The following is a 114,428-nucleotide window of genomic DNA, read 5'->3' as shown; positions in this document are numbered from 1 at the left end:
GGGCAGCCCGGAAAGATTCCGCGATCCTCGCCTGCGCCGGCACCGCGCAGAAAAACCAGGCGCTCGCCGCCATGGCCCGCGGCCTCGTCGACCGCGCCGCGTGGCTCAAGGACGAAAACGCCAAGGACATGGCCGCTGGCCGCGCCAAGGGACTCTCGGCCGCCATGCTCGACCGGCTCGCACTCACCGACGACCGGATCCGCCAGATGGCGGCGGGCATCGACGAGGTGATCGCGCTGCCCGACCCCGTGGGCGAGGTCGAAAAGATGGGGCGCCGCCCGAACGGCCTCTGGGTCGGCCGGATGCGCATCCCGCTCGGCGTCATCGGGATCATCTACGAGTCGCGGCCCAATGTGACCGCCGACGCCGCGGCGCTCTGCGTCAAGTCGGGCAACGCCGTCGTGCTGCGCGGCGGCTCCGAGGCGATCCATTCCAACACCGCCATCGCCCACGTGCTTCGCGCGGCGCTGGCCGATGCGGGACTTCCTCCCGACGTGGTGTCGGTCATCGAAAGCACCGACCGCTCCGCGATCGACGAGCTGCTCGTCCAGGAGGAATTCGTCGATCTCATCATCCCGCGCGGGGGCGAGGGGCTCATCCGCAGCGTGGTCGAGAAGTCGCGCATCCCGGTCATCAAGCACTACAAGGGCGTCTGCCACAGCTACGTCGACGCCGAAGCCAACATCGACCAGGCGGTCGCCATTTGCGTCAATGCAAAGGCACAGCGGCCGGGCGTCTGCAACGCGATGGAGACGCTGCTGGTCCACGAGGCGATCGCCCCGGCCTTCCTCCCGGCCGTCGCCGAAGCGATGAAGGCGGCGGGCGTCGCCCTGCGCGGCGATCCCGAGACGATCCGGATCGTGCCGGGCACCACCTTGGCCACGCCCGAAGACTGGGACACCGAATACCTCGATCTCATCCTCTCGGTCAAGGTCGTTCCCTCGATGGACGCCGCCATCGAGCACATCCGCCGGCACGGGTCGCTCCACACCGAAGCGATCCTCACGCAGAATCACGCGCGGGCCATGCGCTTCGTCCGCGAGGTCGACGCCTCGCTCGTGCTGGTCAACGCCTCCACCCGCTTCAACGACGGGTACCAGCTGGGGCTGGGCGCCGAGATCGGGATCAGCACGACCAAGCTGCACGCATTCGGCCCCATGGGCCTCTCCGAGCTGACGACAACCAAGTTCATCGCGTTCGGCGACGGCCAGATCCGGAGCTGAGGCGCCTTGAACGCCCCGGAGACGGCTCGCCCCCGGATCGCCCTCTTCGGCGGGACGTTCGACCCGTTCCACAACGGGCACCTGCGCATGGCGATCGAGGTGAAGGAGCTGTTCGGGCTGCCCGAGATCGTGCTGCTGCCGGCGCACAAGCCGCCGCACAAACCCGGTCGACCGGTGTCCGACGCCGCCAGCCGTCTGGCGATGACGCGGGCGGCGGTCGACGGCCTTCCCGGCTTCGCGGTGTCCGACATCGAACTCCGTCGCGAGGGGCCCTCCTACACGGTCGACACGGTTCACGCGTTCCGGGACGCGAACCCGGGGGCCGACATCCTGTTCGTGCTGGGCGCCGATTCGTTCGCCGAGATCGGAAGCTGGCACCGGAGCGACGCGCTCCTCGCCGCGTGCGACTTCATCGTCCTGCCGCGGCCCGGAATCGCCCCGGGCGAGCTTCTCCCGCCCGGCGTCCGTGTTGAACTCGAAGAGCCGCATTGCTATAGTTGGACGGGAGCATCCTATCGGCTGCCCGGCGGGAAAAGGGCCTACTGCCCCTCCGTTCCGGGGCTCGACATCGCCTCCAGCGCCGTCCGCGACAAGGTTCGCTCCGGACGTTGCATCCGGGGCCTGGTCCCATACACGGTCGAACGCCACATCGTCGACCATCGACTCTATCTCGACTGACGGAAGGAAGAACGGCCATCGAAACCCGTGATCAGCTCCTCAAATGCGCGTCCCTTGCGGCCGACAAGAAAGCCCTCCAGGTCCGGGCGATCGACGTCCGCGAAATCGCCGGCTTCACCGACTATTTCCTGATCTGCTCCGGAAGCTCCGACCGGCAGGTCACCGCGATCGCAGAGACCATCCACGAAACCATGAAGCACGACGGGCTCTTTCCCGTCGGCACCGAAGGCGTCACCGACGGCCGCTGGGCGCTGATCGACTACGGCGACTTCGTTGTCCACGTCTTCCTCGACAGCGTGCGCGAGTTCTACAACTTCGATCGCCTCTGGAGCGCGGCGCCCGAGATCCCGCTGCCCGAATCCGAGTAGGAGGACTTCCCTTGGCCGTGCGGTTGCTTTTTCTGCTGTTTGCCGTGATCCTCGCGGCGTTCGGCTACATCTCGCTCCTCAACGGCCAGCACGTCTCCTTCTTCCTCTCCAACACGCGTCAGTTCGATCTGACGGTCAGCGAGCTCGTCATCCTCGCATTCTCGCTCGGCGCGTCGATCGTCGTGCTCGGGACCATGGCCAAGGACGTCGCCGAGGCCTCCAGGGGCTGGAAGGAGCGGCGTGAGCGGCAGCGGCAGGAGACGGCGCGGGAGCGCGTCGCAAAAGCCTCGGGGCTCTTCCGTCGCGGGATGCTCGACGAGGCGGCCAAGGAGCTTTCCCGCAGCCTCTCCGTCAACGCCGACGACCGCGAGGCGCTCGAACTGCTCGCGTCCGTCGAGATCGAGCGCAAGAATCCGCTCGAGGCCGCCAAGGCGCTGACCCGGCTGCGGCAGAACGACCCCACCGACCTCTCGGTCCAGTTCCGGCTCGCCGACCTTTACCGATCGATGAATGATATCGACACGGCGCTCTCCCTGCTCAAGGCGGCCGAAAGCTTCGAGGGCGAGAACCCGCGCGCGTGGATCGCCATCCGCGATCTCTACATCCAGAAAGGCGACATGCTGCCGGCCTACGAGGCGCACAAGAAGGTACTGCGCTTCCAGGGCAAGGATGCCCGGCCCGCGGATCAGGCGCTCATGACCGCGCTCCGGTACGAGAAGGCGACTGTCCGCATGGCCGAAGGCCGCACCGACGACGCCGAGCGGCGGCTGCGCGAGCTGGTCAAGGAACACCCGCAATTCGTGCCCGCCTGGGTGGCGCTGGCCGGGCTGCTCCAGGACCGCGGCAAGACCGCCGAGGCGATGGAGCTGCTGGCGCAGGGCTTCAAGGCGGCGCGAAATCCGGTGATGCTCATCAAGATCGAGGACCTGGGCGTCGAGTCCGAGCAGCCGCAGCCCGTCATACGCATCTACACCGAGCTGCTCCAGCAGTTTCCCGACGACGCCGACCTGCACCTGTTTTTGGGAAAGTTCTACCTGCGGCTCGAGATGAACGACGAGGGGTTGGAACAGTTGTTGAAGGCCGAGTCTCTCGAGCCGGAACGCGAGTCGCTCCTCATCCTTCTCGCGGAAGCCTACCGGCGCAGGGGCCGGTATGAATCCGCAAGCCAGTATTTCCAGCGCGCCTTCGGCTACAAGCGCCGTTTCCTCATCCCCTTCCGCTGTTCCTCCTGCGGGAAGGCCACCATCAAGTGGTCCCCCCGCTGCCCCGCCTGCGGTAGCTGGGGCGCATTCGCCATCGACCACGGGCGCAAGGAGTACGCCGTCCCGGCCACCGCTCGCTGACGCGCTGCTTTCCGCCTGCCGCGCGGCCACCGCCACCTGCCGAGCAGGACTCTCGCCGCTTTTCGCCGAGATCGTCGGGCTGCGGTCACTGCTTCCGTCACCCGCTGTCGATCTTTCCGCAGCCGCCGTCGAAAACTGGCCCGGCTGGGGAGGCGAGGAATGCCCCGTCTGCGGCGCCTTTACCGACGAAGGGGCGTCGCTCGCCCCGCGCCATTGCCCCCGCTGCGTAGTGTCCCTTCCCCCCTTCCGGGCGGCCCGCTCGCTCTTTCCTTACGAGGGAGCGGCCGGCGAGGCCATCCGGGCGATCAAGTACGGCGGTGCCCCCGCGCCCGCCGCCGCGATCGCCGATCGTCTGCTGGCCGACGGCATCCGGGGACGATGGGCCGATCTTTTTCCCGAGGGTTGCCGTTTTTGCGTGGTGCCCGTGCCCATCCGCCCGTTCAAGTACCTTCGGCGCGGATTCAACCTGCCGACGCTGGTCGGCGGCGCGCTCGCCCGGCGTGCCGGGTGGCAATGCGCGCCGGCGCTGCTCGAACGCGTCTCCGAAACGCGGCCGCAGGCGGGGCTTCGCGTCTCGGGACGCCAGGCCAATGTCGTGGGCGCGTTCCGGGTCGCGCGCCGGGTCCGGGAAGCGCCCGAAGCGGTCCTGCTGCTCGACGACGTCTACACCACCGGCGCTACCGCCGAGGCGTGCGCCCACGCCTTGAAAAGGGCCGGTTCGCAACTTATAGTGGTATTGACCATTGCCCGCGCCGTCCGAACAAACCCGCACGCCCCGGAGTCGCGATGAAAAGCGCTTTTACCGCCGCCGCCCTGCAGTTCCAGGTCGACCTGGGCGAGGTCGACCGGAACGCCCGCAGGGCCTTCGGCCTGATCGCGGACGCCGCCCGCAAGGGGGCGAAGCTGTGCGTGCTCCCCGAGATGTGGAGCACCGGATTCGCGAACGACCGGCTTCTCCCGCTTTCCGGCAGCACTCCCGGCATCGTCTTCGAATTGCGCAAGCTGGCCGAGGCGCACGGCATGGTCATCGCCGGCTCGCTTCCAGAGCGGGTCGGCCGGTCGGTCTACAACACGATGATCGTGATCAACGCCAACGGTGTCATCACGGGGCAATACCGGAAGACGCACCTGTTCAGCCCGTCGGGCGAGCACAAGGCGTTCCGGGCCGGCGCCTCGGCCGGCGTCATCCACACCGACCGGGGCGTCGTCGGGCCGCTCATCTGCTACGACCTCCGCTTCCCCGAGCTTTCGCGAAAATATTACATGGAAGGCGCCACGATCTTCTGCGTCTCGGCGCAGTGGCCTACCGCCCGAAAGAGCCACTGGGACGCGCTGCTTGCGGCGAGGGCGATCGAGAACCAGTTGTTCGTGGTGGCAGCCAACGCCGTGGGGCAGTCCGGCGAGTTCATCTTCCCCGGCGGCTCCGCGATCATCTCCCCGCTGGGCGAGCGGCTCGCCGAGGGCGTCAACGAGGAAGCGGTCGTGACCGCGCAGATCGACCCGGCCGAGGCCGACAAATTCCGCAGGAGGATCCCTTGCCTCGAAGATCGCAACGAACGGGCCTACCGGAAGACCCGCCCAAAAAAATAATCTCCCGCACCGCGACCAAGGCGCTCTTCTCCCGGCTGCGGGCCGAGGGTCTCCGCATCGTCTTCACCAATGGCTGCTTCGACATCCTGCACGCCGGTCACGCGCAATACCTGCGGAAGGCCGCGTCGATGGGCGACGTGCTCGTGGTGGGGCTCAACAGCGACGCGTCGATCCGGCGGCTCAAGGGGGAGGGGCGTCCGGTGCAAATACAGCGCGACCGCGCCTATCTGCTCGCTTCGCTCGCCTGCGTCTCGTTCGTGGTGGGGTTTGCCGAGGATACGCCCGAAAAGCTGATCGAAGCGATCGTCCCCCACGTCCTGGTCAAGGGGGCCGACTGGAAGAACAAGGATATCGTCGGCGGAGCGTTCGTGCGGGCGCATGGCGGCACGGTGAAGACCATCCGATTCCTGGCCGGCCGCTCCACCACCGCGATCATTGCGAAGTCCCGGGGGGCGGACGACGCCCCAACGAGTTGCGGCTGAGCCCCCCTAGGGAGCCTGGCGGCGCAGCGCTGCGAGGAACAGGCGAATCTCCTTCCGGGTGGTGAAGACCCCGGGGCTGACGCGGACCGTGCCCTGCGGGAACGTGCCCAGCGTCTTGTGGGCGTTCGGGGAGCAGTGGAGGCCCGAGCGCAGGAGAATGCCCCCGTCGCGCTCGAGCCGGCGGCAGACGTCGCCCGGGTCGGCACCCGACACATTGAACGAAACGGCGCAGGAGCGTTGGTCCGGCGTCGCCGGGCCGTACAAGGCAATCCCCGGAATCGAGCGCATCCCGTCGATGAGCTCGGACAGCAGCGCCACCTCGTGTTCGCGCACCTTGCCGACTCCCTTCCGCAACAACCAGCCGAGCGCCACCGAAAGCCCCGCGATCCCGACGCTGTTGGGGGTGCCCGATTCCATGCAGTCGGGATAGAACTCGGGCTGGCGATCCTCCTCGGATCGACTGCCCGTTCCGCCCTCGATCAGGGGGATGAGCGGGACCCCTTCCCGGACGAACAGGAATCCGGTGCCCTGAGGCCCGAGCAGCCCCTTGTGGCCCGCAGCCGCCAGCATGTCGGCCGGCAACGCCCCCAGGTCGATCGGCACGGAACCGGCGGTCTGGGCAGCATCGATCAGCGTGAACACGCCCCGCGCCCGCGCGGCGGAGACGATCGCCGCGACCGGCTGGATCGCGCCGGATACGTTCGAGGCGTGGGTTACGATCACGAGCCGCGTCCCGGGCCGGATCGCGGCCGCCATCGCGGCCGGATCGACCGTCCCGGTCGCGTCGGCGGAAACGATCGTCAAGGCGACCCCGGCGTCCTCGAGGCGGCGCAACGGCCGCATGACCGCATTGTGCTCCACGGAGGTCGTGACGACGTGGTCTCCCGGACGGAGAAGCCCCTTGATCGCCTGGTTCAGGGCCGCGGTGGCGTTTTCGGTGAAGACGAATCGGGAGCTGTCGCGAAAGCCGAACAGCTCGGCCAGCCGCTCGCGCGCCGTAAACAGGTCGCGGGCCGACCGGATCGAAAGGACGTGGCCGGACCGGCCCGGGTTCCCCGCGCGCCCGATAGCCTCCGCCACGGCCTTGGCCACCCCGGGCGGCTTCGGCAGCGAAGTGGCCGCGTTGTCGAGATAGATCATGGGCGGACGCGAGGGCACGCGGTCACGACTCGGACGGGATGATGAGGACGCGGCCCCGCCGGATCTTCTGGCCGTCCTTCAGCTTGTTGCGCCCGGAGATCTCGGCGGCGGAGACGCCGTATTGCCGGGCGATCTTTTCGAGCGTCTCCCCTTTCCGGACGATGTGGCGGATCGTCTTCTTCGCAGGCGTCGCGGCGGCCGATTCCCCCGAACCCTCGACGACCGCCTTCGCGGCCTTCACGGCCGCCGTCTCCATGGACTTGCGCCGGGGCACGGCGCCGTTTCCGCCGTCGCCATCTTCCGGGCTTCCGAGGATCGTCTGGCCCACGTCCTCGTCCGCCCCACGTCCGGGGATCTTGAGACGGACGCCGGCCTTGACCCGGGCGCCGCCGGCCAGCCCATTGGCCTTGGCCAGCGCAGACACCGAGACCCCGGCGCGCTTGGCGATTTTCGTCAACGTGTCGCCCTTGCGCGCCTTGACCGTCCCGCGGCCCTTCCCGGAATTCGCGTGATGGCGGCCCATCTTCCCCCGCCGCCCGTCGTCGGACCGCATCTGCGCCGTCTGGATCTGGCTGACGGACAGCTCCCTGCCCGGAATGGCGTCCTCCGGGCCGAGCCCGGTCACGGGAATCACGAGCTTCGCGGATTTCCGCAGGGCGTTCCCGCTCAACCCGTTGAGCTCCCGGATGACCGCGGAGGAGGTATCGTACCTTTCGGCCAGCGCGTCGGCGGTCTCTCCCTTGGCTGCCGTGTGGAGGATGAAGGTGACCCGGGCGTCCTCGCGGATCTCGTCGAGATGCTCCTGGACCACCTTGCCGTAGCTGCGCGGGACCCGAAGCTCGTACGATGTGCGGTTCGGCGGGGTGCAGAAGCGGCGGAGCTCCGGGTTCCACTCGCGCAGCGATTCGTAAGGGACGCCGATGATCTCCCCCAGGACGGTCAGGTCGATGCCGCCCGGGACCGTGACCTTGTCGAACTCGAGCGGCGATTGGTACTCGACCCCCCCGAACCCGTATTTGTCGGGCTCCTTGGCGATGGTCTGCGCGGCCAGCATCTTGGGCACGTAGTCCTTGGTCTCCTGCGTCAGGTAGCCGTACTTGATGAGCTGGGCGTATTCGTTTGATTTGTATCGGTCGACCGCCCGGGAGATCTTCCCCTCGCCGGCGTTGTACGCCGCGGTCGCGAGCTGCCACGAGTCGAACATGCCGTAGAGGTCGCGCAGGTAGGACGCGGCGGCATGGGTCGACTTCTCGTAGTCCCTGCGCTCGTCGGCCCACCAGTCGATCTTGAGCCCGTACCGCTTGCCCGTCTCGGCGATGAACTGCCAGGGGCCCGCCGCCTTCGCGACGGAATAGGCCTTGGGGGAAAAGCCGCTCTCGATGAGCGCGAGATAGATCAGGTCGCCCGGAAGCCCGTACTTGTTGAGGATGTCCTTCATCAGCTTCGCGTACTTGCCCGAGCGGGACAGGTAGGTCTCGAAACGGTTGCGACCCCCCGACTGGAAGTAATTCATCCACTTTTCGACGCGGCTCCCGAGCCCCTCGGGGATGGGATTCCTCTTCTTTCCTCCCTCGCCCGGCAGGGACTCGAAGATATCGCGTGCGGCCGGCTCGGCGTCCTCCTCCCGCCCTCGCAGGACCCGGAGATCGACCTCGACCGGCGACAGGACGACGTCGGGCCTTGGCGACGGCGCGGGGGGCGCAGCGATGACGGTCGGCACGAGCCCGGGGGGCGGCGGAGTCGCCGACAGCACCGGGGGCGGCGAAACCGGCAACCGGGACGGCACGGATGCGTTCGGGGACGTCAGGGGCGACGGGAGGTACACCGGCGTCGGCGCAACGGGAGACTGCGACGGAGGAGCGGTGGGGGGCTCGGGCTGCGACGGGGGGGCGGCGGACGGCGATGAAGGCGGCGAAGGAGAAGCCGGCGAAGGCGCCGCGGGAACCGAGACGGGCGGATTCTCAGTCGCATCCGCCGCCAGGACGGGTTGGAACGAGAGAACGGCCCAGACGGCGAAGGCGGGAACAGCGAGCTCGAACCCCTTCCGGAAAAGCCTGCATATGGTCAACGTCAAAAAGGAACCTCTTGGTATTCGCCACCGCCGAGCTGCCGATGGACGGAAGCGGGCAGAAGCGGAATGGCGCCCAAAGTTTCGAGAGCCAGCGCCAGCGCTTGCTCAGGGATGCGGACGGCAAGGCCGCAATCGGAGGTCAGCCGCCGCGGCACCGGAATGAGCCGGATCGGGATGCCGGCATGCTTCAACGCCTTTTCGGCCGAAAGCACCTGGTGGGTTCCCCGGAAGATCATGACCACCTCCGGGCTTTCAGAACGACCCAACGACACCCCCGATTCGGGACAAAAGCCCAAACTATCATTATAATCGAACCATGACGTGCAATGTTTCCGGAATCCTCTCACACCACGGCGAGATCACCCTCCTGATCGCTTCCGCGGCGCTGGTCTGCAATGTGCCGCTGGGATACCTGCGGGAGGGGGTCCGCAAGTTTTCCCCGGCCTGGTTCCTCTTCGTCCACCTGTCCATCCCGCTGATCGCGGGCTTTCGCATCTTCAATCACCTCCACAACTGGGTCATCCCCGTCTTCATCGCCTGCGCGGTTGTCGGGCAGATCCTCGGCGGGCGGCTTCGCCGGCGAAGGATGCGCGGTTGACGCGCCGGAAAGACGGCAAGAGGCCCCGCGCCCGCCGGCCCAACCTGCTCTCGGGCGCCGTCGACGAGCTTCTCGGCAACCTGGGGCTTCCGGCGATCCGGGCGCTCGTCCGGCTGTCGCAAGGCTGGGAGTCGCTTTGCGGCGCGCTGCTCGCCCAAAAGACCGCGCCCGCCGACCTGCGGGGCGGCGTGCTGACCGTCCTGGTCTGCAACCACTCCTGGGCGCAGGAGCTCCAGTTCTCGAAACCGCTGCTGCTGGAGCGAATCCGGGGAATGCTGGGCGAGGGCGTGGTCGCCGATATCCGCTTCTCGGTCGGGCCGCTGCCGGAAGCAGACCCGGAGGAAACCGACGCGCCTTCCGGGCGCCGCCCCCCTTCGACCGTCCCGCTCCCCGAGCCCGACGGGCTCTCCGAAATCGACGACCCCGAGCTGCGCGCCACCCTGCTCTCGATCCAGCGCCGCGCCTTCGACCTCGCCCACCGCTGAGGGGGCGGGCACGGCTCCCGAGGCTTCGCGTTACGGGTATCCCCTTTCGCGGGACGTCTTGCTCGGCTATCCATGGCCTCACGGCGACTCCATACCCCTCGCGCCGCCTTCCATGGCGGCTACACCCGCTCGGGGCATAGGCCCGCTTCAGGGGACACCCTTGGCCGCTTCGCCTCGGGAGGGTATGCCCGGTCGATTCGGATGCCCCCGCTTGTGGATAAAAACGTTGCGGCTGATGACGGAGTGAACGGCCCCCACCCCGGAACGCAGGATTCCCGGGCATCGACACCAAGGCAATACAAAAGGGCGGCTCCCTTGCGGGGGCCGCCCTCTTTATTGCCTTGGTTCCGGAGAAACGACTACTTGAAGAGCGCCTTGACGTATTCGCGGTTGAGGTGCGCGATGAACTGGACGTTGATGCCCTTGGGGCACGCCGCCTGGCACTCGTAGTGGTTGGAGCAGTTGCCGAAGCCGCAGTCCTGGAGCGCCTGGACCATGGCCTTGACGCGCTCGGCCGCCTCGACCTGGCCCTGGGGCAGCGCGGCGAACTGCGCGACCTTGGCGCTCGTGAACAGCATGGCCGAGCCGTTGGGACAAGCCGCCACGCAGGCGCCGCAGCCGATGCACTCGGCCGCGTCCATCGCGTATTCGGCGATGGGCTTGGGGATCGGAGTCGCGTTGGCGTCGGGCGCGCCGCCGGTGTGGACCGACGTGTAGCCGCCCGCCTGCATGATCTTCTCGAGGCCTTCGCGATCGACGATGAGATCCTTCACGATGGGGAACGCTTTGGCGCGCCAGGGCTCGATGTAGATCGTGTCGCCGTTCTTGAACTTGCGCATGTGGAGCTGGCAGACCGTGGTGCGCTCCTGGCCACCGTGCGGCACGCCGTTGATGACCTGGGAGCACATGCCGCAGATGCCCTCGCGGCAATCGTGGTCGAACACGATCGGCTCCTTGCCGGTCTTGATCAGGTCTTCGTTGACCACGTCGAGCATCTCGAGGAACGAGTGGTGCTCGGTGATGCCCTTGGCGACGTAGGTCTCCATGCGGCCGGGGGCATCGGCGTTGGGCTGCCGCCAGACGATGAGCGTGAGCGTCATCGTCCCGTGTGCGCCATGATCGTCATGGCCGCCGTGACCGCCCACCTGCGCGGGGGTCGTCTCTTGCGCGTTGTGATCGTTATGGCCGCTCATTATTTGTAGCTCCTTACCGCGAGGTGGATGTTTTCGAACTTCAGCGGTTCCTTATGGAGTTCGGGCTCCTTGCCGACGCCCTTGTACTCCCACGCGCCGACGTAGCAGAAATCGGCATCGTTGCGCTTGGCCTCGCCGTCGTCGTACTGGTATTCGACGCGGAAGTGGCCGCCGCACGACTCGTTGCGGTGCAGCGCGTCGCGGCTGAGCATCTCGGCGAATTCGAGGAAGTCGGCCGTGCGGCCGGCGTTCTCGAGCTGCTGGTTGAGCTCGGCGCCGGTGCCGGTGACCTTGACGTTCTTCCAGAATTCCTCGCGGATGCCGGGGATCTTCTCGATGGCCGTGGTCAGGCTTTTCTCGGTGCGCGCCATGCCCACGTTTTCCCACATGCAGGTGCCGAGCTCGCGCATGAACTCGGTGACGGTCTTCTTGCCGTTGATGTTGAGGAACTTGTTGGCGCGGTCCTTGACGTCCTGAATGGATTTTTTGCACTCGGCGTGTTCGGCCTTGACGACACCCGGCTTGGTCTGCGCCAGGTAGTGGGCGACGGTGTTGGGGATGACGAAGTAGCCGTCGGCCAGCCCCTGCATGAGCGCCGAGGCGCCCAGGCGGTTGGCGCCGTGGACCGAGAAGTTGGCCTCGCCCAGGACGAAGAGGCCCGGGACGTTGCTCATGAGGTTGTAGTCGACCCAGAGGCCGCCCATCGCGTAGTGGGGAGCCGGGTAGATGCGCATCGGCGTCTTGTAGCCGTTCTCGTCGGTGATGCGCTCGTACATCTCGAACAGGTTGCCGTAGCGCTCGCGGATCGTGTGCTCGCCCAGCCGCTGGATGGAATCGGCGAAATCGAGGTAGACGCCGCGGCCGCCGGGACCGACGCCGCGGCCGTCGTCGCACTGCTCCTTGGCCGCGCGCGACGCGATGTCGCGGGGGGCCAGGTTGCCGAAGCTCGGGTACTTGCGCTCGAGGTAGTAGTCGCGGTCGGCCTCGGGGATCGAGCCGGGGACCTTGCCGCAGTCTTCCGCCTTCTTGGGAACCCAGCAGCGGCCGTCGTTGCGGAGAGACTCGGACATGAGCGTCAACTTGGACTGGTAGTCGCCGGCCTGCGGGATGCAGGTGGGGTGGATCTGCGTGTAGCAGGGGTTCGCCATGAGGGCGCCCTTCTTGACGGCGGCCCAGTTGGCCGTGACGCTGCAGCCCATCGCGTTGGTGGACAAGTAGAAGACGTTGACGTAGCCGCCGGTGCACAGCAGCACCGCGTCGCCGGTGTGGACGCGGATCTCGCCGGTGATGAGGTCGCGGACCGTGATGCCCTTGGCTTCGCCGTCGACCACCACGAGGTCGAGCATCTCGGTGCGGCTGAACATCTTGACCGTGCCCGCCTTGATCTGGCGGGAGAGCGCCGAGTAGGCGCCCAGCAGCAGCTGCTGGCCGGTCTGACCGCGGGAGAAGAAGGTGCGTGACACCTGCGCGCCGCCGAAGGAGCGGTTGTCGAGGTAGCCGGCGTAGTCGCGGCCGAACGGCACGCCCTGCGCGACGCACTGGTCGATGATGTTGTTGGAGACCTGTGCGAGGCGCCAGACGTCGGCTTCACGCGCGCGGAAGTCGCCGCCCTTGATCGTGTCATAGAAGAGGCGCTGGATGCTGTCGCCGTCGTTGGGGTAGTTCTTGGCGGCGTTGATGCCACCCTGCGCGGCGATGGAGTGGGCGCGGCGCGGGCTGTCCTGGTAGCAGAACGCCTCGACGTTGTACCCGAGCTCTCCCAGCGAGGCCGCGGCAGCGCCGCCGGCGAGGCCGGTTCCTACTACGAGGATCTTGTATTTGCGCTTGTTGGATGGGTTCACCAGCTTCATGTCGAAGCGGTGCTTGTCCCAAGACTTTTCGATCGGTCCGGTCGGACACTTTCCGTCGAGTATCACTGGTGGCCCCCTATTTGGTCAAAATGCCGGTAATGATCGAAACCGGGATCAAGCAGAAGCCCAGGAGCATCAGCGTGGCCAGCACCTTGCCGAAGGTGGTGAACTTCGGGAGCGCGTTGACGTTGCTGAGCCCGAGCGACTGGAACAGGCTCTGGATGCCGTGGGACAGGTGGCAGAAGAGCGCGATCATGGCGGCGACGTACACGCCGGTGACCGCGGCGATGTTGAAGCTGCCGACAACCATGGCATAGACGTCGCCCGGCTTGGTGGCGGCCGCTTCGGCGGTGATGTCGGGCGTGATGCGGACCGTGAACTGAAGCAGGTGATAGACCAGGAAGGCGAGGAGGAGCAGGCCGGTCCAGATCATCGTCTGGCTGAAAAAGGTGGCCTTGAGCATCCGGTTGACGGCGTACTTGTTCGGATTGGCGTCGCTGTTCTCCATCGTCAGGATGATGCCGAAGAAGAGGTGGGTGACGAGGAAAACGCCCATCACGATCCGGATGACCCAGACCAGCGGCCCGAGCGCGTGGAGATGTTCCGCGTAGGCGTTAAGCATTTCACGCCCGGCAAAGATGGTGGAATTGCCCAGCAGGTGCCCGACGACGAACAGGAGCATGAACAGCCCCGTCAGGCCCATCAGCACCTTTCTGCCTACTGCATTCGCGAATAGTGACATGGTTCCTTCCCTTTATCGTGGATTTTCCTGCACGAACGCGCATTCCGGGAACAGCCGCCGAAACAGCCGCTTGTAACATTGTTTGAAGATTGCCGGACAGGTACTGTGCCCCATAAGATAGTCCCGTCCGCAACCGGATGTCAACTGTCGACACGCGTTGAAATCGCGTATTCTTTCGGCGCTCCGCTACTTCCGGATCATCCCGTCGAAGACCCGTTCCATGTCGGCGTGGTAGACGCCTTTCGATGCGTATTCGACCAGCGGCGGGAGCACGGAAACGTCGCGGGACCGCCCCCCTTTCCGGCCCGAGAACAGGACCCGCCCCGCGGGCTTTCCGGAGTACGGATGGACGAACCGGAGCGTCTCGGGCGCGATGCCGGCGCCGGCGGCGGCGGCGAACAGCTCCTTGAGGCGGGAGGCGAGCGTGACGAGGGCGAACCGCCCGCCCGGCGGCAACGCCCGCGCGGCGGCCCCGAACAGCGCGGGCAGCGTGCAGGTCAGCTCGTGCCGGGCGATCGCGCGGCTCTCGTCGGGGTTTCGCCGTCCCTCCCCCGCTCGCCGGAACGGCGGGTTCGACACGACCAGCCCGAACGCGGCGGGGGGAATGTCGGTCGACGGCTCCCGGAAGTCGCCGGCCACCATCGCGATCCGGTCTTCCAGGCCGTTTTCGGATACGTTGCGCCGCGCGCACTCGAGGAGCGCCGGCTGGATCTCGACGCCCAAGCCGCGACGAAGCCCGGGACACTTGCGGGCCAGGAGCAGCAGCACGACGCCGCAGCCGGTGCCCAGATCGAGCGTGTCGGGGGCGCAAAGGGGGGCGGCGAAATCGGCCAGCAGGACGGAGTCGACCGAGAAGCGATAGCCGCCTTCGGGCTGGCGGATCGAGAGGGCGGCGAAACCGAGGCGGTCGGGGGCGGAAGCGTCGCCGCTTCCGCCCCCTGAGCCCATCATGCGCGGGTCAGCCGACCCGCTCATTCCCGTTCGCGAAGATCAGGAGGCCGGTGCCGATCTTCGGGTAGAAGAAGGTGGACTTCTGCGGCAGCACGTGGCCCGACAGGGAGACGTCGCGGAACTCCTTGACCGTGACGCCGGTCATGAAGAAGGCGAGCTGCACCGCGCCCGAGGCGAGGTCGGCCTCGGCCTTCGCCGGGTCTTTGTAGTACTTGACGAACTGCCCTGCGGTCACCGATTCCTGGGAGATGCCGAGCATCTGCGCCATCAGGAAGCCGTGCAGCAGGACGACGTCGAGCGTGCGCAGCTCGGGCGGGAACATCGACAGGTGTTCGTCGGCGAACTTCCGGACGTCGGGGAACGAGATCACGTGATACTTGTCGCCACCCGCGCTCCAGGAGATGGCCTTGCCGTTCCGGCTCGCTTCCTCGACGGCGTGGATGGCGTCGCGGGGGCTGCCTTCCCGCGTCTCCATCGGAAGGACCGCGCGCAGCTTGGCCGCGAACGCCTCCTCGGAGAAGCCGGGGACGGAATGGATGCCGCGGTGGGTGGGCAGGATCACGATCCCCTTGTCGTCCATGTTGCAGAGGAACATGAGGACATGCTCGTATGCCGCGTCGGGCGCGGTGCCGTACTTCGCCCGCTGCTCTTCGCGGAACCCGAAAGCCGTTTCGTAACGGTGGTGCCCGTCGGCGATGAAGACCCCCCGGTCCTTCATGAGATCGGTGGCCTTGGCGATGGCCGCCGCGTCGGTGACGATCCAGACGCGGTGCTTGACGCCGATGTCGTCGACGGCCGTGAAGGAGGGATCCTTCGCCATCCCGGCGGTCAGCGCCGCGCGGACCTCGTCGGACGGGTCGGAGTAGAGGCCGAAGATCGGGCTCATGTTCGCCTCGGTCACGCGCATGAGCGCCTGCCGGTCGAGCTTGGGGCCGGAGAGCGTCCGCTCGTGCGGGAACACCTCGCCCTCGCCGAACGCGGAGAGCTTCAGGGCGCCGAGAAATCCCTTCCGGACGAAGTGGCCCATCCCCGCGATGTCGTACTCCTGCTCGTAATAGTAGAGCGCCGGCTTGTCGTCGCGGACCAAGGTGCCGTCATCGAGCCACTGTGCGTAGTACGCCGCGGCGCGCGAGTACTTGTTGCACGTCTCGTCGTCGTCGGGCTCGGCGATGCCGAAGTCGATGTGGACGATGTTGCGCGGATGGCGCTCGTGCAGCTTCTTCTGCTCTTCGGGCGAGATGACGTCATAGGGAGGGGCGACCACCTTCGTGAAGTCGTTCCCGCCGATCTTGCCGGGATTGAAATGGATGCCGCGGAACGGTCTGACGATGGGCATGGCTATCTCCTTCCTTGCAGGTGATCGGTGATGGTGCGGAAGGGGACGGCCCCCTCCCGGATGCAGGCGATTTCGCCTTGGCGCGAGACACGAACGACGGTGGACGGCGTTCCCGAGGCGGCCGGGCCGTCCCACAGCAACCAGTCGGCGTCGCCGGAAAACTCGGACAGCAGCGATTCTGCGTCGCGCCAGAGGCCGGGCTCGCCCGATCGGTTGGCGGACGTGCCGGTGACGGCACCCCCGGCGGCGGCAGCCAGCGCACGCGCGACGGGGTGGGCGGGGACGCGAAGCCCAACGGTGTCGCCGCCCCCCGTGACCTCGGCCGGCAGCCCGGCGGCGGCGGGAAGCACCAGCGTGAGGGCTCCGGGCCAGAAGCGGGCCATCAGCCTCGCGGCGACGGCCGGGACCTCGGCAGCCCACGCCGCGGCGCAATCCGGGCCGGACAGAAGCAGCGGCAGCGGCTTGCCCGCCGCGCGCCCCTTGGTGCGCACCAGCCGGGCCAGCCCCTGCGGCGACCGGGGATCGACCCCCATCCCGTAGAGCGTGTCGGTCGGGTAGATCACCAGCCCCCCCGACCGGAGCGACCGGATCGCGTCGGCTGGAATCCCGACGCCCCCGGAGACATCCGCGAGACGGATCATGCCTGCGCGGACGCGCTCTCGATCAGCAGCAGCTCGCCCTCGGGCCGCCCGACCGCACGAGAAATGACCGGGCACTTGCAGCGGAGCAGGAACCATCCGTTGGACAGCTTGCCCGACAGCGTCTCGAAGTTGCCCTGCCCCTTGGAAAGCACGAGGTCGGCGGCGTGGAGCCGCTCCCGGAATTCGGGAGGGCACTGCGCGAGGTCGGTGCCGATCGCGCGGTTGCCGTTGGAAAAGAGCTCCCCGTACTGCTGGAGGCCGATCTCGCGCGCCTCGTCGATCGTCAGGTCGTCGATGACCGGCCCGCCCTTGGCCGCGATCCAGACCCTCTTGCCGGCGCGGTTGAGCCACGCGAGCAGCGGCACGTCGAACGCCGCCTCGCCCGCGTTGTCGAGCAGCACCCCGACGGTCCGCGCCCGCCCGACCTGCGTCCGGAACGATTCGGGCAGGACGAACGCAGCCGCCATTTCCTCGATGCGGGCGATCTCCCGGTCTTTCTGCGCGTCGTCGATGATGCCGGAATCCATGATGTTGGCGAGGGCGGCCAACCCGACCGCAGCGGCCAGCGGGTCGGGCGACGCCGAAACGAAGTCGAGGGCGCGGCGGGAAGTCTCGCCGAAGCGCGCCAGCTCGCGGCGCTTGAGCGCATGGAACGGGTCGTCGGCGCCGAGCGTCTCGCGGATGGTCGCCTGGAGGTCGGAGGCGAGCGCGGCCGGGGGACGGCCGGCCGGCAGCGCGTGGAGCATCGAGGCGATCCTTCCGGCGAGGGCGAGCCGAAGGGTTTCCGGCGCCCCGTGCGCTCGGGCAGCCAGGTCGGCCTGCCGGAAGAAGCAGGGATAGCATTCGGAGGCGAGGGTGATCATCGGCAAGGGTTACAGCTTCGCGGCCGCCTCGGCGACGGCCTCGGCCATCGCGACGCGCTTCCCCCGGAGCTTGTCGCGCAACGACGGATCTGCCGTCGCCAGGATCTGGACCGCGAGGTGGCCCGCGTTCTGCGCCCCTGCCTTGCCCACGGCGACCGTGGCGACGGGGATGCCCGCGGGCATCTGGACCGTCGAGAGCAGCGCGTCGAAGCCGGCCAGCGGGGTCCCTGCGAGCGGAACCCCGATGACGGGCAGCACGGTCAGCGACGCGACGACGCCCGCCAGGTGCGCGGCGGCGCCCGCCCCGGCGACGATCACCGAGTAGCCGTCGGCCTCGGCCTTCGATACGAGATCGTGGGTGCGCTGGGGCGAGCGGTGGGCCGAAGAGACGGTGAGCGTGGATTCGACGCCGAACTCTTCGAGAACCTTGACCGTCTCGCGCATCGTGTCGGCGTCGGAGGCGCTTCCCATGAGGATGAGCACTTTTCCGGACATGGGCTCACATCCCTCCACGATCGAGCGCCTTCTTCCCGATGTCGGCGCGGTAGTAGGCGCCTTCCCAGTCGATGGCGTCGACGGCCTTGTAGGCGCGCCGGATGGCGGCGCGCAGGTCTTCGCCGATGGCCGTGACGCCGAGCACCCGTCCGCCGGCGGTCACGAGTTTCCCGTTCTCGATCGCGGTGCCGGCGTGAAACACCTGGACGTCGCCCAGCTTTTCGGCCTCGTCGATGCCCGCGATCGGCATCCCCTTGCGATAGGCGCCCGGGTAGCCCGAAGACGCCATGACGACGCACACCGTCGGCCGCGGGTCGATCTCGAGCGTCGCGTCGGTCAGGCGACCCTGCGCGCACTGGAGCATCAAGGGGACGAGGTCGTTCTTCATGCGCAGGAAGAGCGGCTGCGCCTCGGGGTCGCCGAAGCGGACGTTGAACTCGAGCACCCGGGGGACGCCGTACTCGATCATGAGCCCCGCGTAGAGGATGCCCCGGTAGCGGATGCCGGCGGTCCGCAGGCCGGCGAGCAGCGGCTCGAACACCTCTTTCATCACCCGGCGGTCGACCTCGGGAGTGACGACCGGCGCGGGCGAATAGGCGCCCATGCCGCCGGTGTTGGGGCCAGCGTCGTTGTCGCCGATCCGCTTGTGGTCCTGCGAGCTGGGCAGCGGCACGACCTTTTCGCCGTCGGTGAAGACGATGTAGGACGCCTCCTCGCCGGGCAGGCACTCCTCGACGACGACCCGGTCGCCCGCGTCGCCGAAGACCCGGTCGACCATCACCTGGCGAAGGAACGTCACCGCCTCTTCGTAGGTGCCTGCGACCGCGACGCCCTTGCCGGCCGCCAGCCCGTCGGCCTTGACGACCACCGGAAGCCGATGCGTCAGCACGTACTGCTCGGCGTCGTCGTATTCGTCGAACACGCGGAAGGGCGCCGTGGGGATGCCGCACGAGGCAAGCATTTCCTTCATGAACACCTTGGAGCCCTCGAGCTGCGCCCCCGCCTTGTCGGGGCCGAAGACGGGGATGCCGGTCGACGCCAGCGCGTCGGAGAGCCCCAGCACCAGCGGGATCTCGGGGCCGACTACCACGAGCCCGACGTGCTTCTCGACGGCGAAGGCGCACAGCGCCGCCACGTCGTCGGCCGGAATGGCGACCAGCTCGGCATGGCGGGCGATGCCGGGATTGCCCGGCGCCGCGTAGATCTTGTCGACCAGCGGGCTCTGCGCGATCTTCCAGGCCAGCGCATGCTCGCGCCCCCCGCCGCCCACCAACAGCACCTTCATCTGCATCTCCGCCCCCCGACCGGATTAATGCCGGAAGTGGCGGACGCCGGTGAACACCATCGCCATCCCGTGCTCGTCGGCCGCCGCGATCAGCTCGGCGTCGCGCACCGAGCCGCCCGGCTGGATGACCGCCGTGGCGCCGGCCGCAGCCGCCGTGTCGAGCCCGTCGCGGAACGGGAAGAAGGCGTCGGACGCGATGACCGTGCCCTTCAAGGGCTTCTGCGCCTTCATCACCGCGATCTTGGCCGAGTCGACGCGGCTCATCTGGCCCGCGCCGACGCCCAGCGTGCGGTCCTTGAGGGCGAAGACGATCGCGTTGGACTTGACGTGCTTGCACACCTTCCAGGCGAACAGCAGCCCCTTGATCTCGTCGGGCGTCGGCTTGCGCTTGGTGACGACCTTGAGATCCTTCGTCGCCAGCGCATGGCGGTCGCGCGTCTGGAGCAGAAGCCCGCCGGACACCTTTTTCATCTCGTAGCCCGCTTCGGCCGCCCAGACATAGTCGTGCCCCGTCTCGAGTACCCGAAGATTGGCCTTGGCCGAGAGGATCTTCTTCGCCTCCTTGTCGTAGGACGGGGCGATGATCGCCTCGAAGAAGGTGCTGGCAACCGCCTTGGCGGTCTCGGCCGTCACGGGCCGGTTGAAGCCGATGACGCCGCCGAATGCGGAAACCGGGTCGCAGGCGCGCGCCTTGTCGAAGGCGTCGATCAGCCGGCGTCCCGTGCCCACGCCCGAGGGGTTGGTGTGCTTGATGATGACCGCCGCGGGCTCGGAGAATTCGAGCACGAGCTGAAGCGCCGCGTCGATGTCGACGATGTTGTTGTAGGAGAGCTCCTTGCCCTGGAGCTGGAGCGCGCCGCCGAGCGTCGGCTCGACGGGGAGCGTCGCATCGGCGTAGAACGCCGAGGTCTGGTGCGGGTTCTCCCCGTAGCGCAGCGTCTGCTTGCGGTTCCACTGGGCGGTGAAGGTGACCGGGTATTCGTCCTTCGCATCGGCGCCCTTGCCGAGGTAGTTGGAGATCGCGGCGTCATAGCGCGCGGTGAGAGCGAACACCTTGCGTCCGAGCTCGGCGTGCGTCTCCGCGTCGAGCTTCCCCTTGCCCTTGACCAGCTTCGCGAGGATCTCCTTGTAGTCGGCCGGATCGGTGACGACCGCGACGTCCTGGCTGTTCTTGGCCGCCGAGCGGAGCATCGTCGGGCCGCCGATGTCGATGTTTTCGATCGCCTCTTCGCGGGTGCAGCCCTTCTTCGCGATGGTCGCCTCGAACGGGTAGAGGTTGACGACCACCATGTCGAACGGGAGGATGCCGTGTTCCTTGATCGTCTTCATGTGCTCGGCCTTGCCGCGCACCGCGAGCAGCCCGCCGTGGATCTTGGGGTTGAGCGTCTTGACGCGGCCGTCGAGCATCTCGGGGAAGCCGGTGTAGTCCTCGATCAGCGTCACCGGAACCTTCTTCTGCTTGAGCGCCGTCGCCGTCCCGCCGGAGGCGTACAACAGGATGCCAAGCTTTGACAGCCCCTTCGCAAAATCGACGAGACCGGTTTTGTCCGACACGCTCAGAATCGCTCGCTGAATCTTGGCCATAGCGCACCTTCCTCTGTTGAAAGTAAGTTTGTCGTGGATGATTTAAGGCTTGATGGGGATCGCGCCCAGCAGCGTCTTCAGGTCGTCGTCGGCGAACTTGATGCCGAAACCCATGAACAACGTGCGAAGCTTCCGGTCCTTGCTGGCGATGTCGTCGACGCCGCCCGTCACGAACAGGTTTTTGACGATATCATAGTTGGCATAGGCCTTCAAATGGGGCCGGTCGTTCTTCCGGCTGAAGTTGAACGCCTCGGCGGCCACCGTCAACCGGTCGGGTATGACCTGGTAATCGACCCCCAGGCCGCCGGTGGATTCGATCACGCCCCCCTTGAACGTCAGCCCCGAGAAGCGCTTGGCGATCAGCGCGGAGAAGAGCAGCTTGTTCTCGTACTGGTCCTCGATCGTGCGGGTGGTCGTGCCGTTCACGACGTCGGTCGTGTCGAGCGTCTTCAGCTTGCCCTTCGGATCGTCGACGACCCCGACGAGGTAATACTTGTCGGCCGTCGGTTGCATGCGCACGGAAACATAGTGCTTGTAGTCGGAGCTCTGCGCCCGGTATTCGAGCCGGTAGTCGATGAACGTCTTGAGCGAGTCGCCCTTTCGCACCAGCTTGTTGATGCCGTCGAGCGTGTCGGAAAGCGACCCGGCCACCCCGTTGTCGCTGACCAATTTGCCCAGCGTCCCCTCGCCCCGCTCGATCTTCCCCATCACGACGTTCGCCGAGGAAAGCGTATTGTCGAGCTTCGCGGAGGCGGCCTTGAAGGAGGAGATGCTGTCGCGGACCCCCTCGCGGTTCTCGGCCAGGATGACGGTGGCGTTGTCGGCCATCGACCCCGCCTTGTCGGCCATCCGGCCCATCTTGTCGGCCGCCTCGTTGATCTTGCGGGCGAGCTCGGGCGTCTGATCCTTGAGCGTCTCGGAGAAGGCGCGGAGGTTGGCGATCGTCTCGCGCAGGTTCTCCTTGTTGGACGCGGTGACGTCCTTGAGGTCGGCCGACACCTTCTCGACGTTGGCGATGATGCGGTTCAGCCGGTCCTGGTTGCCGGAGACGATGGTGCGCAGCGCGATGCTGGTCTCCTTGACGTTTTTCAGGATCTCGCCGAGCGCCTGCTTGCCCTCGGGCGTGCCGAAGGTGCCGGCAAGGGAGTCGGTGAAACGCTTGATGTCGTCGCCGATCGCGGACACCTTCCGGACCAGCTCGTCGAGGTTCTGGGGGGACTGCGTGTTGACCATGGTTCCGCCGGCCGCCAGCGACTGGTCGACCGCCTTGCCGGGGAAGATCTCGACGTATTTCTCGCCGAGCATCCCCTGCGACTGGATCGAGGCCATGGAATCCCGGGGAATGCGGACGCCCTCGTTGATGCGGAGCACGAGGCGCGCATTGGTGCCGATCAGCTTGATCTCGTCGACCTTGCCGATGGGCACGCCGGCCATCTTGACGTCGGCCTTGGGCTCGAGCCCCGCCGCGGTCGTGAAATCCGCGATGATCGTGTAGCCCTTGCCGCCGACGCCGCCGTACTTGCTGACGCGGACCGCGAAAAACGTGAGGACCAGCAGTCCCAGCAGGACGAATATCCCCACCCGCGCTTCCTTCGACATCAGTTGACCTCCCGCCCATTCGGCTCGCCCTGTCGCCGGACGAACCTGACGAAATCTTCGTGCTCTGCCGTGATCGGCCCCTTGGCGCGTCCCTCGACGAACTGGGAGACGACGGGGCTGTCGCTGTGGCGGATCTCGTCGGGCGTGCCGACCGAGATAATCTTCCCTTTATACAGCATGGCGATCCGGTCCGCGATCTTGTAGGCGGAGGCCATGTCGTGCGTGATGGCGATACCGGTGACGCCGAGCGATTCGCGCAGCGCGACGATCAGCTCGTTGATGACGTCGGCCATGATCGGGTCGAGCCCGGTGGTCGGCTCGTCGTAGAGCAGGATCTGGGGCTCGGCGGCGATCGCGCGCGCCAGCCCCACCCGCTTCTTCATGCCGCCCGAAAGCTCGGCCGGCATCAACTGCGAGACGTTGCGCAGCCCTACCATCGCCAGCTTCTCCTCGACGAGGTTGAGGATCTGCTTTTCGGGATAGAGCCGGAGGCGCCGCAGCGCGAACGCCACGTTGTCGCCCACGGTCATCGAATCGAAGAGCGCGGCGCCCTGGAACAGCATGCCGAACTTCCGGCGGATGCGGACCAGCCCGCGCTCGTCCATCGCGGCGACGTCCTCGCCGTCGATGAGGATCGTGCCCGCCTCGGGCTTGAGCAGCCCCAGGATGCACTTGAGCAAGACGGACTTGCCGGTGCCGCTGCCGCCGATGACGACGGTGGTTTTGCCCTTCGGGATCTCGAGGTCGGTCCCGTCGAGCACGACCTTGCTGCCGAACCGCTTGCACAGCCCCTTGATCTCGATCATCTAAGCCGTCTCCATCAGAACATGAACGACGTCATGAGATAGTCGGAGATCAGCACCACCATGGAGGAGGTGACGACCGCGCGGGTCGTGGCGCGTCCGACCCCCTCGGCGCCGCCTTCGGCGATGAAACCGTGATAGCAGGAGATCAGCGCGATGAGGCCGCCGAAGACCGACGCCTTGAGCAGGCCGGTCAGGATGTCCTTCATCTCGAGGTACTGGAACGTCTTGTTGATGTAGACGTAGGGGTTGGAGCCCAGCAGGTTGACGGAGACGAAGTAGCCGCCCGCGATGCCGACCAGGTCGGCGAACACGACGAGCAGCGGCATCACCAGCGTCGCCGCGATGATCCGGGGGACGACGAGGTATTTCACCGGGTTGGTGGCCAGCGTCACGAGCGCGTCGATCTGCTCGGTGACCTTCATCGTGCCCAGCTCGGCCGCGATCGAGGCGCCGACGCGCCCGGATACCATGAGCCCCGCGAAGACAGGCCCCAGCTCGCGCGTGATCGACAGAGCAACGACCGTCCCGACGAAGCTGGTGGCCTGGAAGCGCTGGAATCCCGTGTAGCTCTGGAGCGCGAGCACCATGCCGGTGAAGGTGGCGGTGACCGCCACGACCGGCACCGACTTGACGCCGATCTCTTCCATCTGCTTGACGATGTTGGCGATCTCGGAGGGCGGCCTGAAGAGCCAGCCGAGCGCCTGGAATCCCAGGACGGCCATGTTTCCCAGGTCCTGGAGCAAATTGTAGATGCGGCCGCCGAGCGCCTCGCCCAGCGCCGCGAAACCGTTCCTTCGGGGGGATTCAGGCAACGGGGCGCCTCGGAATTCTGCGGCCCACCTGGGTGAGCAGCTCGTAGGGAATCGTGCCCGCCAGCGTCGCCAGCGCGTCGGCCGTCGGCCCACCTTCGCCCATGATCACGACTTCGCTGCCGACCCGGACGCCCGGGATGCCGGTGACGTCGATCATCGTCATGTCCATGCAGACGCGGCCCGCCACAGGCGCGCGTTGGCCGCCGACACCCATCCAGCCCCGGTTGGTCAGGCAGCGGGGGTAGCCGTCGGCGTAGCCGATGGGCACCACGGCGATCTCTCGCGGCTCGGGCCGGGAATAGAGCCGTCCGTAGCTCACGGGATGGTTCGCGGGAAGCTTCTTCAGCGAGACGATGCGGCTGACCAGGCGCATGACCGGCTTCAGCCCGAGGTCGTCTCCCAACCCGGGCGCCGGAAGGCTGCCGTAGAGCGCGATGCCGGGGCGCGCCATGTCGAAGGCGAATTCGCGGAACGCCACGAGCCCGGCGCTGTTGAGGGCGTGGACCAGGACTTTCGCGCCGAACGCCGCGCGCACCGCACTCGCGGCGGCCTCGAACCGGACAAGCTGCAACCGGGTGAAATCGAGGTCGGCGGCGTCGAAGCCGTCGGCCGACGCCAGGTGCGTCATGAATCCCTCGACCGCGATCCAGCGCTCCGTACGGATCCGTTCGATGACCGACCCGATCTCCTCGGGGAAGAAGCCGAGCCGCCCCATCCCCGTGTCGACCTTGAGGTGAACGGGGAACGGGCGCCCCGCGGCCTCGCCGACGCGGGCGAACAGCGCGATCTGGTCGGGCCGGAACAGCGTGCCCGACAGGCCGATCGCATGCGCCTCGGCCGCCAGATCGGCGTCGACGTCGCCCAGCACGAGCGTGGGGCCGGAGACGGCCGCCTCGCGCAGCTCGATCCCCTCTTCGACCGAGGCGACGCCGAGCATCGTCGCGCCCGCCTCGAACAGCGTCTTGGCCACCGGCACCGCGCCGTGGCCGTAGCCGTTGGCCTTGACGACGCCGAAGAGCGACGCCCCCGAAGGCAGCAGCGACTGCAGCGTGCGGCAGTTTTGGCGAAGCGCGGACAGGTGGATCTCCGCGACGGTGGGTCTGGCCAAATCTTTGACCTCGTGGGCGACAGGGGTGCAATCGGGAACAATCGGAAAAGTGTACCTTACCGCCCGCGGGACGTAAAGCCGCTGCGGAGAGCGAATGCCCGGATTCCTCGGCGTCGTCGGAGGGGGCCGTTCGCTCCATGGGCAGCCGCAACACTTCTATCCACCGGCATTGCGCTCAGACCCCCTCCCTTCCTCCGCTGTCGGAAATGTCGGCATCCGCCAGGACGCGAAATCCGGGATTCCGCTCCGGCGCGCAGCGGACCCGGGTGTCCCCGGACGGGGGCCTATGCCCCGAGCGGGTGTAGCCGCCATGGAGGGCGGCGCGAGGGGTATGGAGTCGCAGCGAAGCCATGGATGGCTGAGCAAGACGTCCCCCGGGAGGGGATACCCGGGTCGCTAAAGCGCCGGAGACTGCCCGGATTTCTCACCCGCCGCCGGCCGGACGGGTTAGACTATAAGGATCAAGCCAAAAGGAGTTTTCGATGAAGTCTCGCTTAAGGGTTGCTTCGATTTGCGTCGGGTTGGCGTGCCTGGTTTCCGCGGGGAGCGCCTTCGCGTTCGGCGGCATGGGCGGCATGGGCGGCGGGTCCAAGACTCCCGAGCTTCCGGCGAACGAGCCGGTCAAGGTCGAGAAGGCCAAGGGCGCCAATGCACACACGGTCGGTGAGCTCTACGAAAAGTCGGGGTCGCTCGACAAGAAGGCCGTCGTCGTGCGCGGCAAGGTCGTCAAGGTATCCAAGGGGATCATGGGCAAGAACTGGATCCATCTCAAGGACGGCAGCGGCGAAGGCGAAACCGCAAAGATCATCGCCACCACCCAGGACCTCGCCGAGGTGGGCGATGTCGTGACCGCGAAGGGCACGCTCTATAAGGACAAGGATTTCGGCGCGGGCTATTTCTACAAGGCCATCATCGAGGAAGCGAAGATCACCAAATAGCGGTCGTTCCCGCTAGCAGCCGCAACCGCAGTTGTGGCAGACGCGAGGAATGAAGTCATCGGGGGGGACGGTCTCCGGCGCGAAAGCGATCCGGTCGACCGCCGCCCGGATGTCTTCCAGCAGGTCGAGCTTTTCGCTTTTCCCGATGATGTGCCCCACGCAGCGGTTGCTGCACCCGTCGGAGGGCGACGAGACGCGAACCGCGTTGAGCAGATCGGCGTAGCTCCGGATGTCGATGACGAGATCCCGGTTGCGGGCGACCTCGAAGGCGATCCCGTAGGGCGCGAGGCCGGCGGCGACCTCGTTGCAGAAGGCGTCGAAGGACTTCCCCGACAGACGGACCCGCCAGTCGGGCCGCACGTGATTCTGGCCGCAGATCGTCAGGATGATCTTCTTCGGCGCCAATTCGTTCCTCTTCATGCGGTCGGCGAAGCGCCGGCCGAGCCGGTTCGCCCCTTCGCCTGCCCGCCAGTGGGCAACATATCGCCCGCGTCGTCCTGGCCCCGGTACCGGACCGCGTTCCGCCCCGCCGCCTTGGCCAGATAGAGCGCCTGGTCGGCCCGCTGCATCAGATCTTCCCACCGCCTCCCCGCATCCGTCCCGCTCGCGATGGTCGCCCCGCAACTGACGGTCAACAGACCCGAGGCCGCCTTTTCGTGGGGGATGGCCAACCGCTCGACCGCCTGGCGGAGCCGCTCGGCGAACTGCAGCATCCCTTGCGGGGACTGCTTGGGGGTGATCAGCAGGATCTCCTCGCCGCCGAACCGGAAGATCTCGTCGGACACCCGGAGCACCCGCTTCATGGCGTCGGCGACCGCGTGCAACGCCTGGTCGCCGGCCAGGTGGCCGTAGGTGTCGTTGTAGGCCTTGAAGTGGTCGATGTCGCACATGACCACGCCATAGGGCTCGTCGTAGCGGGTGAAACGGTGGTGCGCCTTCCCGATCGCCTGGAACAGGCCGCGACGGTTGCCGATCTCCATCAGGGGATCGATGCTGACCAGCTCCTCGAGCCGCTCGTTGCGCGACTTCAGCCCGACGTTCTCGTTCAAAAGCGACTGCTCGAGCTCGAGGACCCGCTCGCCCGCCCGGACCCGCGCCCGGAGCTCCAACCGGTCGAAGGGCTTGGCCATGTGGTCGTCGGCGCCCGATTCTAGCGCCAGGATCACATCCTCCCTCCGGTCCTTCACGGTGAGGATGACGATGTAGACGTAGCCCTGGTCTTCGAGGCAGCGGACCCTCCGGCACAGCTCGATCCCGTCCACGCCGGGCATGGTCCAGTCGAGGATGAGGAATTTGGTGCCGCTTTGCGTCAGCTTCGCAAGCGCCTCGACCCCGTCGGCCGCCTCGATCGCCTCGTGGCCCCACTTTTCGACGGTCCGGCACAGCAGCCGCCGGGTGATCGGATCGTCATCGGCAATCAGGATTTTCATTCGAATGCTCCTGCGTATCGTTCGATCCGGGCGATCTCGCGGCGCAACGCCTTGAGAGGCCCGGCCGCATTGGGGAGACCGGATGCGGCGCCAAGCCCCTCGAGCTCACGCGCGAGCTCGGAAACGGTACCTGCGCCGAGATTGCCCGCGGCCCCGCGGATCCCGTGGGCGATGTTCCGGAACTGCTCACGGTCGTCGCGCCCGGCCGCCTCCTCGAGGAGCCGGAGCCGGTCGGGCATCACCGAGATGAACTCTCCCAGGAGGGTGCGGAAAAAGGGGAGGTCCCCGTCGAACCGCTCCATCGCGGCCGCCAGGTCGATCGGCTGCGTTGGCCCGTCGTTCCGGTTCACGGCGTTTCCCTTCTCGATTCCCGAGGCATTTGCGTATCGCCGAATCATATCACCGAGCCGCCGCCCGGGGTTCCCAATAAAAATAAAGGCAATTTTCTTATCGCTCCTGCCGATAAGGATCCCATGCCGTGAATTCCGGAGGAACGTGCGGGATGGAACCGGTCGCCAAGCAATCGGCGTGCATTGTGGGCAGGACCGTCGCGCTGGTCCGCTCCCGTCTTTCCGGCCGGGTCGATTCCGAGCACGAACAGGCCATCATCCGGTTGGCGATCACCTGCCTGATCATCCCCTACCTCCTCTACTCGCGCATCTCGGCGGGCTCGATCGACGCGCGCATCGAAGTGGCCTGCCTGACGGGCTTCGCGTTCTTCTTCTTTTCCCTGTCGGTCCTGGCGGGAATCGTCCTGCGGCCCGCCCCGTCGCCGATCCGCCGGCTGATCGGCATGGCGGGGGACATGTACGGGACTTCCTGCTGCCTCTACATGGGCGGCGAAAAGCTCGCCCCCCTCTACATCATCTACCTCTGGGTCACCCTCGGGAACGGCTTCCGGTTCGGACAGCGCTACATGTTCGCCAGCTCGGCCGCCAGCGTGCTTTCCTTCGCGTTCGTCATCTGGAAGATCGACTATTGGTCCAGCCAGATGCCGCTCTCGATCGGCCTCCTGGCCGGGCTGATCGTGCTGCCCGCCTACACCTCGACGCTGCTCCGGAAGCTGAAGCGGGCGAACCTGCGGCTGGCCGAGGCCACCGTCCGCGCCGAGGAAGCCAACCGCGCCAAGAGCCAGTTCCTGGCCAACATGTCGCACGAGCTGCGCACTCCGCTCAACGGCATCCTGGGCATGGGAGAGCTGCTGGCCGGCACCCGCCTCGATCGCGAGCAGCGGGATTTCGCCGACACGATCTGCGATTCGGCGCGCGTCATGGTCTCCCTCGTGACGGACGTGCTCGACTTCTCCAAGATCGAGGCCGGCAAGATCGAGATCGAAAAGACCCGGTTCGACCTGCACGCCCTGCTCAAAGGGACCGCGGCCATGCTGGTCCACCAGGCCGCCGCCAAGGGGGTCCGTCTTTCCACGATCATCCCGCCCGAGGTGCCGTTCCTCTTGCACGGCGACCCGTCCCGGCTTCGCCAGGTGCTGACAAACCTCCTCTCGAACGCCGTCAAGTTCACCGAGTCGGGCGAGATCACCCTGCGGGTCCGGACCGAGTCCGACGCGGGCGACCGGGTGACGCTCGGGTTCGAGGTGAAGGACACCGGCATCGGCATGACGCCCGCGCAGCAGGCGCGGATCTTCGACCGTTTCACGCAGGCCGACGATTCCACCACGCGCAAGTACGGCGGGACGGGCCTTGGCACGACGATCTCGAAGCAGCTGGTCGAGCTGATGGGGGGCGAGATCCGTCTCGAAAGCGAGCCGGGGGGAGGAAGCACATTCCTGTTTACCCTGCCCTTCGCGAAAGCGCAGGAGGAACAGGCCTTCGTCGGGAACGACGAGGCCGGCGGACTCCGCTTCCTCGTTCTCTCGGCCGAAGAAGGCATTCTCGAGACGGTCACCCGCCATCTTGCCTCCTGGCGGATCGACGTCGATTCGGCCGCCCGGGGAACCCAGGCCTTTTCGAAACTCGTCGCGGCAGCCGACAGTGAGAATCCGTACCACGCGGTGATCGTCGCCGCGCAGGGGCTCGACATGGGAGCCGCCGAATTCGCGACCGTCGTCCATTCGGTCCGCAAGATCGCCGAGACCCCCCTTATCCTGATCGCCGGCGCCGCGCCCGATTTCGACGCCATCTCCCGGCAGGGATATTGCTCCGCCCTCGACGACACGATCGACAAGACCATGCTGTTCAACGCCATCCACTTCATCCGCCCCGACACCCCGGACCACGACGGGATGGCCTTCCTCGCCAACCGCTACCGGCAGCGCAGCGCGACACCCGAGCATTACCGGATCCTCGTTGCCGAGGACAACCCGGTCAACCAGAAGGTGATCGGGCTCATCCTCGAGAAGGCGGGCCACACGGTCACGATCGTCGACAACGGCGAGCTGGCGCTCGACGCCATGCAGGCCGGGCCGTTCGACATCGCGCTGCTCGACCTCAACATGCCGGTCATGGGCGGCGTGGAAGCGGCCAAGATGTACCGGATCGTGACGCCCGGAGGGCCCTGGATCCCGATGGTCGCCCTCACGGCAGACACGACGATAGAGACGCAGCGCCGATGCGAGGAGGCACGCTTCGCAGCCCACGTCTCCAAGCCGGTCGATTCGGCCAAACTGCTCGCCGTAATCGCACACCTGGCGGCGCGGCCCGTCCCCGCGGCCGTAAACGACCCGCCCCCGGCCGTGTCGATGGTCAGGGAACCGGGGATGCCCTACCCCGCGCGGGAAGAGACGCTGGCAACCGATGCGATCGAGGCGCTGAAGGCCATGGGGGCGAACGACGCCTTTCTTGTGGACCTGATGGGGATGTTCATGGAAGGGACCGAACGGAAGCTTGAGGGGATCGGTCAGGCCGCCCGGACGCGGTCGCCCGGCGACTTTCGGCAGCTGGCGCACGCCCTGAAGGGCTCAGCGGGCCAGATCGGCGCGCTCGCCCTCTCGACGCTGGCCGGCGGTTGCTCGGTCGCCAGCGACGAGACCATCCGGCGCGAAGGCACGATCCTGCACGACCGGCTGCGCGCCGAGTACGGGCGCGTCCGGGAGCTGCTGGTCCTGCAGTCGCGCAAGTTCGGCTGCAACTGATCCTTGCAGGCCGTGGTCAGCCGCCCGCGCGGTCGGCCTCGACGCCGGGTTCCGCCGTTTCCGTCTTGGCGACCTGCGCCCGCACCAGCCGGTCGATGACCCTGAGATCGGCCCCCGTCAGCCGCAAGGCGGTCTCGACCCAGATCTCGACGGTCCGCACGAGCGACTCCCTGGTCACGGAAAACACTTCCTGCCGAACCTGCCCGATCGCGTGGCGCGCGTTGCTGCGGCGTGAATGCTCGCGGACGAATTCGTGGACCGCCAGCTCCCCCTCGCCGTCCTCGGCCAGCACGTCGACCACGCCCATCTCGTAAAGCTCGGCCGCGGTATAGACATTTCCGCTCGTCACGATCTCCTCGACCTGCTTCATCCGGAGGCGGCGTGCCAGAAACTGGTAGGCGCCCATCCCGGGGAACAGGTTGAAAAGGATCTCGGGCAGCGCGAAGCGCGCGCGTTTTTCGGCAACCAGGTACGAGGCCGAGAGCGCCGCCTCGAACCCGCCGCCTAGCGCCTCGCCCTGGACCAGCGCGATCGTGCTCATGGGCAGGTCGCAATTCACCGAGACCGTGTGGACCAGGTCGATGCACTTCATCGCATATCGCGTAAGCCCACCCCGGTCCCGCTCGACGATCAGCTTCCGGAAGAGGGCGATGTCGCCCCCGTAGCTGAACACCGAAGCGTTGGCCGAAGCGACGACCGCATAGCGGATCGGGCACTCGCCCGTGTCGCGCAGGTAGCGTTGGTTGTGCTGACGGATCGAGCCGTAGCAGCAGACCAGGTCGTCGAGCAGCCTTTCGTTGAAGCATTGACGACCGCTGGGCGCCATGAAGGTCCACATGGTCTTCCGGGAATCGTCGAAAAGCGTGCGGACCTGCGAGAGGTGAGGGATGAGAACGGGAAACTGGAGAACACAGCCGGCCATGATCCACTCCCTGGGGGATAGATGGAGTACAACGGCAACGACATTTGGTGGGTAATGAGCGGGTATCTTGTCGATTCGGAAGAAAGATGTCAAGGCGCGATGCCCGTTCCGATTTACAATAAAACGTAAAGTGATAACCTGACCTTCGGGGGACGACCATGGGCCCGGAACGGGACGGCACGATCCTCAAGGGCATCTATGCCGCCGAGCGGGAGGCCGACCGCATCGTCCGCGACGCGGAAGGCCTGGCCGACGCGCTGAGGCGGGAAGCAGCCGCGCGGGCCGACGCGATCCTCTCCGAAAACCAGTCACGGCTCGGACGGTGCCGGACCGGACGCCTCGACGCCGCGGTCGCCGAGTCCGACCGGGAAGCCGAAGCCCTCCTCTCCGACGCGCGTTGCAGCGCCGAGGCGTGGGCCTCCGCCGAACGGCAGCGGATCGACGACCTCGCCGACCGGCTGCTCGCAATGGTGCTGCCGCGATGATCATCCCGATGGCGAGGATCCGGATCGTCGGCCCCAAGACCTTGCTCCCGCCCGTGACCGCCGCGCTCCAGGAGGCCGGGTCGGTCCAGGTCGATTCGGAGGATTCCGACATCGCCCGGATCCGCGACGACCTTCCCGCGGCGCGCCGACTCGTTCCCGACGAGGGCGAACGCCAGGCGCGCGAGCGTCTGGAATCGCTCCTCGACCGGGTCCGCAAGCTGCTCCTGCTCCTCCCGCCGGAACCGGAAAAGCCACCGCTCCCCGCCGCGCCCCCCCCCCCTCCCTTGCCCGTCGATTCGGACGCCGCCTCCCTGGCGCCGCTCTCGCAAAAGCTCGCCTCCGTCGCCTCCCGGCTCGAGGCGCTGCTGCGCAAGCGCAGGATCCACGCGGACGAGCTCTCGCTCTTCGCCCGGTACGACAAGGTGTTGCGGGTGCTCGCGCCGCTGATCGCCGGCGTCCGGGAGAGCCGGGACCTCGAATGCACCGGCCTCGCCATCCAGGCCGGGGAGCGCGACGCGCTCCCCCTGCTCGAGGAGGCGCTGGGCCGGGCGACCGGCGGCCATTACGAGATCTTCTACCGGGCCGTGGACCGGGAGACGATGGCAGGCCTCCTCGTTTTCCCGCGGGAGAAGGCGGCCGCTGCGAAGGCGCTGCTCTGGGAGCGCAACATCGGGGAGCTCCGGCTGCCCGCGTCCGTAGCCGACAAACCGTTGGGCGAAGCGCTCGGCATCATCCGCCGGAAGCAGGCAGAGCTGCCGACGAAGATCGCCCGCGTCGACGCCGAGATCGCGGCCTTCTCCCGTCGATGGACGGATATGCTCTCGTCCTGGCGGCGCGCGCTCGAAGCCCGCGTCGCGCGGATGCAGGTGTCGGAGACGTTCTTCGAGACGCGCGAGACCTTCCTCCTCTGCGGCTGGGTCCCCGTCGAGCAGCTCGCGCCGCTGCAGGCGACACTCGCGGCGCGCTTCGGGGAGCTGGTCCTCGTCGAGCGGCTGCCGATCGGAAAGCCCGAGGAGCATCAGGTCCCGGTCGCGCTCCGCAACGGCCCGCTCGTTCGCCCCTACGAGCGCTTCACGCGCGCCCTGCCGCTGCCCCGGTACGGGACGATCGACCCAACCCCGCTCGTGGCCGTTTTCTTCCCGCTCTTCTACGGCGCCATCATCGGGGACGCCGGCTACGGGCTGCTCCTGCTCGCCGGCGCACTGTTTGTCCGGAGGCGGTACGCCGCGAACCCGCTCGCCCGCGATTTCGCGACGATCTTCCTGTGGGCATCGCTCTCCGCCACGGCCTGGGGTTTCGCCTACGGCGAGCTCTTCGGCGACCTGGGGGAACGGTTCGGGATGCGGCCGCTCTTCCTCGACCGGATGAAGGACTTCATGGCGAATATCGCCTTCGCGCTCGGGATCGGCGTATGCCACGTCCTGCTCGGGATCGGGCTCGGGATCGCGACCGCCGTCCGCGGGGGACATCCCTGGGAGGTCGCCGTAAAGGCGATCGGGCTCCTGATCGTCCTCGCGTTCCTCGCCGTGGCGGCCGGCGTCGCCGGGAAGTTGCCCCCGGCGGCGGCGTGGATCGGCGGCGTCCTGCTCGTCGCGGCGGTCCCGGCGCTGCTGCTCTCACCATCGCGCTCGGCGATCATGGAGTTCCACAACCTCGTCAACATCCTGTCCTACATGCGGATCATGGGGATCGGCGTGGCCTCCGTCGCGCTAGCGTTCGCCGCGAACAAACTCGTTGCCTTGTCAGGCAGCCTGGCGATCGGGATTCCTGCCGCGATCCTGCTGCACGTCGTCAACATCGCCTTCGGCCTCTTTTCGCCGGCTATCCAGTCGATGCGCCTTCACTACGTGGAATTCTTCGAGAATTTCTTCGTCGGGGGCGGGCGTCCCTACGTCCCGTTCCGGTCGGCACCCTGACGGTCCCATAGAGGCCGGGAGAGGAGACACACGAGCATGGAGATCGGGCTGATTGCATTGGGAGCGGGACTGGCGATCGGGCTAAGCGCCCTGGCCACGGCCTGGGCGCAGGCGCGGATCGGGGCGGCGGCGGTGGGGGCGATCCTCGAGAAGCCGGAGACGATGGGCACGGTGATCATTCTCCTGGTGATCCCGGAGACGCTCGTCATCTTCGGCTTCACCATCGCCATCCTGATCCTGACGACGCTCAGGTGAGCGGGTCGTGACCGGCGAGGGGCTGACCCGGCACCTGCTCGAGCGCGCGGAGGCCCGGGCCGCGGCGATCCTGGAACTCGCCCGGGAGGAATCGGATGCACGGATCGCCCAGGCAGCCGCGGACGCGGAGCAGGAGGCGCGGGCGGCGGAAGCGGCCTTGCGGCGGGAGGCCGAGCAGATTCGGTCGCTGCGGGTGGGGCGCGCGCGCCTCGAGGCGCGGCAGCATCTCGCGCGGGCACGTGCAGCGCTGGCCGACGAGGTGCTGCAACGGCTCTCGGAGCGCCTGGCGCGGCTGCCTTTCGAGGCGGGATACCCGGAGCTCGCGGCGCGCCTGTTCCGCGAGATCCTCATCGAGCTGCCGGAGGGCGAGGTCACGGTGCGCGCCGACGCCGGGTCGAGCGCCGCGATCCGGGCGCGCGACGATGGCGGGCGCTTCCGCCTCGAGCCGCTGCCGGACGAAGAGCTGGGCGGCGTCGAGGGATTCGATGCGGGCCGGACCTTCTGCATCCGGAACACGCTCGCGAGCCGGATGCGCAAGGCGACTCCCGCGTTGCGCGAGGAGATCGGGCGGATGCTCGGGCAACCCGATGAGTGACCTTTACTTCCTCAACGCGCGGCTGCGATCGCTCCGCTCCTCCCTGCTCCCCCCGGCGGCATACGCGCGGCTGCTGCTCCAGCCGGACCTCGCGGCCTTCACCGCCGCGTTGCGGGAAACCCCTTACGGGCGCGCCCTTGAAGAGACCGGAGGCGAGCCGGGCGACGTCGCCCGGATGGAGGAGGCGCTCCGCAGGGAGTTATCGGGATCGCTTGTCCGGCTCCTCGCGATGGGACGGGAAGATTGCCGCGAGGCGGTCCGCCGCCTCCTTGGCTTCCTCGAGCTCCGAACGCTCCGGGCGATCGTCCGGGGCATGTGCACCAAACGGCCGGCGGCCGAGATCCTGGCCGCGCTCGTTCCTACGGGCCTTTACGACGAGGCGGCGCTCGAGGCGCTTTGTCGGCAGCACGACGTGCGCGATGTCGCCCTGCTGCTGCTCGGTTGGCGCGATCCGAACGGCGCGACGCTGTTGCGGTCGCTCGCGGGCTACCGGGAGCCGGGCGACGCCTGGATGCTCGAGACGGCGCTGGACCGGGCCTTCTTCAAGGCGAACGCACCACCGCGCGAGGCGGACGACGACCTGGCGCTCTTCCTGTCGCTGGCCGCCGACCGGACCAACCTGGCGACGGCGCTTTCCGGCGTGGCGGAACGGATCGCGCCCGACCGGCTTCGTCGCTGCTTCCTCCCCGGGGGGCGCGTCTACCGGGCGGCCGACTTTGCGCACCTCGTCGAGTCGGCATCGGTGGGCGAAGCGGCGGAGCGCGCGGCCCGCTCGGTCTTCGCGCCCGTCCTGGAAGGGCTCACCTGGCGCCCCGGCGGCGTTCCGCAGTTTCCCGTCCTGGAGCGGGCGCTCGACCGCGTCCTGCTGCAATGCATGCGGATGAGGATGCGGGTCGAGCCGCTGGGAACGGCTCCCCTCGTCTGCTGGCTGCTCGACAAGTTCCGGGAGGTGGCCAACCTGCGGCTGATCTTCCGCGGGCGCCTGGCGGGAATGACGGCGGCCGACCTGGCGATCCTGCTGTCGGCGGAGGGCTGAATAACCGGTATGGAACGAATCTGGGCGCTGACGGACAAGGAGACGGGGATCGGCTTCCGGCTGGCGGGGATCGCGACGCGCGCGGTCTCGACTCCCGCGGAGCTGGCGTGCTGTGCGGAGGGGCTCCTGTCGGACCCCGGGGCACAGGTGGTGCTGGTCGACGAAACCCTCTTCCGGCAGCTTCCGGAGCCGGCGCAGCGCCGGATCGAGGGGAACGAGCGCCCCGTCTTCGTCGCGGTGCCTTCCGCCGGCCGAGCAGCGGGGGCGGCCCGTCCCGAGGAGATCGTCACCCGGCTTATGCAGCGGGCGATCGGGTACCAGATCCGGATCCGGAGGTAGGGCGGAGATGGCTTGCGAGGGAACCATCGTCAACGTGGCCGGGCCCGCCGTCGTGGCCGCCGGGATGGCCGACTGCCGGATGCACGACCGCGTCGTCGTGGGCGATGCCGGCCTCATGGGCGAGATCATTCGCCTCGAGCGGGACCGAGTGACGATTCAGGTCTACGAGGACACGACGGGGCTCCGGCTGGGCGAGAAGGTCGTCGGCGCAGGCGAGCCGCTCGTGGTTGAGCTTGGGCCCGGCCTGCTCGGCTCGGTCTTCGACGGGATCCAGCGCCCCCTCGAGGCCATCCGGGCGGCTCAGGGCGACTTCATCGGGCGGGGGATCGCGGCGCCCGCACTGCCGCGCGACCGGCAGTGGCTGTTCCGGCCGTGCGTCTCGGCCGGGGACCCGGTGGGCCCCGGCGACATCGTCGGCCGTATCGACGAGACGCCGGGCATCGAGCACCGGGTGATGGCGCCGGCCGGCGTCTCCGGGCGCATCGGCCAAGTGCGGGAGGGGCCGCTGACGGTGACCGAGCCCGCCGCCCTCCTCGAGGACGGGACGGCGATTCCGATCCTCCAGCATTGGCCGGTCCGCACGCCCCGTCGGTTCGCCGCGCGCCTTCCCAGCACGGTCCCGTTCATCACCGGGCAACGCGTCTTCGATGTGCTCTTCCCGCTCGCGCTTGGCGGCTCGGCCATTCTCCCCGGCGGATTCGGCACGGGCAAGACGGTGGTCGAGCAGACGCTTGCCCGCTACGCCGCCGCCGACGTGATCGTCTTCGTCGGATGCGGGGAGCGGGGCAACGAGATGACGGAAGTGCTATCCGACTTCCCGGCACTGTCCGACCCGTCGACCGGGAGGCCGCTGATGGAACGGACCGTTCTCGTCGTGAACACCTCCAACATGCCGGTAGCCGCACGGGAGGCGTCGATCTACACCGGCATCACGATCGCCGAATATTACCGCGACATGGGCTACCGGGTGGCGCTGATGGCCGACTCGATCTCGCGCTGGGCCGAGGCGCTTCGGGAAATCTCTTCGCGGCTCGAGGAGATGACGGGCGAGGAGGGCTACCCGACCTACCTCTCCACGCGCCAGGCGAAATTTTACGAGCGCGGCGGCCGCGTGACCTGCCTCGGAAAGGAGAAACGCGAGGGGGCGGTGACGATCGTCGCCTCGGTCTCCCCGCCGGGAGGCGACTTCTCGGAGCCGGTCACGCAAGGGGCGCAGCGGCTCGCCGGCGTCTTCTGGGCGCTCGACCCCGAGCTTGCCCACCAACGCCACTTCCCCGCGGTGAACTGGCGGAAGAGCTATTCCCTCTACCGCGATTCGCTCGACAGCTGGTTCTCGGAAAACGTGTCACCGGAATGGGCAGCGCTTCGGGGCGAGCTCATGCGGCTGCTCCAGCGCGAGGAGGAGCTGCAGGAGATCGTGCAGCTCGTTGGCATCGAGGCGCTGCAGGACGAGGAGCGGCTGCTGTTGACGGCCAGCCGGATGATTCGCGAGGAGTTCCTGCGTCAAAGCGTCTTCTCGCCGAACGAGGCGGTGTGCCCCCCGGAGAAGGCGTTCCTCATGCTCAAGGCGTTCCTCGCGTGGCACGACGCCTGCCGCCGGCAGGTCGCGGCCGGCGTCCCCGCCGATACGGTGCTCGCCCGCCCCCTCCGGGCAGAGGTGGTCCTGCTGCGGGAGGCGCCCGCGGAGGATTTCGCCGCCCGGGCAGGGGCGCTGCTCGCCCGGATCGCACAGGAAGGGAGGGAAGCGCCATAGACCTCGTCACGCGGGAATACCGGACCCTTCACTCGGTCGCCGGACCGCTCCTCTTCGTCGAGGGCGTCCGCCGCGTCTTCATGGGGGAAATGGTCGATGTCCTGGCGCCCGGCGGCGGCGCGCGGCGCGGACAGGTGATCGCCTTTTCGGACCGGCACGCGGTGATCCAGCTGCTGGAGGAGACGACGGGGATCGGCATCGCCTCGACCCGGATCCGCTTCACGGACGCCGTCGCCCGGATGCCGCTCTCCCCCGAAATCCTCGGCCGCCGCTTCAACGGGGCGGGCGAGCCGGCGGACGGCCTCCCCGCGATCCTCCCGCTGAAATGGGCGGACATCGCCGGGGCGCCGATCAACCCGATGGCGCGCGACAAGCCGTCGCACATGCTCCGGACGGGCCTCTCCGCGATCGACGCGCTCTGCACGCTGGTCCGGGGGCAGAAGCTGCCGATCTTCTCGGGCGCCGGGCTGCCGGCGCGCGAAGTCGCCGTCCAGATCCTCCGGGAGGCGGGAATGGAGGCTGCGGACGGCCATTCCGGCGGCAGCGGCTTCGCCGTCGTGTTCGCGGCGCTGGGAATCACGCACCGGGAAGCCGAATACTTTCTGCAGGCGTTCGAAGGAAGCGGCGTCATGGAGCGCACCGTCGTCTTCCTCAACCTGGCGGACGACCCGACGATCGAGCGGCTGCTCACGCCCCGCTTTGCGCTGACCGCCGCCGAGTACCTGGCGTTCGGACTCGACCGCGACGTCCTCGTCATCCTCACCGACATGACCCACTACTGCGAGGCGCTGCGCGAGGTGGCCACCGCCCGCGAGGAGATCCCGGGGCGACGCGGCTACCCGGGTTACATGTACACCGACCTGGCGACGATCTATGAACGCGCCGGGCGCATCAAGGGGCGGCGCGGTTCGGTCACGCAGCTCCCCATCCTGACGATGCCCGACGACGACATCACGCATCCCATTCCCGACCTGACCGGCTACATCACCGAGGGGCAGGTCGTCCTTTCGCGCGACCTGCACCGAAAAGGGATTTTCCCGCCCATCGACGTATTGCCGTGCCTGTCGCGCCTCATGAGCCTCGGCATCGGCGAAGGGAAGACGCGCGGCGACCATCGGGGGCTGGCGGACCAGCTCTACGCCTCCTACGCCCAGGGACGGGAGTTGCGGCGTCTCGCCGCGATCGTCGGGGAGGAAGGGCTGCGCGAGGAGGACCGCAAGCTGTGCCGGTTTGCGGACGCGTTCGAGGCCGGATTCGTCCACCAGGGGGCGGTCGGACGGACCGTCGAGGAGACGCTCGACCTCGGCTGGAAGCTGCTCGGGAAATTGCCGAGGGAAGCTTTGACGCGCGTCCGCCCGGCGGACCTCGCGGCGCGGTACCGGGGAGAATGATGGCGACCGAGCAGGCCAGCGCCACGCGGACGGAGCTGCTGTCGCTGTCGGCGCGCGAGGGCGGGGCGCGCAAGGGGCTCGAGCTTCTTCGGAGCAAGCGGAAGGCGCTGGTGCGCGAGCTGTTCGCGGCGATGGACCAGGCGGTCTCGGGGCGCGGCCGCCTCGACGAGGCGATGGGGCGGGCGACGGGAGCGCTGGCGATCGCGCTGGGGACGGACGGCATGGCGGGCGTCGCCTCCGCGGCGTTCGCAGCGCACCGCGAGATTCCGGTGGCGCTCGTCGAGCGCAACGTCTGGGGCGTTCGCTTCCCCGAGATCCGCTGCCCGGACCTCGCCCGCCGATCCGACGAACGCGGATACGCGCTCTCTGCCGTGCCGGCGGCGACGAACGACGCCGCCCGTGCCTTCGAGGAGGCGCTCGAGGCCGTCTTCCGGGTGCTCGACGAGGAAGCGCGCCTGCGCCGCATCGGCGCGGAGGTCCGACGAACGACCCGCCGCGTCAACGCCCTCACCGAGGTCGTGATCCCGGGGCTCCGGGCGCGAATCCGCGCTATCCGGCTCGCCCTCGAGGAACGAGAGCGGGAGGACGTCTACAGGCAGAAGCGTTTCAAGTCGCGGAAGCGAGGATAGGGGGCTCGCTACATGCCCCAAAATCAATCATTTCCAGAGGAGTCCATGACCACGAACCTGGTTGTCACCCTCAGGAACGGCCAAAGCATCCAGGGGACGCTCGCGCAGCCCTTCGACGGCACCGAGATCGAGATCGACGTCGTCGACCGCAACCGGAAGAAGACGCTCCTGCCGATGAGCGAGGTCGCCCACATCCTCTTCGAAGGGCTTCCCGCCTGGGCCGACGGCCGCAAACCGAACGGGGTCGAGGAGGTCCAGACAACCGCCGGCGACAACTTCCGCGTGGAAGTCTACGAGAAGGGCCGCCACGCGAAGGGCTTCTTCGGCACGCTCGTGGGCGAACCGCCCTCAAACGGCTTCAAGATGATCTTCTTCGTCAAGACCGCCGTCCGCTTCCGGCACCAGGAAAAGAGTCTGGGCGACATCCTGCTCGAGAAGGGACTCCTTTCCGCCGACAAGATCGACCAGGCGCTCGACGCCCAGAAAGCGCTCCGGGACCGGCGGATCGGGGACCTGATCTCCGAATCGGCCAAGGTGCCGAAGGAGACGATCGAGAAGACGCTGCGCACCGCCCGCAAGACGGACCGGCGAAACGTCCGGGTCGGCGAGGTGCTGATCGCCGCCGGGCTCGTAACGCGCGAGCAGATCGAGAAGGCCTTCGACAAGCAGGTTTCCGGAAAGCGGGTCCGTGTCGGCGAGCTTCTGGTCAGGCAGGGGCTGGTCACCGAGGAGCAGCTGCTCAACGCGTTGGCCGCCAAGTTCCAGATGCGGTTCGTCGACCTCACCGGACGCGTCCCCACTGATGAGGCGCTCGCCGCCCTGTCCGAGGGGCTGGTCGACCGGCTGCACGTCCTTCCCCTCGAAATCGAGGAAGACCGCCTCGTCGTCGCCACCTCGGCACCAGCCGACCACACCATCGGGGACGCCCTGCGCCTTCGGACGAAGCACGAGATCGAGCTGGTCGTTGCTCCGGCCGCCAAGATCGCCGAGGCGATCGAGCGCCACTACCGGAAGAAACCGGATCCTCCCCCCGCCCCCCTCGAGTTCGCGGGGGTGGCGCAGGAGCCGATGGTCGAGGAGGAGGTCGAGGATGACCGCGAGAGCCTCTACGTCGAGCCCGACTCCGAGGTCATCTCCCTCGTCAACAAGATCCTGATCGACGCCACCAACCGGGGCGCATCCGACATCCACTTCGAGCCGGGCGGCCCCCGTCAGCCGGTCGTGATCCGTTACCGGATCGACGGGGAGTGCCTCGTCGCCCACCGGATCGCGCCCGCCTACCGGTACGCCGTCATCTCACGCCTCAAGATCCTCGCCGCGCTCGACATCGCCGAGCGGCGCAAGCCCCAGAGCGGCAAGTTCATGCTCCGGCTCGAAAAACAGCGGGTCGAATACCGGGTGGAGATCACCCCCACCATCGGGAAACTGGAGGACGCCGTGCTCCGGGTGCTCTCCGCCACGAAACTGATGCCGCTTGAGGCGATGGAGCTGCTCCCGTCGACGCTTGCGCGCATCCACGAGATCGCCGCGAAGCCCTACGGGGTCATCCTCTGCGTCGGCCCGACCGGCTCCGGGAAGACAACCACCCTGCATTCGATCCTTGGTTCCATCAACCAGCCGGAGCGGAAGATCTGGACGGCCGAGGACCCTGTCGAGATCACGCAGCCGGGCCTGCGCCAGGTGCAGGTCAACGCCCGGATCGGGTTCACCTTCGCCGAGGCGATGCGCTCCTTCCTGCGCGGCGATCCGGATGTCGTCATGATCGGGGAGATGCGCGACGCGGAGACCGCGCGGATCACGATCGAGGCGTCGCTCACCGGACACCTCGTGCTCAGCACCCTCCACACCAACAACGCCCCGGAGACCGCGGTGCGCCTGATCGAAATGGGAATGGACCCCTTCAACTTCGCGGACGCCTTGCTGGGAATCATCGCCCAGCGGCTTTGCCGGAGGCTTTGCGTCGACTGCCGCGAGAAGGTCGCGCTGCCCCGGCAGTCCTACGACCGGATGCGGGACGAGTTCCTGCTGGAAGCGCCGGCCGAGTGTAAGTTCCCGAGCTTCGAGTCGGTCGCGGTCATGGGGCCGGTGGGATGCCAGCACTGCAACGGGACCGGCTACAGGGGGCGGATCGCGCTCCACGAACTGCTGGTCGGGACGCCGGCCGTCAAGGACGCCATCCGGAAGAAGGCCGACGTCGCCGTCCTGAAGCGGCTCGCACTCGACGAGGGGATGCTGACGCTCAAGATGGACGGAATGCTCAAGGTGCTCCGGGGGCTGACGGACATGAAACAGGTGCTCAAGGTCTGCATGTAGCGGTATCCGGCTCTATCGGCGCCCGCGACGCAACCCGGCCGCCGGCCATCTAAGGAAAAGCCGATCGATGTGCGGAATCGAAAGGGGGTGGATCGCGTGCTGAACCTGAATTCGGTCATGATCTTCTCCGAGAATCCGGCGGCGCTCTCCGAGTTTTACAAGAAGATCTTCGCCAAGAACCCCGACATGGAGGAAGGGGGCTTTTACGGCTACCAGGTCGGCGCCGCATTTATGGGCGTCGGGCCGCACGACCGGGTCAAGGGATCGAACCCGGCTCCGGAGCGGATCCTGCTCAATTTCCAGACGGCTGAAGTGAAAGCCGAGTTCGAGCGGATCAAGGGGATGGGAGCCCGGGTCGTCGCCGAACCCTACCAGATGGGAGAGGGCAAGGATTTCTGGATCGCGACCTTCGCGGATCCGGACGGAAACTATTTCCAGTTGATGTCGCCATGGAAGGATGGGAAATAAGGCCTCCCGTCCGAAGCGCTTCGGATCAAGCGACAAGGCCCCGCTCCGGCGTACCGGAGCGGGGCCCGACTTTCGGGGAGAAGCGTTAGTTGATCTGGGTGGTCAGGAAGAGGGGCAGCGTCATGTGGCCGATCTGGTCCTGCAACTCCTCGATCCCGTCGATATGCGCGTCCTCGTCGTGCAGGATGTTCTCGAGGATCTCCCGCGTCGCGTAGTCGCCGACCTCGCCCGCGAGCTTGATGCCGTCGTTATACCCCTTGATCGCGACCATCTCGGATGCGTGGTCGTTCGTGAGCTGCTTTGCTGCGTCCGCGCCGATGTGCATCTTGCCCAGGTTGCTGACGATCGGGAGCCCCTCCAGGAAGAGGATCCGGCCGATGAGCTTCTCGGCGTGCTTCATCTCGTCGATGGCGCGCTTCTCGAAATGCTTGTGCAGCTTCTCGTATCCCCAGTTGGCGGACATCTCCGAATGGACCATGTACTGGCTGATGGCGGTCAGCTCCTCCGCCAGCAGCGCGTTCAACTTCTCGATGAGCTTTGCGTTTCCCTTCATCGTTCGCCTCCTCCGGACCGTGGAATGCAATTCACTACATCATTTATTGCACGCCATAACGCCGGTCGCAAGCCCCCGGATGCGCTACCGGTTGGAGGCATGAAAGTAGCGCGGCGTCAGTCGAGCGCCTCGCGGACCTTGGTGACCAGGTCCCTGCGCGTGAACGGCTTCTGGATGAAGTTGACCCCTTCGTCCAGAACCCCGCGGTCGGTGATCACGCTTGCGGTGTATCCCGACATGTAGAGCGTCTTGAGGCCGGGCTGGTCCCCGGCCAGGATGTCTCGCAGCTTCCGCCCGTCCATCTCCGGCATTATGACATCCGTCACCAAAAGGTCGATCGATCCCCCGTTCGCTTTGAACAGCCGGATCGCCCCGGACGGGCTGTTCGCGGCCAGCACCCGGTACCCGAAGGATTCGAGCATCTGTGTCACGAGGTTCAGGTTGCTCTCTTCGTCCTCGACGACCAGGATCGTTTCCGCCCCCCCGTGCAGTTCCGGTTGCGGTGTGCTTTCGTCGGGCACTCCATCCCGCCCGGCTTCCGCCCTCGGGAGATAGATCGTGAACGTCGTCCCGCGGCCGGGCTCGCTGTAGACGTTGATGTACCCCCCGTTCTGCTTGACGATTCCGAAAACCGTCGCCAGCCCGAGGCCCGTGCCCTTCCCCTGTTCCTTCGTGGTGAAGAACGGATCGAAGATGTGGTCGATCTTGTCATGCGGGATTCCGCAGCCGTCGTCGCTCACCGACAGGACGACGTATGCCCCGGGCAAGGAGCCGGGATGGCCGCTGCAGTACTGCTGGTCGATCGTGGCGTTGGAGGTCTCGATGGCGATCTCTCCGATCCCGGAGATCGCATCCCGCGCGTTGGTGGCCAGGTTGGCCATCAACTGGTCCACCTGCGACGGATCGATCTTCACTTTCCAGAGATTCCGCCCCGGTTTCCAGGACAGCTTGATGTCCTCCCCGATGAGGCTGCGGATCATTCGGAGCACCGACTCCAGGCTTTCGTTGAGATCCAGCACCTTGGGCGCGACCGTCTGCTTCCGGGCGAACGCCAGCAGCTGGCGCGTCACGTCGGCGGATCGTTGTGCGGCCTTGTTGATCTCTTCCAGGTTGTGACGGAACGGCGCATTCGGGTCGACCTGGGCCAGGACCAGCTCGGTATGCCCGAGGATGACGCCCAGCATGTTGTTGAAATCGTGGGCCACGCCGCCGGCAAGGGTCCCGATCGCCTCGATCTTCTGCGACTGCACCAGCCGCTCCTGGAGTGCCTGCATCGCTTCCCTGCCTTGCGCCACGAGCCGCAGGGCGCGGACCAGGTAATAGCCGAACAGGGAGACGAAAAGCGAGAACAGAAAGGTCGCGAAGGCGTTCGCCAGCGTCCGGATCTTCCACCCCGCAAGCGCCCGTGACTTGATGACCGAGGCGGTCACGATGAGCGGATATTCCGGCATGACGCGATAGCTCGCCATCCGCGCTATCCGGCCCGGAGCGGTCACGACCTCGTAGAACCCGGCCGGCTTTCCGGCAGCGGCCTTGAACACGGGGCTGAACCCGCCGATATCGTCCCCCACCCAACGCTCGTTGAAACTCATCCTGACCCGCACGACATGGTCATCCTTGCCGACGAGCATCCCGGTCCGGCCTTGCCCGACTCCCAGGTTGCCGTAGACCTTGCCGAAGGAGAACGGGTCAAGCCCGATCGAGACGATTCCGGCAAAAGAACCGTCCGCCCGGTTGATCCTCCGGCTCAGGAAGATCACCCAGTCGCCCGTGGCCCTGCTCTTGATGGGCTTGGCGATGTAAAAGCCTGCGTCGCTCCGGCGGAGCTGGGCCTGGAAATGTTCGCGGGGGAAGATGTTCAACGGGGTCTTGTAGGGGAATGCGCTGAAGAGAAGGTTGCCCGCGGCATCGGAGACTCCGACCTGGATCGCCTGGAGATCTTCTTTCGTCCGCCGCCCGAAGTCTTTCATGCTCTCGGAGACCGAACCGGTCTTCTCGAATTCGTCCTTCATGAACAGAAGAGCGGTGTCGGCTTCCTTGAGGACGCGTCGGGCATGTTCCTCGAAGGCGAGGGCGGCAAAGGCGTTTTCGCTTTGGATGCGGTCGATTTCCCGTCGGTAGTCCAGCAGGGAGATGCCGACCAGCCCCGCCCACCCGCCGAGGATAAGCAGAAGGCTGAAAACAGCCGTCAAACGCGTGGCGGATCTGCGTTCCCGAGAAGTGCCCGATGAATCTATATCCATGCGTCTTCTCCAGCCGGAGGGATCTTGGAACGTGCCGCCCCCCCGAGCCCTTCGCCAAGATTACACATTACGCGATGAAACGAAAAGGCCCGCTCAGGAATATCCTGGCGGGCCCCTGCGTGACGAATCCGGATCTCGTCCTGCCACTCTCGTGCGCCCAGGGGGCGCGCGGCATTCCCCCTTGGCGCGGAAAACCGGTCGGCGTCAGTCCCGGTCCCTTTCGCCGTATTCGCGATTCCCCTTGCCGTCTTTCTCCGATCGATGATTCTGCTTCTTGTCCTTCCGCTGGTTCTTGTCGTTGTCCTTCGATTTCCCGCGGTCCCGGCCCTGCGCCTTGTCAATGCTAAAGGCGGCGACTCCGAACAGCTCGACGTTCCCCGCCTTGTCCACGGACCGGTAATCGATCGCAGTCGCACCCTCGGCAGTGATCTTGAACGGCACGAAGTATCGGCTCCAATTTCCCCCGGCGTCGAGGCTGTACTCGGTGAAGTCGACCCCGGTCCCGTCATCGACGGCCGAAAGGGAGACAGTCACGCCGCCCGAATAGGAATCGATCCCGCAACTTTTCTTCCCGGCCAGGCTCACCCGGGTGACCGGAGGGACGGTGTCGGTGAACACCCGGACGCGATCGATCCAGCCCTTTCCGCCCCCGCTCGTGAAGGAGACGTATCCCACCGGGGAGCCGTCGGAAAGCAGCGCCGGGTCGGGCGAGCCGGTCAGGTCGGCCCAGGGGGACCCATCACGCCAGAGGCGCTTGGCGCCCGTGCTCCGGTCCACCTCGACCAACACCCGGTACCAGCGATTCGGAGCAAGGGCGTTGTCGATGACCATCCGCCCGTCATGGACCTGCTCGATGCCTGCGACGACCAGGTTGGCCACCTTCCCGTTCCAGTTGCCGCTGGTGTCGGCGAAGAGCCGCGCGCCGATGTCGTAACGGTTTTCCGGGCATACCTGGTTCCCGGTGGCCAGGATGTCGCCGCTGGGCATCATGTCGAATTGGATGTAGATCTTCGTCTTCGCATCCGCCGGATAGGCGAATTCCCGGAGGGAGTCGCTTGCCCAGCAACCGGCGTGGTCGCCGTAGGCCTGCATGACCACTCCGCGACCCGGATCAACCGACCCGGCCTGATCGGTCCAGATGTTGTTCACGGGATCGTTCACGGCGTTCCAAAAAGGGAGCCAGCCGGTCGTTTTCGCGCTGATCGACTCGCCGGCCCGATAACCGTCGAAATTGTCGACGAGCAGATCCGTCGCCCCCGCCGGGGCGAGGACGGGCGGAAACACTAGAACCGCGGCCAACGCAAAAAAGACAAGTGCCTTCTTCATCAAGATTCCTCCTGCCGGGAATTGAACTGCCAGATGCTCCCGTCTTGGTCCGCGGCTATTACTCCTGAATACTGGATCGGTTGCTGACTTCGGGAAAGTCATCGCGGGTTACTACGGGGGGCACTGCGAAATGTTGCCAAAAGATGCATATGGTGAACAAGGACGATTACTGTTTGGGAATCCTCCGGTCCTGCTTATCCGCAGTTGCCGTCCATGGTTTCCGGCGTAACCGACCGGCCGTCGCCGCACGTTCCATAACCAATCGATATCGTTCTTTTCCATCATGCTCGAAAGTCCTACCGCGCCGCCCACGGTCGCGTTATGATGGCAACCACGCGCCCTTGGCTCAACGGATAGAGCATCAGACTTCGGATCTGAGGGTTGGGGGTTCGAATCCCTCAGGGCGCACCATCCTGGTATGAAACTGGGCACTCCCTCTTGCGAGGCCGTGCCCAGTTCTTTCTTCACGATGGCGTGTGCGATCCCCGCATAACTGCCGCGCATCCGGACTTCCTTCCCTGTAATCCGGATTTCCTTCACCAACAATCGCAGATAATCCTTGCCGAACTGGCATTCCGGATCGCTCAGCCGTTTCCGCATCGCCTCGGTAAACGCATGGATGTTCTTCGGAGAAAGCATCTCGTTCGGCATCTCCGCTTCCCGCCTGATCCCGGCCATCTCGGTCAGAATCTCCTGACGCCGCGTCGAGAGTTTGTGCGCCTTCTCTGTGAGCGAGGAATCCATCGGCAGGAAGCCCGATGCAACGGCTTCATGAAGCCGATCCGTGCCCTGCCGCACCTTTTCCAACTCCACGCCTAATTGTTTCAAGTACGCCTGTTTGGTTGCGTCGGTGGCGGATCGACGCCCTTTCAACTCGCGCAGCATCTGTGTCACGCGGACGTCTGTTAAAACCCGTTGTTTAAGGGTGGCGAGTACCGCTTCGTCGACTTTGTGATCCGTTGAAGTATCCCTGCCGCGCGTTTTCCTGCATCCCGCGAAGCGTATGCTTTCCGTTTTCCTTGCTCTGGTACTCATCGAACATCGAGAACATCTTTCGGGCCATCTCGCCGGCGGGATCATCGCTCGTCTGCTGCGTGATGGAGATGACCTTGACCCCGCTCTTGCGAAGCCTGCGCTCGTAAAACATGAACTCGAATGAATCACGGAAAAAACGCGAGAGGGAATGAACCACGATGGCATCGAATGGCGAAGGCGAAAGAGTTGCCTCCGAGATCATCTGTTGAAAGACAGGACGCCGGTCGTCCGTGGCCGACGCCCCCGGTTCTATGTATTCGACCGCGACGTAGTGCCCTTCTCAGTCCGACTCCGAAGCGTTGTGTGCTCCTCGGCAAGATACCGGAGAAGATCGCCGTGACTTTGCCGCAGGGAATCAAAGGCCGCGATACCGAATTGCTTCAAGATTGGTTTGCGCACTTGCCACTCGATGCGCCAGACGTCCTGGTCCTGCTTCCACAGTTCGAAGAACCAGACCTTGTCGCTTTGCTCGGCTATCTCGGCGACCTTGTCGTAAATGCGCAGCACGATATCGCCGCGCCCGAGCGTGAAGGTTTGCACCTTGCCGTTTTCCCGATGCTGGCTGTCTTTGGTTGACCGACTGACGAACGAGTCCTCATTGAAGTCGATTTCAGGAAGGTGATAGTCGAAGCAGTAATCCACGCGGGAAAGAGTTTCCGGACGAATCGCTTTGAAGCCCAGGTTGGCCGCCCAAGCGAGGAACTTGCCATGAAGCGCGTATGCCGTTTCCTTCCAGAGCGCCTGACTCTTGAACGTCACAAAGAACGAAGGCGAATTGAATTCCCCGCACTCGATCTTGAAATCTTCATTGGTGAGAAGAAAGGGATACCCTGAACTTGTCCCATGCGAAGCGAGAAGAAATGGCGTATCCCCGAGGGTGATCATTTCGGGGTCTTTGGATTTTCGGTTGCGTAGAGTTTCCCGAAGCGTCCGCAACTCCGTGAAGTCGATCCCGCACGACCGACCCAATGAACTCAGGTAGTACGCGCATTGAAGCGTATCGATGCCGTGGAGCAGCAGACCTTTGGAATTGGGTAACGTCACCGCCTGGTCCTCAGTCGCCTTCCTTTTCCTGCTCAAGTTCCGCGAGATGACTCGCCACTAAACTTTCGTACCTTGCGTGCGGCCCGCATGGCTCGAATTCAGGGTCTTTCTCCTCCTCATACGGATACGGTTCACGTGAAAGCCCTTGAGCGAATTGAGCTAGCGCCGAGGCCAACAGGTCCCCGATGATTTGTGTCTTCGTTTTTGTGGGAAACATTTCGCTGATAGCGTTGATCTTGGCCGCGACGTGGAGAGGCAACCGGATGGAAATTTGTTTCGGGGTTAATCTGGAATTGTCTGGGGCACTCCACAGTTTGCTGAGGTCTTTGGGGTCCATTCGGTTACCTTTCGCATGAATGTCTTACAACATTCACTAGACTCTCACGGACTTATTTCGCAGTCAATTATTTTTTTGACATGATTCTGCATATGGAGTATGCCGTTGGGGGTGAGCAAGGTTTCGAGATGGGGTTTGCAGTTTGCGCCCCCCGTGTTACCGAAACGGGGGGTTCTATCAGCCAATTTGTGTCGTAGGACACAACGGTTACAGTTCTAATATTTAATTATGTATTGGGAGGATATGTGGACAATAATTTCTTGGATGAAGAAAGGCTTAAATTATGGGGGAGAATAGAATCGCTGGAATTAGAGTTAAAACAAAAAACCCCAGAGCTAGAGTCTGAACTGAAAAAATCTGTGGATGCCGCAAAGAATATATTGAATAGCCTTTCGTCTAGTTTGTCAGATGTTTCAGGCAAACAAGATGAGATAAATACAATATTCGACGAATCTGTTGCTGCCGCGGCCAATATCAAAGAGCTACAGGATAAGGTGGTTTCAGATGCCACTAATGCGACCGCGTCGATTGAGGAAGTTTCGCAGACTGTCGAAAAATTAAAATTGTGGCACGACAGTGCGTTGGATTATTTCGAGGAGATTCAGGGAGTATATTCTGACAATGCCAATGTTCTGGCAAAATTGAAAGAGTTTGATGCCCAATGCGAAAAGGCGAAGGCCCTTTCGAGCAACATAGAGTCATTGCATAAGAATGTAGAGGCAGCAGATGGGGAAATCGATGAAGTCTACTATAAAATATTTGGCTACGATGAGACTGACGACAAAACGAAGGAATCGAAACATATCGCTGGTCTTAAAGATGAACTGGATGATACATATAAAAAATTAAAAGCAGGATTTTCATCGCATATAACCATTACCTCTTCAGCGCTAGAAGAACTGTCTTTGAGAATGTCAAATTTCGAAAAAACCAAATCAGATGATGTACAAGTTTTGCTTAACAAATTCGTCAACGAATTTGAATTGGTTAGGGGTAAAATAGAAGCGTTGCTCCCAAAGGCATTAACCGCCGGATTGAGCCATGCATATTCTGATAAAAAAGAACAGGAAGTGAGGGAAGGGGCAAAGCATGAAATTGTATTTAGGTGGGCAATTCTAGGTATGAGTGTTGTCTCATTAATTCCAGTTACTGTGAGTATAGTATCGCTGTTACAGGAAGTGCCATTGGCAGAAGTGATATTGCGACTTCCTCGATTAGTACTGGCAATTGTTCCGTTATATATACCGGTTACATGGATAGCCTATTCATCAAATAGAAGGATAAATCTATCCAAACGCTTGGCTGAAGAGTATTCACATAAAGAGGCAATAAGTAAAACATACGAGGGACTATCTACTCAAATTGAAGGGCTGCCGGATGGTTCAGGGACCATTGATCTGAGGGAGAAATTGCTATATGCAATATTGGAAGTTAGCTCAGAAAATCCTGGCAAGTTGATATCAGATTACAATAAAGCTGACCATCCTATTATGGATGCTTTGGATAAAAGCATTAAACTAACAAATTCGGTCGAAAAACTATCAAGGATACCAGGCCTTGCAAAGTTGGCTTCCTCCTTGTCTGAGAAAGCGAACAAAATAATGCGAGAGGAAAACAGGAAGGCGGAAAAAAGTCTTGAAGCGAATGAGGAAGACGCATAGGCAGCCCGATAGGGATAAATATGCGGTTAAGATTTCCGCTTATTTATTCCCGCTGACCCAGAACCGCATGCTATAGAGCAACTATCACCTCCCAGTAGTGCCCTTCTTCGGCCGGTAAGGCGCACCACTTCGCGACAAGGACGGGCGATCCGGGGGTTTCCGGGTCGCCCGTTTTTATTTTCGCGGCATCGCGCCTCCCCTGATGCGCTATAATGCATTTGTATACATCTACCAGTTTCCATCGCACGCGCCCGCGCCGCCACGCAACGGGAGGGTCGGTGATGATCCTTCAACGGTTTCTGTCCTGCAGTGCCGTACTGATCGCCGCTCTGATCGCAGATGGTTGCAGTTCCCGGAATTTCATCGTGTACAAGGACGGAACCGCTTTTTACGTGACCAGCGACTGTGCGCGGCGGAAACAGGTCCTTTGCGATTCGGGGGACATCGGTCGCGTCCTGGGCGATTCGGGCCTGCCGGCCCCTCTACGGAATGCGCTTGGGGATCGCATGTGCGCCTCCGGCAATGAAAAGAAAGCGTTGTTGTCCGTCCTGGAGGGCATGACGGACGAGCAACATGCCGCCCTGAAGGATGCCTTCCGCAAGAACGGATACGAGATCAACAAGGTCGCGGACAGCTGAAGCGGCAACTGACGGCGCCCGTGGGGCGCCGACCCGCGGCTTCCACTCCCCCGCATTGCCCGGCTGTCGATCCGAGCCCCGCCTCAGAACCAGCGCACTCCCGCGCCCAGGGAGCCCGATTTCCCGATCGGGATGTCTCCGGAAGCGATAACCTCCGGCCCCGCCGCGCGCGCGCCGAAACCCAGATCCTTAGGGAAGTCGTCGACCCGGATCACCGCGTCTCGCAGCCGCGCCGCATGCGCCAGCAACTCCCCTTCCGACGCCGTGATCACCTTCGCGGCCACGGCGGCCTGCGTCAGCGCCTCGCCCTCCCCACGGATCGTGCCGGCCTTGCGGGCACCATGCAGCCGGGCCTCGATCGGCTCCGCCTCGATCGTCGCATCCAGCGCCGCCTCGAGCAGGCCGAGCGGCTCGTCCTCCCCCTTCGGCAGGAACATCCCGGCGGTCAGCCGGTCGCGCGCCGCCGAGGGTGCGATCAGCCGCTTCGACACCTCGTGCCCCAGCGCATCGGACGGCGGGGCGAAGTGGCGCCCCAGCGGGAAGATCACGAAATGCAGCAGCGTTCCGAACAAACGGCCCGGGTAGTTCGCACACACGAGGTGCAGCGCGTCCGCCGCGCGGAACAGCGCGTCCTGCACCGCCCAGTCGACGAGCGGGAGATCGTCTTTCTGCCGCCCCTCGTCCTCATATCGCTTGAGCGTGGCGGAGGCGAGATACAGCATCGAGAGCGCATCGCCCAGACGCGCGGAGATCCGCTCCCGGCGCTTGAGCGCACCGCCCAGCAGCAGCATCGAGACGTCGGCGAGCCAGGCGAAGGCGGCCGACAGGCGCGTGAGGTCGCGATAATACCGGGCCGTCTCCGTCGCCGCCCCCGCGGGTGTCGAAACGAGGCGCGACCCGGTCAGCGCCATCCCGAAGGCGCGCAGCTTGTTGACCGCCACGTGACGGATATGTCCGAAGAGCGCGGCGTCGAACGCCGCGACGTCGCCGCCGGATGCGGCCTGCATCTCCTTGAGCACGTACGGATGGCAGCGGATGGCGCCCTGCCCGAAGATAATGAGGTTCCGCGTCAGGATGTTCGCCCCCTCGACCGTGATCCCGATCGGGAGGTGCTGGTACGCCGTGCCCAGCAGGTTGTTCGGCCCCTGGCTGATCGCCTTCCCGCCCTGGATGTCCATGGCGTCGGTCACCACGGCGCGCTCGCGCTCGGTGAGGTGGTATTTGCAGATGGCGGAGACGAGCGACGGCTTCTCGCCGAGGGCAATGGCGCCGGTCGTCATGACCCGCGCCGCGTCCATCAGATAGAGGTTGCCGCCCATCCGCGCCAGCGGCTCCTCGATCCCCTCGAAGCGGCCGATCGGCGCCTTGAACTGGCGGCGAACCCGCGCGTAGGCGCCCGTCGCGCGCACGACGAGCTTGCCCATGCCGCAGGCGGTGGACGGCAGCGAGACCGCGCGCCCCGTGGCGAGGCACTCCATGAGCATCCGCCACCCGTGGCCCGCCATGGCGGGCCCGCCGATGATCTGCGTGAGCGGCAGGAACACGTCGCGCCCTCGGGTGGGGCCGTTCTGGAACGCCGCGCCGAGCGGCATGTGGCGGCGTCCGATCTCGACGCCGGGGGCGTCGGCCGGGACCAGCGCGCAGGTGATGCCGAGATCCTCCTTTTCCCCGAGCAGGTGATCCGGGTCGGACAGCCGGAAGGCAAGCCCGATCAGCGTAGCCACCGGACCGAGCGTGATATACCGCTTGTTCCAGGAAAGCCGCATCCCGAGCGTCTCGCGCCCCTCCCATGTTCCCAGGCAGACGACGCCCGAATCGGGGATCGAAGCGGCGTCCGAGCCGGCGGTGGGCCCCGTCAGCGCGAAGCACGGGATCTCGAGCCCCTGCGCGAGCCGCGGCAGGTAGTATTCCTTCTGGGCGTCGGTCCCGTAGTGGACCAGCAGCTCCGCTGGCCCGAGCGAGTTCGGCACCATGACCGTCACCGCGGCATCCCCGCACCGGGACGCCAGCTTCGTGATGACCTGCGCGTGCGCAAACGCCGAAAAACCCTTCCCACCATACTGCTTCGGGATGATCATCCCGAAGAAACCCTTCTCCTTGATGAACTGCCAGACGCGCGGAGGCAGGTCGTGGTACTTTTGCCCGATCTCCCAGTCGCTGGACATCGCGCAAAGCGCCTCGGTCTCGTCCTCGAGAAACGCCTGCTCCTCGGGCGTCAGCCGGGGCGGCGGCGTCTCGAGCAGCCGGCGCCAGTCGGGCTTCCCGGAGAACAGCTCCGCATCCCACCAGACGGTGCCCGCGTCGATCGCCTCCTTCTCGGTCTGCGACATCGGCGGAAGCCTGCGACGATAGAGCGCCATGAGCGCGGGGCCGAACAGGCGGCGGCGCCAGGGTGCGACGCCCAACACGACAGCGGCGAGCACGACGAGCAACAGCAGGATCCAACCGGTCATGGACATCTCCTCTCCCGCGATATGGGTTTTCCATCCGCATTCCTCTCCTTGGATGCCGGGCTTGCGGCCGGGCTTCCCGCCGGGATCATGTTATAGATGGAACAGTTCGAAGGAGGTGCGCGTGGTCCATCAAATCGACGACCTGCTCCAGGCCGCCAAGGCGCTCGAGGAAGAGATCGAGAAGGATTTCAGGAATCGGCGGGTGGAGTTTCTCCAGTCGATCGAGGCCAAACGGCTCCAGATCGCCGAGGAGATGCTGACGCAGGGCCGGCGGCTTCGGGCGGGTCTTCCCGGATACCTGATCAGCTCCCGGCCGCTCGTCGCCCTGACGGCGCCCTTGATCTATGCCGGCCTCGTGCCGATGGTGATGCTCGACCTGTTCACGATGATCTACCAGGCGGTCTGCTTCCCGATCTACGGGATCCCCAAGGTGCGGCGGCGGGATTACTGGGTTTTCGACCGGGAGGAATTGCCCTACCTGAACGTGCTCGAGAAGCTGCACTGCGGCTACTGTTCCTATGCGAACGGGCTGTCGGCTTTTTTCCGGGAGGTCACGGGGCGCACGGAGCAGTACTGGTGCCCGATCAAGCACGCGCGCCGGATCCGCGATGCGCACGGCCGCTATCCCCGCTTCTTCGAATACGGCGACGTCGAGGCCTACCGGAAGGGACTGGAGCGGATCCGGAAGGAATACGCCCGGGTGGAAAAGCAGTAGCCCGGAGGGGGCGCACCAAAAGAAAACGGCGCGGAGGAAATGATTCCCTCCGCGCCGGTCGGGTGGTTGGTTGATTGACGCCGGTTACTTCGCGGGGGTCTCGGGCATCGCAGCCGGTGCGGTCTGGGCCGCTGCCTTCTTGGCCGCCTTCTTGGCGTGCTTGCGGACGTGCTTCTTCGCGGGCTTGGCGGCCTTCTTGACGGCCGGAGCGGCCTGGTCGGCCGGGGCCGTGGCAGGAGCGGGCTCGGCGGCGATGGAAAGACCGGCGACGGACAGCGAGATCATGGCGGCGAGGAGCGAAGTGGTAAGCTTTTTCATGGGACACCTCCTGGGGTGTTGGGTTGTCTAACTTCTGTCCAATACCATTCCAAGAAGAGTGCCAAGGGCTTACATAACAACAACACACTGATTTTATTGGTTTTTAGTCCGATGGTTCGCCAACAGGCAATTCCCTAAAAGAGGAATCGGCTCCCGAATTGAGCAATCCGCGGGCGATCAGCCCGCCGCCGGCCCCTCGAACTTGTACCCGACGCCGTAGACCGAGTGGACCCACTCCCCCGCGACGCCCGCCTCCGCGATCTTGCGGCGCAGCTTCTTCACATGGCTGTCGATCGTGCGGTCGCTGACGATGCGCTGGTCCGGATAGATCCGGTCCATCAGCTGCCCGCGCGAATAGATGCGGCCCGGGCTCGCCGCCAGGATATGGAGCAGCTGGAACTCGACGGCGGTCAGGTCGAGCGCGTGGCCGTCGAGCGTCGCACGACACCGGTCGACGTCGAGCTGGAGCGGCTCGCCGCCCGGGGGAATCGACTGTCCGGCCGTGCGCCGAAGCACCGCCTTCACGCGCGCCACGACCTCGCGCGGGCTGTACGGCTTGCAGACGTAGTCGTCGGCCCCCAGCTCGAGCCCGAGCAGCCGGTCGATCTCCTCGATGCGCGCGGTCACCATGACGATCGGCACCGCGGAGAAGGCGCGGATCTCTTTCGTGATTTCCATGCCGTCCTTGCCGGGCAGCATCAGGTCGAGCAGCACGAGGTCCGGGGCGTGGTCCCGGACCCACGGGACGACGTCCCGGCCGTCGGCGAGCGTGTGCGCCTCGTACCCCGCCTGCGCCAGGTAGTCTCGAAGCAAATCGGCCAGCCGCATCTCGTCTTCGACGACCAGGATCTTTCGGCCTGTGTCCACCCTATCCCTCCGCCGGCAATTCGACCGTCACGGACAGCCCGCCCAACACCGATGGACCCGCGGTGATCCGGCCGCCGTGCGCCAGGACGATGTTGCGGCAGATCGACAGCCCGAGTCCCGCCCCCCCCGTCTCGCGGCTCCGGGAACCCTCCACCCGGTAGAGGCGATCGAACAGCCTGGGGATGGCGTCGGCCGGCACGCCCGGCGCCGAATCGCCGAAGACGATGACGGCCATCCCGTCCTTTTGCGCGAGAGCCACCTTCAGACTCCCCCCCGCGTTGGTGTATTTCAGGGAATTCTCGAGCAGGTTCGAGAAGAGCTGGTGCAGCCGCTCGGGATCGACGAACGCAGGACAGGCCGCGCCGACCCGGAAATCGGCTACGAGCGCGATTCCCTTTTCCTCGAAATCGGCCCGGAACGATTCAATCGCCGCGGCAAGCAATCCGGACAGATCGGTTTCCCGCTTGCGATACGTCAACGCCCCGATGTCGGACAGCGACAGCTCGTAGAGGTCGTCCACCAGCCGGCCAAGACGCATCACCTCGCCGTGGAGCATGGCGACGGCCTGCGTCGTGAGGGGACGCACGCCGTCCTGCAGCGCTTCGATCTCGCCGCGCAGCACCGACAGCGGCGTTCGCAGCTCGTGCGAGATGTCGGCGACCCACTGTCGTCGCGCCGCCTCGTTGCTTTCGAGCGTCAGCGCCAGCGCGTTGAAGTCGCGCGCAAGCCTCCCCAGTTCGTCGGTGGCGGTTTCGGGAACGCGTGCGCGGTAATCGCCGGACGCGAGACGGTGCGTCCCCTCCGCCAGCGTATCGATCCGTCCGCCCATCTGGCGGGCCAGCGGGATCGAGAGCAACCCGGCGAGGCAGACGATGGCCAGCGCGATCAGGGCGGAGGCGTGCCGCTGCTCCTCGGCGAAACGGGTCTGGTGGGCATCGGAGAGGATCCGGGGCGGCAGGAGTCCGAGCTGCCCCACAACCGCCCCCCCCGCGGCCAGCGGTCTAAGCGCCATCTTTCCCGCGGAGGCGTCCGGCCCCGCGATCCGTTTCCCTGCGGCGTCGAGCAGCACCACGCGCCCGGCAAAGGGGGAGACTTTCGGCGGGCTGGGCCGCGGCGGATCGCCGGTGCGCTGAGGCTCCCGCTCCTCGTGGCGGTCGGGATCGAACTCGGAGATCAGCCCGGGCCACGCGGCCGGGTCGTCCGCGACGAAGCGCCACGAGCCGCCCGACGCATATCCGGTTTCCAGCTTCTGCGCGAGCGCCGAGAGGCGAGCCAGCTCGAGGCGGTTGATGAAATTCAGAAAGCCCCGGTCGAAGCTCCAGCGCATCACGAGGAACATGCAGGCCGCCACCGCGACTGCGGTGGAGAGAAGCGTCAGGAACAATTTGGTCCGGATGCGCAGCGTCATGATTCCGGAATAGCACAGGAGCATCGGGAAAAACCAGTCCAACGGCGTCCCGTCCGCGGATTTCCTCATTTCCTCCACATTTCGTCCACATTCGGTTGTCATCCTGATCTCGTCGATGCGGCAAGAACGATCCCGAAAGGAATCTCGAGATGGACGAAATCGAAAAGACGGATAAAGACGACATCCGGGAAACGCTGGGGGCCGGAAACGGTAAAGCCGGAAAACGGCGCTGGCGCAGCGGGCTTTCCTGGCTGCTCGTGCTTGCGCTGGTGATCGCGGCCGCCCTGCTCTCCGGCGCGAAGAAGACCGAGACGATCCGCTACACGACGGCCGACGCCGAAAAGGGGCCGCTCACCGTCACCGTCTCCGCGACCGGCAACCTGAAACCCGTCAATTCGATCGATATCGGCACCGAGGTGTCCGGAACCGTCAAGGCGGTCGAGGCGGACTACAACGATCGGATCAGGGCGGGGCAGGTGCTGGTGCGGCTGGACACCGAGAAACTCGATGCGGAGATTCTAAAGTCGCGCGCGGCGCTCGCATCGGCGCAGGCGAAGCTGCTCCAGACGCAGACGACCACCTCCGAAAGCGACAAGTCGCTCAAGCGGCTCCAGCATGCCGCAGGGCTGAGCGGCGGGAAGGCGGTCTCGAAACAGGACCTCGATGCGGCGGAAGCGACGCATGCGCGGGCGCTTGCCGACGAGGCGGCCGCCCGGGCGCAGGTCGCGGAAGCGGAGGCCAATCTGTCGGCGGACCGGACGAATCTGTCGAAGGCCACCATCCGGGCCCCGATCAGCGGGATCATCCTGACGCGGTCGATCGAGCCGGGGCAGACCGTGGCGGCGTCGCTGTCCTCCCCCGTCCTGCTGACGATGGCCGAAAAGCTGTCGCAGATGGAGCTGCACGTCTCGGTCGACGAGGCCGATGTCGGCAAGATCAGGAAGGGGCAGAGCGCGAGATTCACAGTCGACGCCTGGCCCGACCGCACCTTCCCCGGGCGGATCACCGCGGTCCACCTCGCCTCCACGACCACCAACGGCGTGGTCACGTACGAGACCGTGATCGCCGTCTCGAACCCAGACCTCGCGCTGCGGCCGGGGATGACCGCGACCGCCGACATTACGGTCCAACAGGTCGGCAACGCGCTGCTCGTTCCCAACGCGGCGCTCCGCTTCACGCCGCCCGAGCCGGGAACGGCGGCGAAAAAAAGCGAGGGATTGCTGGGAAGCCTGATGCCCCATCCGCCCGCCTCCTCACCCAGGAAAACCGTCGAAGCGAATAACGTCGACCACAACCGGAAGGTCTGGCTGCTGAAGGACGGCGTCCCAACGCCCATCGCCGTCACGACCGGCCTCACCGACGGGAAGATGACCGAGATCCTCTCCGGCGAGGTGAAGCCGGGGATGGCGCTGATCGTCGACAGCGCGAGCGTCGCAAAATGAGCCTGATCGAATTGCGAGGGGTCGAAAAGGTTTACGGGCGGGGGCAGGCCGAAGTCGCTGCGCTCAGGAAGATCGATCTCCGCATCGACGCGGGCGAATTCGTCGCCGTCATGGGCCCGAGCGGTTCCGGCAAGTCGACCTGCATGAACATCCTCGGTTGCCTCGACGTGCCGACCGGCGGCGCCTACTTTTTCAAGGGCGTCGAGGTGAACCGGCTGGAACGAAACCAGCGCGCACTGCTGCGGCGCCACTACCTGGGATTCGTCTTCCAGGGCTTCAACCTTCTCAACCGCACCTCGGCGCTCGAGAACGTGGAGCTGCCGCTGCTCTATCGCGGCATCCCGGCAGGCGATCGGCGGACACGGGCGCGGAAGGCGCTGGCCGACGTGGGGCTGGAAGGCAGGGAACATCACACGCCGGGCGAGCTCTCCGGCGGGCAGCAGCAACGCGTCGCCATCGCGCGGGCGATCGTGACGGAGCCGGAGGTGCTGCTGGCGGACGAGCCGACGGGCAACCTCGACTCGGCCCGAAGCGTCGAGATCATGGAACTGCTTTGCAATCTGAACCGGACGATGGGAATCACCGTGCTGATGGTCACGCACGAGCCGGACATGGCGGCTTATTCGAAGCGGATCGTCCACTTCAAGGACGGGCGGGTCGAAATCGATACGCGCAACGGGAAAGAGGAGGCGGCCCGATGATCTGGAACGCACTGCTTCTGGCCATTCGGGAAGTGCGGCGGAACGTCCTGCGCTCCTTCCTGACCATTCTGGGCATCGTGATCGGCGTGGCCGCCGTCATCGTCATGGTGACGCTGGGCGGCGGCGCCACGGCCAAGGTGACGGAAGAGATCTCGAGCCTGGGCAGCAACATGCTGATGGTGATGCCCGGTCAGTTCCGGGGGCCGGGCGGCGCGACTGCCTCCGTGCAGCCGTTCAAGGAGGCCGACGCCGAAGCCGTTTCGCGTGAGATCTCTTCCGTCGCCGCCGCCGCGCCGGTCGCGACGACGAGTATGAACGCGGTCAGCGGAAACCGGAACCGGTCCACATCGGTCACCGGCAGCAACGGCAGCTTCCTGCGGGTCCGCAACTGGTCGCTCGACGCGGGACGCCCGTTCACCGACAGCGAGCTTCGGGCGGGCAAGGCCGTCTGCCTCGTGGGCAGCACGGTGCGCAAGGAGCTGTTCGGCGGGCAGGACCCGGTCGGGGCGACGATCCGGCTCCAGAAATTCTCGGTCCAGGTCGTCGGCACCCTGAAGTCGAAGGGGCAGGCCGCGATGGGTCAGGACCAGGACGACGTCATCGTGATCCCGCTTCATACGTTCCAGCGCCGGATCTCGGGCAAGCAGGACGTCCCGCTCATCCAGGTCTCGGCCCGGGACGGCGCCTCGACGACCAAGGCGAAGCAGGACCTCGAGACGCTGATGCGGGAACGGCGCCACCTGGCACCATCGGCCGAGAACGACTTCAGCGTGATGGACATGAAGGAGCTGGCGACCGCCATGTCCGGCACGACGAAGGTGCTGACCTCACTCCTGAGCGCCGTCGCGACCGTCAGCCTGCTGGTCGGCGGGATCGGCATCATGAACATCATGCTGGTGTCCGTGACCGAGCGGACGCGGGAGATCGGCATCCGGCTGGCGATCGGAGCGCTCGAGCGCGAAGTATTGCTCCAGTTCCTCGTCGAGGCGGTGACGCTGTCCTCGCTGGGCGGGGTGATCGGCATCGCGATCGCGCTCGCAAGTTGCTACGGGCTGGCCGGCGTGCTGCAGGTGCCGTTCCTCTTTAACCCGTCGATCGTGGTCGTCGCCCTGCTCTTTTCGGCGGCGGTCGGCGTGATCTTCGGCTACTTCCCGGCGCGGAAAGCCGCGCAGCTCGATCCCATCGAAGCGCTGAGGCACGAATAGATGAAAACGACCCGGGTCATCGCAACTCTGCTGCTGGGACTTTCGCTCGCCGGATGCGCGACCGTCGGCCCGAACTTCCGGAAGCCGGAAGTCGTCACGCCTGTGCAATGGCACGGGTCGCCGCCGGCCGGCGTTTCGCCGGAAGCGGCGGACCCGAAGGTTCTCGCCCGCTGGTGGAAGACGCTGGACGATCCGCTGCTCGACCGCCTGGTCGAACGCGGGCTCGATAATGCCCTGACGCTCAAGACGGCCCGGGCGCAGGTTCGGGAAGCACGCGCGAAACGACAAGGCAGCGTTGCGGGGCTCTCCCCCACGCTCGACGCATCCGCGTCTGCCACGCGGAACGCGACGCACGCCAAGGGAATCGGCTGGAACAGCACCGGCCTGTTCAGCGGTGGATTCGACGCCCGCTGGGAGATCGACCTGTTCGGCGGGACCCGGCGCGCCATCGAGGCGGCCGACGCCGACCTCGCGGCCGGCGGAGAGAACCTCAACGACGTCCGGGTAACGCTGCTCGCCGAGATCGCCTCGACGTACGTGCAGCTCCGCGTCGACCAGGCGCGCCTGACGTCCGCCGAAGACACGCTCAAGATGCAGGAGGAAACGCTGGGGCTCGTGCAGTCGCGCGTCGAGGCGGGGCTGACCGACGAGCTGGCGCTCGAGCAGGCGCGCACCAACCTGGAAAGCAGCCGGTCGCAGATCCCGTCGCTCCGGTCCGGGATCGAGACGGCGATGAACGCCCTCGCGGTGCTGACCGGGGAGAACCCGGGCACCCTCCATAAAACGCTCAGGGAGAGCGGCCCCGTTCCCGCCGTGCCGCTGACGGTGGCGCTCGGCGTTCCGGCCGACCTGCTGCGCCGGAGGCCCGATATCCGGAAAGCGGAAGCCGATCTGGCAGCCCAGACCGCGCGGGTCGGCGTGGCGACGGCCGACTTGTATCCCAAGTTCGCACTGAGCGGAGCGATATCCTTTTCGGGCGTTTCGCTGCTTTCCCCTGCGTTGGCCTCCGCCGGCGCGGGTCCCGGCGTCTCGTGGGCGCTGTTCGACGGGGGGGCGGTCCGGAGCAACATCGCGGCGCAGGACGCCCGGCTGGAGCAGGCGCTGATCGCCTGGCGCGCGACCGTGCTGGACGCCTTGAAGGAAGTGCAGGATGCGATGTCGGATTATTCGGAGGAAAAGGCGCGCCGCGACGCTCTCGGGCGGTCCGTCTCCGCTGCTGAAAAGGCGGCGCAGCTCGCCCAGGACAAGTACGCGGCGGGGATGACCGATTTCACGACGGTGCTGGATTCCGAGCGGTCGCTCCTCGCCCTTCGCGACCAGCGCGTGCAGAGCGAGGGGACGATCACAACCGATCTCGTCCGACTCTACAAGGCGCTGGGCGGCGGATGGGAGTGAGAACCCCTATTTCGTGGTTTCGGCGATGTGGGACGCCCCTGTCCGTGGCGCGATGGCGCCTCCGCAGGTGAAGCCCGATCCCGCGGTGCAGGCGAAGCAGTGGTCGCCGACCCGGATCGGCGTCCCCGGCGGGGGAAGCTCGGTCAACTCGGAGATGTGCGTCCGGCGCGCCCCGTGCGGCAATCCCGCCGCGAGATTGAAATCGCAGTCCCACAGCCGCCCTTCCCAGTCCACCGAAAGCTGCGTGCGGCACATGAGCCCCGGGATCGTCGCCGGGTTGAACCGTTCCGCCAGCAGCCGCAGGTAGGCCTCCGAGTTGCCGGAGGTTTCGAGCCAGCGCCGGTAGCGCCCCATGGGAACGTTCGCGAAGGTAAACAGCCGGTCGAACGTGATCCCGTGCTTCCCCGCCAGCTCCTGCCGAAAGCGCCTTTCCGTCTCGGCCTGTCCGGCAGGGAGATAAGCCCCGGGCGGGTTCGCGACCAGGTCGAGCTCGAGTCCGCTTCCCGCCCTCCCGTATCCCGCTTCGTTGAGCCGCCGGAGCATGGCGAGGCACTTGCCCCAGACGCCGTTGCCCCGCTGCGCCTCGGTCTGCCCCGCATTCGTCGCCGGGAGGGAAGCCGTAACGACGGCGCCCACCTTCCGGTAGAGGGCGAGGAGCCCGTCATCCGCAAGATCGTGCAGGCCGACCAGGTTGGTGCGGACGATCAGCCGCGGCGTCAAGGGCGCCAGCGCCGAGACGAGATACGCGATGTCCGGGACCATCTCGAGCGACCCGCCGGTCAAATCGATCACCCGGAAGGGAAACCGCCGCGCGGCCGCGATGACCGCATCCATCGTGTCCCGGTGCATCACTTCGGCCCGGCCGGGACCGGCCTCCAGATGGCAGTGGCGGCAGGACAGGTTGCAGAGGAAGCCGGTGTTGACCTGCAGCGCCGTGGTCTCGCCGCGCGCCAAGACCAGACTCTGCCCTTCGAGGGCGTTGCGGAATGCGGCTCCGGCCATCGCGCTACAGGGAAATCTTTTCGGCGATCTTGCGCATCTGGATCCCGTGCGCCAGCGAGGCGCCGCCGCGGATGGCATTGGTCACATGGACCGCTTCCGTCATCTCCGCGAGGTTGGAGCCCTTTTCCAGGCAGGCGCGTGTGTAGGCGTCAATGCAATAGGGGCATTGCACCGCGTGGGCCACCGCGAGGGCGATCAGCGCCTTTTCCCGTTCGGTCAATGCGCCTTCCGCGAACACGGCGCCGTAATAGTCGAAGAACTTTTTCGACAGCTCGGGGGCGTCCTTCCCGATCTCCGCGAATTTCGCCAGGTCGGCCGGATCGTAATAGGTCTCCATGTTTGATCCTCCCGCATCCATGTTAACCCGTTCGCCACCCGAACCATGCGGAGAACAGGCGCTTCACGAACGGGGTCAGCCGGTTTCGGGCGTAGGCGTCGGCCAGCTTCCGGACCGCCTCGGCCTGCGTGGGATACGGATGGATCGTCTTGCCGATGGCGGACAGCCCGAGCCCGTTCGTCATGGCCAGCGATATCTCGCCGATCATCTCGCCGGCGTGGGCGGCGACAAGCGTGGCGCCCAGGATCCGGTCGGTCCCCTTTATCAGGTGAATTCGGGCGAAGCCTTCGGCCTCTCCGTCTAGGACGGCGCGGTCCACCTCGGACAGCGGCACGGTCAGCGTGGTCACCTGCGATTCCTTTTCCTGCGCGTCGCGCGCGATCATCCCGACGTGGGCGATCTCGGGATCGGTGTAGGTGCACCAGGGGATCGTCAGGGCGGAGGCTTTCCGGCGGCCGAAAAAAAGGGCGTTCGCGATGAGGATCCGCGCCTGGGCATCGGCGGCGTGGGTGAACCTGTAACGGGAGCAGATGTCGCCGGCGGCGAAGATGCCGGGGTTCGTCGTTCGGAGCCGGTCGTCGACCTTCACGCCGACGCCGGGCTCGAAGTCGACGCCGGCGGCCTCGAGGCCAAGCCCTTCGACGTTGGGGAGGCGCCCGGTCCCGACCAGGATCGCGTCGACCCGCACTTCCTGCATCTCCCCCGCCGTCCTGATCGCGGCGATGATCTCGTTTCCGTCCCGACGGACGCTTTCCGTCGTGGCGCCCAGGCAGACCGTGATCCCTTCGCGGACGAAGACATCGTGCAGGAGGCGCGTCGCGTCGAGGTCTTCCCGCGGCAACAGACCGGACCCGCGCGTCACGAGCGTCACCCGGCTCCCGAAGCGCGCGAACGCCTGCGCCATCTCGCAACCGACGGGACCGGCGCCGATCACCAGGAGGCGCGGCGGAAGCGCGGTCAGGGAAAAGACCGTTTCGTTGGTCAGGCATCCCGCCTCGGCGAGCCCCGGCACGGGAGGCAATGAGGCGCGTGCGCCGGTGCAGATCGCCGCTTTCCGGAAGCGGAGCCGCCTCCCGTTAACCGAAAGGCTGTCCCGCCCGGTGAAGCGGCCCTCCCCGATGAAGACGTCGACCCCGAGCGTATCCCGGAACCGCGCCGCGGAATCGTGCGCGCCGATCCCGGCCCGCAGCCGACGCATCCGCTCCATCGCCCGAGGGAAATCGAAGACGAGCCATTCGCCGCCCGCGACGCCGAATTCCGAAGCGTTCCGCGCGTCGTGGACCGCTCTTGCCGCCCGAAGGATCCCCTTGGAGGGGACGCACCCGAAATTGAGGCAGTCGCCGCCCATCAGGTTTCGTTCGACCAGCGCGACCCTCGCCCCGAGGCTCGCCGCGCCCGCAGCCGTCACAAGCCCGGCGGTGCCGGCCCCGACGACCACGAGATCGTACCGCCACGCCGGTTCGGGATCCGGCCAGCCGGGCGGCCGGACGTGCCCCTGGAGTGCCTGGTCGTACCGGTCGCCGGGCAGGTGCGCCATGCCGGCGCTCAGGGTTTCGGCAGCGACGCCATGTCGATGACGAAGCGGTATTTCACGTCGCTCCGAAGCATCCGCTCGTACGCCTCGTTGATCTTCTGGATCGGGATCTTCTCGATGTCGCAGACGATGCCGTGCGCCCCGCAGAAATCGAGCATCTCCTGCGTCTCGCGAATCCCCCCGATGAGAGACCCCGCCAACTGCCGACGCCCGAAGATCAGGTTGCCGACGTTCGGGGACGGGTGCGGCAGCGCGGGCGCGCCGAGCATGCACATCGTGCCGTCGCGCTTGAGCGCGGCGAGGTACGGATCGAGATCGTGCGGCGCGGCGACCGAGTTGATGATGAAATCGAAGCGGTTGGCCTGCTTTCCCATCGCCTCGGCGTCCTTCGAGATGACCACCTCGTCGGCGCCCAGCCGCTTGGCATCGGCCGCCTTGCCCGCCGAAGTCGTGAACAGCACCGTTTCGGCCCCGAACGCGTGGGACAGCTTCACGGCCATGTGGCCGAGGCCGCCGAGGCCGACCACGCCGACGGTGCTGCCCTTCCCGACCTTCCAGTGGCGCAGCGGTGAATAGGTCGTGATGCCGGCGCACAAGAGCGGCGCGACCGCGGGCAGATCGAGCTTTGCCGGGATCCGCAGGACGAATTTCTCGTCGACGACGATGCCGCCCGAGTAGCCACCGTAGGTCATCCCGCCCGAATGCCGGTCGGGGCTGTTGTAGGTGAAGACGATCTCGTTGCGGCAATATTGCTCGAGCCCGTCGAGGCAGTCGGGACAGGTGCGGCATGAATCGACCATGCATCCCACACCGGCGAGGTCGCCCGGCTTGAACCGCGTCACGCCCGCGCCGACCTTGACGACGCGGCCGACGATCTCGTGGCCGGGCACGACGGGATAGGTCGTCCCGTGCCATTCGTTTCTGACGGTGTGCAGGTCGGAGTGGCAGACGCCGCAGAAAAGGATCTCGATCTGGACGTCGTTCGTCCCCGGGTCGCGCCGGTCGAATGCGAAAGGAACCAGCGGGTCGGTTGCCCCGTGCGCCGCGAAGCCGTTGGTCTTGGTCATGTCGAAATCCTCCCATCGGATGGCTGCTCGCCGCCGATCAGCGCGCTCAGCACCTGCTCGATCTGCGTCATGTCGTAAGGCTTCGCCATCGTGCCCCGGAAGCCGTACTTCGGATAATCGGCCATGACGGGATCGTTCGAATACCCGCTGGAGACGATCAGGCAGGCGTCCGGGTCATCGGCGAGGATCCGCTCCGCGGCTTCCTTCCCCCCGATCCCGCCCGGAATCGTCAGGTCCATGATGACGGCGGAGTACGGATTCCCGGCTTCCAGCGCCTTCTTGCACAACGCAATCGCCTCGTTCCCGTCCCCGCACGCCAAGACGGAGTAGCCGAGCTCCGTCAGCATGTCGGAGACCAGCGTCCGGATCATCGCCTCGTCGTCCATGACGAGCACGGAATGCCCGCGCGGCCCGGAGCGCCTCGGCAGCGGCATCTCCGTCCGAACGGCGGGCGGTTCCCGGTCGCTGGCGGGAAGGACGATCTCGAACGTCGATCCGGACCCGGGCTCCGACGCGACCGAGAGGTTCCCGCCGTGCCGGCCGACGATCGACCAGGTCGACGCCAGCCCGAGGCCGGTCCCGCCGGCCTTGGTCGTGAAGTAGGGGTCGAAGATCCGTTTCTGGTTCTCGGGCGAGATGCCGCACCCTTGGTCGCTGATCCGGAACCGGACGTAGTCGCCCGCGGGAAGCGGCGGCGATCCCCGGCCGTCGACCGCGAGATTGTCGGCGTCGATGGTGATCGTCCCCCCGGCCGGCATCGCCTGGGCCCCGTTCAGCACGATGTTGTTGAACACCTGCCCGATCTGCCCCTCGTCGGCCTCGATCGCGCGCAGGTCGTCGGGAACGTGGAATTCGCACCTCACATTGGACCCGCTCAGGACCAGCAACGCGGATTCCCGCACCAGCCGCTTCGCATCGACGGCCTTCTTGATCGGCTCTCCCCCCTTCGCGAACGTCAGGAGGCGGAGGGCGAGCTCGGACGCCCGGCGGGACGCCTTCTCGGCCTCAGTCAGGATCGTCGACGCCTTGTGGGAGGGGTCGAGGAACATCCGGGCGAGAGAGATGTTCCCCAGGATGCCGGCGAGGAGGTTGTTGAAGTCGTGGGCGATTCCGCCTGCGAGGACGCCCAGGCTCTCGAGCCTCTGGGCATGCAGGAGCTGCCGGTCGAGCAATTGCCGCTCGGCTTCGGCGCGCTTCAGCTCGGTGATGTCGGTGATGTGGCAGACGAGCCCGAGGACCCCGCCTCTCGAATCGTTATGACGACGGACGGAGATGAATCCCCAGAAATCGCTCCCGTCCTTGCGGATGTAATGCCGCTCGGTGCTGACCCGGTCGGTCTCCCCCGCAAGGATCTCGCGTATCCGGTCCTTGCCCTCCTCCTTCTGGTCGGGAAAAAGCAGGTCGGGATACCAGGCGCCGACCAGCGCCTCCTGGGGGCAGGCGAACAGCTCGGTCATCCGCTGGTTGACGACCGAGATCTTCCCTTCTGGATCGACCATGAGGATGCCGGCCTGCGCGCTGTCGAAGAGCGCCCGCAGCTGCTCGGCGCTGCGGACGAGCTCTTCGTGGGCGGCGGAGAGACGGCGATTGAGCCGCCGGAAGATCAGGAGCAATCCGGCCAGGACGAGGATGATGAGGCTCGACACGAAGACCGTCCCGATCAGCGCACGATAGTCCCGGTGCGGTTCGGGAGCATAGATGACGGGCGTGGGATCGAAGCCGGGCCTGACCATGCCGAGGTCGGCAAGGGTGTCGGCGATCTCGCGCCAGCGCTTCGGGCTCTGGTACCCGAGCTCGACCAGCGTCGGCTGGATCAACACCTCCATCTGGTTGGCTTCGTACAAGAGCCATTCCCGGCTCTTCGCCTTCGAATACTTCGCGCGGATGAGGTCGGCGACCTCCTCCTTGTGCGTCATCGCGTAGCTCCACCCGCGGAGGGTGGCTTCGCGGAACGCCTTCACGAGCTCGGGGCGATGCTCGACCGTGTCCCGCGTCGTGAAGAAGTTGTCGCCGTAGAAATCGACGCCCTCGGTGAGCGGAGAAAAACGGAGGTACGGCTCTCCGGCCTGCTCGAAGACGAACGGCTCGTTGAACGCGTAGGCGATCATCACGTCGGCCTTGCCGGCGAGCAGGTCGGCCACATCGCCGTGATGCGGGATCTGGACGATCTTGCGCTCGTCGAGCCCGTACTTCTTCAGGACCGCCATCAGGTCGCCGTGCTGGTTCGAATACATGAACTTGCGGCCCGCCATTTCGGCGATGGTGCGGATGCCGGTTTTCCGGGGGGTCAGGAAGATGGCGGGGGAATGCTGGAATATCTGCCCGAGCACCACCAACTTCTCGCCGTGGGCGAGATGCAGGAGGATCGCCGACGTACCGATGCCGAAGTCGGCCCGGCCGTCGCTGACTTCTTTTTCGACCTCGACGTACGGGCCGCCCTCGCGGATCGCGACGTCCAGCCCCGCGGCCCGGTAGAATCCCTTTTCCTTCGCCGCGTAATATCCGGCGAACTGGTAATGGTGGAGCCACTTGAGCTGAAGCGTCACCTGCTCGAGGGCGAACGACGGACGACAGGAGGCGGCGAGCGCGAGGAAGGCGCAAAGGAGCGGAACGAGGGCATTACGCAGTCGGGATACGGCGGAAACCGGCATGCTGTTCGTCCTCGATAGAGTCTGTGACCACGCGAACGGCGGACACGCGATTCTAGCACGCATATTCCACTGCCGATCCGACGCCTTGCGGGGGATCGGCAGTGTCCGACGCCGGGATCAGCCTTTCGTCAGGTTGTTCTTGAGGAAGTCGAGCCCCTGGGCCAGCAGCCCGGACTCGGGAACCTTCCCGTCGGGGGTCAGCTTGTCCACGAGGGAGGGCAGAAGCTCCTTCAGCTTTTCCGTGGCGTCGTCGGTCGAAATTCCCGCCTTGGCAGCCACTTGCCCGATCACCTCCGGCCCGAGCCCGTTTTTCAGCTGCTCCGCGTCGATCGGGAGGTTCTGCCCCGTGCCGACCCACGACGATACGATATCGCCAAGCCCTTTCTCCTTGAACGACTGGACCAACCCCTGCAGACCGCCGCCCGATCCTCCGCCGGAGAGCAATCCAAGAACTCCGTCGACCAGGGTCGACTTTTCGCCCCCGCTCCCGCCGACCGCACTCGACACCTTGCCGACCACGTCATCCAGGAATCCCATCGCGCCCTCCGTAAAATATATTTAAAAACCTTATACTGCATAATCGCATTCTACTATCATTGAAAGAGACGCGCTGAGAACGCTGCGCGGCATTCCCGAGATGAAGGAGGCATGAGATGGAGAATCGGTTCAAGGCGTGTGGATCGCGGAGGGGAAAGCTGATCGCAATCGTCATGGGACTGGTCCTGGCACTTGCGGCGGGGAGCGCCCTGGCCGCCGGTCTGATCGACCTCAACTCGGCCGACCAGAAGGCGCTCGAATCGCTCCCCGGCGTCGGCCCGGCCGTCGCCCAGGACATCGTCAAGGGTCGGCCGTACAAGACCGTGGACGACCTCGCCAAGGTCAAGGGAATCGGCAAGGCCAAGCTCGCGAAGATCCGCCCGCTGGTCACCGTCGGCGGGACGCCGGCCGCCCAGCTTCCGGCCGCGGCGGGCGCCGCGAAATCTTCCGCCGCCAAGGCCGCGAAGGCCGCTCCGGCCGAAGCCCGGAAAGCCGCCAAGGCCGCCGCGCCGGCAGGCCCCGTCAACATCAACAGCGCGACCAGGGAGCAGATCGAGGCGCTGCCGGGAATCGGCCCGGTCAAGGCGCAGGCCATCATCGACGGCCGGCCGTACCAGAAGCCCGAGGACATCATGAAGGTCCGGGGGATCAAGCAGGGGATCTACAAGAAGATCGAGGGAATGATCACCGTCCGATAACGCCACAAAAACGACAAGGAGAGATTGCCGATGAAACGCACGCTGCTGCTCGCGATCGCCGTCTTGTTCGCCGCCTCGGTGGCCTTCGCCGCCGGCCCGAAGACCTACCAGGTGACGGGCCCCGTCCTCGAGATCAAGGGCGACATCATCGTGATCCAGAAGGGCAAGGACAAGTGGGAGATCGTCAAGGCCGCCGGCACGAAGGTCACGGGCGACCTCAAGGTCGGCGCCAAGGTGACGATCGAATACACGATGACCGCGGCCACCGTCGATGTGAAGGCCGAAAAGGCCACAGGAAAGGCCGCCAAGAAGAAGTAGGATTGCCAAAGGCCCATCCGCGACCAGGCGGGTGGGCCTTTCGTCTTGTTACCGCACTGTCCTTCACCCGTCGAACCCGCCGCGGTAATCGGCATCGGTTCTGCTTGTAATCCCCCGACCTCCCGGTGCCGGCTTCGCGAAAGTCGACGCCAATCCGTCCAGCGTCATGTTTTCCGCAATGACGTCGTGGGGGATCAGCAGGTATTGCCAGGGCTTCCCGCCGTTTCCGGTGGCGTGGTCCGACGCGCGCCGGCACCACGTCTCAGCTGCTTCCTTCTTTGCGAGCACGTCGGGCGATTCCATTTCGTTGTGCGCCTTGGGTTCGAGCATGTAGATCGCCTTCGACCCCTCCGCCACGAAATCGGGCTGGTACTCGGGATGATCCGCGCCCGATTTGTAATAAATCTGAAACTGCCCTTTCGCCGGGCGGAACCATTTCTCGGTCTCCCGGTCGAGAATGACCGCCAGCCGCCGTTCGGGGTCGGAATGGAACTTCTGTGTCGGATACAGGCAGCGTCGGAACCCGCCGAACAGATACCGCGCCATGTTGCTCTTGTCTTGAGGTGGTTGCCGGAAATCCAACGGAGAGTCGCCCGCCAGTGCGGTGTATGCGCTATCCTTCAGCACCGTGAGCCCCTGCCAGACCTTCACTTCGTATTCAACTCCGTCCTCCCAATAATGCCCCTGCATCTGGGCGTGGATGAAACGGGCGATTTCTTTTTGATGAAGCCGAAGAACCTTCCGCACATCTTCTTCCGACAGGTAGCCCCGGAAATGCCTGACCGCTTGGCCCGAGAGGTCATACAGCAATTCGGCGTGATCGTCGTACGAGACATCGTTGAAGTCCACCAAGGCTCGAACGATGAAATCCTCCATCCGGGCCTCGTCGATGCCGCCCTCTCCCAATCCGAGGATTTCGAACTGGTTCGTTCGCAAATGCTGGATCCAAAGGTCGTCCGAGGGAGCCGGATAATTAAGCGTCTTCAGGTCCAGGGAAAACGGCTTGAACCCGGTACGAACTTCTCCCTTCGGCAGTACAAGAATTCGTGGGATATCGATCGTTTGTCCGACCACCATCTCCGAGACCTTCGCCACCACAGCGGCGATGTCCGTTTGAGGCAGAATACCTTCCATCGTTAATTGCGACGGCTGAAGTTGCGCACGGACTTCCCGGACCAGACGCGCCTGGACATCCGGCTCTCGCAGATACGCTACGCCCGGCACCTCTTTCGGCCAATTTTCGAGTGCGCGGATCGCCTCGTAAGTAACCCGTGCAACCTGTTGTTCGGCCTCGGTCTCGAAGGCGGGTGCTTCCCCTCCCCCGACAACCGATGCGCCTGCTGTGCCTACCTGCGGCGGCCGTATACCCAAGCGAGTGGCCAGCGTCGACTGAGACACGACCGTGACCGTTTTCCTGCCAATCGCGTCCGTATCCAGAACAACCTGCTGCAACCGGATGGTCGAGTCGGGCTTGCCGGCCTCATCGACGATTTCCTGGAATTTGTCGTGCGCCACGATATTGAGCCGATCCACCGCCGATACGCCGGTCCGTTTCCCGTAGGGAAGCCGGAGACCGCGACCGATCGACTGTTCGATCAGCGTTCGGGCATTCGCCGCGCGCAACGGGATGATCGTGTACAGGTTCGTCACGTCCCAGCCCTCTTTCAGCATGTTGACGTGGACGACGATCTCGGTTGGTTCGTCCGTGTGCTCCACTCGGAGCAGACGCGATACCATCTCGTCTTCCTCGGTACCCGTCCTGCTGGAATCGACCTGGATCGCCTTCTCCTTGTAGCGCCCCTCGAAAAAAGCGTCGGAAGCGATTAAGGTCATCAATTGCGAGGCATGGGTCGTGTCACGGGCAATAACGAGGACGAAGGGTTTTACGATCGGATTGCCACTCTCGCGGGCATACGTTTCCAGCTCGACCTTCACGCTTTCGTGCAGGCGGATGCCGTCCTCCAGTTTCAGACGCTCAATCTCTTCGGGCGCCATCCCGACCGGGTTGAAATTCTTCCGCGTGACGACAGCGGGTTCCTTCACGAAGCCGTCTGCCATCGCCTTTCCCAGCGGATAGTCGAGAATCACGTTCCTGAACGACACGGGACCGCGTGCTGATTCCACGAAAGGCGTCGCAGTCAGTTCCAGCCCCATCACCGGCTTCAAATCGTTGATCGCGCGCACGCCGGCCGATGCCCGGTAGCGGTGCGACTCGTCCATGATCAACACGAGATCGGGCAATCCGGCAAGGTAGTCGAAATAACTTTCGCCGATGTATTCGGAGAGCCGCTTGATCCGAGGTGCCTTCCCGCCGCGCACTTCGGAATTGATCTTCGAGATATTGAAGATGTTGATGCGGACGCCGCCGAACAGCATGCCGGAGACGGGATCGCATTTGTCGTAGTTGTCGCCGGTGATGATCCGAGGCGCGTCGACCGCAAATTCGGCGATTCCCTTGAAAACATATTTCGGGGTGTTCGGCGTGAAATCGGCGATCAGCTTGTTGTAGATAGTCAGGTTCGGCGCCAGCACGAAGAAGTTGTTGATTCCGTGTGCCAGATGCAGATACCCGATGAACGCTCCCATCAGCCGCGTCTTGCCGACACCGGTCGCCAGTGCAAAACAGAGCGACGGAAACTCACGCTCAAAATCGGTGACCGACGGAAACTCGCTCCGGATCGTCGCCAGCGCCGCCTCCACGTCGATCCCTTTCCGTGGAGGAACGATCCCGGTGATTCGGTCGAGAATCTCGAGCGACTGCCGCTGCGCCGGCCGCAGACTCAATCGACCGGCGATCGCGTTGACGTGACGGTTCATGGTCAGCCGTTCCTCCGGTTGATCAGACTGACGATCACCTTGGCGATCGTATCCTTCTCCTCCGGGCGACTCTCAGCGATTAATAGCGTCAACGCCACCAACGCGTTGTCGCCGATCCGCTTCGACCCGTCCTCCCTGTAAAGCACACCGCACCCGGCCAGAAAATAAATGAACAGGGCTGCGCCGATCCGCTTGTTGCCGTCGCTGAACGCATGATTCTTCACGACGAAGTAGAGCAGGTTCGCCGCTTTTTCCTCGATGCTCGGGTAAAGCTCGTCGCCGCCGAACGTCTGGTAGATTGTCGCAACAGCACTCTTGAACCCCTGATCCTTTTCCAATCCGAAAAGCCCACCGAATTCGTTGCGCATGGGCTCGATGACCGACTGCGCATCCTCGTACGTGAGGAGCCAGGGCGTTTCCCGCGTCGTATCTTCGATCGCCAAGGTTCCGTGGTCATACCGATCCAGCGTGGTCAGGGCATAAGCATAATCGCCGAGAACCTTGAGAAGTCCCCTGGCTTCATCAAGGCCAACCGGCTGATGGCTAAGCGTCTTTTCCAGCAATCCGACTGCGGTTCGCAGGTCGGCCATCTTTTCTTCCTGCTCCCGGAATCGCTGCTCGTTGAGGGTATAGCCGCGCACGATGTGGTCACGCAACACCCGAGTCGCCCACTGTCGAAACTGGGTGCCCCGCTTCGACTTGACCCGGTAGCCGACCGAAATGATGACGTCGAGGTTATAAACGACAACTGGCTTGTCGGAATGAGCAATGTGCAAATTATGCACATTGCTTTTTTCGTCCAACTCGCCTTCACGGAACACATTTTGGACGTGCTTGGTGACGACCGATCTTTCTCTTTGAAAAAGCAGGGCCATCTGCGCTTGCGTCAACCAGACTGTATCCTGGTTCAGGTGGACTTCAAGCGCCGTAGTCCCGTCCTCGAACTGGAACAACTCGATATTTCCGGAGGCATCCGATTTCCATGACGGTGTCTCGGAAATAAGCCGGGAATCCGGCGCCTTGGGCGGAGTGCCTTTCAAGGTTCATCCTCCCGTTCCGGTTTCCCTTCCCCGAAATCGAGCGTCTGCTGGCCCGGTTTCGGCGGCGCCTGCGGCAGGTTCTCCACTTTCAGGCTGTAGTCGTCGTGGCCCCATTCGCAGCGGGAGAGCACCTGGTGCGGGATCTTCTTTACCGTGAGGTTCGGGTAGCGGTCGGGGTTCCCCCGGAAGGCGGTGCAGAGGACGAGCAGCGACCGGTCGCCCCCCACTTCGTCGGAAAGCTGCTGAAGCTGGTCGGCGCTCAGGTTCTGCGTGGTCACGTAGATGAAGTCGCGCTCGGTGGATCGGCCGTGCTGCCAGTAGATCGCCTCGCTCGGCGCATAGGTGAACCCTTCGAGCTTGCACAACGCCTCGGCGAGCATGTTGGCGTTGTACTCGCTGCTGATGACCCAGTTCCCCCACTTGTCCTTTTCGAGCAGCGACGGCGCGAGCCGGTAGTAGCGGAACCCGCCGCCCCCCTTCCAGTCGACCGCCTTTGTGATCCCGCCGGGATCCTCGCCGTCGATCACCTTCTGCATCCGCGGGATGATGTGCGTGTGACAATGCTCGCCCAATTCGATCATGATCCAGCGCCGCCCCATCTTGTGCGCCACGGCGCCTGTCGTGCCGGAACCGGCGAAGGAGTCGAGGACGAGGTCGCCTGGGTTGGTGGCGATCTCTAAAACGCGTTTAATCAGACGTTCAGGTTTGGGAGTGTCGAATACATCACGAGCACCGAATAGGCTGATCATTTCTTTTTTGGCTTCATCAGTATGCCCAACATCATCATGAGGCCACCAGTTGTGCGGCGTCATTCCATCCCGAACCTCAGAAAGAAAGAGCTTCACGGCAGGCGCGGAATTGCGTCCATCTCGCCCCCACCAAATCCGTTTTTCCTCTACATGCTGACTATGGGTCTGTGGGTCGTACTTCCATGCTTTCTTAGCGTTCTTAACTATGTTACCTGTATTTGGATTAATGATGTCATAACAAAGATTTGGCCGTTTATCTGGCGTGGCTTGATTCAAATAATCTACTGCTTTCCATGGTCCCCTCGGGTCGTTATCAGGGTTTGAATATCTGGCTGCGGATTCTTCCGTTCTTGGAAGTAAGTTGTTCATAAATTTTTCGCTCTTTGAATAGACTAAAACAAAATCGCAAATAGTTGCAATGCCTTGAAAGTTATTGCTCACGCTGTATTTCCGTTGCCATGTCACGGTTGTCTTGTAATTTACTCGGCCGAACACTTCATCACACACCACCTTGAGGTAGTGCGCCTCGTTGTCGTCAATCGTGATCCAAAGCGAACCGTCATCCGACAGCAAAGTTCGGATGAGTTCGAGCCGGTCCCGCATCAACGACAGCCAAAGGGAGTGCTCTAACCCATCGTCGTAGTGAGTAAACGCGCTGCCGGTGTTGTACGGTGGGTCGATGAAGACGCACTTCACCTTCCCCGCGAACTCTTGCTCCAGCGCCTTAAGCGCCAGCAGGTTGTCGCCGAAGATGAGCCGGTTGTCGAAGAGGTCACCCCCGGTCACCCGGTGCGCCGCATGGTGCGAATTCGCTGGATCCTCAAGAAGAATCCGCGGCTCGAGCCGCGGACGATTCTCCTTCCCGATCCAGGTCAGTTCGAGTTTCTTTTTGATCATCTTTGACTGCCCATCAACCGACTTTTTTCTTAACGGAGGCGTCGAATACCTCTTGGTTAATTGGAGACTTAAGTCGATTATTATTCAACAAGGTCAAAATTAATTCGACGTTATCTTCATTTACCACGATCACACCATCCTTTATCGTCAGCCCCCACTTTTCCTCTTTATTCAACCTAATCAGGTTATTGAAGTATGACTTGTCTTTATAGTAGCCACTTTTCTGGATAGCAGATATTTTTCTCAAGAAATTCAAATTCGATCCAACTATTTTTCGAATTGGCTCCACGTCATTAAATATCTTCAATCCAACAAATTCCGTCATAATTGTGTCCCTGTTATCCTCCATGCCTTGACGGAAATTCATGGCACTTTCGAACTCTTTCTTATTTGATATAAACGTTGTCCCTTCGAATACGAAAAAATCTATATGCGTATCCAACACGAAAACTTTTTCGTCATCAAGATCGGATAGGACTTTATCTCTGAAAATCAGAAATGAAACGGCTTTCATTTTTGCAGCTTTTGTAAATTTATTTATTTTTCTAACGCCATATATAACATTAGCATCATGCCGAATATCTATAACATATGCCCATGAATCCAACAGCTCGTCATAGTTATCTACTTTCTTGTTTCCAAATCCTTTGTCTATCTCATTTTGAACTCGGACGAAATCAGTTTCAGATGAATCAATCGTCAGAAGCCCATCATCAAGGTCTGCTGTCAGGAAATCGTATGCTTCAAGTTTATAGTCGGCACCATTAATTCGGTCCACAACTGCCCTTTTCAACTTATTCTTAAGTTTAGTATCAAGATCTACACGTAAAACTGTGTAATGGGCTATTTTATTTAGATCCAGTGTCCTTTTAACCAGCCAAAGGGTCGTGATCCAATGCTTATAATCGACTTGGCGTAAATACGTCATTTTTTTCCCAAGTTTAGTTACCATCTCGTTTCTCCTTCACCTGAATGCTGGCAACAAAATATAAGAATCTTGAAAGTTGTTCGACAACACACGTATCGCCGACATGAAACTCTTCTTTAGAAATGAGCATTCCCTGCATCTCACGCTCGCCAAACTTTAGTTGACAATCGTATAGCCCATACCCTGCAAGGGCAAGGACCGGATTCACAAAAATATTTTGGGTCCTATAAGACAAGGAAAACATCAAAAGCATAAAGACACCCATACTCAACAAGGTCTTCCAATCACCCAAGTTAAAATTATAGAAAGATATCATGTATGGAATCGTATACGTAAACATATCACCAGACTTGTTAGATGCCTTTAATATATTTACAGGAATACCATTTTCAATTTTTTGTGCGGCGAGCATAGTAGTGCAGCATGCAATTATAACAGTTACGGCGATTACTGCCGCCGTAATAATGTGTTTAGGAAGAAATGTTTTTTCATCAATATCCTTTATGATAAATATAAGAGCCAAGGGAAAATAGGAACTTATGAACATAAAAACTGAGGCAAAAAAGCGAAGTTTCATGACAGATCCTCACTCATCGGAACTCCTCGCGGGCTTGCTCGGTTACCCATGGGCTTTCCGTTACATGAATCGTATTATCGCCCTGTCGCATTCGAGGAGACAGTTCTATTCCCTCTCACACTTCTAACCGCCACCGGATTAAAAACAATTGGGTCATCCCCATCCGTTGCTGCATCTTCCCCTCGATCTCCGCGATCAGTTCGTCTCGTTTCCGGTCGACTTCATCCTGAGCGTCGAAGAGGGTCCGTCGCTTCTGGTTGCGCTGGGATTCAAGCGCCTTAACCTGCTTCTGGATTATCAGCTTTTCCTCAAGAGTCTGCGCCGCGGTGGCTGTGCGGCGGACTTCCTTGATCTGGCGGTCGATCTCCTTGATCTCGCGTTCGAGGCCGAGTTTCAGGTCATCCGCCCAACCATCCAACTTGTCGGCCTCGACTTCAAAGAACCGGGCGTTCCGGTCCGATACGTCCAAGCGGATTTCGGATTGACGCTTCTTCTCGAACCCATCCAAGCGTGCGGCGATTGGTCCGGTCAGGGCTACATTACCCTCTACGACACCCGGCAACGAGAACACCTTTTGGGCGGTGTCCCCATCCAGGACCTCTCCATCATCGGTGATCGCCGAAAAGATCAGGTGATCTTCCGCCTGGTCGAGCGATTCGACGGTGAACAGGGAAAGAGTGAGCCAACCGGACTGACCGATAAGCGGCTCCAGGATCGAAATCTTGCCTTCATGGTCCCCATAACTGAAAAGGATTTCGGCTGCCGGCAAATCGCGCCGCTTCGCTTGAGCGAGAATCGCTTCCGCCAGTGGGTGATTTAGTCGATACAGGTGCGCTTCACCCGTACGGCGGGGCAACTCGTAAAGCCCAAGAGGGATGGCGCCGTCAGCGTGGGAAAACGGGGAGGAATCGAGACGGAAAGAAGAGTCGTCTGGAAATTTGGCGTGCCCACCCAGTTCGTGGCGCGTCAGGCGCATCAGCAATCGCTCGAATCGGTTGAGGAACGCCTTCGAGGCTTCGTCGCGAATCTTCAGCTTCTCTCTAACCTCGTCGTCGAAATTTTCGAGAAGGGTCTGGCGGGTGTTCGCCATGGCCTGGCTGATTTCGAAACTCAGTTCAAGTTGAAGCTGGTCGAAGGCTGTTTTGATTTCCTCGGTTCGCCGGCAACATTGATAGATGGATGCGATCCGTTTTTCGAAATCCACACCGGATTCGATGGCGCCGAGCACTTCATCGCTGGCCCCGAACACCCCTTCGAACAGGCGGAACTTTTCCGAAAGCAATTGGTAAACGCGACGGTCGGCTTCGTTTTTCCGGTTGAGGAAATTCACGACGACGACATCGTGCTTCTGACCGTATCGGTGACATCGACCGATTCGCTGCTCGATCCGCTGCGGATTCCAGGGAAGGTCGTAATTCACCACCAGCGAACAGAACTGAAGGTTGATCCCTTCTGCGCCGGCCTCGGTCGCAATCATGATGTGACCTTCCTCGCGAAAATAGTCCACGAGCGCAGAGCGCATGTCGGCAGTTTTCGAGCCGGTGACGCGGTCTGTTCCCGTATGGCGCGCAAGCCATGCCGAATAGATCGCCTTGGAACGGTCGTCGGTGTTCGATCCGTTGAAAAGCACGATGCCGTCCCGAAACGGACTGTCGGCCAACACGCGCAACAGATAATCCTGCGTCCGCCGGGATTCGGTAAAAATGATGGCCTTCTTCGCGGCGCCAAGATCGACGGCTTTCCGAAATGCGACCTCCAAAGCGGTCAGGAGCGCCCTCCCCTTGGCGTTCTGTTCGATGGAGACAGCCAGCTGCGCAATGGAATCAAGATCGGCAATCTCCTGTTCGAGCGCGAGTCGATCAGCCACCGACAACGGGGGGGCGACCTCTTCCTCGGACCATTCCTCGGCCGTCTCGTCGAGAGCCTCGTAATCCTGATCCAGATCCTGTTCGAGGGTATCCGCCTGGGTCTGTTTTTTAAGCCGGGTTTTCAATCGCCGAGACATCGACTCCAGCGCACCTCCGATGGCAAACGTCGACGACGCGAGCAGCTTGCGAAGAACCAGCGTGATGAGCGTGCGCTGACCGGCCGGCAACGCCTGAAGACTCGGACGGCGAAGATATTCCGAGACGAGTTCATACAGGTGATCTTCGCTCTCTTCTGGCGTGAATTCCTGCAGAATCGGCCGCCGCTCGGTGTACGGAACGTATTGGCTGACTTGCCTACGAAGCGTGCGGTGGCAAACCGGTTTCAGCCGGTTCCGCAAAGACTGGAAAACGTGCTCCTGATTCGGATTCGAAAATTGCTCACGGAAACTTTTCAGGTCGCCGAAGGTGTGTTCGTCGATGAAACCGACAAGGCCGTACAACTCAAGCAACGAATTCTGAAGGGGTGTGGCGGTCAACAGCAGCTTGTGCCTGGACGCAAGCGCCTGCTTCAACGTGTTCGCGATGATGTTGGAGGGCTTGTAGACATTGCGAAGACGATGAGCTTCGTCGATGACGGCGAGATCCCACGGCGTGGCCTGTACGTCAGCGGCCTTGTTGCGGGCAAACTGGTAGGAGCAGATCAGGATCGAATCCGTTGCAGCGAACGGAGGAACGCCTCCCCGCTTAACGGTTTCGTTATACGAGCGACTCTCCAGAATCCGGCAAGGGAGAAAGAATTTTTCGGACAGTTCCTGGTGCCACTGCTTGCGCAAATTGGACGGAGTAATGACGAGGATGCGACGGGCGCGCTCGGCCCATTTCTGAGAGATCACGAGACCGGCTTCGATCGTTTTCCCGAGACCGACTTCGTCCGCCAGAATCGCCCCCTTGGAAAACGGGGACCGAAAAGCAAACAAGGCCGCATCGACCTGATGCGGGTTCAGATCCACCTGAGCGCCAGCAACCGCCCCGGCAAGTTTATCCGGACTGTCGGAAGCATAGCGGCGCGTCAATTCGTGGGCGAAATATTTGGCGTGATAGTCGGTGATCATTCGTAAGTTGGCGTCACCTTATACGGCCCCGCAAGCGCTATTCCCATCCCGCCAGCAGTATACTCGCCTGAACTCCCGCGGTATTCCCGAATCACAAGCCCCGAACGCGACAAGGCCGGCTCCCGTTTCCCGGAAGTCGGCCTTGTTCGTTAGGGACCGGGCGCAGGAGGTCAGGCCGCCTGCGACATCCGCGCCGCCTAGAAGTATCGCTTCAGCAGCCCGGCGAACGCCTGCCCGTGGCGGGCTTCGTCCTTGCACATCTCGTGGACGGTATCGTGGATGGCGTCGTAGTTGAGCTGCTTGGCCCTGGTCGCCAGATCCTTCTTGCCCTTGCAGGCGCCGTTTTCGGCGTCGACGCGCATCTGGAGGTTGGTCTTGGTGTCGGCCTTGACCACTTCGCCCAGCAACTCGGCGAACTTGGCGGCGTGCTCGGCTTCCTCGAAGGCGATCCGCTTGTACGCCTCGGCCACTTCGGGATACCCTTCGCGGTCGGCCTGGCGGCTCATCGCCAGGTACATGCCGACTTCGGTGCATTCGCCCGTAAAGTTCCGCCGGAGCCCTTCGAGGATTTCCGGGTCGACGCCTTCGGCGACGCCGATCTCGTGCTCGTCGGCCCAACCGAGGCCGATCTCTTCCTTGAGGACAAACTTGGCCGCTAGCGCCTTGCACTGGGGACAATGGGGCGGGGGAGCGTCCCCTTCGTGGATATAGCCGCAAACGGTACAGACGTACTTCTTCATTCCTTCCTCCTTTTGAGGTTTACAGATATTCGGCGTTGATTTCGTCCAGCGCCGCTTTCGACGGGCGCAAGGTTTCTTCGGTCAGACGGACCAACGGCGCATCGACCAGCTTTGACTGCTCGACCAGCGTTTGCCGCGCTTCGTTCACATAGAGCAATCCCGTGGTGAACAGATGTTCCGCTCGCTCTTCTTCCAGCAACCGGATGGCCGCCATCCGGTCGGTCGGATCGTGCTCCCGGCCGATCTTCTTCAGGCGGATGACGGATCCATCGTGCATCGCCACTTCGCGAGTCTCGCCGGGTTCGTAATCGGCCCGGATCTCGTCATGTTCCATCGGAAGGAAGTCGATCTCGTGCAGCGGCAGCTCGTGTTCCCTTCCCCACACATAACTTTTGGTCGACGCTTCACCGTTGTTGAACGTGACGCAGGGACTCAGGACGTTCAGCACCGCCGTGCCCCGATGCGAAAACGCCGCCTTGAGCAGCGCCTGCAACTGTTTGGGATCGCCGGCGAACGACCGGGCGACGAATCCGCATCCGGCGATGATCGCCTCGAGGCAGAGATCGAGCGGCGGCGTTTCGTTCAGCCCGCCGTGTTTCAGCTTCTGGCCCAGGTCGGCGGTCGCGGAGAGCTGCCCCTTGGTCAAGCCGTAGACGCCGTTGTTCTCGATGATGTAGACCATGTCGACATTGCGGCGCATCAGGTGCTTGAATTGCCCCAGGCCGATCGAGCCGGTGTCCCCGTCGCCGCTGACGCCGATGGCCGTCAGATCCCGGTTGACGGTGGTCGCACCGGTGGCGATGGAGGGCATGCGCCCGTGCAGGCCGTTGAAACCGTGCGAGCGCCCGAGGAAGTAGGTCGGGCTCTTGCTGGAGCAACCGATGCCGCTGAACTTGGCGATGCGCGTCGGATCGAGCGAGAGTTCGTACGCGGTGCCGACGATCACGTTGGCGATCGCGTAATGGCCGCAGCCGTTGCAGAGGGTCGACGGCGCACCGTTGTAATCGGCCTTGCTCAGGCCGACGCCGTTGACGGCGGGAGATTGAGGCGTTGCGGGAGTCGTCATGATTTCACCTTCGCTTCCTGCGCCAGCACCGATTCGCTGATCCATTGCGCGGTCAGGGGGAGGCCGTCGCATTTGGCGATGGAGACGATGCGCTCCGCTTCGGCAGGCGCATGCAGCTGCACCAGCGAATGCATCTGCCCGTCCCGGTTGTTTTCGACCACGTACACGCGCGGATGCGTCTTCACGAATTTCACCAGCCCGTTCTCCAGCGGCAGCGCCCGCAGCCGGAGGTAGGACGTGGGGATGCCGGCCGCCTTCAGGAGATCGCGCGCTTCCCGGATGGCGGGGTCGTTGGTGCCGTACGAGACGAGCCCGACTTGCGCGCCGTCGACCGGATCGACCAGCGGCCCCGGCACGATCGTGCGCGCGTGATCGTGCTTCTTCGCCAGGCGGATCAGGTTGGTCGACCAGTCTTCGGGACGCTCGCTGTAGGCCGCGGCCTCGTTGTGACCGGTGCCGCGCGTGAAATACGCCGCCGCCGGATGGTTGGTGCCGGGCAGCGTCCGGTAGCCGATCCCGTCGCCGTCGACATCGGCGTAACGCTTCCATTCCCCCTTCATCCGCGTGAGATCCTCGGCCGACAGCACCTTGCCGCGATCGAGCGGCTTGTCGGGATATTCGAACGGTTTCGCCGGCCAAAGGTTCAGGCCGAGATCGAGGTCGCTCAGCACGATCACGAGCGTCTGCAGCCGCTCGGCCAGGTCCAGCGCGGCGCCGCCGAATTCGAAGCATTCGGCGATCGAGGCGGGAATCAGGCAGATGTGCTTGCCGTCGCCGTGGCCGAGCGTGTACGCGGCCAGAACATCGTCCTGCGCCACGCGCGTCGGCAAACCGGTGCACGGCCCCATGCGCTGGACGTCCCAGATGACGGCAGGGATCTCCGCGAAGTAGGCGTACCCCGCGAATTCGGTCATCAGCGACAACCCCGGCCCTGAAGTCGCCGTCATCGACCGGGCGCCGGCCCACCCCGCTCCGACAACCATGCCGAGCACCGCCAGCTCGTCTTCCGCTTGCACGATCGCGTACGTGGCGTTGCCGTCGGCGTCGCGGCGAAACCGTGGGAGATACTCGCTCAGGCTGTCGACGATGGAGGTGGACGGCGTGATCGGGTACCAGGCCACGAACTGCACGCCGCCGAAGACCGCGCCTAGCGCCGCAGCGCTGTTGCCGTCGATCAGGAAGGTCCCCTCGGTCTTGCGCATCCGTTCGACGCGGAACGGATCGGTCTTGGCCAGATTCGCCGCGGCCCAATCGTATGCGGCCTTGGCCGTTCCATAGTTCAGGGCGATCGCCTTCTGCTTCCCGCTGAAGCTGTGCGACAACGCCGCTTCGATCTCTTTCAGGTCGATGTGCAGCAGGTAGGCCAACGCGCCGACGTACACCATGTTGGCGACGTACGGCTTGAGCTTGGCGTCCGCCCCGGACTGCTTGACCAACGCATCCACCGGCATCGGATAAAAGGTCACGTCGTCGCGCCGGATCGGGAGCGGGTCGTCGACCGGATGGAGACAGATGCCGCCCGGCGCCAGCTTCCGGATGTCATCCGGCATCGACGCCTTGTTCATCGCCACCAGGATCTCGGCCTGCTCGCGCCGGGCCATGTATCCCTCCTGGCTCACGCGAATCGTGAACCACGTGGGGAGCCCCTGGATGTTGGAGGGGAAGAGGCTCTTCCCGCTGACCGGGACGCCCATCTTGTGGATGGCGCGGATCAGCGTGTTGTTGGCGGTCTGGCTGCCGGAACCGTTGACCGTGGCCACGGTGATCGAGAAGTCGTTGACGGTCATGCCATCCCCCCTCGCACTGCCCGGGCGGGCTCTACCTGGATGCCTGTTTCGGCGCTTCGCTCAGCAACTCGAGGTCGATCGTGACTTCGATCTCGTCGCCGACCATGACGCCGCCGGTCTCGAGCGCCTTGTTCCAGGTCAGGCCGAAGTCCTTCCGGTTGAACTTCGTCGAAGCGGAACCGCCGACATGGGAGTTGCCCCAGGGATCCTTCGCGATCTTGGACGGTCCGTCGATCTTGAGGACCACGGGCTTCGTGATGCCGTGGATCGTGAGGTCGCCCGCCATATCGAGCTTGCCGCCCCTGGCTTTCTTCACGCCCGTCGACTTGAAGGTGATCGTCGGGTACTTCGCCACGTCGAAGAAATCGGGGCTCTTGAGATGCTCGTCGCGCTTGGCGATGCGGGTGTTGAGCGAAGCCGCGTCGATCGTGATGTCGGCGGTCGACTTGAGCACGTTCTTCGGGTCGTACTCGACCTTGCCGCTGAACTTTTCGAAGTCGCCCTTCACGGACGAGACCATCAGGTGCTTGACCTTGAACTGGATGGCCGTATGGTTGGGGTCGAGATCCCAACCGGCGAATGCGGAACCGGTGAAAGCCAGGAACGCGAACAGTGCGGCGGGAAGCACGAACTTTTTCATGTGTTGCTCCTCTCGGTCAATGGTTGATTGATGCAACTATATGGACATTAAATATTCATCTCAGGTTTGCGTACGCCTTGCGCAGCACCCCCTTGCAGATGCGAAGATCGTCTTCGGGGATTCCGCGCTTGGCAACTTCGAGGATGCCCTGCACGATCTCGGTCGCCCGATCCATGACCCGTTTCCCGTCGTCGGTCAGGGAAACGATCTTTTCCCGGGCGTCCTTGGGACCGGGCACGCGAACGACCAACCCCTGTGCCTCGATGCCCGCGATGATCCGGGTGAACGTGGCCTTGTCCTTGTCGAGCTTCGCAGCCAGCGCGCACTGCGGCAGCCCGTTCTCTTGCCAGACGTTCACCAGCACGCTCCACTGCTCCGACGTGACGGGAATCCCGTTGAGGGGCAATTCCAGGTTGATGCGCTTCAGGGCAGCCCGCGAAAACTGGGTAGCGAGATTGCCCAGGGAATCCTGCAACGTATACTTCGATGAAGGTTTTCTCATATGGTTTCACTGTGGAACCATATTCCATTCAGGTCAAGCAACGGTCAAGCCACCGATCAGGCGAGGTCGAAACGATCGAGGTCCATGACTTTTTCCCACGCCTCCAAAAAGTCGCGCATGAATTTTTCCTGGGAATCCTTGCATCCGTAGACTTCCGCCAAGGCCCGGAGTTGGGCGTTCGAACCGAAGATGAGGTCGACACGGGTGCCGGTCCACTTGAGTTCGCCCGTTGCGCGATCGCGGCCCTCGAACACGTCATCGGCTTCCGAAGCCGCCTTCCACGTGGTGCCCATGTCGAGCAGATTCACGAAGAAGTCGTTGGTGAGCGTTTCCGGCCGCTTGGTGAAGACGCCGTGCCGGGACTGTCCGCAGTTGGCGTTCAATACGCGCAAGCCGCCCAAGAGAACCGTCATCTCGGGGGCGGTCAGCGTCAGCAATTGCGCTCGATCGATCAGCAGCTTTTCCGGCAATACGGTGTATTCGGTTTTGAGGTAATTCCGGAACCCGTCCGCAGCCGGCTCGAGTACGGCGAACGACGCCACGTCGGTTTGCTCCTGCGTCGCATCCGTGCGTCCCGGCGTGAAGGGAACGGTCACAATTTGGCCGGCATTCTTCGCAGCCAGCTCGACGCCGGCGCATCCGCCCAGGACGATCAGGTCGGCGAGCGAAACCTTCTTCCCGCCTGACTGAGCGCCGTTGAACTCCTTCCGGATTCTTTCAAGAGCCTGCAGCACGGTCTCCAGCCGGGCAGGCTCGTTGACTTCCCAATCCTTCTGCGGCGCGAGACGGATGCGCGCGCCGTTCGCCCCGCCACGCTTGTCGGAGCCGCGAAACGTGGACGCCGACGCCCAAGCCGCCGAGACCAGTTGGGAGACGGTCAATCCCGACGCGAGGATTTTGCCCTTGAGGGCGGCGATGTCCTGCTCGTCGATCAATTCATGGGTGACCGCGGGGACGGGGTCCTGCCACAGAAGATCTTCCGAAGGCACTTCCGTGCCGAGATAGCGCGAGCGCGGTCCCATGTCGCGGTGGGTCAGCTTGAACCACGCCCTGGCGAAAGCGTCCGCGAATTCCTCGGGGTTCTCCCGGTAGCGTCGCGCGATCGGCCCGTAGATCGGGTCGAAGCGAAGGGAGAGGTCCGCCGTGGTCATCATCGGCCGGTGTTTTTTCGACGGGTCGTGCGCGTCGACCACCATGTCCTCTTCGGCCACATCCCTGGCCAGCCACTGATGCGCGCCGGCCGGGCTCTTGACCAGCTCCCACTCGTATTTGAACAGCACTTTCAGATAGCCCATGTCCCATTTGATCGGGTCCGGTTTCCAGGCGCCCTCGATGCCGCTGCCGATCGTATCGCCGCCCTTGCCGCTGCCGAAGCTGCTCTTCCAGCCGAGTCCCTGCTCCTCGATGCCTGCGCCTTCCGGTTCGGGACCGACGAGGGCGGGATCGCCGGCGCCATGGCACTTGCCGAAGGTATGTCCGCCGGCGATGAGCGAGACCGTCTCATCGTCGTTCATGGCCATACGTGCGAAGGTCTCCCGGACGTCGCGGCCGGAGGCGACCGGATCGGGATTGCCGTTCGGACCCTGCGGGTTCACGTAGATCAGGCCCATCTGCACGGCGGCGAGCGGATTCTCGAGATTACGGTCGCCGGTGTAGCGCTTGTCTCCAAGCCACGTGTCCTCGGCCCCCCAGTAAATGTCTTCTTCGGGCTCCCATACGTCCTCGCGCCCGCCGCCGAAGCCGAACGTCTTGAAGCCCATCGACTCCAGGGCGCAGTTGCCGGCGAGGATCATCAGGTCGGCCCAGGAGATTTTCCGGCCGTATTTCTGTTTGATCGGCCAAAGCAGGCGGCGCGCCTTGTCGAGGTTGACGTTGTCCGGCCAGCTGTTGAGCGGCGCGAATCGCTGCGCACCCGAGGAGGCGCCGCCGCGGCCGTCGCCGGTGCGGTAGGTGCCTGCGCTGTGCCACGCCATCCGGATGAAGAGCCCCCCGTAGTGACCGTAGTCGGCCGGCCACCAGTCCTGCGAGTCGGTCATCAGCGCATGGAGGTCCTTCTTCAGTGCCTCCAGGTCGAGTGTCCTGAATTCCTCGGCGTAGCTGAACGCCTCGCCCATCGGGTTGCCCATGGGAGAATGCTGATGAAGGATCTTCAGGTTCAACTGGTTCGGCCACCAGTCCCGGTTATCTCTACTCATCGCTGCCCTCCTTGCGTATCGGCCCCTGGCGGATCGACCGTCCCGCGATCAGTAATTCAATACGAGCGCCGCGGCCAGAACAGTGTCGGTCTGTTTCAACGTGGCCGGGAACGGTTCGTGGTCGTATTTCACGAGATAGCTCGTCTTCATCGACAGGATGTCGGTCAACGATGCGGTAAGCGCCGTCTCCGAGATCACCCTGTAGTGCTTCGAATTGGAAAAATCGTGCAGGTATTCGGCGGTCTGCGAAAACCGGCTTTTGGGGGAAAGCGCGTATTCGTACTTCCCGAAGGCGCGCCCCGTGAGAAACGTCTTGCTCGTGTTGTCGGTGTAATCTTCCTTCGTCTCGTTCAGGCCCGCCTCGCACAGCAGGAAATGGGCGGGGCCGATGAGCAGCTTGTAGCCCGCCCCGAGGCCGCCGTAGTAGCGCTGATCAAGCCCGGCGAACCGGTTCTTGTTCCAGCCCGCGAGGGCGTAGCTGTAGATCCTTTCGGTGAAGGCGTAATCGAGCCGCAGCTCGGTCGAATAGTTTTCCGTAGTCGTCGCGCCCTTGTCCTTCGAGAACATGGCCCCGACGAACCAGGAACCGGTCAGCGGATCCGAAAACTTGTATTTCAGCAGGTTCTTCGCCGCCAGCGTCTGCGTTTTCGTGTTTCCGGACGTCTGGACGTAGCTGAGCTCGGCCTGGTCGCTCAGCGCCTTTGCGGGTTTATCGTCGGCCGCGGAAGCGGTGCCGGCACATGCAAGCAGGGAGAGGCAGACGAAGATGATCCATTTGTTGAGCATGCCGTATCTCCTTTGGGTCTTTGGATGATCAGCCGGCCGGGACGACTTCCGAGGTGCAATGGCCGCACCGCTTGGCCTGGAGCGGGATATCGGTCAGGCACCAGGGGCAGGGACGGGTCGTCGGCGCCGCGGGCGCGGGGGCCGGCGCCTTCATCTTGTTGACCTGGCGGATCAGGAGGAACAGGACGAAGGCGAGGATCACGAAGTCGATCACGGTGTTGACGAACAGGCCGTAGTTGATGGTTGCAGCCCCCGCCTTCTTCGCGTCGGCAAGCGAGGCGAATCCCTTTCCGGACAGGTCGATGAACAGGTTCGAGAAATCGACCTTGCCGAGAATCAGCCCCAGCGGCGGCATCAGGATGTCGCCGACGACGGACGTGATGATCTTCCCGAAAGCACCGCCGATCATGATGCCGATAGCCATGTCGACCACGTTGCCTTTCATGGCGAACTCCTTGAACTCCTTCAGCATGCGACACCTCCCCGTCCGGATTTTTTATTCAACCGCGATACATAAGACATGACATATCCTGGCCCCGTCTGCAATATGATGTAAATTTCATCAGCCGAAAGGAGACGGGAATGAAAAAGTATGGCGCGGAGTTCTTCGGCACGTTCTGGCTGGTTCTCGGCGGGTGCGGGAGCGCCGTCCTGGCCGCCGCTTTTCCGGGCGTGGGCATCGGCCTGCTCGGCGTTGCCCTGGCCTTCGGCCTGACCGTCCTGACGATGGCCTACGCAATCGGGCATATTTCCGGCTGTCACCTGAATCCGGCGGTTTCCGTCGGGCTGTGGGCGGGCGGTCGCTTTCCCACCGCGGAGCTCGTCCCGTACATCGTCGCGCAGGTCCTGGGCGCGGTTGCCGGGGGAGCGGTCCTCTACGTCATCGCCTCGGGAAAGGTCGGCTTCGATGTTGCCGGGGGCTTTGCTTCCAACGGCTACGGCGCCCATTCGCCCGGCGGGTATTCCCTGCTGTCCGCCCTGGTCTGCGAAGTCGTCATGACCATGATGTTCCTGCTCGTCATCCTCGGCGCAACCGACAAGCGGGCACCGCAAGGCTTCGCCCCGCTGGCCATCGGCCTGGGGCTCACCCTGATCCACCTGATCAGCATCCCGGTCACCAATACATCGGTCAATCCGGCCCGCAGCACGGGTGTCGCGCTGTTCGCCGGAGACTGGGCGATCGCACAGCTCTGGCTCTTCTGGGTCGCACCGATCGCGGGCGCCCTTCTCGGCGCCGTGATCTACCGCATGATCGGCGCCACGGAGGAATGAACCGCCCTCAATGACCATAAGCCAATGATGTACATCTGATTATCCGGCTGCTGCATGGGTTCCGGGATCGAACTCCCGTCCGAAAATTATTCAAGCAACCCGGCGCGGGGTTCGATCACGACGGCGCCAGGACAATGGTCTTCCCTGCGCTCACGCGTCGGGCAATCGCCTGACCGATCGAACCTGTCCCGATGACAACAATCACGTCGCTCATTGGAATTTCCTTTTTGGACTAGACCAGCGAATCCTTGTCGTATCCGATCCGGACGATCTCGATCTTCGCCGGATCCGCCGTTCCCAGATGGTGCCGCGTATCCGCCAGCGCGATGTGCTTGGCCGGAGGCGCAAATGGCCAAGCGAAGCATTCCATCCCCCTTTACGCCCTTTTCCCCAGATCGTACGCCTGCTTCATCGCCGGACTCCCCACGATCTCGCCGACCTTCCACGCCCCGGTCCCGTAGACGACCCCTTTTTCGCGGGCCTTTTCCAGGCAGTCGACGAACCCCCGAAAACCCTCGAGCGTCCGATCCAGCAGCGCTTTCTGCCCGACTGCCGCAGTCATGATGAAATACATTTCCTTGTTCCGGATCTCGGTATATCTCGCGACCGTCCGGTCGATCAACGTCTTCATCTGCCCGTTCATGCTGAAGAACCAGACCGGTGTGGCCATCACGATCACGTCGGCGCCGATCATTTTCTCCAGAATCTCCGCCATGTCGTCCTCGTGGACGCACTTGCCGCCGTTGCCCTGGCAGGCATCGCATGCGGTGCAGTAATTGATCGTCTTGTCCCTCAAGAAGATCTTTTCCGCCTCGTGTCCCACTTCCCTTGCCCCGAGCGTGAACTGGTCGCACAAGAGGTCGGAGTTACCGCCCTTTCTCGGGCTTGCGGACAAAACCAGCACCTTCTTTGCCATCATGTCATCCCCTTCTATCTGTCAGTTTGTGCACCGCACGTTCAATCGGAGACTTTTTCCATCCACTCGGCGGCCTTGCCGTCCAGATGTTCCTGGATGGCAAGATGCGTCATCGCGGAGTCGTTCGAAGCGCCATGCCAATGCTTCGTTCCGAAAGGGATCGAGACGACATCCCCCGGCCGGATCTCCTCGACCGGACCGCCCCAACGCTGGATCCGCCCCACCCCTTCCGTCACGATCAGCGTCTGCCCGAACGGATGGGTGTGCCATGCGGTCCGGGCCCCGGGCTCGAACGTCACGCGACCGACCGATGTGCGCGCCGGGCCCGTCGGATTGACGAGCATCGTCACGCGCACCGAGCCGGTGAAATATTCATCCGGCCCCTGGGTGGACGGCTGCACCCCGCTCCGCGTGATGCGGATCGCCTGCGGATCCTCCGTGCCCTCGCCGGGAACGGGCGCATTCCCGGCCTCGTTGATGCACCCGATCGCGTTCAATGCCCTCGGATATCCGACATACGGCAGCAGCTGGGTGACGACGTCCAGCAGCAGCTCTTTGCCGTTCCCGACGTTGATGTTGCCCTGGATATGCCCTTTCAGCTGTGATTCGCATCCGCCCAGCGACAGGATCATGGAGAACGTCAGCAGCTCGCGCGTCCCGATCTCCAGTCCCGTCCGCGTCAGGTAGTCGCCGAAGCAGTTCGCCGACAGATATTCCTGGATGTGAAGCTGATCGGGCGGCGAGTCCCGATACATCCGGTCGATCAGGTCGCCGAAGATCGCCTTCTGGAGTTCCAGCCCCTTCGCGCGCCGCGTTTCCGGCGTCGTCGTGGACTGGCCTTCCAGCGGCAGCTTGATCCCCCTGCCTGCCAGGATTTCGTTCGTGGCGTGGATGAAATCGTAGACCTTCGCGATGCCCACGTAAGGGACTGCCTGGTAGACGATTTCCTTCACTTCGACCGGGGTGACCCCGATGTTCAGTGCACCGCCCAGCATCACCTTGTATTCGCCCAAGGCCTGGCTCGCGATCATCGACCCGAGGATGACGATCAACCTTGTCATGGCATCCAGCGTTCCGTGACGAAGGACTTCATCGAACGCGAAGTTGTCGAAGAGCTCGATCAACTCCGGGTCCGTCACCTTCAAGGTCGACTTGTGGTTCGGGAAAAGCGCGTCGTGATTCCTGTTGGCCGCTTCGCTGATTGCCATGTCGTCACCCTTGCCCGACCTAAAGGCCGGTCCTCTTTTCCAGCGCTTCCGGATACCGTGCGCCCTCGATCTCGATCTTCGCGGCGGCGTCCTCGATCTCGCGCAGATCCCCGGGCGTCAGGTCGAGATCGACCGCCCCGATGTTCTCGTCCAGTCGATGCAGCTTCGTCGTGCCCGGGATGGGGACGATCCACGGCTTTTTCGCCAGGAGCCACGCGAGGGCGATCTGCGCGGGGGTCGCATGCTTCCTGCCCGCGATGGCGGCGAGCAGGTCGACCAGCGCCTGGTTCGCCTTGCGCGCCTCCGGCGTGAAGCGGGGGACGATGTTGCGGAAATCGTTCTTGTCGAACGTCGTGTTCTCGTCGATCTTTCCCGTGAGGTATCCCTTGCCCAGCGGGCTGAAGGGGACGAAGCCGATGCCAAGCTCCTCGAGCGCCGGAATCAGCTCCTCCTCCGGACGCCGCCACCAGAGCGAGTATTCGCTCTGCACCGCCGTGACGGGCTGGACGGCATGCGCGCGACGGATCGTCTTGACCCCGGCCTCGGAGAGGCCGAAATGCCGGACCTTGCCTTCCCGGATCAGTTCTTTCACGGCTCCGGCGACTTCCTCGATCGGTACCTCCGGGTCGACGCGGTGTTGGTAGTAAAGATCGATGACGTCGGTCCTGAGCCGCTTGAGCGAGCCCTCGACGCTCTCACGGATGCGTGCGGGAGAACTGTTCTGCCCCTGCTGCCCATGGGCGTCGAGCCCGATCCCGAACTTGGTGGCGATCGCCACCTGCCCGCGGAACGGAGCGAGCGCCTCGCCCACCAGCTCTTCGTTCACGTGCGGGCCATAGACTTCCGCGGTATCGAAGAAGGTGATTCCGCGCTCGACGGCTTTCCCGATGAGCGCGATCATCTCCTTTTTGTCCGCAGGGGGGCCGTAGGCCATGCTCATCCCCATGCAGCCAAGCCCGAGGGCGGAGACTTCCAGACCGGTTTTTCCCAATATTCGTTTATTCATGATGGTCTCCTTTTTTGTGTCCGCTACTCGGACTTGAGCGACGCCATGTCGATGGAGAAGCGGTATTTCACGTCGGACTTGACCAGCCGTTCGTACGCTTCGTTGACCTTCTGCATTGGGATGACCTCGACGTCGGCGGTGATTCCGTGCTTGCCGCAGAAGTCGAGCATCTCCTGCGTTTCGGCGATGCCGCCGATGATCGAGCCGGAGACGCTTCGGCGCCCGAACAGCAGGCTGAAGGCCGAGACGGGGAACGGTTTTTCCGGGGCGCCCACGAGCGTGAGGTTGCCGTCGCGGCCGAGCAGGTTGATGTACGCATTGACGTCGTGATCCGCGGAGATGGTGTCGAGGATAAAGTCGAAGCTGGCTGCGTGCTTCGCCATCTCTTCGGCATTGCGGGAGACGACGACCTCGTCGGCGCCCAGGCGGAGCGCGTCCTCCTTCTTGTTCGGCGAGGTGGTGAAGACGACGACGTGAGCACCGAACGCGCGGGCGAACTTGACGCCCATATGCCCCAGTCCGCCGAGGCCGACCACGCCCACTTTCTTGCCTGTGAGATTTCCCCAGCGGCGCATGGGCGAGTACGTCGTGATCCCGGCGCACAGCAGCGGCGCGACGCCGGCCAGGTCGAGGTTGGCGGGGACGCTCAGGACGAAGTGCTCGTCGACCACGATGCTTTCCGAGTAGCCGCCGTAGGTGACGCCCCCGAGGTGCTTGTCCGGCGAGTTGAAGGTGAGCGTCTGATTCGGGCAAAGCTGCTCGAGCCCGTCCTTGCAGTTCGGGCAACTGTGGTCCGAATCGACCAGGCAGCCGACGCCGACCAGGTCGCCGGCCTTGAACTTCGTGACGGCGGAACCGACGCCGGCGACGCGCCCGACGATCTCGTGGCCGGGGACGCAGGGGTAGACCGTGGGCATGATGCCGCTCCACTCGTTGCGGACCGTGTGCAGGTCGGAGTGGCAGATGCCGCAGTACAGGATCTCGATCCGCACGTCGCGTTCGGTCGCATCGCGTCGCGGGATCGTGGTGGCGGCCAGCGGCGATGTCGCACTGGCGGCGGAATAGGCTTTGGCGTTGAACATGGGATGTCCTCCTGCGGTTTGGTGTTTTTCGATGATTCCAAGGTACCCGCGAAAAGGCGGACAGCGGTAGACCAATCCTGCGCAATTATTGCCTGATCGTACGATCCGCCGGATAGCCGTTGTATCGCGAAGGAGGGTCGGGTAGCATTGATACAGGAGGATTTCATGAAATACGAGGCCTTGGAGCGACAGAATGAGGGTGACGGCACGGGATTCGCCATTGAATCCCTCGCGAGAAGCATTGCCCGATGGACCGACAAGGGCGAGTTGCACACATCCGCCGTCGCGGGGCTATCCCTGTTCCGCCGGGAGGAGCCGTCCGAACCGATCAGCGGCGTGTACGAACCGAGCGTTTGCCTGGTCGCCCAGGGCGCCAAGCGCGTGTTGCTCGGGGACGACGCGTTTGTCTACGACGCGCAGCATTACCTGATCACGTCCGTCCACCTGCCCACGATCGTCCAGATCATCGAGGCAAGCCGGGAGAAGCCCTACCTGGGACTCCGGCTGATGCTCGATCCGCGCGAGATTTCCCAGCTGATGGTCGACAGCAATCTCCCGCCGCCGCGGGCGCAGCAGTCAAGCCGGGGCATGGCGACCGGCGAGGTTACGCTGCCGCTGCTCACCGCCTTCCAGCGGCTGATCGACCTGCTGGGCGAACCGGCGGACATCCCGATCCTGGCGCCGATCATCCAGCGGGAGATCGTCTACCGCCTGCTCGTGGGCGACCAGGGGGCGCGGTTGCGGCAGATCGCGTCGGCGGGAAGCCAGAGCCACCAGATCGCGCGGGCGATCGACTGGATGAAGGCGAACTTCGCGCGGCCGTTGCGGATCGACGAGCTCGCCGGGCAGGCGCGCATGAGCGCTTCAACGTTCCACCACCATTTCCGGTCGATGACCGCCCTGAGCCCCCTGCAATACCAGAAACAGCTCCGCCTGCGGGAAGCCCGGCGCCTGATGCTGTCGGAGCAGATGGACGCCGCGACCGCCGCGTTCCAGGTCGGCTACGAGAGCCCCTCTCAGTTCAGCCGCGAGTACAACCGCACATTCGGGGCGCCGCCATTGCGCGACGTCGCGAAGCTTCGGCAATCGACGGCTGAAGCGAGGGCGTAGGCCGCCGGCTCCGCTCGTATCATTCTTCGGAGGGTTTGTCGCCTGCGGCAGATTCGATCTGCTTCACGATCCGGTCGAAATCGCTTTCAAACAGCCGGTCCTGGACGATGCGATACTTTTCGAATTCGCTCTCGGCATGGGCCTTGGCCAGTTCCGCCGTGACCTTGCCGGCATTTTGCAGGATGTCGCGCTCGGTGAACTCCAGGAAGGCATCCAGCCGCTTGGCCCAGTCCTCCATGGTCATGGGAATCTTCCGCAGGGCGCGCTCCTCGGCCAGGTCGAGATAGGCGTTGACGATGCGTCCCAGGGCTCCCAGTTCCTCCTTGGTCAGGTAGTTCTTGGCCACCGCCACATCGGTTTTCACGATCTTGCCGTCGGGGGCCTTTTCCCATGTGGTCAGTCCCATATTGACCTTGGTGCTGTCGGCCCGCCGCAGGATCAACTCGGCAGCGGTGTGACCGTGAATGGCAAAGTGCAGCTTGTTCTGGACCTTGGCAAAAAAGGACTTGGTGGTCGGCGCCTCGGAATTGTAATCGACGCTGGTGGCGTAGATGTCGGTGATCTTCTGGTAAAAGCGCCGTTCGCTGAGGCGGATCTCGCGGATCTCTTCGAGCAGCCGCTCGAAATAATCCTCGCCCAGAAACGCGCCGTTCTCCATGCGCTTCCTGTCCAGCACATAACCCTTGATGGCGAACTCCCGCAGCACCTGGGTTGCCCACTGGCGAAACTGGGTTGCACGCACCGAGCTGACCCGGTAACCGACGGAGATGATGGTGTCGAGGTTGTAGAACTCAACATTTCTGGCCACCTGCCGGCCACCTTCGGCTTGAACTGTCCGGAATTTCCGGAGAGTTGCCTCCCGCGTCAGTTCCCCGGATTCATAGATGTTTTTCAGGTGCTCGCTGACCGTACGCACATCCACTGCGAACAGTTCGGCCATCAGCTTCTGCGTTAGCCAAACGGTTTCGGCCTCATAGCGCGCCTCGATACTTTGTTCCCCGGCCTGGCCGGTGAAGATGAGAAACTCCGCCGTGGAGTTGCGAATCAGCTTTTTGTCGTGGTCGGTCATGACATTCCCACCCCTCATTCCATGTCCAGAAAATTGAAGCGGCCGCACCGCAAAAGATTTTCTCTGGCACGTTCTGCATTTTCACGAGCCTGAGGGTCTTCAGCTTTCAAGCCAGCTTTTAGAATGCACTTGGCCTCGTCAGCGGAAACGTACATATGGGTGTCTCGGGCCATGGCTTCAATGATTTTCGCAAAACATTCAACGGCTAAAGGCGGGGAATATGGGAGCAGTTTGTTCAAGGTTCTCAGCTCCATGGAAAGCCCCGCATTCTTTTCGCGCCCGAAATCAAGAATCTTCGAGTAAGAGCGCAAACGCCACTCGGGATCCAGACATTCCGCTTCCAGCCAATAGGTGAATTTTTGAAGTTCCAGCCGCTCAGCGCCATCAAGACGCCAATCGAAATAGGCGATGACGCGATCGACCAACTCTTTGTCCAGGTTTTTGCTGCTGTTTCTCAGGGTGCGGCCGACATGGTCGAAGAGTTGCGCCCAACGTTGCCGATCATCGCTGGTCTTGTCGTAATAACGCGCCAGAAGGCTTTCGTCCCCCGTCAGGGGGTGGACTTTCCAAAGGTAGTAGGTGAATAAGTGCTGGCCCAGCTTGTCGACAAGATCCTTACCATCGTTTTTTGTGGCCGTCAGAACATTCAAATGGTCAAGAGCGTATTCGTAATCCTCCCGCATAACCTCAAAAGTCCGCTTGACCGGCGGGTTATATCGAATATAGCTCTCGAATGCATCGCGCCAAATAGGCTCATTAATTTTAGGGAACATAACTTTTCTTTGTTCAATGGCCCAATCCCGATTGAGGACGCAGAGGTTCCCAAAGTGCATCCCCAATAGCGCATGTTCGGGCCGGGTTAGGGGCAATTCGGCATCCTTGGACATGCGCTTCGAGAGAATGTCCGTCACCTCCGGCACGGTATCTTCAGAATTTTGTCGGCGAATCCAGAAACCAAAATTAACGAGAGATTCAAGCGCCCGGCTGCGGGTGTTGTTGATGGCCTCGGTGATTTGATCGTCACGGTTGAGCAGTACGGGGCGGTCGCGGTCTAGCCGCCAGTCAAACTGGATGCACACATGTTGGAGCAGATTGGCGAGACCGTCCCTAGCGGTAGCCGGGACGCCCGTATCCTTGTTCACGCATGCGTCGATGAAATCAACCACTGCACGCCGTGAACTTCCCCAGTCCGGATGATCGCGTGATTCATCCCGCGGCTTGGGCAGGCCTTCCACTCGCTCCGGGTCCGGATGCAACAAAATCCACGCGCAGAATTCGATCCATTGATCCAGTTTTTCGACATTCTTGTCCTTGACGAATTCCTGCATGGATTTGACCATGACGGAGACATAGATCGGCCGTGCAATCTTGTCACGATGTGCCATCCAGAAAGCCAGGCGCGCAGCATCTGGAGCAATCCTCTCACTGAACAGGGACTGAAAAACACCGGAAAGCGCGGAGATATTGATTTCAACCAGCCAATTGTCCTTTTCCCGAGACCCCTCATTCCATTCATTCAAGTAGGCCAGAAGCTCGTCGTCCTTGAGAATTTCAAGGTCTTCGGAGGATTTCGGACTCCGGTAGGTGACGACACCGCCGCTCATCTCGCCATAAGGCGAATAGCTGTCATCAGAAATGGATTCGGCCTGCGCTTCACCCTCCAACTCATTGAAAGAGCGTTGATACTCTCCGGTCAGCAATGCTGCGAACGGGCGTAGCTGCATGCGATGGAAATGACGTTGGCGTTGTTGAAAAGCCTCTTCGCTGTAACGCTCGCCCATCCACTCACGGAAATCCTCTTTAGATGGGCCGCTGAGGATGGCGTCAAAAATGGCTGTTCGCTCGCCCTCGCTGAGTAAACGGAGACCAAAATGCTCGCTGACTTTCCGGACCATCAGTTGAAACTCGTAGTGATGCTCCCACTTCGAATAATCGTCGTGACCAAGGATCAGTTCGCGTATCCAGGGAAAAGTTTGATCGTTCGGATGTGTTGCGTAGAGTAGCTGACGCAGACGTCTGAACACTTTCCAGCGCTGGCTTCGTAATACACGATCCAACACTTCAATGGATTGCGGATCCTTGTCGTAAACTTGCCCGCAGGCAAAGGCCATCGTATGAACCAAGGTGTCCTTGACGTTCTGATAGTCAGGATTCAGCTTGTCCAACCTGCGGCACCAGATTTCGGAATAGTCTTCACCACGGCTTGTGTCGAGATCTTCCGTGTGCGTTCCCATCCGAATCATGTTTGCGGTCGCGGCAATCAATATACGGGCAACATGAAAAGGCTCTCTCTCGGCTAATGGGCGAACACCTTTTTCAATGATCTGTTGATATTCCCATGGATCAAAACGAGGGACCGGTTCAAGTGCGGTATTCCGGGCTTCCGGATTTTCTTTGCGGCGAGAACGCTTTTCCTCTTCTTTTGGGTCAGGTTGAAATGCAATTACGTATTGAACGATCTCTTGAGCAGCGGCAAGTGGCTTCCCAGACTCGCCCCCCCATTTTTGAAGGATGTTTACGATTAACTCGTCTTCGCCCCACCGATATGGAGATTGGAGAAACTTCTTGATCAATGGCTTGAGGCGAAGCGATAGACCAAGATCCGGCAGATCACAACCAATGGAAAATATTTCATGCAAGATACGGGGATTATCTGTCGGTTTCAGGCCGAGAATAATGTCAACAACCTGTTCTGCCGAACGCACGGAAACTTTTTGAAGGTAAAAAATGGGCCACCAGATCGGGGCGAGAATCTGCCCATCCCCCGTAGCTTCGACATTAGGGGGGAGGTTGAAAAAGCCATTCTGGGCGAGTGGAGCAATCCAGGCAGGGTTGTCAACATTCTTAAAGAAAAATGCGTAATTGGCACCACGACGCTTGATCAATTCAAATAGCTTATCAAAATCATCTTGATCCGGGTTTGGCTTTAAGAGAATCGCCTGAATAGCGCCCTGGTCTTGCGCGGTGATCGGCGCCAGCAGACCGATAATCAAGCGCTCGGCCAGAGAAAGCTGCTGGCCAAAAAAAACATCGTCAATTTTAATCTTGTGGTGCGCAAACCCTTCAAATGTATTCCATAAGTTGTGAAATCGTTCTGATTTCTCTGACTTGATGCCTTGGTCCAATGTTTCATACATTGGATCAAGCTGGTTCATCACGGCATGGATCTGATCTTTCCTTGCTGGTATCTGGTTTAACTCAAGATAACGATCCACGTTGCGAATGGTTTTATCCAATCCTGTATCAATTTTTTTCCCCTTCCATGCGCCATCGTAACGTTTCTTGTCAGAACTTAATCGGGAGTAAAGACTGTCTCTCATCCCCCGGAAACCTGGCCTGGATTCCTGAATCTCAGTTTCACCGAAAACGCGGGGCAGCTTTTCCAGGAGTTCTCTCAATGACTGAGCCGCTTGAGCGTACCGATCTGGATTATAGGTATTCTTTACCGCATAAATGGCCCCGAGATACCAATCGCCCAGAGGGTATTTTGTAGATTTGACACTTCCGAGAATCTCGATGACTTGTTGTTGCGTCGGCGTCAACTCGATGGGGCCAGTCTCTAAAAGATCCGTTTGACTCTCAGCCATTGATGCAGGCCCCCTTACGCCACCGTGGAGTTCCACCACCATTTCCGGTCGATGATCGCCCTGATGAGCCCCCTGCAAGTCCGGAAACAGCTCCACCATTGCGGGACTTCGCGAAGCTTCGGCAATCGACGGCTGAAGCGAGGGCGTAGAACGGATCACCTTGGCGATCACTCTGCATCCTGCACACCGCGGCATTTCGGATACGTGATGCAGCCCCAGAATCCCTTTCCGGCATTCGCCCCCTGTCTGGCTACCCGTTTCACCATTGCACCCCCGCAACGGGGACATATGGGAGCGAGGACAGGGGCGTTGGCAACTTGTGCTGACTGCGCAGCGAGGCCTGAAGCCCGGTTGTCTTGGTCTGTCTTGTGGATCTCCATGGCGATGCGCGCCCTGTCGATCATTCTCGCGAGCGCCGTGCTATCGATCAGTTCGATGTTCCGGCCTTTTGCAAATGACTGCGCCTCGGCGGTGAAAACGCCGGAGGTCACGACGAAACCGCCGGTCGCTCCCTCAGCAGCCATCACGCCGAAAAGTTCCCGGACGATGTTGACGGATACTTTGTAGGCGCGCCACTGCTTGCATTGGACCAGGAATACCTCGTTGTCCCGGCTGAGCTTCAAATCGACGCCGCCGTCCGCACCGCCACCACCGGTTTCCGTGACCGCGTATCCTCGCATCCGGAACGCCTGCCCCACGAGAAGTTCGAAATCGCCCCAAGACATATTTCGCAGCGCATTGCCGGATTGATCGTTGGCAACGTCGCGGACAAGCCCCTGACGTTTGCGGGATCCCAGGAGCGATGCGACTGCGCCGGCCAGAAACATCAGGGGGACCACGTACTGGGCGAACGCGGCGAGACCCTTGAAAACACTGGTGACCATTAATTGGCCCACTTGCCCTGGAGCGGCGCTGGAAGATACCGCCGCGGTTGCGTACCAGTGGAGGACAAGATATGCAATGAGAGCCAAAACGCAATCAATCCACCAAGGCAGCAGGGCGGCGATTTCATAAAGTTCTTCAAGTGTGCTTTTGTTCTTTTTCCTCGCCATAATCCCCTCTGCGATTATTAAAACCGACTCAGGATGTCTTCCCTTTTCTTCTCGTATTCCATGTCGGTCAGCAACCCTTGATCTTTGGCCTTCTTGAGGAGCGCCAACTGATCCACGAGATTTTGCCCTGATCCCGGTCTCGCCGTTTCCTCAACCTTGGAAGGGGCGGCCGATACTTCTTTCTCCGGGGACTTGAGGAGCACGCTGTCCACCTTGTTGAGCGCAACCATGACCCGATAGCTCTGCTGATACTGCTTGAATGTATCCAACTCGCGACGTTTCTGGAGGTAATCGTTGATGACCGCGATAGCTGCAATCCGATTCTGATCCATAGGGTGGTTGCTGTAGGCCACCGAGTTCTCCCCGGAATTTTCCACTCGCGCGATATAGGCAAGTCGCTTGTTCTCGACATCCTGACAGAACGCGTTAACTTCGTTCCTCCTGGCTGTCGTCTGATTGAAGATGGACGAATTGAACCGTTTCACTTTCTGTTGACAATCTGCTTGCCCCTTGACGACTTCCTGCTTCATAGCGGCAAGTTCTTTCTCCTGTTGCCGCTTCAACCGACTGAAGAAGTCAGCGCCCCGGATCGAATCGAAGCCCGCCTTGCGGGCGATGGCGACTCCGATGGCATCCGCTTCTTCTTCGTCGAGGCGGGAATATGAGGCGGTAGTCGTCTTCGCGAAATCGAGAAGGGCCCCCCTGTTCTTCTTCGATAATGCGGCACCGATGACGGCCAAGCCAGCGACGGTGGAGGAACCGTCCTTCTGGGAGCGGATACGATGCTGAAGAAGAGAATGCCCGAGTTCATGTGACAGAACGAACGCCAGTTCATCATCGCTGGTGGCCTGCGCAAGCAGGCCGGTGTAAATGTAGATGTACTTCCCGCCTGCCACGAACGCATTGACCATCCGTGGGTCGGTATCGAGAACCCGAACGATCCAGCTACTGGTGTCAGCCCCCATGGCGCCCAGAAGCTTATTGACAAGAGCGTCGAGTTTTTTAACTCGATCGTCGGTAACAAGGTAGACCTTCCCCCCATCGAATTCGCCGGTCGATAACAGCTTGTCGTCGAACTCTTGCGCCCGCCTGACCGCTTCGGCGGGGATTGAGGAATTCAGCGTATCGACGAGAACTTCGATGTCATGCTGGTCGGCAGCGAAAGCGCCACCGCAAGCCAGAAGGAGAACGATCGAAAGCGCGACGATGGCTAAATATGTTCTTCGATAAATTATCAACTTCATGTTGCCCCCAAAAATTGTCGGTCCCATGTTCCACTGATCGCCAATTGCCACGGATTTTCCAGAGAACATGGTTACTCTGTTACCAGTGTCGTGGACGGTCTCACAAAAGAGGAGACCAATCCATCCAATGTCATGTTTTCCGCGATGGCATCGTGAGGGATCAGCAGGTATTGCCACGGCTTCCCCACGTTTCCGGTTGCGTGGTCCGACGGGCGCTGCCACCACGCCTGAGGCGAAGGTCAGCAAGGAATTCACGGAATAGAAGGATAGCACCTACACCGGCCTGGCGGGCGACCCGCGGTTGGATTTCGGCCAGGCCCCATCTGATAAATGCAACATGGCGTTCTTCCCCGCCAGTGCGCGTTGCGATTGCCCGTTCTCGTGCCAGACGTTCCCCAGCACGCTCCACTGTTCGGACGTCACGGAGATCTCATGGGAGGGACCGGCCAGACCGGAATCGGAGGTAGTCCCGATGGAATCGAATCAGCGTGAGGAGGATTCCACCGGAGGAAGTCATGAAATTCTATTGCCTTGGATATTACGACGAGAAGAAGTGGGAGAAATCCCCCGAAGCCAAGCGCGAGGCCTTCACGGACGAATGTTTCGCGTACGATGAGCTGCTGAAGAAGGGCGGACACTTCGGGGGCGGGGACGGCCTGAAGGGCACGGGCGAGACCCGGACCGTCCAGTGGAAGCGGGACAAGGCGGTCGTGACCGACGGGCCTTACGCGACGGCGAAGGAGTCACTGGGCGGGATCCTGATCCTTGAGGCGAAGAACCTCGACGAGGCCGTCGCGCTGATCTCGAACCACCCCGGGATCAAGGCGGGCCCTTTCGAGATACGCCCCGTAGAAGACATGTCGGGCGTGATCGCAGAGAGCGCGAAGCGCCGGGCGAGGAAGACGCGGAAAGCGGCTTGAAGGCCAGTCGGCTGTTTCCTCCTCACCCGCCCCTGCGATTTTCCTCGAACATTTCGGCGGGCATCGGGTGGCGAAGGCGCCAGACCATCCGGATCGGTTTCTCCCCTTCGTATCGCACGAGTTCGGCTGCCGGCCCCAGGTAGGTGTACGGCACTGTCGCGCGGTTTCGCGCTTTCACATCCCGGGCAAACAGCAGCACCGAATATCCACGCGAATCGAAGTGGATCAGCTCCTGCCCCTGCCGCCCTTCCTGCGTCGCGTTTGCCTGCGACTCCCAATGAAGCAGCTCCCGGCTGATCGGGTAGTCCGCGTACATCGTGGTCGGGGAAAAATCGTGCTCGGTCTTCTGGAACGTGACGAGGAGGACATACGCCCGCAATTCGTGGACAGGGATAACCCCCTGCCCAGTCGGCCCCGTCGTCAGAAAGGAAGCCAGCCCGAGCGCCGCGTTTATGTCCAGGCTCGAATAGGTCCCGTGCAGTTCCAGCTCGCAGGGGAACGGCAGTTCGGGACGGATGCCGGCAATGCGCGAATTTTCGGCCGCCCATTCCAGGATTTCCTCCAGATCCGCCAGCGCCGAAGGGTTTTCCGCGAAACGTGCGAAGGAATCCGTTGCCGATTCGAACCTTCGGGCGGCGCTTCTTCCCCAAACGCGATACGAGGCCGTCAATGCATTGCGGTCGCTCAATGCCTCGGCCCCATCGCCCTGCCCTTGTCGAAGATTGGTGACCAAGCTACGCAAACGCTCGATCTCGGCCGGCCCCTTGATCGAAGCGGCGCGAACCATCGCCTTCTTCATTTCGCCCGGATCCGGATCGGCCGAAGGAGGAACGATGCCCGCCTTGGCTTTCCACCCGCTCCAGCTTTCCGCCACCAGAAGTTGCTCCGGTTCGTAGTCGTGGTATTGCAGGAAATTCCCGAAGGTCAGCTTCTGCCCACCGGTTTCCGCGACGAACGACTGGATCCGCTCGGTCACCTGTTCGGACAGGTTCCGCAGATTCTCCCGGATATTCGCGAGGACATGTTCCCGGGCCACCCGCTCGAGCCGGATTGCGCAACCCGACGGCAGATGGGGGAAATCCTGCTCCAGCTCCCGCTCGATGCCGTACCGGTGTCTCGGGAGGAGCGCCTTCAGCTTCCGGTCGATCCGGTACTTTCGATGGGCCTGACCGACTAGGTCGATGACGGTGAGACATTCCTTTTCGGGGGCGTGGCGCAATCCGCGCCCGAGCTGCTGCAGGAACACGGTAAGGCTCTCCGTGGGCCGAAGGAACAACACCGTGTTGACCTCGGGTAGATCCACGCCCTCGCTCAGCACGTCCACCGTGAATAGGAACCGGAGCTCGCCGTTCCTCAACGATTCCTGAAGTCGCCTTCGTTCCTCGTCCCCCGTGGTACCCGTGAGGAAAGCGGACGGGATTCCGGCCTGGCAAAACGATTCCGCCATGAAAGCCGCATGCCGCACACCGGCGCAGAAGCCGATTCCCCGGACTCTGGAAAGGTCCGGTTCGTACCGGTAGAGGGCATCGACGATCGCGCGCAACCGCTGACCGGCAAGCGCGTGGGCGCCCGTATAAACGTTTTCCAATTCCGACTCGACATACTTCCCGTTCCGCCAGAACCGGTCCGCATCGAGACCGACCGGGTCGGAAACGCCGAAATAGTGAAACGGACACAGCAGCTTTTCCGCGAGCGCTTCCGGCAGGCGAATCTCCGCCGCGAACCGGTGGCCGAAATCGGCTGCAATCGATTCCCCGTCCAGCCTTTCCGGCGTGGCGGTTAGGCCTAGCAGCACCTTGGGGAAAAATTGCTCGAACACCGGCCGATAGCTTCTTGCCGGTCCGTGATGGACTTCGTCGACCACGATGTAATCGTAGAAACCGCTTCCGACCTGCTCCCACAGCCTGCGCGTCGTAACCATCGGGACCGAGCAGTACAGATGATCGAGGCGATCGGGCGACTGCCCGCCGACCAGCAGCTCCCCGTGATTCGGGTCGCGCAGGATGTTGCGGAAGGTGTGTCGGGCCTGCTCGAGAATCTCCTGCCGATGGGCGACGAAGAGCAGACGGGCCGGGCGGCCGTTCTCCCTCCGGAAACCCTCGTTGAAGCGACGGAAGTCGAATCCGGCGACGACGGTCTTGCCGGTGCCGGTCGCGGCGACGACGAGGTTTCTCCACCGGTCGTGCGCCGTGCGTTCGGACTCGAGGGCATCGAGGATCCGCTCCTGGAACGGATGCGGGACCAGGTCGAAAAAGGTGAAAGTAGTGGAACCTTCCCCCTTTTTTCCGGCCCTGGCGATCGCGTTGCGGAAAGGCATCGGATCCGCCGGATCGAACGGCTGGAATTCGCGGCTGTTCCAGTAGGTGTCGAATTCGGCGGTGAACTTGTCGAGGATGTGCGGCATGTCCTCGGCGGTCACCTTCAGGTTCCACTCGAGCCCTTCCGTCATTGCCGCGCCGGACATGTTGGCCGATCCGACGTAGGCGGTGGAATAGCCGGATTTCCGTTGGAAGTGGTACGCCTTGGCGTGAAGGCGGGTCCGCTCGGTGTCGTAGGAGACCCGTACTCGAACGTTTGCCAGCTTGGCCAGCCACTCGACGGCCGTCGCGTCGCTCGCGCCCATGTAGGAAGTGGTGATCACCCGGACCGGTACGCTGCGCTCCTCGAGCTCCTTGAATGCCGGTCCGAGCAGGCGCAGACCGGTCCACTTGATGAACGAGACGAGCACATCGACCGAATCCGCGGAGGCCATTTCCGCCGCGAGTTCGTGGACGAGTTGGGGATTGCCGGGGGCGCCGGTGAAGAGACTGCTTCTATAAAGGGGGGTCTCGGGTCGAGTGAAGCGTTTTCCCGCGAAGGAAGGATGCGGAATCTCGATCAGCATCGATTTGTCCTCGCGAACCAGGGGACCGAAGCGGGAAAAACCGGGAACGCGCTCCAGGAGGGTTTTGATCAGATCATTGCAGAGGTTGATCCGGTCCTCCGTGCCATCGACCTGCTTCAGCGCCAACTCCGCCAGCTTGCCGAGAAAGGCCGAGTAGCGGGACGGTTCTTCCTCGGGATCGACTTTCCCCAGAATCGCGCGAAGCTCGGGGTGGCGTTCGAGGTGCGCCCTCAGATTCTCGTGCAGCAGCTCCTCGTAGATTCCCGGGAGGAAGTCGCTCATCCGCTTACCGCCCACTTTCCCGCAGCCGCTGGAGGTACGCATCCACGACCCCGACGTCCGCCTCGGCCCAGTCAAGCGACGGCAGTTCTTCCGGATCGAGCCAGACCGCCCGGTCGTGTTCGTGGAGTGTTATGGACGCATCGGGAGCCATGCGGCAAAGGAAGGGGTACAGCGTGACCGACAAATTCGGGTATGCGTGGGTAACCGACGGGAGGGAGCGCCCGACTTCGGCCTCGATGCCAAGTTCCTCGCGAAGTTCTCTCCGAAGGCATTCCTCGGGCGACTCGCCTTCCTTGATCTTGCCGCCGGGGAATTCCCACTTGAGCGGATGGGACATCGTCCCGGAGCGACGGGTGCACAGCACCTTGCCGGCCCGCTCGATGATTCCGCAGGTGACGGGAAGCGGCGTCAGGGTCATCAAAACACCTTACTCCGCTTTACGGAACTGCAAACCACTGGGGCGTTTACAGATCACGTGACATGCTTCCGCGATCGGAAATTCCAATCAGGCATGAAAACTTCTCGGCGGGTCCTTGAAGACTTCTTTCCGATGCCACTCCAGATACTCGGGATCAGGGTATAACTCACGTTCCGGCGGCAGGGAGAGATGAGCACCGTGCAATGAAAGCGCACGATCATGGGTTATCGCGTGACGGCTGAACGCGATCCGATGTTGGTCAGGTAACACGGTGAATACACCAAGATCAAAAAACTTGTGGTGGAGTGAACACAGCGCCAACCCGTTGGACTCGATATCGGGGCCATTGGCTTGGACCCACTTAATGTGGGCGGCCTCAAGTCCGATACACTGCCGGCCCAGACGCATGTCATGACCACAAACACAGCAACGATACTCGTAAGCGAGGAGTACTTTTTCCCTGAATGCAGGATCCCTGCGTCTGGGCTTGTCCGCCCCGCTACTCTCCCCGTTTATCTCAATATCACCAAGCCCCGCCGCTTCAAGGACATCTTCTCGGATCGACTCCGGAAAGTGGGCTGCAACCACCCGTTGGGCCACGATGGAAATCAGTGCCGGATCTTTTTGAAATGCCTCTCGAATCCAGACAGGGAATCCGCCGCGAACCTTGGACGAACGTAGTTCCCCAATGGTCGGCGTAGCTCCCATTGGCCTGTTCAGCAATTCAAAAGGAGCTTCCAGACTCCACACGCCGTCAGATTGCAGGTGCCAAAAAGGGTAGTGGCGGGATGCGCCCGAATTTCCTGGCCCGAACTCGTCCAACAATGCTTTCAGTCTGGAATCGGCAGCGGCAAACTCGACTGTCGCATCGCCGCCGGCCACCATCCGTCCCAGTTCAAGCAGAATTAACAGGGGCTTGTGAGGCGCCCGCCGACCGCCTTTTCGCCAGATTCGGATTCGATCAAAGGCTGCAAGGACTTTCTCACGATTCATCCAAATCCTCACCGGATGCGGCCAGCTTGCCGGATCGAATTGCCGCTACACCCGTGGCTATTTGCGTTCAATTCGCCTCTCCTTTGCTAATCAACGTCGTCATGAAGAGATGATAGCAAGTAAGCAGGAGATCATACAGCGGAGGAGGACGGACGCCCTCATCCGCTCGACAGCCCGGGGATAATGTAGTCGGCGGCGTGCGCGGGGAGACCGAAGCGCACGGAACCTTTGGGCGTGTCCGACGCGAGGAGCCTATCGTCGAGCAAACGGCCGAGGAGTTTCCTGCCCGTGCGTTCGGCGAGGCCGGAGACGCGGACAAGGTCGCCACGACCGACCTCTCCCCGGAGAAGCGCTTCGCAGATCATCCGAGATGTTTCCGGCCGAAGCGGTTCGCCGGCCTCTTCAGGCGAGTGAAGCGTCCCGGTCGACCGCAACGCCACATAACCCTCGACGCGTTTCAGCAACCCGGGAAGGTCGAGCTGCTTCGTCATGAAGTCGACCTGGTCCAGGCAGACGTCGATGAAGAAACGGCAGAAGCTCGCCAGACCCTCGTTCGACAGATTCCCGCGGCCGTCCACCAAGCACAAAACGCCGACTCCGTTTTCTGGAAGTCGGCGTTGGTCATCTTGTAATTGTCGACGGGAGGTATCGACCCCCTCTCGCTCCGGCATCCTGCCTTCGCTCCGGGGGCGGCCGCGGCGGCTTCCGGCGCCATCCATGGCGCCTCTTCCTTGCTAATCGCTCGGCGCCGCCTTGGAGTTCGACTCCCCCCGTTGGCACCAAGCGCGAAAAAGCCCACCCCGATCTTTTTCGAGGTGGGCTTCCAAGTGCGCTTGGTGGAGGCGGGGGGAGTCGAACCCCCGTCCGCAAACTCTTTACTCAGGGCCACTACGTGCGTTTCCGATGATTTAAGTTTCGCCCTCGGGGCCCCCCATCGGCAGGGTGCCCTCCGCGCAATCCCGGATTGATTTCGCCATTCCTCCCCCCGGGCAGGAGACTGGGGCTATCCCTCTAGCGTGACGCCCTTCTACCTACGAGGGAACTCGGCAGTCGGACGCTCACGGCCTAAGCCGCGAGAGCGTAGCTATAGTCGTTGGCGACTATTGGTTCCCGCTTTTAACGAGGACAACGGGGCCTCGGCACGCAACCCAGGAGCATCGACGTCCACGTCGAATCCGTTTCGCCCCCGTGATGACTTTTCTATTATACCATCAATCTCCCCCGCCCCCGCGGTCGCTGCCGGACGCCGGTTCACGTATACTGAAAGATGCGGTCGCCCTCTCCGATACCGGGCGCCGGACAGGATATCCATGCCGTCCCGATCCACCTCGAAACGCCCTTCCCTCCCCGTCGCGAGTTTTCTCATTGTCCTGCTGGCGACCGCGATCCTTGCGGATGTCGCCGGCGCCTGGGGCAACGGCTGGAGCATCGCCGCGATCACCGGCCGTCCGGCGGAGGCGCCGTCGCCTTCCGTCATCGGCATCGTCGCCGTCGGCGACATCATGATGGGGACGGCATGGCCCGAAGGGATGCTGCCCCCCGACGACGGTCGCGACCTCTTCCGTCGCACGGCCCGGGCGTTGCGCGACCGGGACGTTGTGTTTGGGAACCTCGAGGGGCCGCTGCTCGACAACGGCGTCGCAAACAAGTGCGACAAGGCGCCCAACCCGAAGCTGTGCTTCGCCTTCCGCACCCCGACCCGCTATGGCCGCTACCTGAAGGACGCCGGCTTCAACGCACTGAACATCGCGAACAACCACGCGTTCGACTTCGGCCGGGAAGGGATCGACAACACGGTGGCCGTCCTCTCGGGACTCGGCATCCAGCCGGTCGGCGGGGATCACGTCGCCCGCATCGACGTCGGCGGCAAGCGGGTGGCCATCCTCGGCTTCTCCTACTCGCACTCCTCCCCCTACAGCGCCTCGATCCTGAACATCGCGGCAGCCGAGGCGCGCATCCGGAAGGCGGTCTCCGAGAACGACCTCGTCCTCGTCTCGTTCCACGGCGGCGCCGAAGGCAAGGATGCGCTCCACCTGACGGGCGAGATGGAAATGTTCGCGGGGGAAAAGAGAGGCGACGTCGAACGGTTCGCGCACGCGGCCATCGACGCAGGCGCCGCCGCGGTGCTCGGCCATGGCCCCCACGTCCCGCGCGCCATCGAGATCTACCGGGGGAAGCTGATCGCTTACTCGCTCGGCAACTTCCTCGGCTTCGGGCGATTCAACTTGAAGGGGGCCAGCGGCCTCGGCTACGCCCTGCGGGCCGACCTCGACCCCGAAACGGGGAATTTCCTGTCGGGGAGAATCATGCCGATGACGCTATCGGGCCGGGGCATCCCGCTTCCGGACCCGGCAGGCAGGGCGACGCGCCTCATTCGGCGCCTGTCTGCCAAAGACCTTCCGACGACCGGCGCCGTCATCCGGGACGACGGCACGCTTTGCCCGCTGCCGCAGAATGTCGCGAAGGCGCCGGCCGCCTCGATCCGTTAGCCGCCCCCCGCCTTTTCTTCCCTGAAAAGTTTCATCACGCGAAACGCCTCGGCGTATTTCGGGCGCGCGCCCGGTTCCGCATCCCAGCGTCCCGCGGCGGCGGTCGCGATCGCCCATTCCCGGATCATGTCGGAGATATCACGTTCGCCCAACTGGCTCCGGTGCTCGTTGAGCGCCGCAATCTTCAACCCGAGCGTGGCGGTTACGTCGATCCAGCGGTTAGGGGCCTGCGTCGAGCTGACGTAGAGGGCGTGCACCTTGTGGACCGGCCCCAGCTCGGGCCAAAGAAGCTCCATCTCGACGCACGGGAAGACGGCGTCGATCGCGACGGTTCCAGCGGCCCGGTGGTCGGGATGGTTGACGTAGTGCTCCTCGATGAAGAGCGACTGCGGATCGTTGCAGAGGACGACCTCGGGCCGGAATCGGCGGATCTCCCGGACCAGCTCGCGGCGGATCGCCATCGTCGGCTGCAACTCGCAGTCGTCGTGCCCGAGGAACACGATGTTCTTGACGCCGAGCTTCCCGGCCGAGGCGCGTTCCTCGCGCTCCCGGATCTCCGCGAGCTTCTCACGTGTGAGCGTGACGTCGTGGGTGCCGACGTTCCCGCTGGTCAGCAGCACCAGCGTGACCTCGCACCCGGCCGCGGCCCACCGCGCAAGCGTACCCGCGACCGTGAACTCGGCGTCGTCGGGATGCGCAAAGATGCCCATCGCGGATGCGGGAACGTAATCGCTGTCGAACCTGGCCATCGTCTCTTCCTCCTCACGCTGTAGGACGCATTCTCGCCGGGAGTCGGTGCAAAGGCAAGCCGCTGTCGCTGCAATTTCCGTCTAATGTTTTGCGCGTTTCTGCCGATAAAGATATGGATAAATTCCTTACGTTGGAGGATCTCACCCATGTTCCGGAACCTGTCTTTGGGCGGCAAGCTGATTGCCGCATTCGTCCTCGTCGCGCTCATTTGCGGGTTCGTCGGGATCATCGGGGTCGTCAATCTGAACAAGTCCGAAAAAGCGCAGGATTACCTTTTTCAAAGGATCACGGTTCCCCTGGGGGAAGTCGGAGATGCTTCCACCCACTTCCAGCGCATGCGCTGCAACGTTCTTGAGATGATCATGGCCAAGGATGCCGGCAGCCGGGATAAGATCCTCAACGATAAGATCAAGGAACGGCGGAAGTCGGTCGACGAGCTCATGGCGTCCTTCGAAAAAACGCTCATCACCGACGAGGGGAAAGTCCTCTTCAAGGATGCGGTGACGTCGCTGACCGCGTACAGCGGCCTGATCGATCAGACCCACGCCCTCCTCACGGAGGGGAAGAACGCCGAAGCGTTTGCTCTGATCGAAAACGAGGGTGACAAGCAACGATTAATCGTCCAGGACAGCATCGACAAGATGGTGCGCATCAAGGAAAAAGCCGCAAAGGAGACCGATGCAGCCAATACGAAATCGGTCGACGCGGCGCGCACCTCCATGGTCGTCCTGGTGCTCCTCTGCGTCAGCGCCGCCCTCGCCCTCGGATTCTACCTGTCGCGCTCGATCTCCTCGTCACTCAACCGTGCCGTCAATTCGCTCGACGAGGGCGCCGGCCAGGTTTCCTCCGCATCGACCCAGCTCTCGTCCGCGGCGCAGGCGCTTGCCGAGGGGGCTTCCGAATCGGCCGCATCGCTCGAGGAATCCTCCTCCGCGATGGAAGAGATGTCCGCCATGACGCATCAGAACGCCGAGAACGCCGGCCAGGCGCGGTCGCTGGCCGAGGTGGCGGGCGGCAACGTCGACAAGGCCAACGCCTCGATGGGGTCGATGGTCGGCTCGATGGCCGAGATCTCGTCGATGGGGCAGGAGGTCGGAAAGATCATCAAGACGATCGACGAGATCGCCTTCCAGACCAACCTGCTGGCGCTCAACGCAGCCGTCGAGGCGGCGCGCGCGGGCGAGGCGGGCGCCGGATTCGCGGTCGTCGCCGACGAGGTTCGCAACCTCGCGCAGCGGTCGGCGGTCGCCGCGAAGAGCACTTCCGACCTGATCGAGGCCACCGTCCAGAAGATCAAGGACGGCACGGCGCTCGTCGAGCGTACCAACATGGATTTCCAGGAAGTGGCGAACTCGGTCAAGAAGGTCAACGAGCTGGTCGGGGAAATCTCGGCCGCTTCCTCCGAGCAGGCGCGCGGCATCACCGAGGTGGGCAGCGCCATCTCCCAGATGGACAAGGTCACCCAGCAGACGGCGGCGAATGCCGAGGAGATCGCCTCCTCGACCGAGGAACTGTCCGCCCAATCGATCGCGATGCAGGACATCGTGCGGCAGATCCGCGACCTGGTGCGCGGCGGCGAAGCCGGAAGTCCCCCGCCGGCCGCCCCAAGGGCCACCGCTCGGCGGACATCCTCCCGCCCGGCCGCGCTTTCCTCCCCGTCCGGCCGGGTCGCGGCCAACCGGACCGCCCCCCGGAAGCCGGTGGCGAAAGCGCCGGCCAAAAACAATCCCGAAGATGTCTTCCCGCTTGAAAACGACGACATGAACGGCTTCTGAGCGGCCGGCTCGCCGGCAGTTTGAAACGACAACGGCCACCCGGAGCGATCCGGGTGGCCGTTGTCGTTTCGGCAGCTTTGCCCTCCGGTTCAGGCCCGGCAGGAAAGGAGCGCGGCGCCCCACCCCATGCCGGCGCCGAACGCCGCCAGGACGACGCGGGTGCCGGGAGATAAACGGCCTTCCGCTTTCGCCTCGGACATCGCGATCAGCAGCGACGCGGCCGAAGTGTTCCCGTATTTGTCGATATCGACGAAGACCTTTTCGGGATCGATCTTGAGCGCGTTTCCCACCTGCCTGAGCAGGTTGAGGTTCGCCTGGTGGAACAGGAAGAGGCCGACATCTTCGACCGCCAGGCCGTTGCGCGACAGCAGCTCCGATATCGAGGCCTTCAACTTGCGGTTGGCTTGCAGGATGACGGTGCGCCCGTCCATGCGGAGCGTCTCGCCGAAGTCCATGCTCAGCGAGTCGGCGAAGGTGCCGTCGCTCGCGATCCGGATATCCTCGATCATGATCGGGCCATCCCCGGGGCAAACGAGGGCGGCGCCCGCCCCGTCGCCGAACAGGATGGCCGTCTCCTTGACACGCGGGGCGCGCGCCATCACCGTCGTCATCGCCTCTGCGCCGACGGCCAGGATCGGGCCGTATTGCGCGCAAAGCGCCGAAGCCGTCGCCAGCGCAAAAAAACCGCCGACGCTGGCCAGGTGGATGTCGAACGCCGGGATCCCGGGCACGGACATCCGCTTCTGAAGATCGGCGGAGACGCCCGGGAACTGCCTGGGCGGCGTGCCGGTGCCGACCACGATGCCGCCCAGGTCGGCCGGAGTCATGCCGGCGTCGGCCAGGCACGCCAGCGCGGCCCGGTGCGCCAGGTCGCAGGCCGTCTCGCCGGGGGCGAGGCATCGCCGCGTCCGGATGCCCGAGACCTGGAAAATCCAGTCTTCCGTCACGCCCAGCTCGGCCGCCAGCGCCGCGTTGTCGATGACGCCCTCGGGCAGGTCGTGCCCGAACCCGGCGATCGAGGGCATCAGGCGCGCCTCCGGGCGTCGAACCAAGCCGCGACCTTGGCGACCGTCTCGAACTTCCGGGGCGTGAGCTCCTCGTCGGGAACCTTGACGCCGAACTGCTGCTCGAGCTCCCCGATGAATTCCATCAGCCCGAAGGAATCGAGGACGCCGGCGTCGAAGAGCGACGCGTCGTCGTCCGCCGGGACCGGCGCTCTGGCAAACGCCTCCAACGCGCTGCGGACCTGCTCGTTCGTGCTCATGGAGTTGCTCCTTCCGGGCCGGGAGATTCGAACTGCGTTCGACTAGCGTAACCTTTCAGAAGCGCGTCGACAAGCAGGTCTCCCACGATCGACGCCCCCTGGTGCGTCGGGTGCGTGAAGTCGCCGGAGACGAGGCGGGGCGAGCGCTCGTACCAGTCGGCCATCGTCCCGGCTCCGCCCATCGCGGCATAGGTATCGAAGAAGGCGACCTTCTCCGAGCGCGCGATGAGCCGCTGGGCGGCCACCAGCCGCGGAATGGAAGCTGCCGTCTCGATCCCCCCTCCCGAGCCGCGCACGCCGCGGTCCATCGGCGCCATGACCAGGATCGCGCAGCCCGGAAGCGCCTCGCGGATCCGGCGGATCACCTCGCGATAGTCCCGGACGTAGGCGGGATACGACAGCACGTTGTATCCGCTCTCGTTGGTCCCGTAGTTCAGGATGACGAGGTCGGGGCCGCGCCGCCGCAGGGCGTCCATCCAGCCCTTGCGGTCGAAACGCGCCAGGTGGCGGATCGTCGCGCCGTTGGCGCCCACGGTGTCGTAGACGACGCCCGGAAGATTCCGCTCGAGCACGACGCCGAACAACCGGACCGGACCGTCCCCCTTCGGGCGCAACCTCAGCTCGTGCCCCCCATCGGGCACGGCGAGCGAATGGACGACCAGCCCGCCCTCCCCCGGTTGTGCCGCGGTCGGGATCTCGGTCGCCGCCTCCCCGTCGACCGACGCGAGCAGCGTTCCTCCCCGCGATCCGGCCTGGAAATGGATGTCGAAGCGGGAGACGGCGGACCCGCGACCGCGTGCGGCGGTCGCGATCCGGCTTTGCGCGCCCGGTCCGGATGCGGAAAAGCTGACGCCGCCGAACCCGTCGTTGCCGGGCTTCCCCGGAGGGATCATCGCCGAGCGGGCGCTCCAGCCGCCCCCGGAAAGCCGCACGCCGCGGTGGTTGTACCATTCCCAAGGACGATCGACGAAGATCCATCCGTGGCCGGCGTCGCCGAAACGGGCTTGTAACCGGGCGCGCGCGTCGCCTGCAATCAGGTCGCCCGTTACGGGGCTGTCGCCGAAATGGCTGATCCGCGTGATCGCGCCCGGCGCCTTCCGCTCGGTGCGGCCGA

Annotated in this window: 104 protein-coding genes, 1 tRNA gene, 1 other RNA gene and 1 pseudogene (2 of these 107 cut by a window edge); 37 read left to right on the top strand and 70 right to left on the bottom strand. The window is 63.6% G+C overall.

What is annotated here, in order from left to right; translation table 11 throughout:
* From VGK27_05480 to rfaE2, 7 genes are all read left to right on the top strand, one after another.
* Positions 1–1,223, top strand: the 3' portion of a protein-coding gene (locus tag VGK27_05480; GenBank protein ID HEY3489559.1) for a glutamate-5-semialdehyde dehydrogenase. The gene continues 37 nt to the left of window position 1, outside the view; 1,223 of the gene's 1,260 nt are visible here — the last part of the coding sequence; its start codon lies beyond the left edge, outside the window; its stop codon occupies positions 1,221–1,223.
* Between the two features lie 6 nt (positions 1,224–1,229).
* On the top strand, positions 1,230–1,901 hold the full coding sequence (gene nadD / locus VGK27_05475) for a nicotinate-nucleotide adenylyltransferase (protein HEY3489558.1): 672 nt from the start codon (positions 1,230–1,232) through the stop codon (positions 1,899–1,901).
* Entirely contained in the window at positions 1,832–2,269 is a 438-nt protein-coding gene (gene rsfS / locus VGK27_05470; GenBank protein HEY3489557.1) for a ribosome silencing factor, read from the top strand. Before nadD ends, rsfS begins: the two co-directional genes overlap by 70 nt.
* Positions 2,270–2,286: 17 nt before the next feature.
* Positions 2,287–3,612, top strand: coding sequence for a tetratricopeptide repeat protein (locus VGK27_05465; GenBank protein HEY3489556.1), 1,326 nt, complete (start codon positions 2,287–2,289; stop codon positions 3,610–3,612).
* Between the two features lie 229 nt (positions 3,613–3,841).
* A complete protein-coding gene (locus tag VGK27_05460) occupies positions 3,842–4,402 on the top strand; it encodes a hypothetical protein (GenBank protein HEY3489555.1) in 561 nt (186 codons plus the stop codon).
* A complete protein-coding gene (locus VGK27_05455; protein ID HEY3489554.1) occupies positions 4,399–5,202 on the top strand; it encodes a carbon-nitrogen family hydrolase in 804 nt (267 codons plus the stop codon). Before VGK27_05460 ends, VGK27_05455 begins: the two co-directional genes overlap by 4 nt.
* Positions 5,148–5,684, top strand: coding sequence for a D-glycero-beta-D-manno-heptose 1-phosphate adenylyltransferase (gene rfaE2, locus VGK27_05450; protein HEY3489553.1), 537 nt, complete (start codon positions 5,148–5,150; stop codon positions 5,682–5,684). Before VGK27_05455 ends, rfaE2 begins: the two co-directional genes overlap by 55 nt.
* 6 nt (positions 5,685–5,690) lie before the next feature.
* Here the strand turns inward: rfaE2 and VGK27_05445 are convergent, their stop codons facing one another.
* From VGK27_05445 to VGK27_05435, 3 genes are read right to left on the bottom strand one after another with little or no spacing between them, the layout of a single operon-like run.
* Positions 5,691–6,842 (bottom strand): aminotransferase class V-fold PLP-dependent enzyme, encoded by a 1,152-nt coding sequence (locus tag VGK27_05445; protein ID HEY3489552.1) that lies wholly within the window; start codon positions 6,840–6,842, stop codon positions 5,691–5,693.
* A 4-nt stretch (positions 6,843–6,846) separates the two neighbouring features.
* Complete coding sequence (locus VGK27_05440) at positions 6,847–8,898, bottom strand: LysM peptidoglycan-binding domain-containing protein (protein ID HEY3489551.1); 2,052 nt, start codon at positions 8,896–8,898, stop codon at positions 6,847–6,849.
* Positions 8,895–9,131, bottom strand: a complete 237-nt coding sequence (locus tag VGK27_05435) for a DUF3343 domain-containing protein (protein HEY3489550.1) — start codon at positions 9,129–9,131, stop codon at positions 8,895–8,897. Before VGK27_05435 ends, VGK27_05440 begins: the two co-directional genes overlap by 4 nt.
* An 80-nt stretch (positions 9,132–9,211) precedes the next feature.
* Here VGK27_05435 and VGK27_05430 point away from each other — a divergent pair, with 80 nt between their 5' ends.
* Together VGK27_05430 and VGK27_05425 are read left to right on the top strand one after the other, a co-directional pair.
* Positions 9,212–9,493, top strand: a complete 282-nt coding sequence (locus tag VGK27_05430) for a hypothetical protein (protein HEY3489549.1) — start codon at positions 9,212–9,214, stop codon at positions 9,491–9,493.
* Positions 9,490–9,978, top strand: coding sequence for a DUF721 domain-containing protein (locus VGK27_05425; GenBank protein ID HEY3489548.1), 489 nt, complete (start codon positions 9,490–9,492; stop codon positions 9,976–9,978). Before VGK27_05430 ends, VGK27_05425 begins: the two co-directional genes overlap by 4 nt.
* A gap of 359 nt (positions 9,979–10,337) precedes the next feature.
* On the opposite strand, the gene VGK27_05420 is transcribed toward VGK27_05425, so the two are convergent.
* From VGK27_05420 to alr, 14 genes are all read right to left on the bottom strand, one after another.
* Positions 10,338–11,171, bottom strand: a complete 834-nt coding sequence (locus VGK27_05420) for a succinate dehydrogenase/fumarate reductase iron-sulfur subunit (protein ID HEY3489547.1) — start codon at positions 11,169–11,171, stop codon at positions 10,338–10,340.
* Positions 11,171–13,087, bottom strand: coding sequence for a fumarate reductase/succinate dehydrogenase flavoprotein subunit (locus VGK27_05415; protein HEY3489546.1), 1,917 nt, complete (start codon positions 13,085–13,087; stop codon positions 11,171–11,173). Before VGK27_05415 ends, VGK27_05420 begins: the two co-directional genes overlap by 1 nt.
* A gap of 10 nt (positions 13,088–13,097) precedes the next feature.
* Positions 13,098–13,763 (bottom strand): succinate dehydrogenase cytochrome b subunit, encoded by a 666-nt coding sequence (locus VGK27_05410; GenBank protein ID HEY3489545.1) that lies wholly within the window; start codon positions 13,761–13,763, stop codon positions 13,098–13,100.
* A gap of 186 nt (positions 13,764–13,949) precedes the next feature.
* Entirely contained in the window at positions 13,950–14,714 is a 765-nt protein-coding gene (locus tag VGK27_05405) for a methyltransferase (protein ID HEY3489544.1), read from the bottom strand.
* Positions 14,715–14,721: 7 nt separating this feature from the next.
* Complete coding sequence (locus tag VGK27_05400) at positions 14,722–16,050, bottom strand: DUF1015 domain-containing protein (protein HEY3489543.1); 1,329 nt, start codon at positions 16,048–16,050, stop codon at positions 14,722–14,724.
* A gap of 2 nt (positions 16,051–16,052) precedes the next feature.
* Complete coding sequence (locus tag VGK27_05395) at positions 16,053–16,691, bottom strand: L-threonylcarbamoyladenylate synthase (GenBank protein ID HEY3489542.1); 639 nt, start codon at positions 16,689–16,691, stop codon at positions 16,053–16,055.
* A complete protein-coding gene (locus tag VGK27_05390; GenBank protein ID HEY3489541.1) occupies positions 16,688–17,554 on the bottom strand; it encodes an ARMT1-like domain-containing protein in 867 nt (288 codons plus the stop codon). Before VGK27_05390 ends, VGK27_05395 begins: the two co-directional genes overlap by 4 nt.
* Before the next feature lie 9 nt (positions 17,555–17,563).
* Positions 17,564–18,049, bottom strand: coding sequence for a 5-(carboxyamino)imidazole ribonucleotide mutase (purE, locus tag VGK27_05385; GenBank protein ID HEY3489540.1), 486 nt, complete (start codon positions 18,047–18,049; stop codon positions 17,564–17,566).
* 4 nt (positions 18,050–18,053) lie between these two features.
* Positions 18,054–19,334, bottom strand: coding sequence for a phosphoribosylamine--glycine ligase (gene purD, locus VGK27_05380; GenBank protein ID HEY3489539.1), 1,281 nt, complete (start codon positions 19,332–19,334; stop codon positions 18,054–18,056).
* A 24-nt stretch (positions 19,335–19,358) separates the two neighbouring features.
* On the bottom strand, positions 19,359–20,918 hold the full coding sequence (purH, locus tag VGK27_05375) for a bifunctional phosphoribosylaminoimidazolecarboxamide formyltransferase/IMP cyclohydrolase (GenBank protein ID HEY3489538.1): 1,560 nt from the start codon (positions 20,916–20,918) through the stop codon (positions 19,359–19,361).
* A 42-nt stretch (positions 20,919–20,960) separates the two neighbouring features.
* Positions 20,961–22,517, bottom strand: a complete 1,557-nt coding sequence (locus VGK27_05370) for an MlaD family protein (protein HEY3489537.1) — start codon at positions 22,515–22,517, stop codon at positions 20,961–20,963.
* Complete coding sequence (locus tag VGK27_05365; GenBank protein HEY3489536.1) at positions 22,517–23,323, bottom strand: ABC transporter ATP-binding protein; 807 nt, start codon at positions 23,321–23,323, stop codon at positions 22,517–22,519. The genes VGK27_05370 and VGK27_05365 overlap by 1 nt, the downstream gene beginning before the upstream one ends.
* A 14-nt stretch (positions 23,324–23,337) precedes the next feature.
* Positions 23,338–24,135 (bottom strand): ABC transporter permease, encoded by a 798-nt coding sequence (locus VGK27_05360; protein ID HEY3489535.1) that lies wholly within the window; start codon positions 24,133–24,135, stop codon positions 23,338–23,340.
* Complete coding sequence (gene alr, locus VGK27_05355) at positions 24,128–25,243, bottom strand: alanine racemase (protein HEY3489534.1); 1,116 nt, start codon at positions 25,241–25,243, stop codon at positions 24,128–24,130. The genes VGK27_05360 and alr overlap by 8 nt, the downstream gene beginning before the upstream one ends.
* 482 nt (positions 25,244–25,725) lie before the next feature.
* Here alr and VGK27_05350 point away from each other — a divergent pair, with 482 nt between their 5' ends.
* Positions 25,726–26,181, top strand: a complete 456-nt coding sequence (locus VGK27_05350) for a hypothetical protein (protein ID HEY3489533.1) — start codon at positions 25,726–25,728, stop codon at positions 26,179–26,181.
* Positions 26,182–26,193: 12 nt separating this feature from the next.
* Here the strand turns inward: VGK27_05350 and VGK27_05345 are convergent, their stop codons facing one another.
* The 3 genes from VGK27_05345 to VGK27_05335 are packed head-to-tail and all read right to left on the bottom strand — an operon-like array spanning position 26,194 to position 27,961.
* Positions 26,194–26,586: a hypothetical protein gene (locus VGK27_05345; protein ID HEY3489532.1), complete on the bottom strand. Its 393-nt coding sequence runs from the start codon at positions 26,584–26,586 to the stop codon at positions 26,194–26,196.
* Positions 26,587–26,597: 11 nt separating this feature from the next.
* The gene (locus VGK27_05340) at positions 26,598–27,611 is read right to left on the bottom strand and encodes a diguanylate cyclase (protein ID HEY3489531.1); all 1,014 of its coding nucleotides are present in this window, start codon (positions 27,609–27,611) and stop codon (positions 26,598–26,600) included.
* Positions 27,608–27,961, bottom strand: coding sequence for an Hpt domain-containing protein (locus tag VGK27_05335; GenBank protein HEY3489530.1), 354 nt, complete (start codon positions 27,959–27,961; stop codon positions 27,608–27,610). The genes VGK27_05340 and VGK27_05335 overlap by 4 nt, the downstream gene beginning before the upstream one ends.
* A 152-nt stretch (positions 27,962–28,113) precedes the next feature.
* Between VGK27_05335 and VGK27_05330 the strand changes: the two genes are divergently transcribed.
* Positions 28,114–30,702 (top strand): ATP-binding protein, encoded by a 2,589-nt coding sequence (locus tag VGK27_05330; protein ID HEY3489529.1) that lies wholly within the window; start codon positions 28,114–28,116, stop codon positions 30,700–30,702.
* 16 nt (positions 30,703–30,718) lie between these two features.
* On the opposite strand, the gene VGK27_05325 is transcribed toward VGK27_05330, so the two are convergent.
* Positions 30,719–31,624, bottom strand: coding sequence for a crotonase/enoyl-CoA hydratase family protein (locus tag VGK27_05325; GenBank protein ID HEY3489528.1), 906 nt, complete (start codon positions 31,622–31,624; stop codon positions 30,719–30,721).
* A 158-nt stretch (positions 31,625–31,782) separates the two neighbouring features.
* Here VGK27_05325 and VGK27_05320 point away from each other — a divergent pair, with 158 nt between their 5' ends.
* The 11 genes from VGK27_05320 (at position 31,783) to VGK27_05270 (ending at position 42,804) form a co-directional block, all read left to right on the top strand.
* Entirely contained in the window at positions 31,783–32,109 is a 327-nt protein-coding gene (locus VGK27_05320) for a hypothetical protein (GenBank protein HEY3489527.1), read from the top strand.
* A complete protein-coding gene (locus tag VGK27_05315) occupies positions 32,106–34,025 on the top strand; it encodes a hypothetical protein (protein HEY3489526.1) in 1,920 nt (639 codons plus the stop codon). Before VGK27_05320 ends, VGK27_05315 begins: the two co-directional genes overlap by 4 nt.
* A 36-nt stretch (positions 34,026–34,061) precedes the next feature.
* Positions 34,062–34,280: a hypothetical protein gene (locus VGK27_05310; GenBank protein HEY3489525.1), complete on the top strand. Its 219-nt coding sequence runs from the start codon at positions 34,062–34,064 to the stop codon at positions 34,278–34,280.
* Between the two features lie 7 nt (positions 34,281–34,287).
* Entirely contained in the window at positions 34,288–34,875 is a 588-nt protein-coding gene (locus VGK27_05305; protein HEY3489524.1) for a V-type ATP synthase subunit E family protein, read from the top strand.
* The gene (locus VGK27_05300) at positions 34,868–35,911 is read left to right on the top strand and encodes a V-type ATPase subunit (protein ID HEY3489523.1); all 1,044 of its coding nucleotides are present in this window, start codon (positions 34,868–34,870) and stop codon (positions 35,909–35,911) included. The genes VGK27_05305 and VGK27_05300 overlap by 8 nt, the downstream gene beginning before the upstream one ends.
* A 9-nt stretch (positions 35,912–35,920) precedes the next feature.
* Positions 35,921–36,250, top strand: a complete 330-nt coding sequence (locus tag VGK27_05295; protein ID HEY3489522.1) for a V-type ATP synthase subunit F — start codon at positions 35,921–35,923, stop codon at positions 36,248–36,250.
* Between the two features lie 7 nt (positions 36,251–36,257).
* Positions 36,258–38,003, top strand: coding sequence for a V-type ATP synthase subunit A (locus VGK27_05290; GenBank protein HEY3489521.1), 1,746 nt, complete (start codon positions 36,258–36,260; stop codon positions 38,001–38,003).
* On the top strand, positions 38,000–39,394 hold the full coding sequence (locus tag VGK27_05285; GenBank protein HEY3489520.1) for a V-type ATP synthase subunit B: 1,395 nt from the start codon (positions 38,000–38,002) through the stop codon (positions 39,392–39,394). The genes VGK27_05290 and VGK27_05285 overlap by 4 nt, the downstream gene beginning before the upstream one ends.
* A complete protein-coding gene (locus VGK27_05280; protein ID HEY3489519.1) occupies positions 39,394–40,023 on the top strand; it encodes a V-type ATP synthase subunit D in 630 nt (209 codons plus the stop codon). The genes VGK27_05285 and VGK27_05280 overlap by 1 nt, the downstream gene beginning before the upstream one ends.
* A 45-nt stretch (positions 40,024–40,068) precedes the next feature.
* Positions 40,069–42,336 carry an ATPase, T2SS/T4P/T4SS family gene (locus tag VGK27_05275; protein HEY3489518.1) on the top strand — a complete coding sequence of 756 codons (2,268 nt, stop codon included), beginning with the start codon at positions 40,069–40,071 and terminating at the stop codon, positions 42,334–42,336.
* 96 nt (positions 42,337–42,432) lie between these two features.
* Positions 42,433–42,804 (top strand): VOC family protein, encoded by a 372-nt coding sequence (locus tag VGK27_05270; GenBank protein HEY3489517.1) that lies wholly within the window; start codon positions 42,433–42,435, stop codon positions 42,802–42,804.
* Between the two features lie 85 nt (positions 42,805–42,889).
* Here VGK27_05270 and bfr read toward each other — a convergent pair whose 3' ends face one another.
* The 3 genes from bfr to VGK27_05255 form a co-directional block, all read right to left on the bottom strand.
* A complete protein-coding gene (gene bfr / locus VGK27_05265) occupies positions 42,890–43,357 on the bottom strand; it encodes a bacterioferritin (GenBank protein HEY3489516.1) in 468 nt (155 codons plus the stop codon).
* Between the two features lie 116 nt (positions 43,358–43,473).
* Positions 43,474–45,600 (bottom strand): ATP-binding protein, encoded by a 2,127-nt coding sequence (locus VGK27_05260; GenBank protein ID HEY3489515.1) that lies wholly within the window; start codon positions 45,598–45,600, stop codon positions 43,474–43,476.
* A gap of 204 nt (positions 45,601–45,804) precedes the next feature.
* Complete coding sequence (locus VGK27_05255) at positions 45,805–46,926, bottom strand: hypothetical protein (GenBank protein ID HEY3489514.1); 1,122 nt, start codon at positions 46,924–46,926, stop codon at positions 45,805–45,807.
* Positions 46,927–47,261: 335 nt separating this feature from the next.
* Here VGK27_05255 and VGK27_05250 point away from each other — a divergent pair.
* Positions 47,262–47,337: transfer RNA gene (locus VGK27_05250), tRNA-Arg, on the top strand.
* A 508-nt stretch (positions 47,338–47,845) separates the two neighbouring features.
* Here the strand turns inward: VGK27_05250 and VGK27_05245 are convergent.
* Genes VGK27_05245 through VGK27_05235 form a run of 3 tightly spaced genes read right to left on the bottom strand, consistent with a single transcriptional unit; the run spans position 47,846 to position 49,342 of the window.
* Positions 47,846–48,214 carry a recombinase family protein gene (locus tag VGK27_05245; GenBank protein HEY3489513.1) on the bottom strand — a complete coding sequence of 123 codons (369 nt, stop codon included), beginning with the start codon at positions 48,212–48,214 and terminating at the stop codon, positions 47,846–47,848.
* Positions 48,211–49,005: a hypothetical protein gene (locus VGK27_05240; GenBank protein ID HEY3489512.1), complete on the bottom strand. Its 795-nt coding sequence runs from the start codon at positions 49,003–49,005 to the stop codon at positions 48,211–48,213. Before VGK27_05240 ends, VGK27_05245 begins: the two co-directional genes overlap by 4 nt.
* 10 nt (positions 49,006–49,015) lie before the next feature.
* A complete protein-coding gene (locus VGK27_05235; GenBank protein ID HEY3489511.1) occupies positions 49,016–49,342 on the bottom strand; it encodes a hypothetical protein in 327 nt (108 codons plus the stop codon).
* 245 nt (positions 49,343–49,587) lie between these two features.
* Between VGK27_05235 and VGK27_05230 the strand changes: the two genes are divergently transcribed.
* Together VGK27_05230 and VGK27_05225 are read left to right on the top strand one after the other, a co-directional pair.
* Positions 49,588–51,003, top strand: coding sequence for a hypothetical protein (locus VGK27_05230; GenBank protein ID HEY3489510.1), 1,416 nt, complete (start codon positions 49,588–49,590; stop codon positions 51,001–51,003).
* A gap of 281 nt (positions 51,004–51,284) precedes the next feature.
* On the top strand, positions 51,285–51,641 hold the full coding sequence (locus VGK27_05225; GenBank protein HEY3489509.1) for a hypothetical protein: 357 nt from the start codon (positions 51,285–51,287) through the stop codon (positions 51,639–51,641).
* Positions 51,642–51,724: 83 nt separating this feature from the next.
* Here VGK27_05225 and VGK27_05220 read toward each other — a convergent pair whose 3' ends face one another.
* On the bottom strand, positions 51,725–54,094 hold the full coding sequence (locus VGK27_05220) for an acyl-CoA dehydrogenase (protein ID HEY3489508.1): 2,370 nt from the start codon (positions 54,092–54,094) through the stop codon (positions 51,725–51,727).
* A gap of 121 nt (positions 54,095–54,215) precedes the next feature.
* On the opposite strand from VGK27_05220, the gene VGK27_05215 reads away from it, so the two are divergent.
* The gene (locus VGK27_05215; protein HEY3489507.1) at positions 54,216–54,809 is read left to right on the top strand and encodes a hypothetical protein; all 594 of its coding nucleotides are present in this window, start codon (positions 54,216–54,218) and stop codon (positions 54,807–54,809) included.
* A gap of 84 nt (positions 54,810–54,893) precedes the next feature.
* Here VGK27_05215 and VGK27_05210 read toward each other — a convergent pair whose 3' ends face one another.
* The 3 genes from VGK27_05210 to VGK27_05200 all read right to left on the bottom strand — a co-directional run bounded on the left by VGK27_05210 (position 54,894) and on the right by VGK27_05200 (position 57,471).
* Entirely contained in the window at positions 54,894–55,127 is a 234-nt protein-coding gene (locus tag VGK27_05210) for a hypothetical protein (GenBank protein ID HEY3489506.1), read from the bottom strand.
* 177 nt (positions 55,128–55,304) lie between these two features.
* Entirely contained in the window at positions 55,305–55,994 is a 690-nt protein-coding gene (locus VGK27_05205) for a response regulator (protein ID HEY3489505.1), read from the bottom strand.
* Between the two features lies 1 nt (position 55,995).
* Positions 55,996–57,471: an ATP-binding protein gene (locus tag VGK27_05200; GenBank protein HEY3489504.1), complete on the bottom strand. Its 1,476-nt coding sequence runs from the start codon at positions 57,469–57,471 to the stop codon at positions 55,996–55,998.
* Positions 57,472–57,551: 80 nt separating this feature from the next.
* On the opposite strand from VGK27_05200, the gene VGK27_05195 reads away from it, so the two are divergent.
* Genes VGK27_05195 through VGK27_05180 form a run of 4 tightly spaced genes read left to right on the top strand, consistent with a single transcriptional unit; the run spans position 57,552 to position 62,145 of the window.
* Entirely contained in the window at positions 57,552–58,844 is a 1,293-nt protein-coding gene (locus VGK27_05195; protein ID HEY3489503.1) for an efflux RND transporter periplasmic adaptor subunit, read from the top strand.
* Positions 58,841–59,545, top strand: a complete 705-nt coding sequence (locus tag VGK27_05190) for an ABC transporter ATP-binding protein (protein HEY3489502.1) — start codon at positions 58,841–58,843, stop codon at positions 59,543–59,545. Before VGK27_05195 ends, VGK27_05190 begins: the two co-directional genes overlap by 4 nt.
* The gene (locus tag VGK27_05185; protein ID HEY3489501.1) at positions 59,542–60,750 is read left to right on the top strand and encodes an ABC transporter permease; all 1,209 of its coding nucleotides are present in this window, start codon (positions 59,542–59,544) and stop codon (positions 60,748–60,750) included. Before VGK27_05190 ends, VGK27_05185 begins: the two co-directional genes overlap by 4 nt.
* Positions 60,751–62,145 carry an efflux transporter outer membrane subunit gene (locus VGK27_05180; GenBank protein HEY3489500.1) on the top strand — a complete coding sequence of 465 codons (1,395 nt, stop codon included), beginning with the start codon at positions 60,751–60,753 and terminating at the stop codon, positions 62,143–62,145.
* Positions 62,146–62,151: 6 nt separating this feature from the next.
* Here the strand turns inward: VGK27_05180 and arsS are convergent, their stop codons facing one another.
* The 6 genes from arsS to VGK27_05150 all read right to left on the bottom strand — a co-directional run bounded on the left by arsS (position 62,152) and on the right by VGK27_05150 (position 69,273).
* A complete protein-coding gene (arsS, locus tag VGK27_05175; protein ID HEY3489499.1) occupies positions 62,152–63,147 on the bottom strand; it encodes an arsenosugar biosynthesis radical SAM (seleno)protein ArsS in 996 nt (331 codons plus the stop codon).
* 4 nt (positions 63,148–63,151) lie between these two features.
* Positions 63,152–63,484: an arsenosugar biosynthesis-associated peroxidase-like protein gene (locus VGK27_05170; GenBank protein ID HEY3489498.1), complete on the bottom strand. Its 333-nt coding sequence runs from the start codon at positions 63,482–63,484 to the stop codon at positions 63,152–63,154.
* A 22-nt stretch (positions 63,485–63,506) separates the two neighbouring features.
* Positions 63,507–65,021 (bottom strand): mercuric reductase, encoded by a 1,515-nt coding sequence (locus VGK27_05165; protein ID HEY3489497.1) that lies wholly within the window; start codon positions 65,019–65,021, stop codon positions 63,507–63,509.
* A gap of 8 nt (positions 65,022–65,029) precedes the next feature.
* On the bottom strand, positions 65,030–66,085 hold the full coding sequence (locus tag VGK27_05160; GenBank protein HEY3489496.1) for an NAD(P)-dependent alcohol dehydrogenase: 1,056 nt from the start codon (positions 66,083–66,085) through the stop codon (positions 65,030–65,032).
* On the bottom strand, positions 66,082–68,736 hold the full coding sequence (locus VGK27_05155) for an ABC transporter substrate-binding protein (GenBank protein HEY3489495.1): 2,655 nt from the start codon (positions 68,734–68,736) through the stop codon (positions 66,082–66,084). Before VGK27_05155 ends, VGK27_05160 begins: the two co-directional genes overlap by 4 nt.
* Before the next feature lie 117 nt (positions 68,737–68,853).
* Positions 68,854–69,273 (bottom strand): YidB family protein, encoded by a 420-nt coding sequence (locus VGK27_05150; GenBank protein HEY3489494.1) that lies wholly within the window; start codon positions 69,271–69,273, stop codon positions 68,854–68,856.
* A gap of 116 nt (positions 69,274–69,389) precedes the next feature.
* On the opposite strand from VGK27_05150, the gene VGK27_05145 reads away from it, so the two are divergent.
* Together VGK27_05145 and VGK27_05140 are read left to right on the top strand one after the other, a co-directional pair.
* Positions 69,390–69,971 carry a helix-hairpin-helix domain-containing protein gene (locus tag VGK27_05145; protein HEY3489493.1) on the top strand — a complete coding sequence of 194 codons (582 nt, stop codon included), beginning with the start codon at positions 69,390–69,392 and terminating at the stop codon, positions 69,969–69,971.
* 30 nt (positions 69,972–70,001) lie between these two features.
* Entirely contained in the window at positions 70,002–70,289 is a 288-nt protein-coding gene (locus tag VGK27_05140) for a hypothetical protein (protein HEY3489492.1), read from the top strand.
* Positions 70,290–70,352: 63 nt separating this feature from the next.
* Here VGK27_05140 and VGK27_05135 read toward each other — a convergent pair whose 3' ends face one another.
* From VGK27_05135 to mscL, 14 genes and pseudogenes are all read right to left on the bottom strand, one after another.
* Positions 70,353–73,106 (bottom strand): DEAD/DEAH box helicase family protein, encoded by a 2,754-nt coding sequence (locus tag VGK27_05135; protein HEY3489491.1) that lies wholly within the window; start codon positions 73,104–73,106, stop codon positions 70,353–70,355.
* Between the two features lie 2 nt (positions 73,107–73,108).
* Complete coding sequence (locus VGK27_05130; protein HEY3489490.1) at positions 73,109–74,146, bottom strand: virulence protein RhuM/Fic/DOC family protein; 1,038 nt, start codon at positions 74,144–74,146, stop codon at positions 73,109–73,111.
* Positions 74,143–75,792, bottom strand: a complete 1,650-nt coding sequence (locus tag VGK27_05125; protein HEY3489489.1) for a site-specific DNA-methyltransferase — start codon at positions 75,790–75,792, stop codon at positions 74,143–74,145. Before VGK27_05125 ends, VGK27_05130 begins: the two co-directional genes overlap by 4 nt.
* Before the next feature lie 13 nt (positions 75,793–75,805).
* Entirely contained in the window at positions 75,806–76,744 is a 939-nt protein-coding gene (locus VGK27_05120; protein ID HEY3489488.1) for a Kiwa anti-phage protein KwaB-like domain-containing protein, read from the bottom strand.
* Positions 76,734–77,297, bottom strand: coding sequence for a hypothetical protein (locus VGK27_05115; GenBank protein HEY3489487.1), 564 nt, complete (start codon positions 77,295–77,297; stop codon positions 76,734–76,736). The genes VGK27_05120 and VGK27_05115 overlap by 11 nt, the downstream gene beginning before the upstream one ends.
* A 115-nt stretch (positions 77,298–77,412) precedes the next feature.
* Positions 77,413–80,277: an SNF2-related protein gene (locus VGK27_05110; GenBank protein ID HEY3489486.1), complete on the bottom strand. Its 2,865-nt coding sequence runs from the start codon at positions 80,275–80,277 to the stop codon at positions 77,413–77,415.
* A 197-nt stretch (positions 80,278–80,474) separates the two neighbouring features.
* Positions 80,475–81,017, bottom strand: coding sequence for an NADH peroxidase (locus tag VGK27_05105; GenBank protein HEY3489485.1), 543 nt, complete (start codon positions 81,015–81,017; stop codon positions 80,475–80,477).
* A gap of 19 nt (positions 81,018–81,036) precedes the next feature.
* Positions 81,037–82,083: a 2-oxoacid:ferredoxin oxidoreductase subunit beta gene (locus VGK27_05100; GenBank protein ID HEY3489484.1), complete on the bottom strand. Its 1,047-nt coding sequence runs from the start codon at positions 82,081–82,083 to the stop codon at positions 81,037–81,039.
* A complete protein-coding gene (locus VGK27_05095; GenBank protein ID HEY3489483.1) occupies positions 82,080–83,870 on the bottom strand; it encodes a 2-oxoacid:acceptor oxidoreductase subunit alpha in 1,791 nt (596 codons plus the stop codon). Before VGK27_05095 ends, VGK27_05100 begins: the two co-directional genes overlap by 4 nt.
* A gap of 31 nt (positions 83,871–83,901) precedes the next feature.
* Positions 83,902–84,510 carry a YceI family protein gene (locus VGK27_05090; protein HEY3489482.1) on the bottom strand — a complete coding sequence of 203 codons (609 nt, stop codon included), beginning with the start codon at positions 84,508–84,510 and terminating at the stop codon, positions 83,902–83,904.
* Positions 84,511–84,565: 55 nt separating this feature from the next.
* Positions 84,566–84,985 carry a MarR family transcriptional regulator gene (locus VGK27_05085; protein ID HEY3489481.1) on the bottom strand — a complete coding sequence of 140 codons (420 nt, stop codon included), beginning with the start codon at positions 84,983–84,985 and terminating at the stop codon, positions 84,566–84,568.
* Between the two features lie 83 nt (positions 84,986–85,068).
* Positions 85,069–87,213: pseudogene (gene katG, locus VGK27_05080) on the bottom strand (catalase/peroxidase HPI).
* Between the two features lie 42 nt (positions 87,214–87,255).
* Positions 87,256–87,993 (bottom strand): DUF481 domain-containing protein, encoded by a 738-nt coding sequence (locus VGK27_05075; GenBank protein ID HEY3489480.1) that lies wholly within the window; start codon positions 87,991–87,993, stop codon positions 87,256–87,258.
* Between the two features lie 28 nt (positions 87,994–88,021).
* Entirely contained in the window at positions 88,022–88,465 is a 444-nt protein-coding gene (gene mscL, locus VGK27_05070; GenBank protein ID HEY3489479.1) for a large conductance mechanosensitive channel protein MscL, read from the bottom strand.
* 110 nt (positions 88,466–88,575) lie between these two features.
* Between mscL and aqpZ the strand changes: the two genes are divergently transcribed.
* Positions 88,576–89,265 (top strand): aquaporin Z, encoded by a 690-nt coding sequence (gene aqpZ / locus VGK27_05065; GenBank protein HEY3489478.1) that lies wholly within the window; start codon positions 88,576–88,578, stop codon positions 89,263–89,265.
* A 232-nt stretch (positions 89,266–89,497) separates the two neighbouring features.
* On the opposite strand, the gene VGK27_05060 is transcribed toward aqpZ, so the two are convergent.
* From VGK27_05060 to VGK27_05040, 5 genes are read right to left on the bottom strand one after another with little or no spacing between them, the layout of a single operon-like run.
* Entirely contained in the window at positions 89,498–89,635 is a 138-nt protein-coding gene (locus tag VGK27_05060; protein HEY3489477.1) for a hypothetical protein, read from the bottom strand.
* A 6-nt stretch (positions 89,636–89,641) separates the two neighbouring features.
* Positions 89,642–90,184: a flavodoxin family protein gene (locus tag VGK27_05055; GenBank protein HEY3489476.1), complete on the bottom strand. Its 543-nt coding sequence runs from the start codon at positions 90,182–90,184 to the stop codon at positions 89,642–89,644.
* 38 nt (positions 90,185–90,222) lie between these two features.
* Positions 90,223–91,389: a carboxymuconolactone decarboxylase family protein gene (locus VGK27_05050; protein ID HEY3489475.1), complete on the bottom strand. Its 1,167-nt coding sequence runs from the start codon at positions 91,387–91,389 to the stop codon at positions 90,223–90,225.
* A 19-nt stretch (positions 91,390–91,408) separates the two neighbouring features.
* Positions 91,409–92,395, bottom strand: coding sequence for an aldo/keto reductase (locus VGK27_05045; GenBank protein ID HEY3489474.1), 987 nt, complete (start codon positions 92,393–92,395; stop codon positions 91,409–91,411).
* 23 nt (positions 92,396–92,418) lie between these two features.
* Positions 92,419–93,477, bottom strand: a complete 1,059-nt coding sequence (locus VGK27_05040) for an NAD(P)-dependent alcohol dehydrogenase (protein ID HEY3489473.1) — start codon at positions 93,475–93,477, stop codon at positions 92,419–92,421.
* Positions 93,478–93,642: 165 nt separating this feature from the next.
* Between VGK27_05040 and VGK27_05035 the strand changes: the two genes are divergently transcribed.
* Positions 93,643–94,587, top strand: coding sequence for an AraC family transcriptional regulator (locus VGK27_05035; protein HEY3489472.1), 945 nt, complete (start codon positions 93,643–93,645; stop codon positions 94,585–94,587).
* 19 nt (positions 94,588–94,606) lie between these two features.
* Here the strand turns inward: VGK27_05035 and VGK27_05030 are convergent, their stop codons facing one another.
* The 5 genes from VGK27_05030 to VGK27_05010 all read right to left on the bottom strand — a co-directional run bounded on the left by VGK27_05030 (position 94,607) and on the right by VGK27_05010 (position 101,962).
* Positions 94,607–95,656: a virulence RhuM family protein gene (locus VGK27_05030; protein HEY3489471.1), complete on the bottom strand. Its 1,050-nt coding sequence runs from the start codon at positions 95,654–95,656 to the stop codon at positions 94,607–94,609.
* 14 nt (positions 95,657–95,670) lie between these two features.
* Positions 95,671–99,414, bottom strand: coding sequence for a hypothetical protein (locus VGK27_05025; protein HEY3489470.1), 3,744 nt, complete (start codon positions 99,412–99,414; stop codon positions 95,671–95,673).
* Positions 99,411–100,295 carry a restriction endonuclease gene (locus tag VGK27_05020; GenBank protein HEY3489469.1) on the bottom strand — a complete coding sequence of 295 codons (885 nt, stop codon included), beginning with the start codon at positions 100,293–100,295 and terminating at the stop codon, positions 99,411–99,413. Before VGK27_05020 ends, VGK27_05025 begins: the two co-directional genes overlap by 4 nt.
* Positions 100,296–100,312: 17 nt before the next feature.
* The gene (locus VGK27_05015; GenBank protein HEY3489468.1) at positions 100,313–101,608 is read right to left on the bottom strand and encodes a M48 family metalloprotease; all 1,296 of its coding nucleotides are present in this window, start codon (positions 101,606–101,608) and stop codon (positions 100,313–100,315) included.
* Between the two features lie 204 nt (positions 101,609–101,812).
* Positions 101,813–101,962 carry a hypothetical protein gene (locus VGK27_05010; protein ID HEY3489467.1) on the bottom strand — a complete coding sequence of 50 codons (150 nt, stop codon included), beginning with the start codon at positions 101,960–101,962 and terminating at the stop codon, positions 101,813–101,815.
* A 92-nt stretch (positions 101,963–102,054) separates the two neighbouring features.
* On the opposite strand from VGK27_05010, the gene VGK27_05005 reads away from it, so the two are divergent.
* Positions 102,055–102,459 carry a YciI family protein gene (locus VGK27_05005; protein HEY3489466.1) on the top strand — a complete coding sequence of 135 codons (405 nt, stop codon included), beginning with the start codon at positions 102,055–102,057 and terminating at the stop codon, positions 102,457–102,459.
* Positions 102,460–102,481: 22 nt separating this feature from the next.
* On the opposite strand, the gene VGK27_05000 is transcribed toward VGK27_05005, so the two are convergent.
* The 5 genes from VGK27_05000 to ssrA form a co-directional block, all read right to left on the bottom strand.
* Positions 102,482–105,625 carry a DUF3427 domain-containing protein gene (locus tag VGK27_05000; GenBank protein ID HEY3489465.1) on the bottom strand — a complete coding sequence of 1,048 codons (3,144 nt, stop codon included), beginning with the start codon at positions 105,623–105,625 and terminating at the stop codon, positions 102,482–102,484.
* A gap of 4 nt (positions 105,626–105,629) precedes the next feature.
* Positions 105,630–106,043 carry a (deoxy)nucleoside triphosphate pyrophosphohydrolase gene (locus tag VGK27_04995; GenBank protein HEY3489464.1) on the bottom strand — a complete coding sequence of 138 codons (414 nt, stop codon included), beginning with the start codon at positions 106,041–106,043 and terminating at the stop codon, positions 105,630–105,632.
* An 87-nt stretch (positions 106,044–106,130) separates the two neighbouring features.
* On the bottom strand, positions 106,131–107,036 hold the full coding sequence (locus VGK27_04990) for an HNH endonuclease (GenBank protein ID HEY3489463.1): 906 nt from the start codon (positions 107,034–107,036) through the stop codon (positions 106,131–106,133).
* 158 nt (positions 107,037–107,194) lie between these two features.
* A complete protein-coding gene (locus VGK27_04985; GenBank protein ID HEY3489462.1) occupies positions 107,195–107,623 on the bottom strand; it encodes a hypothetical protein in 429 nt (142 codons plus the stop codon).
* A gap of 247 nt (positions 107,624–107,870) precedes the next feature.
* Positions 107,871–108,224: a transfer-messenger RNA gene (ssrA, locus tag VGK27_04980) on the bottom strand.
* 122 nt (positions 108,225–108,346) lie between these two features.
* On the opposite strand from ssrA, the gene VGK27_04975 reads away from it, so the two are divergent.
* Positions 108,347–109,525: a CapA family protein gene (locus tag VGK27_04975; GenBank protein HEY3489461.1), complete on the top strand. Its 1,179-nt coding sequence runs from the start codon at positions 108,347–108,349 to the stop codon at positions 109,523–109,525.
* Here the strand turns inward: VGK27_04975 and VGK27_04970 are convergent.
* Entirely contained in the window at positions 109,522–110,274 is a 753-nt protein-coding gene (locus VGK27_04970) for a PIG-L deacetylase family protein (GenBank protein HEY3489460.1), read from the bottom strand. The genes VGK27_04975 and VGK27_04970 overlap by 4 nt on opposite strands.
* 147 nt (positions 110,275–110,421) lie before the next feature.
* On the opposite strand from VGK27_04970, the gene VGK27_04965 reads away from it, so the two are divergent.
* Complete coding sequence (locus VGK27_04965) at positions 110,422–112,050, top strand: methyl-accepting chemotaxis protein (GenBank protein HEY3489459.1); 1,629 nt, start codon at positions 110,422–110,424, stop codon at positions 112,048–112,050.
* 89 nt (positions 112,051–112,139) lie between these two features.
* On the opposite strand, the gene VGK27_04960 is transcribed toward VGK27_04965, so the two are convergent.
* The 3 genes in view from VGK27_04960 to VGK27_04950 are tightly spaced (each overlapping or abutting the next) and all read right to left on the bottom strand, a layout consistent with a single transcriptional unit that may run on beyond the window.
* Complete coding sequence (locus VGK27_04960; protein HEY3489458.1) at positions 112,140–113,075, bottom strand: ketoacyl-ACP synthase III; 936 nt, start codon at positions 113,073–113,075, stop codon at positions 112,140–112,142.
* Positions 113,075–113,314 carry an acyl carrier protein gene (locus VGK27_04955; GenBank protein ID HEY3489457.1) on the bottom strand — a complete coding sequence of 80 codons (240 nt, stop codon included), beginning with the start codon at positions 113,312–113,314 and terminating at the stop codon, positions 113,075–113,077. The genes VGK27_04960 and VGK27_04955 overlap by 1 nt, the downstream gene beginning before the upstream one ends.
* Positions 113,311–114,428, bottom strand: the 3' portion of a protein-coding gene (locus VGK27_04950) for a GDSL-type esterase/lipase family protein (GenBank protein ID HEY3489456.1). Its footprint extends 385 nt past the window's final position; only the last 1,118 of its 1,503 coding nucleotides appear in the window; the start codon falls outside the window, past its right edge; its stop codon occupies positions 113,311–113,313. Before VGK27_04950 ends, VGK27_04955 begins: the two co-directional genes overlap by 4 nt.

The sequence above is a fragment of the Candidatus Deferrimicrobiaceae bacterium genome (assembly GCA_036504035.1).
GTDB lineage: Bacteria > Desulfobacterota > Deferrimicrobia > Deferrimicrobiales > Deferrimicrobiaceae > JANXPS01.
The sequence above is the reverse complement of the archived record's forward strand: the minus strand, read 5'-3'. Positions and strand labels throughout refer to the sequence as shown.

What these genes read in the sequence shown, in the direction of transcription:
- VGK27_05455 (HEY3489554.1), top strand. Translation starts at nt 4,399, where the DNA reads ATGAAAAGCGCTTTTACCGCCGCCGCCCTGCAGTTCCAGGTCGACCTG.
- VGK27_05435 (HEY3489550.1), bottom strand. Translation starts at nt 9,131, where the DNA reads ATGATCTTCCGGGGAACCCACCAGGTGCTTTCGGCCGAAAAGGCGTTG.
- VGK27_05430 (HEY3489549.1), top strand. Translation starts at nt 9,212, where the DNA reads ATGACGTGCAATGTTTCCGGAATCCTCTCACACCACGGCGAGATCACC.
- VGK27_05420 (HEY3489547.1), bottom strand. Translation starts at nt 11,171, where the DNA reads ATGAGCGGCCATAACGATCACAACGCGCAAGAGACGACCCCCGCGCAG.
- VGK27_05410 (HEY3489545.1), bottom strand. Translation starts at nt 13,763, where the DNA reads ATGTCACTATTCGCGAATGCAGTAGGCAGAAAGGTGCTGATGGGCCTG.
- VGK27_05405 (HEY3489544.1), bottom strand. Translation starts at nt 14,714, where the DNA reads ATGATGGGCTCAGGGGGCGGAAGCGGCGACGCTTCCGCCCCCGACCGC.
- VGK27_05400 (HEY3489543.1), bottom strand. Translation starts at nt 16,050, where the DNA reads ATGCCCATCGTCAGACCGTTCCGCGGCATCCATTTCAATCCCGGCAAG.
- VGK27_05395 (HEY3489542.1), bottom strand. Translation starts at nt 16,691, where the DNA reads ATGATCCGTCTCGCGGATGTCTCCGGGGGCGTCGGGATTCCAGCCGAC.
- VGK27_05390 (HEY3489541.1), bottom strand. Translation starts at nt 17,554, where the DNA reads ATGATCACCCTCGCCTCCGAATGCTATCCCTGCTTCTTCCGGCAGGCC.
- purE (HEY3489540.1), bottom strand. Translation starts at nt 18,049, where the DNA reads ATGTCCGGAAAAGTGCTCATCCTCATGGGAAGCGCCTCCGACGCCGAC.
- purD (HEY3489539.1), bottom strand. Translation starts at nt 19,334, where the DNA reads ATGAAGGTGCTGTTGGTGGGCGGCGGGGGGCGCGAGCATGCGCTGGCC.
- purH (HEY3489538.1), bottom strand. Translation starts at nt 20,918, where the DNA reads ATGGCCAAGATTCAGCGAGCGATTCTGAGCGTGTCGGACAAAACCGGT.
- VGK27_05370 (HEY3489537.1), bottom strand. Translation starts at nt 22,517, where the DNA reads ATGTCGAAGGAAGCGCGGGTGGGGATATTCGTCCTGCTGGGACTGCTG.
- VGK27_05365 (HEY3489536.1), bottom strand. Translation starts at nt 23,323, where the DNA reads ATGATCGAGATCAAGGGGCTGTGCAAGCGGTTCGGCAGCAAGGTCGTG.
- VGK27_05350 (HEY3489533.1), top strand. Translation starts at nt 25,726, where the DNA reads ATGAAGTCTCGCTTAAGGGTTGCTTCGATTTGCGTCGGGTTGGCGTGC.
- VGK27_05340 (HEY3489531.1), bottom strand. Translation starts at nt 27,611, where the DNA reads ATGAAAATCCTGATTGCCGATGACGATCCGATCACCCGGCGGCTGCTG.
- VGK27_05330 (HEY3489529.1), top strand. Translation starts at nt 28,114, where the DNA reads ATGGAACCGGTCGCCAAGCAATCGGCGTGCATTGTGGGCAGGACCGTC.
- VGK27_05325 (HEY3489528.1), bottom strand. Translation starts at nt 31,624, where the DNA reads ATGGCCGGCTGTGTTCTCCAGTTTCCCGTTCTCATCCCTCACCTCTCG.
- VGK27_05320 (HEY3489527.1), top strand. Translation starts at nt 31,783, where the DNA reads ATGGGCCCGGAACGGGACGGCACGATCCTCAAGGGCATCTATGCCGCC.
- VGK27_05315 (HEY3489526.1), top strand. Translation starts at nt 32,106, where the DNA reads ATGATCATCCCGATGGCGAGGATCCGGATCGTCGGCCCCAAGACCTTG.
- VGK27_05310 (HEY3489525.1), top strand. Translation starts at nt 34,062, where the DNA reads ATGGAGATCGGGCTGATTGCATTGGGAGCGGGACTGGCGATCGGGCTA.
- VGK27_05300 (HEY3489523.1), top strand. Translation starts at nt 34,868, where the DNA reads ATGAGTGACCTTTACTTCCTCAACGCGCGGCTGCGATCGCTCCGCTCC.
- VGK27_05295 (HEY3489522.1), top strand. Translation starts at nt 35,921, where the DNA reads ATGGAACGAATCTGGGCGCTGACGGACAAGGAGACGGGGATCGGCTTC.
- VGK27_05290 (HEY3489521.1), top strand. Translation starts at nt 36,258, where the DNA reads ATGGCTTGCGAGGGAACCATCGTCAACGTGGCCGGGCCCGCCGTCGTG.
- VGK27_05280 (HEY3489519.1), top strand. Translation starts at nt 39,394, where the DNA reads ATGGCGACCGAGCAGGCCAGCGCCACGCGGACGGAGCTGCTGTCGCTG.
- VGK27_05275 (HEY3489518.1), top strand. Translation starts at nt 40,069, where the DNA reads ATGACCACGAACCTGGTTGTCACCCTCAGGAACGGCCAAAGCATCCAG.
- bfr (HEY3489516.1), bottom strand. Translation starts at nt 43,357, where the DNA reads ATGAAGGGAAACGCAAAGCTCATCGAGAAGTTGAACGCGCTGCTGGCG.
- VGK27_05260 (HEY3489515.1), bottom strand. Translation starts at nt 45,600, where the DNA reads ATGGATATAGATTCATCGGGCACTTCTCGGGAACGCAGATCCGCCACG.
- VGK27_05255 (HEY3489514.1), bottom strand. Translation starts at nt 46,926, where the DNA reads ATGAAGAAGGCACTTGTCTTTTTTGCGTTGGCCGCGGTTCTAGTGTTT.
- VGK27_05235 (HEY3489511.1), bottom strand. Translation starts at nt 49,342, where the DNA reads ATGGACCCCAAAGACCTCAGCAAACTGTGGAGTGCCCCAGACAATTCC.
- VGK27_05225 (HEY3489509.1), top strand. Translation starts at nt 51,285, where the DNA reads ATGATCCTTCAACGGTTTCTGTCCTGCAGTGCCGTACTGATCGCCGCT.
- VGK27_05220 (HEY3489508.1), bottom strand. Translation starts at nt 54,094, where the DNA reads ATGACCGGTTGGATCCTGCTGTTGCTCGTCGTGCTCGCCGCTGTCGTG.
- VGK27_05210 (HEY3489506.1), bottom strand. Translation starts at nt 55,127, where the DNA reads ATGAAAAAGCTTACCACTTCGCTCCTCGCCGCCATGATCTCGCTGTCC.
- VGK27_05200 (HEY3489504.1), bottom strand. Translation starts at nt 57,471, where the DNA reads ATGAGGAAATCCGCGGACGGGACGCCGTTGGACTGGTTTTTCCCGATG.
- VGK27_05195 (HEY3489503.1), top strand. Translation starts at nt 57,552, where the DNA reads ATGGACGAAATCGAAAAGACGGATAAAGACGACATCCGGGAAACGCTG.
- VGK27_05190 (HEY3489502.1), top strand. Translation starts at nt 58,841, where the DNA reads ATGAGCCTGATCGAATTGCGAGGGGTCGAAAAGGTTTACGGGCGGGGG.
- VGK27_05185 (HEY3489501.1), top strand. Translation starts at nt 59,542, where the DNA reads ATGATCTGGAACGCACTGCTTCTGGCCATTCGGGAAGTGCGGCGGAAC.
- VGK27_05180 (HEY3489500.1), top strand. Translation starts at nt 60,751, where the DNA reads ATGAAAACGACCCGGGTCATCGCAACTCTGCTGCTGGGACTTTCGCTC.
- arsS (HEY3489499.1), bottom strand. Translation starts at nt 63,147, where the DNA reads ATGGCCGGAGCCGCATTCCGCAACGCCCTCGAAGGGCAGAGTCTGGTC.
- VGK27_05170 (HEY3489498.1), bottom strand. Translation starts at nt 63,484, where the DNA reads ATGGAGACCTATTACGATCCGGCCGACCTGGCGAAATTCGCGGAGATC.
- VGK27_05165 (HEY3489497.1), bottom strand. Translation starts at nt 65,021, where the DNA reads ATGGCGCACCTGCCCGGCGACCGGTACGACCAGGCACTCCAGGGGCAC.
- VGK27_05160 (HEY3489496.1), bottom strand. Translation starts at nt 66,085, where the DNA reads ATGACCAAGACCAACGGCTTCGCGGCGCACGGGGCAACCGACCCGCTG.
- VGK27_05155 (HEY3489495.1), bottom strand. Translation starts at nt 68,736, where the DNA reads ATGCCGGTTTCCGCCGTATCCCGACTGCGTAATGCCCTCGTTCCGCTC.
- VGK27_05150 (HEY3489494.1), bottom strand. Translation starts at nt 69,273, where the DNA reads ATGGGATTCCTGGATGACGTGGTCGGCAAGGTGTCGAGTGCGGTCGGC.
- VGK27_05145 (HEY3489493.1), top strand. Translation starts at nt 69,390, where the DNA reads ATGGAGAATCGGTTCAAGGCGTGTGGATCGCGGAGGGGAAAGCTGATC.
- VGK27_05140 (HEY3489492.1), top strand. Translation starts at nt 70,002, where the DNA reads ATGAAACGCACGCTGCTGCTCGCGATCGCCGTCTTGTTCGCCGCCTCG.
- VGK27_05135 (HEY3489491.1), bottom strand. Translation starts at nt 73,106, where the DNA reads ATGAACCGTCACGTCAACGCGATCGCCGGTCGATTGAGTCTGCGGCCG.
- VGK27_05125 (HEY3489489.1), bottom strand. Translation starts at nt 75,792, where the DNA reads ATGATCAAAAAGAAACTCGAACTGACCTGGATCGGGAAGGAGAATCGT.
- VGK27_05120 (HEY3489488.1), bottom strand. Translation starts at nt 76,744, where the DNA reads ATGGTAACTAAACTTGGGAAAAAAATGACGTATTTACGCCAAGTCGAT.
- VGK27_05115 (HEY3489487.1), bottom strand. Translation starts at nt 77,297, where the DNA reads ATGAAACTTCGCTTTTTTGCCTCAGTTTTTATGTTCATAAGTTCCTAT.
- VGK27_05110 (HEY3489486.1), bottom strand. Translation starts at nt 80,277, where the DNA reads ATGATCACCGACTATCACGCCAAATATTTCGCCCACGAATTGACGCGC.
- VGK27_05105 (HEY3489485.1), bottom strand. Translation starts at nt 81,017, where the DNA reads ATGAAGAAGTACGTCTGTACCGTTTGCGGCTATATCCACGAAGGGGAC.
- VGK27_05100 (HEY3489484.1), bottom strand. Translation starts at nt 82,083, where the DNA reads ATGACGACTCCCGCAACGCCTCAATCTCCCGCCGTCAACGGCGTCGGC.
- VGK27_05095 (HEY3489483.1), bottom strand. Translation starts at nt 83,870, where the DNA reads ATGACCGTCAACGACTTCTCGATCACCGTGGCCACGGTCAACGGTTCC.
- VGK27_05090 (HEY3489482.1), bottom strand. Translation starts at nt 84,510, where the DNA reads ATGAAAAAGTTCGTGCTTCCCGCCGCACTGTTCGCGTTCCTGGCTTTC.
- VGK27_05075 (HEY3489480.1), bottom strand. Translation starts at nt 87,993, where the DNA reads ATGCTCAACAAATGGATCATCTTCGTCTGCCTCTCCCTGCTTGCATGT.
- mscL (HEY3489479.1), bottom strand. Translation starts at nt 88,465, where the DNA reads ATGCTGAAGGAGTTCAAGGAGTTCGCCATGAAAGGCAACGTGGTCGAC.
- aqpZ (HEY3489478.1), top strand. Translation starts at nt 88,576, where the DNA reads ATGAAAAAGTATGGCGCGGAGTTCTTCGGCACGTTCTGGCTGGTTCTC.
- VGK27_05060 (HEY3489477.1), bottom strand. Translation starts at nt 89,635, where the DNA reads ATGGAATGCTTCGCTTGGCCATTTGCGCCTCCGGCCAAGCACATCGCG.
- VGK27_05055 (HEY3489476.1), bottom strand. Translation starts at nt 90,184, where the DNA reads ATGATGGCAAAGAAGGTGCTGGTTTTGTCCGCAAGCCCGAGAAAGGGC.
- VGK27_05050 (HEY3489475.1), bottom strand. Translation starts at nt 91,389, where the DNA reads ATGGCAATCAGCGAAGCGGCCAACAGGAATCACGACGCGCTTTTCCCG.
- VGK27_05045 (HEY3489474.1), bottom strand. Translation starts at nt 92,395, where the DNA reads ATGAATAAACGAATATTGGGAAAAACCGGTCTGGAAGTCTCCGCCCTC.
- VGK27_05040 (HEY3489473.1), bottom strand. Translation starts at nt 93,477, where the DNA reads ATGTTCAACGCCAAAGCCTATTCCGCCGCCAGTGCGACATCGCCGCTG.
- VGK27_05035 (HEY3489472.1), top strand. Translation starts at nt 93,643, where the DNA reads ATGAAATACGAGGCCTTGGAGCGACAGAATGAGGGTGACGGCACGGGA.
- VGK27_05030 (HEY3489471.1), bottom strand. Translation starts at nt 95,656, where the DNA reads ATGACCGACCACGACAAAAAGCTGATTCGCAACTCCACGGCGGAGTTT.
- VGK27_05020 (HEY3489469.1), bottom strand. Translation starts at nt 100,295, where the DNA reads ATGGCGAGGAAAAAGAACAAAAGCACACTTGAAGAACTTTATGAAATC.
- VGK27_05015 (HEY3489468.1), bottom strand. Translation starts at nt 101,608, where the DNA reads ATGTTCTCTGGAAAATCCGTGGCAATTGGCGATCAGTGGAACATGGGA.
- VGK27_05005 (HEY3489466.1), top strand. Translation starts at nt 102,055, where the DNA reads ATGAAATTCTATTGCCTTGGATATTACGACGAGAAGAAGTGGGAGAAA.
- VGK27_05000 (HEY3489465.1), bottom strand. Translation starts at nt 105,625, where the DNA reads ATGAGCGACTTCCTCCCGGGAATCTACGAGGAGCTGCTGCACGAGAAT.
- VGK27_04995 (HEY3489464.1), bottom strand. Translation starts at nt 106,043, where the DNA reads ATGACCCTGACGCCGCTTCCCGTCACCTGCGGAATCATCGAGCGGGCC.
- VGK27_04990 (HEY3489463.1), bottom strand. Translation starts at nt 107,036, where the DNA reads ATGAATCGTGAGAAAGTCCTTGCAGCCTTTGATCGAATCCGAATCTGG.
- VGK27_04975 (HEY3489461.1), top strand. Translation starts at nt 108,347, where the DNA reads ATGCCGTCCCGATCCACCTCGAAACGCCCTTCCCTCCCCGTCGCGAGT.
- VGK27_04970 (HEY3489460.1), bottom strand. Translation starts at nt 110,274, where the DNA reads ATGGCCAGGTTCGACAGCGATTACGTTCCCGCATCCGCGATGGGCATC.
- VGK27_04965 (HEY3489459.1), top strand. Translation starts at nt 110,422, where the DNA reads ATGTTCCGGAACCTGTCTTTGGGCGGCAAGCTGATTGCCGCATTCGTC.
- VGK27_04960 (HEY3489458.1), bottom strand. Translation starts at nt 113,075, where the DNA reads ATGCCCTCGATCGCCGGGTTCGGGCACGACCTGCCCGAGGGCGTCATC.
- VGK27_04955 (HEY3489457.1), bottom strand. Translation starts at nt 113,314, where the DNA reads ATGAGCACGAACGAGCAGGTCCGCAGCGCGTTGGAGGCGTTTGCCAGA.